102 protein-coding genes and 1 pseudogene (1 of these 103 running past the window's edge) are annotated in these 115,343 nt (G+C 62.0%); 35 read left to right on the forward strand and 68 right to left on the reverse strand.

Annotation, left to right across the window (positions count from 1 at the left end; all coding sequences use genetic code 11):
* The 15 genes from ndhC to ACIO0C_RS12145 all read left to right on the forward strand — a co-directional run.
* On the forward strand, positions 1-179 hold a 179-nt coding region (ndhC, locus tag ACIO0C_RS12075; protein WP_401312409.1), incomplete at its 5' end, for an NADH-quinone oxidoreductase subunit A.
* A gap of 10 nt (positions 180-189) precedes the next feature.
* Complete coding sequence (locus ACIO0C_RS12080; RefSeq protein WP_046037844.1) at positions 190-864, forward strand: NADH-quinone oxidoreductase subunit B family protein; 675 nt, start codon at positions 190-192, stop codon at positions 862-864.
* 74 nt (positions 865-938) lie between these two features.
* Positions 939-2,723 (forward strand): NADH-quinone oxidoreductase subunit C/D, encoded by a 1,785-nt coding sequence (gene nuoC, locus ACIO0C_RS12085; protein WP_401312011.1) that lies wholly within the window; start codon positions 939-941, stop codon positions 2,721-2,723.
* 2 nt (positions 2,724-2,725) lie between these two features.
* Positions 2,726-3,223, forward strand: coding sequence for an NADH-quinone oxidoreductase subunit NuoE (nuoE, locus tag ACIO0C_RS12090; RefSeq protein WP_008053447.1), 498 nt, complete (start codon positions 2,726-2,728; stop codon positions 3,221-3,223).
* Positions 3,220-4,575: an NADH-quinone oxidoreductase subunit NuoF gene (gene nuoF, locus ACIO0C_RS12095; RefSeq protein ID WP_046817163.1), complete on the forward strand. Its 1,356-nt coding sequence runs from the start codon at positions 3,220-3,222 to the stop codon at positions 4,573-4,575. The genes nuoE and nuoF overlap by 4 nt, the downstream gene beginning before the upstream one ends.
* 138 nt (positions 4,576-4,713) lie before the next feature.
* Entirely contained in the window at positions 4,714-7,428 is a 2,715-nt protein-coding gene (gene nuoG, locus ACIO0C_RS12100; RefSeq protein WP_401312015.1) for an NADH-quinone oxidoreductase subunit NuoG, read from the forward strand.
* On the forward strand, positions 7,425-8,432 hold the full coding sequence (nuoH, locus tag ACIO0C_RS12105) for an NADH-quinone oxidoreductase subunit NuoH (RefSeq protein WP_008061983.1): 1,008 nt from the start codon (positions 7,425-7,427) through the stop codon (positions 8,430-8,432). Before nuoG ends, nuoH begins: the two co-directional genes overlap by 4 nt.
* A gap of 12 nt (positions 8,433-8,444) precedes the next feature.
* The gene (gene nuoI, locus ACIO0C_RS12110) at positions 8,445-8,990 is read left to right on the forward strand and encodes an NADH-quinone oxidoreductase subunit NuoI (RefSeq protein WP_007970449.1); all 546 of its coding nucleotides are present in this window, start codon (positions 8,445-8,447) and stop codon (positions 8,988-8,990) included.
* 9 nt (positions 8,991-8,999) lie between these two features.
* Positions 9,000-9,503 carry an NADH-quinone oxidoreductase subunit J gene (gene nuoJ, locus ACIO0C_RS12115; protein ID WP_008061982.1) on the forward strand — a complete coding sequence of 168 codons (504 nt, stop codon included), beginning with the start codon at positions 9,000-9,002 and terminating at the stop codon, positions 9,501-9,503.
* 2 nt (positions 9,504-9,505) lie between these two features.
* Complete coding sequence (gene nuoK / locus ACIO0C_RS12120; protein ID WP_007946416.1) at positions 9,506-9,814, forward strand: NADH-quinone oxidoreductase subunit NuoK; 309 nt, start codon at positions 9,506-9,508, stop codon at positions 9,812-9,814.
* On the forward strand, positions 9,811-11,664 hold the full coding sequence (gene nuoL, locus ACIO0C_RS12125; RefSeq protein ID WP_401312021.1) for an NADH-quinone oxidoreductase subunit L: 1,854 nt from the start codon (positions 9,811-9,813) through the stop codon (positions 11,662-11,664). The genes nuoK and nuoL overlap by 4 nt, the downstream gene beginning before the upstream one ends.
* A 39-nt stretch (positions 11,665-11,703) precedes the next feature.
* Positions 11,704-13,236 carry an NADH-quinone oxidoreductase subunit M gene (gene nuoM / locus ACIO0C_RS12130; RefSeq protein ID WP_401312023.1) on the forward strand — a complete coding sequence of 511 codons (1,533 nt, stop codon included), beginning with the start codon at positions 11,704-11,706 and terminating at the stop codon, positions 13,234-13,236.
* Between the two features lie 7 nt (positions 13,237-13,243).
* The gene (gene nuoN, locus ACIO0C_RS12135) at positions 13,244-14,707 is read left to right on the forward strand and encodes an NADH-quinone oxidoreductase subunit NuoN (protein ID WP_008061979.1); all 1,464 of its coding nucleotides are present in this window, start codon (positions 13,244-13,246) and stop codon (positions 14,705-14,707) included.
* Between the two features lie 205 nt (positions 14,708-14,912).
* Entirely contained in the window at positions 14,913-15,344 is a 432-nt protein-coding gene (locus ACIO0C_RS12140; protein ID WP_401312026.1) for a type II toxin-antitoxin system Phd/YefM family antitoxin, read from the forward strand.
* Positions 15,341-15,718 carry a type II toxin-antitoxin system VapC family toxin gene (locus ACIO0C_RS12145; protein ID WP_401312029.1) on the forward strand — a complete coding sequence of 126 codons (378 nt, stop codon included), beginning with the start codon at positions 15,341-15,343 and terminating at the stop codon, positions 15,716-15,718. The genes ACIO0C_RS12140 and ACIO0C_RS12145 overlap by 4 nt, the downstream gene beginning before the upstream one ends.
* Before the next feature lie 109 nt (positions 15,719-15,827).
* On the opposite strand, the gene ACIO0C_RS12150 is transcribed toward ACIO0C_RS12145, so the two are convergent.
* From ACIO0C_RS12150 to ACIO0C_RS12175, 6 genes are read right to left on the reverse strand one after another with little or no spacing between them, the layout of a single operon-like run.
* Positions 15,828-17,570 (reverse strand): ABC transporter substrate-binding protein, encoded by a 1,743-nt coding sequence (locus ACIO0C_RS12150; protein ID WP_401312031.1) that lies wholly within the window; start codon positions 17,568-17,570, stop codon positions 15,828-15,830.
* Between the two features lie 47 nt (positions 17,571-17,617).
* Positions 17,618-17,890 carry a DUF2160 domain-containing protein gene (locus tag ACIO0C_RS12155; RefSeq protein WP_008061969.1) on the reverse strand — a complete coding sequence of 91 codons (273 nt, stop codon included), beginning with the start codon at positions 17,888-17,890 and terminating at the stop codon, positions 17,618-17,620.
* A 10-nt stretch (positions 17,891-17,900) separates the two neighbouring features.
* Entirely contained in the window at positions 17,901-18,701 is an 801-nt protein-coding gene (locus tag ACIO0C_RS12160) for a carbohydrate ABC transporter permease (RefSeq protein WP_401312034.1), read from the reverse strand.
* A 7-nt stretch (positions 18,702-18,708) separates the two neighbouring features.
* Entirely contained in the window at positions 18,709-19,575 is an 867-nt protein-coding gene (locus tag ACIO0C_RS12165; RefSeq protein ID WP_020801179.1) for a carbohydrate ABC transporter permease, read from the reverse strand.
* Positions 19,572-20,687 (reverse strand): ABC transporter ATP-binding protein, encoded by a 1,116-nt coding sequence (locus tag ACIO0C_RS12170; protein ID WP_401312036.1) that lies wholly within the window; start codon positions 20,685-20,687, stop codon positions 19,572-19,574. The genes ACIO0C_RS12165 and ACIO0C_RS12170 overlap by 4 nt, the downstream gene beginning before the upstream one ends.
* Positions 20,687-21,781, reverse strand: coding sequence for an ABC transporter ATP-binding protein (locus ACIO0C_RS12175; RefSeq protein ID WP_401312038.1), 1,095 nt, complete (start codon positions 21,779-21,781; stop codon positions 20,687-20,689). The genes ACIO0C_RS12170 and ACIO0C_RS12175 overlap by 1 nt, the downstream gene beginning before the upstream one ends.
* A gap of 383 nt (positions 21,782-22,164) precedes the next feature.
* Between ACIO0C_RS12175 and ACIO0C_RS12180 the strand changes: the two genes are divergently transcribed.
* Complete coding sequence (locus ACIO0C_RS12180) at positions 22,165-23,997, forward strand: sigma-54-dependent Fis family transcriptional regulator (RefSeq protein WP_401312041.1); 1,833 nt, start codon at positions 22,165-22,167, stop codon at positions 23,995-23,997.
* Positions 23,998-24,124: 127 nt separating this feature from the next.
* On the opposite strand, the gene cysS is transcribed toward ACIO0C_RS12180, so the two are convergent.
* Both cysS and ACIO0C_RS12190 read right to left on the reverse strand, forming a co-directional pair.
* Positions 24,125-25,507, reverse strand: coding sequence for a cysteine--tRNA ligase (gene cysS / locus ACIO0C_RS12185; RefSeq protein WP_020801184.1), 1,383 nt, complete (start codon positions 25,505-25,507; stop codon positions 24,125-24,127).
* 14 nt (positions 25,508-25,521) lie between these two features.
* Positions 25,522-27,219: pseudogene (locus ACIO0C_RS12190) on the reverse strand (glutamine--tRNA ligase/YqeY domain fusion protein).
* Positions 27,220-27,471: 252 nt separating this feature from the next.
* On the opposite strand from ACIO0C_RS12190, the gene ACIO0C_RS12195 reads away from it, so the two are divergent.
* Both ACIO0C_RS12195 and lpxH read left to right on the forward strand, forming a co-directional pair.
* Positions 27,472-27,978 (forward strand): peptidylprolyl isomerase, encoded by a 507-nt coding sequence (locus tag ACIO0C_RS12195; RefSeq protein ID WP_027614639.1) that lies wholly within the window; start codon positions 27,472-27,474, stop codon positions 27,976-27,978.
* Complete coding sequence (gene lpxH / locus ACIO0C_RS12200) at positions 27,975-28,727, forward strand: UDP-2,3-diacylglucosamine diphosphatase (protein WP_401312044.1); 753 nt, start codon at positions 27,975-27,977, stop codon at positions 28,725-28,727. The genes ACIO0C_RS12195 and lpxH overlap by 4 nt, the downstream gene beginning before the upstream one ends.
* A 60-nt stretch (positions 28,728-28,787) precedes the next feature.
* Here lpxH and ACIO0C_RS12205 read toward each other — a convergent pair whose 3' ends face one another.
* The 4 genes from ACIO0C_RS12205 to ACIO0C_RS12220 all read right to left on the reverse strand — a co-directional run bounded on the left by ACIO0C_RS12205 (position 28,788) and on the right by ACIO0C_RS12220 (position 33,644).
* Positions 28,788-30,317 (reverse strand): DHA2 family efflux MFS transporter permease subunit, encoded by a 1,530-nt coding sequence (locus tag ACIO0C_RS12205; protein ID WP_401312047.1) that lies wholly within the window; start codon positions 30,315-30,317, stop codon positions 28,788-28,790.
* A gap of 169 nt (positions 30,318-30,486) precedes the next feature.
* Positions 30,487-31,689, reverse strand: coding sequence for an efflux RND transporter periplasmic adaptor subunit (locus ACIO0C_RS12210; protein WP_401312050.1), 1,203 nt, complete (start codon positions 31,687-31,689; stop codon positions 30,487-30,489).
* 15 nt (positions 31,690-31,704) lie between these two features.
* Positions 31,705-33,174: an efflux transporter outer membrane subunit gene (locus ACIO0C_RS12215; RefSeq protein ID WP_401312053.1), complete on the reverse strand. Its 1,470-nt coding sequence runs from the start codon at positions 33,172-33,174 to the stop codon at positions 31,705-31,707.
* Positions 33,171-33,644, reverse strand: a complete 474-nt coding sequence (locus ACIO0C_RS12220) for a MarR family winged helix-turn-helix transcriptional regulator (protein WP_401312056.1) — start codon at positions 33,642-33,644, stop codon at positions 33,171-33,173. Before ACIO0C_RS12220 ends, ACIO0C_RS12215 begins: the two co-directional genes overlap by 4 nt.
* A gap of 245 nt (positions 33,645-33,889) precedes the next feature.
* Here ACIO0C_RS12220 and zapE point away from each other — a divergent pair, with 245 nt between their 5' ends.
* Positions 33,890-35,020, forward strand: coding sequence for a cell division protein ZapE (gene zapE / locus ACIO0C_RS12225; RefSeq protein WP_401312059.1), 1,131 nt, complete (start codon positions 33,890-33,892; stop codon positions 35,018-35,020).
* Positions 35,021-35,683: 663 nt separating this feature from the next.
* On the opposite strand, the gene ACIO0C_RS12230 is transcribed toward zapE, so the two are convergent.
* On the reverse strand, positions 35,684-36,388 hold the full coding sequence (locus tag ACIO0C_RS12230) for a YebC/PmpR family DNA-binding transcriptional regulator (protein ID WP_401312061.1): 705 nt from the start codon (positions 36,386-36,388) through the stop codon (positions 35,684-35,686).
* 225 nt (positions 36,389-36,613) lie between these two features.
* Here ACIO0C_RS12230 and ACIO0C_RS12235 point away from each other — a divergent pair, with 225 nt between their 5' ends.
* Positions 36,614-38,029, forward strand: coding sequence for a type VI secretion system Vgr family protein (locus ACIO0C_RS12235; protein WP_401312063.1), 1,416 nt, complete (start codon positions 36,614-36,616; stop codon positions 38,027-38,029).
* Positions 38,030-38,054: 25 nt separating this feature from the next.
* Here the strand turns inward: ACIO0C_RS12235 and ACIO0C_RS12240 are convergent, their stop codons facing one another.
* Positions 38,055-39,380, reverse strand: coding sequence for an MFS transporter (locus tag ACIO0C_RS12240; RefSeq protein WP_401312066.1), 1,326 nt, complete (start codon positions 39,378-39,380; stop codon positions 38,055-38,057).
* A 265-nt stretch (positions 39,381-39,645) separates the two neighbouring features.
* Here ACIO0C_RS12240 and ACIO0C_RS12245 point away from each other — a divergent pair, with 265 nt between their 5' ends.
* Positions 39,646-40,518, forward strand: coding sequence for a LysR family transcriptional regulator (locus ACIO0C_RS12245; RefSeq protein WP_401312068.1), 873 nt, complete (start codon positions 39,646-39,648; stop codon positions 40,516-40,518).
* Positions 40,519-40,637: 119 nt separating this feature from the next.
* Here the strand turns inward: ACIO0C_RS12245 and ACIO0C_RS12250 are convergent, their stop codons facing one another.
* Positions 40,638-41,501, reverse strand: coding sequence for a LysR substrate-binding domain-containing protein (locus ACIO0C_RS12250; RefSeq protein ID WP_401312071.1), 864 nt, complete (start codon positions 41,499-41,501; stop codon positions 40,638-40,640).
* 109 nt (positions 41,502-41,610) lie between these two features.
* On the opposite strand from ACIO0C_RS12250, the gene ACIO0C_RS12255 reads away from it, so the two are divergent.
* From ACIO0C_RS12255 to ACIO0C_RS12265, 3 genes are all read left to right on the forward strand, one after another.
* Positions 41,611-42,720, forward strand: a complete 1,110-nt coding sequence (locus tag ACIO0C_RS12255; protein ID WP_401312074.1) for a 2-aminoethylphosphonate--pyruvate transaminase — start codon at positions 41,611-41,613, stop codon at positions 42,718-42,720.
* A 32-nt stretch (positions 42,721-42,752) separates the two neighbouring features.
* Positions 42,753-43,580, forward strand: a complete 828-nt coding sequence (phnX, locus tag ACIO0C_RS12260) for a phosphonoacetaldehyde hydrolase (protein WP_401312077.1) — start codon at positions 42,753-42,755, stop codon at positions 43,578-43,580.
* Positions 43,581-43,775: 195 nt separating this feature from the next.
* Positions 43,776-44,336, forward strand: coding sequence for a cytochrome b (locus tag ACIO0C_RS12265; protein ID WP_401312080.1), 561 nt, complete (start codon positions 43,776-43,778; stop codon positions 44,334-44,336).
* Between the two features lie 8 nt (positions 44,337-44,344).
* Here the strand turns inward: ACIO0C_RS12265 and ACIO0C_RS12270 are convergent, their stop codons facing one another.
* The 15 genes from ACIO0C_RS12270 to pedF form a co-directional block, all read right to left on the reverse strand.
* Positions 44,345-45,271 carry a 1-aminocyclopropane-1-carboxylate deaminase/D-cysteine desulfhydrase gene (locus tag ACIO0C_RS12270; RefSeq protein WP_401312083.1) on the reverse strand — a complete coding sequence of 309 codons (927 nt, stop codon included), beginning with the start codon at positions 45,269-45,271 and terminating at the stop codon, positions 44,345-44,347.
* A 138-nt stretch (positions 45,272-45,409) separates the two neighbouring features.
* Entirely contained in the window at positions 45,410-47,449 is a 2,040-nt protein-coding gene (locus tag ACIO0C_RS12275; RefSeq protein WP_401312086.1) for an FAD-dependent oxidoreductase, read from the reverse strand.
* A 140-nt stretch (positions 47,450-47,589) separates the two neighbouring features.
* Positions 47,590-49,326, reverse strand: a complete 1,737-nt coding sequence (locus tag ACIO0C_RS12280; RefSeq protein WP_401312089.1) for a NahK/ErcS family hybrid sensor histidine kinase/response regulator — start codon at positions 49,324-49,326, stop codon at positions 47,590-47,592.
* Complete coding sequence (gene ercA, locus ACIO0C_RS12285; protein ID WP_046817120.1) at positions 49,310-50,473, reverse strand: alcohol dehydrogenase-like regulatory protein ErcA; 1,164 nt, start codon at positions 50,471-50,473, stop codon at positions 49,310-49,312. Before ercA ends, ACIO0C_RS12280 begins: the two co-directional genes overlap by 17 nt.
* A 213-nt stretch (positions 50,474-50,686) precedes the next feature.
* Positions 50,687-51,829, reverse strand: a complete 1,143-nt coding sequence (pqqE, locus tag ACIO0C_RS12290; RefSeq protein ID WP_401312093.1) for a pyrroloquinoline quinone biosynthesis protein PqqE — start codon at positions 51,827-51,829, stop codon at positions 50,687-50,689.
* Entirely contained in the window at positions 51,807-52,046 is a 240-nt protein-coding gene (pqqD, locus tag ACIO0C_RS12295) for a pyrroloquinoline quinone biosynthesis peptide chaperone PqqD (RefSeq protein WP_401312412.1), read from the reverse strand. The genes pqqE and pqqD overlap by 23 nt, the downstream gene beginning before the upstream one ends.
* Positions 52,047-52,075: 29 nt before the next feature.
* Entirely contained in the window at positions 52,076-52,828 is a 753-nt protein-coding gene (gene pqqC, locus ACIO0C_RS12300) for a pyrroloquinoline-quinone synthase PqqC (RefSeq protein WP_401312096.1), read from the reverse strand.
* A gap of 124 nt (positions 52,829-52,952) precedes the next feature.
* On the reverse strand, positions 52,953-53,867 hold the full coding sequence (gene pqqB / locus ACIO0C_RS12305; RefSeq protein ID WP_401312099.1) for a pyrroloquinoline quinone biosynthesis protein PqqB: 915 nt from the start codon (positions 53,865-53,867) through the stop codon (positions 52,953-52,955).
* Between the two features lie 55 nt (positions 53,868-53,922).
* Positions 53,923-53,994 (reverse strand): pyrroloquinoline quinone precursor peptide PqqA, encoded by a 72-nt coding sequence (gene pqqA / locus ACIO0C_RS12310; protein ID WP_003253598.1) that lies wholly within the window; start codon positions 53,992-53,994, stop codon positions 53,923-53,925.
* 195 nt (positions 53,995-54,189) lie between these two features.
* Complete coding sequence (locus tag ACIO0C_RS12315; RefSeq protein ID WP_401312106.1) at positions 54,190-55,710, reverse strand: aldehyde dehydrogenase family protein; 1,521 nt, start codon at positions 55,708-55,710, stop codon at positions 54,190-54,192.
* Positions 55,711-55,885: 175 nt separating this feature from the next.
* Positions 55,886-57,661 carry a PQQ-dependent methanol/ethanol family dehydrogenase gene (locus ACIO0C_RS12320; RefSeq protein ID WP_401312108.1) on the reverse strand — a complete coding sequence of 592 codons (1,776 nt, stop codon included), beginning with the start codon at positions 57,659-57,661 and terminating at the stop codon, positions 55,886-55,888.
* Between the two features lie 173 nt (positions 57,662-57,834).
* Positions 57,835-58,773, reverse strand: a complete 939-nt coding sequence (locus ACIO0C_RS12325) for a quinoprotein relay system zinc metallohydrolase 1 (RefSeq protein ID WP_401312111.1) — start codon at positions 58,771-58,773, stop codon at positions 57,835-57,837.
* A 16-nt stretch (positions 58,774-58,789) separates the two neighbouring features.
* The gene (locus tag ACIO0C_RS12330) at positions 58,790-59,551 is read right to left on the reverse strand and encodes a quinoprotein dehydrogenase-associated SoxYZ-like carrier (protein WP_401312114.1); all 762 of its coding nucleotides are present in this window, start codon (positions 59,549-59,551) and stop codon (positions 58,790-58,792) included.
* A 9-nt stretch (positions 59,552-59,560) separates the two neighbouring features.
* On the reverse strand, positions 59,561-60,436 hold the full coding sequence (locus ACIO0C_RS12335; RefSeq protein ID WP_401312117.1) for a substrate-binding periplasmic protein: 876 nt from the start codon (positions 60,434-60,436) through the stop codon (positions 59,561-59,563).
* 3 nt (positions 60,437-60,439) lie between these two features.
* Entirely contained in the window at positions 60,440-60,901 is a 462-nt protein-coding gene (pedF, locus tag ACIO0C_RS12340; protein ID WP_401312120.1) for a cytochrome c-550 PedF, read from the reverse strand.
* A gap of 254 nt (positions 60,902-61,155) precedes the next feature.
* Between pedF and exaA the strand changes: the two genes are divergently transcribed.
* Both exaA and ACIO0C_RS12350 read left to right on the forward strand, forming a co-directional pair.
* Positions 61,156-63,048 (forward strand): quinoprotein ethanol dehydrogenase, encoded by a 1,893-nt coding sequence (exaA, locus tag ACIO0C_RS12345; protein ID WP_401312123.1) that lies wholly within the window; start codon positions 61,156-61,158, stop codon positions 63,046-63,048.
* Between the two features lie 95 nt (positions 63,049-63,143).
* Complete coding sequence (locus tag ACIO0C_RS12350; protein WP_401312125.1) at positions 63,144-63,791, forward strand: pentapeptide repeat-containing protein; 648 nt, start codon at positions 63,144-63,146, stop codon at positions 63,789-63,791.
* 145 nt (positions 63,792-63,936) lie between these two features.
* On the opposite strand, the gene ACIO0C_RS12355 is transcribed toward ACIO0C_RS12350, so the two are convergent.
* From ACIO0C_RS12355 to ACIO0C_RS12365, 3 genes are read right to left on the reverse strand one after another with little or no spacing between them, the layout of a single operon-like run.
* Positions 63,937-64,575 carry a response regulator gene (locus ACIO0C_RS12355; protein ID WP_401312128.1) on the reverse strand — a complete coding sequence of 213 codons (639 nt, stop codon included), beginning with the start codon at positions 64,573-64,575 and terminating at the stop codon, positions 63,937-63,939.
* Complete coding sequence (locus ACIO0C_RS12360) at positions 64,572-65,834, reverse strand: histidine kinase (RefSeq protein WP_401312131.1); 1,263 nt, start codon at positions 65,832-65,834, stop codon at positions 64,572-64,574. The genes ACIO0C_RS12355 and ACIO0C_RS12360 overlap by 4 nt, the downstream gene beginning before the upstream one ends.
* A 2-nt stretch (positions 65,835-65,836) precedes the next feature.
* A complete protein-coding gene (locus tag ACIO0C_RS12365) occupies positions 65,837-65,959 on the reverse strand; it encodes a hypothetical protein (protein WP_401312134.1) in 123 nt (40 codons plus the stop codon).
* 157 nt (positions 65,960-66,116) lie between these two features.
* Between ACIO0C_RS12365 and ACIO0C_RS12370 the strand changes: the two genes are divergently transcribed.
* The 6 genes from ACIO0C_RS12370 (at position 66,117) to ACIO0C_RS12395 (ending at position 71,316) form a co-directional block, all read left to right on the forward strand.
* On the forward strand, positions 66,117-67,301 hold the full coding sequence (locus ACIO0C_RS12370; RefSeq protein ID WP_401312137.1) for an ABC transporter substrate-binding protein: 1,185 nt from the start codon (positions 66,117-66,119) through the stop codon (positions 67,299-67,301).
* A gap of 28 nt (positions 67,302-67,329) precedes the next feature.
* Positions 67,330-68,289, forward strand: coding sequence for a YVTN family beta-propeller repeat protein (locus tag ACIO0C_RS12375; RefSeq protein WP_401312139.1), 960 nt, complete (start codon positions 67,330-67,332; stop codon positions 68,287-68,289).
* Positions 68,286-69,014, forward strand: a complete 729-nt coding sequence (locus tag ACIO0C_RS12380) for an ABC transporter ATP-binding protein (protein WP_401312141.1) — start codon at positions 68,286-68,288, stop codon at positions 69,012-69,014. The genes ACIO0C_RS12375 and ACIO0C_RS12380 overlap by 4 nt, the downstream gene beginning before the upstream one ends.
* Complete coding sequence (locus ACIO0C_RS12385) at positions 69,011-69,802, forward strand: ABC transporter permease (RefSeq protein ID WP_401312143.1); 792 nt, start codon at positions 69,011-69,013, stop codon at positions 69,800-69,802. The genes ACIO0C_RS12380 and ACIO0C_RS12385 overlap by 4 nt, the downstream gene beginning before the upstream one ends.
* Before the next feature lie 234 nt (positions 69,803-70,036).
* Entirely contained in the window at positions 70,037-70,594 is a 558-nt protein-coding gene (locus ACIO0C_RS12390; protein ID WP_401312145.1) for a PQQ-dependent catabolism-associated CXXCW motif protein, read from the forward strand.
* A gap of 56 nt (positions 70,595-70,650) precedes the next feature.
* The gene (locus tag ACIO0C_RS12395; RefSeq protein ID WP_008056546.1) at positions 70,651-71,316 is read left to right on the forward strand and encodes a response regulator transcription factor; all 666 of its coding nucleotides are present in this window, start codon (positions 70,651-70,653) and stop codon (positions 71,314-71,316) included.
* 177 nt (positions 71,317-71,493) lie between these two features.
* Here ACIO0C_RS12395 and nahK read toward each other — a convergent pair whose 3' ends face one another.
* The 6 genes from nahK to ACIO0C_RS12425 all read right to left on the reverse strand — a co-directional run bounded on the left by nahK (position 71,494) and on the right by ACIO0C_RS12425 (position 80,953).
* Positions 71,494-74,127, reverse strand: coding sequence for a hybrid sensor histidine kinase/response regulator NahK/ErcS' (gene nahK, locus ACIO0C_RS12400; RefSeq protein WP_401312149.1), 2,634 nt, complete (start codon positions 74,125-74,127; stop codon positions 71,494-71,496).
* Positions 74,057-75,220, reverse strand: a complete 1,164-nt coding sequence (nosP, locus tag ACIO0C_RS12405) for a nitric oxide-sensing protein NosP (protein ID WP_401312152.1) — start codon at positions 75,218-75,220, stop codon at positions 74,057-74,059. Before nosP ends, nahK begins: the two co-directional genes overlap by 71 nt.
* Before the next feature lie 236 nt (positions 75,221-75,456).
* Positions 75,457-76,641 (reverse strand): porin, encoded by a 1,185-nt coding sequence (locus tag ACIO0C_RS12410; RefSeq protein WP_401312155.1) that lies wholly within the window; start codon positions 76,639-76,641, stop codon positions 75,457-75,459.
* Positions 76,642-76,893: 252 nt separating this feature from the next.
* Positions 76,894-79,374 (reverse strand): TonB-dependent siderophore receptor, encoded by a 2,481-nt coding sequence (locus tag ACIO0C_RS12415; RefSeq protein WP_401312157.1) that lies wholly within the window; start codon positions 79,372-79,374, stop codon positions 76,894-76,896.
* A 95-nt stretch (positions 79,375-79,469) separates the two neighbouring features.
* Positions 79,470-80,435: a FecR domain-containing protein gene (locus tag ACIO0C_RS12420; RefSeq protein WP_401312159.1), complete on the reverse strand. Its 966-nt coding sequence runs from the start codon at positions 80,433-80,435 to the stop codon at positions 79,470-79,472.
* Positions 80,432-80,953 (reverse strand): sigma-70 family RNA polymerase sigma factor, encoded by a 522-nt coding sequence (locus ACIO0C_RS12425; RefSeq protein ID WP_401312162.1) that lies wholly within the window; start codon positions 80,951-80,953, stop codon positions 80,432-80,434. Before ACIO0C_RS12425 ends, ACIO0C_RS12420 begins: the two co-directional genes overlap by 4 nt.
* Positions 80,954-81,115: 162 nt before the next feature.
* On the opposite strand from ACIO0C_RS12425, the gene ACIO0C_RS12430 reads away from it, so the two are divergent.
* Positions 81,116-81,274, forward strand: a complete 159-nt coding sequence (locus ACIO0C_RS12430; protein WP_401312165.1) for a DUF2986 domain-containing protein — start codon at positions 81,116-81,118, stop codon at positions 81,272-81,274.
* Between the two features lie 33 nt (positions 81,275-81,307).
* Here the strand turns inward: ACIO0C_RS12430 and ACIO0C_RS12435 are convergent, their stop codons facing one another.
* The 29 genes from ACIO0C_RS12435 to ACIO0C_RS12575 all read right to left on the reverse strand — a co-directional run bounded on the left by ACIO0C_RS12435 (position 81,308) and on the right by ACIO0C_RS12575 (position 113,257).
* Positions 81,308-82,486 carry an MFS transporter gene (locus ACIO0C_RS12435; protein WP_401312167.1) on the reverse strand — a complete coding sequence of 393 codons (1,179 nt, stop codon included), beginning with the start codon at positions 82,484-82,486 and terminating at the stop codon, positions 81,308-81,310.
* A gap of 24 nt (positions 82,487-82,510) precedes the next feature.
* Positions 82,511-83,548 (reverse strand): Rieske 2Fe-2S domain-containing protein, encoded by a 1,038-nt coding sequence (locus ACIO0C_RS12440; protein ID WP_401312170.1) that lies wholly within the window; start codon positions 83,546-83,548, stop codon positions 82,511-82,513.
* A 121-nt stretch (positions 83,549-83,669) separates the two neighbouring features.
* A complete protein-coding gene (locus ACIO0C_RS12445) occupies positions 83,670-84,503 on the reverse strand; it encodes an SDR family NAD(P)-dependent oxidoreductase (protein ID WP_401312173.1) in 834 nt (277 codons plus the stop codon).
* A gap of 23 nt (positions 84,504-84,526) precedes the next feature.
* Entirely contained in the window at positions 84,527-85,291 is a 765-nt protein-coding gene (locus ACIO0C_RS12450) for an SDR family oxidoreductase (RefSeq protein WP_401312175.1), read from the reverse strand.
* Between the two features lie 132 nt (positions 85,292-85,423).
* The gene (locus ACIO0C_RS12455) at positions 85,424-86,674 is read right to left on the reverse strand and encodes a helix-turn-helix transcriptional regulator (protein WP_401312178.1); all 1,251 of its coding nucleotides are present in this window, start codon (positions 86,672-86,674) and stop codon (positions 85,424-85,426) included.
* A gap of 48 nt (positions 86,675-86,722) precedes the next feature.
* Complete coding sequence (locus ACIO0C_RS12460) at positions 86,723-89,113, reverse strand: RND family transporter (RefSeq protein WP_401312181.1); 2,391 nt, start codon at positions 89,111-89,113, stop codon at positions 86,723-86,725.
* Positions 89,100-90,098 carry a WD40/YVTN/BNR-like repeat-containing protein gene (locus ACIO0C_RS12465; RefSeq protein WP_401312184.1) on the reverse strand — a complete coding sequence of 333 codons (999 nt, stop codon included), beginning with the start codon at positions 90,096-90,098 and terminating at the stop codon, positions 89,100-89,102. The genes ACIO0C_RS12460 and ACIO0C_RS12465 overlap by 14 nt, the downstream gene beginning before the upstream one ends.
* Before the next feature lie 202 nt (positions 90,099-90,300).
* Positions 90,301-91,509 carry an acetyl-CoA C-acyltransferase gene (locus ACIO0C_RS12470; RefSeq protein ID WP_401312186.1) on the reverse strand — a complete coding sequence of 403 codons (1,209 nt, stop codon included), beginning with the start codon at positions 91,507-91,509 and terminating at the stop codon, positions 90,301-90,303.
* Positions 91,510-91,517: 8 nt separating this feature from the next.
* A complete protein-coding gene (locus ACIO0C_RS12475) occupies positions 91,518-91,988 on the reverse strand; it encodes a MaoC family dehydratase (protein ID WP_008056561.1) in 471 nt (156 codons plus the stop codon).
* A gap of 10 nt (positions 91,989-91,998) precedes the next feature.
* Entirely contained in the window at positions 91,999-92,784 is a 786-nt protein-coding gene (locus ACIO0C_RS12480; protein WP_401312189.1) for an SDR family oxidoreductase, read from the reverse strand.
* A gap of 232 nt (positions 92,785-93,016) precedes the next feature.
* Positions 93,017-93,895, reverse strand: a complete 879-nt coding sequence (locus ACIO0C_RS12485) for an SDR family oxidoreductase (RefSeq protein ID WP_401312192.1) — start codon at positions 93,893-93,895, stop codon at positions 93,017-93,019.
* Positions 93,896-93,929: 34 nt separating this feature from the next.
* Entirely contained in the window at positions 93,930-95,081 is a 1,152-nt protein-coding gene (locus tag ACIO0C_RS12490; RefSeq protein WP_401312195.1) for an acetyl-CoA C-acetyltransferase, read from the reverse strand.
* 3 nt (positions 95,082-95,084) lie between these two features.
* The gene (locus ACIO0C_RS12495; RefSeq protein ID WP_401312197.1) at positions 95,085-96,143 is read right to left on the reverse strand and encodes an acyl-CoA dehydrogenase family protein; all 1,059 of its coding nucleotides are present in this window, start codon (positions 96,141-96,143) and stop codon (positions 95,085-95,087) included.
* A 9-nt stretch (positions 96,144-96,152) separates the two neighbouring features.
* Positions 96,153-97,313 (reverse strand): acyl-CoA dehydrogenase family protein, encoded by a 1,161-nt coding sequence (locus tag ACIO0C_RS12500; protein WP_401312200.1) that lies wholly within the window; start codon positions 97,311-97,313, stop codon positions 96,153-96,155.
* 9 nt (positions 97,314-97,322) lie between these two features.
* On the reverse strand, positions 97,323-98,075 hold the full coding sequence (locus ACIO0C_RS12505) for an enoyl-CoA hydratase family protein (RefSeq protein WP_008056567.1): 753 nt from the start codon (positions 98,073-98,075) through the stop codon (positions 97,323-97,325).
* Positions 98,076-98,093: 18 nt separating this feature from the next.
* Positions 98,094-99,224, reverse strand: a complete 1,131-nt coding sequence (locus ACIO0C_RS12510) for a nitronate monooxygenase family protein (protein WP_008056568.1) — start codon at positions 99,222-99,224, stop codon at positions 98,094-98,096.
* The gene (locus tag ACIO0C_RS12515; RefSeq protein WP_401312204.1) at positions 99,221-100,132 is read right to left on the reverse strand and encodes an enoyl-CoA hydratase; all 912 of its coding nucleotides are present in this window, start codon (positions 100,130-100,132) and stop codon (positions 99,221-99,223) included. Before ACIO0C_RS12515 ends, ACIO0C_RS12510 begins: the two co-directional genes overlap by 4 nt.
* 16 nt (positions 100,133-100,148) lie before the next feature.
* On the reverse strand, positions 100,149-100,946 hold the full coding sequence (locus ACIO0C_RS12520) for a CoA-transferase subunit beta (protein WP_401312207.1): 798 nt from the start codon (positions 100,944-100,946) through the stop codon (positions 100,149-100,151).
* An 11-nt stretch (positions 100,947-100,957) separates the two neighbouring features.
* A complete protein-coding gene (locus ACIO0C_RS12525) occupies positions 100,958-101,833 on the reverse strand; it encodes a CoA transferase subunit A (RefSeq protein WP_401312209.1) in 876 nt (291 codons plus the stop codon).
* Positions 101,830-102,735 (reverse strand): VOC family protein, encoded by a 906-nt coding sequence (locus tag ACIO0C_RS12530; RefSeq protein ID WP_401312211.1) that lies wholly within the window; start codon positions 102,733-102,735, stop codon positions 101,830-101,832. Before ACIO0C_RS12530 ends, ACIO0C_RS12525 begins: the two co-directional genes overlap by 4 nt.
* A 247-nt stretch (positions 102,736-102,982) precedes the next feature.
* Positions 102,983-103,930, reverse strand: coding sequence for a MaoC/PaaZ C-terminal domain-containing protein (locus ACIO0C_RS12535; RefSeq protein WP_401312213.1), 948 nt, complete (start codon positions 103,928-103,930; stop codon positions 102,983-102,985).
* A 5-nt stretch (positions 103,931-103,935) separates the two neighbouring features.
* Complete coding sequence (locus ACIO0C_RS12540) at positions 103,936-105,147, reverse strand: thiolase family protein (RefSeq protein ID WP_401312216.1); 1,212 nt, start codon at positions 105,145-105,147, stop codon at positions 103,936-103,938.
* A gap of 138 nt (positions 105,148-105,285) precedes the next feature.
* The gene (locus ACIO0C_RS12545; protein WP_401312219.1) at positions 105,286-106,962 is read right to left on the reverse strand and encodes a DUF1302 domain-containing protein; all 1,677 of its coding nucleotides are present in this window, start codon (positions 106,960-106,962) and stop codon (positions 105,286-105,288) included.
* A gap of 69 nt (positions 106,963-107,031) precedes the next feature.
* Complete coding sequence (locus tag ACIO0C_RS12550) at positions 107,032-108,120, reverse strand: MBL fold metallo-hydrolase (RefSeq protein WP_401312222.1); 1,089 nt, start codon at positions 108,118-108,120, stop codon at positions 107,032-107,034.
* The gene (locus ACIO0C_RS12555) at positions 108,113-109,975 is read right to left on the reverse strand and encodes a long-chain-acyl-CoA synthetase (protein ID WP_401312225.1); all 1,863 of its coding nucleotides are present in this window, start codon (positions 109,973-109,975) and stop codon (positions 108,113-108,115) included. The genes ACIO0C_RS12550 and ACIO0C_RS12555 overlap by 8 nt, the downstream gene beginning before the upstream one ends.
* 38 nt (positions 109,976-110,013) lie before the next feature.
* Positions 110,014-111,090 carry an alkene reductase gene (locus tag ACIO0C_RS12560; RefSeq protein ID WP_401312227.1) on the reverse strand — a complete coding sequence of 359 codons (1,077 nt, stop codon included), beginning with the start codon at positions 111,088-111,090 and terminating at the stop codon, positions 110,014-110,016.
* A 9-nt stretch (positions 111,091-111,099) separates the two neighbouring features.
* Positions 111,100-111,729: a nuclear transport factor 2 family protein gene (locus tag ACIO0C_RS12565; protein ID WP_401312230.1), complete on the reverse strand. Its 630-nt coding sequence runs from the start codon at positions 111,727-111,729 to the stop codon at positions 111,100-111,102.
* A gap of 5 nt (positions 111,730-111,734) precedes the next feature.
* Complete coding sequence (locus ACIO0C_RS12570; RefSeq protein WP_401312232.1) at positions 111,735-112,508, reverse strand: SDR family NAD(P)-dependent oxidoreductase; 774 nt, start codon at positions 112,506-112,508, stop codon at positions 111,735-111,737.
* 14 nt (positions 112,509-112,522) lie between these two features.
* Complete coding sequence (locus ACIO0C_RS12575) at positions 112,523-113,257, reverse strand: SDR family NAD(P)-dependent oxidoreductase (RefSeq protein WP_401312234.1); 735 nt, start codon at positions 113,255-113,257, stop codon at positions 112,523-112,525.
* Positions 113,258-113,483: 226 nt separating this feature from the next.
* Here ACIO0C_RS12575 and ACIO0C_RS12580 point away from each other — a divergent pair, with 226 nt between their 5' ends.
* Together ACIO0C_RS12580 and ACIO0C_RS12585 are read left to right on the forward strand one after the other, a co-directional pair.
* Positions 113,484-114,818 carry an MFS transporter gene (locus tag ACIO0C_RS12580; protein WP_272602901.1) on the forward strand — a complete coding sequence of 445 codons (1,335 nt, stop codon included), beginning with the start codon at positions 113,484-113,486 and terminating at the stop codon, positions 114,816-114,818.
* A 17-nt stretch (positions 114,819-114,835) separates the two neighbouring features.
* Positions 114,836-115,343: the 5' portion of an alpha/beta fold hydrolase gene (locus ACIO0C_RS12585; RefSeq protein ID WP_008056593.1), read on the forward strand. It continues 323 nt past the right edge of the window; only the first 508 of its 831 coding nucleotides appear in the window; it begins with the start codon at positions 114,836-114,838; its stop codon lies off the right edge, out of view.

Below are 115,343 nucleotides of genomic sequence, written 5' to 3' on the forward strand. Positions count from 1 at the left end.
AAGAACTGTTTCTCTTTGCTTGTTATGTGTCCGTCCGAGTATGCGGCTGGACCGGATTCGTCGAAGCTCTCGTTTTCATAGCAATTCTGTTGGCAGGCCTTGTCTACCTATTCCGAGTGGGCGCCCTTGATTGGGCTCCGGAAGCTCGGCGCAAGCGGCAAGCGAAGCTGAAACAATGAGGCTTTGGCAATGCAATACAATCTCACCAGGATCGACCCCGATGCTCCTAACGAGCAGTATCCGATTGGCCAGCGGGAAACCGTTTCCGATCCGTTAGAAGATCAAGTCCACAAAAACATTTTCATGGGCAAGCTCGAAGACGTGCTTAACGGCACGATCAACTGGGGGCGCAAGAACTCCCTGTGGCCGTATAACTTCGGTCTTTCGTGCTGCTACGTGGAAATGACCACCGCCTTCACGGCGCCCCACGACATCGCGCGCTTTGGCGCCGAAGTTATCCGGGCATCGCCGCGCCAGGCGGATTTCATGGTTATCGCCGGTACCTGCTTCATCAAGATGGCGCCGATCATCCAGCGTCTCTACGAGCAAATGCTCGAGCCTAAATGGGTCATTTCCATGGGTTCGTGCGCCAACTCCGGTGGCATGTACGACATCTACTCCGTCGTTCAAGGGGTGGACAAGTTCCTGCCCGTGGACGTCTACGTGCCTGGCTGCCCGCCCCGTCCTGAAGCTTTCCTGCAAGGCTTGATGCTGTTGCAGGAGTCGATTGGACAGGAGCGTCGTCCGCTTTCCTGGGTCGTTGGCGATCAAGGCGTATATCGCGCCGAGATGCCTTCCGAAAAGGAAAAGCGCCGCGAACAGCGAATCGCAGTCACCAACCTGCGCAGCCCCGACGAAGTCTGATCCAGATCTGCTTCTTTAAATAGAACGAGACACTGGCTTCATTCTTTACGTTGACCGAAAGCGATTAAATAACCATGACTACAGGCAGTGCTCTGTACATCCCGCCTTACAAGGCAGACGACCAGGATGTGGTCGTCGAACTGAACAACCGTTTTGGCCCGGAGGCGTTCACCGCCCAGCCGACCCGCACCGGCATGCCGGTGCTTTGGGTTGCCCGCGCCAAACTCGTCGAAGTCCTGACCTTCCTGCGCAACCTGCCCAAGCCGTACGTCATGCTCTATGACCTGCACGGCGTGGACGAGCGTCTGCGTACCAAGCGTCAAGGGCTGCCGAACGGCGTCGAGTTCTCCGTGTTCTATCACTTGATGTCGATCGAACGTAATAGTGACGTAATGATCAAGGTCGCCTTGTCCGAGAGCGACCTCAGCCTGCCGACCGTCACCAGTATCTGGCCGAACGCCAACTGGTACGAGCGTGAAGTCTGGGACATGTACGGTATCGACTTCAAAGGCCACCCGCACCTGTCGCGCATCATGATGCCGCCGACCTGGGAAGGTCACCCGCTGCGCAAGGACTTCCCTGCCCGCGCCACCGAATTCGATCCGTACAGCCTGACCCTGGCCAAGCAACAGCTCGAGGAAGAAGCCGCGCGCTTCAAGCCTGAAGACTGGGGCATGAAACGTTCCGGCCCGAACGAGGACTACATGTTCCTCAACCTCGGCCCTAACCACCCTTCGGCGCACGGTGCATTCCGCATCATCCTGCAGCTGGACGGTGAAGAGATCGTCGATTGCGTTCCGGACATCGGTTACCACCACCGTGGTGCCGAGAAGATGGCCGAGCGTCAGTCCTGGCACAGCTTCATCCCGTACACCGACCGTATCGACTACCTCGGCGGCGTGATGAACAACCTGCCGTACGTGCTCTCGGTCGAGAAGCTGGCCGGCATCAAGGTGCCGGAGAAGGTCGACGTCATCCGCATCATGATGGCCGAGTTCTTCCGGATCACCAGCCACCTGCTGTTCCTGGGTACCTACATCCAGGACGTTGGCGCCATGACCCCGGTGTTCTTCACCTTCACCGACCGCCAGCGCGCGTACACGGTGATCGAAGCCATTACCGGTTTCCGCCTGCACCCGGCCTGGTACCGCATCGGTGGTGTCGCCCACGACCTGCCGCGCGGCTGGGAAAAACTGGTCAAGGATTTCGTCGAGTGGATGCCCAAGCGCCTGGACGAATACCAGAAAGCCGCCCTGGACAACAGCATCCTGCGTGGCCGGACCATCGGCGTCGCCGACTACAACACCAAGCAAGCCCTGGAATGGGGTGTCACCGGTGCCGGCCTGCGTTCCACCGGTTGCGACTTCGACCTGCGTAAAGCACGTCCATACTCCGGCTACGAGAACTTCGAGTTCGAAGTACCGCTGGCGGCCAATGGCGATGCCTACGACCGTTGCATCGTGCGCGTGGAAGAAATGCGCCAGAGCATCAAGATCATCGACCAGTGCCTGCGCAACATGCCGGAAGGCCCGTACAAGGCGGATCACCCGCTGACGACCCCGCCACCGAAAGAGCGCACGCTGCAGCACATCGAAACCTTGATCACGCACTTCCTGCAAGTTTCGTGGGGCCCGGTCATGCCGGCCAACGAATCCTTCCAGATGATCGAAGCGACCAAGGGCATCAACAGTTATTACCTGACGAGCGATGGCGGCACCATGAGCTACCGCACCCGGATTCGTACCCCAAGCTTCCCGCACCTGCAGCAGATCCCTTCGGTGATCAAAGGCAGCATGGTCGCGGACTTGATCGCGTACCTGGGTAGTATCGATTTCGTTATGGCCGACGTGGACCGCTAAGCATGAACAGCACGCTTATCCAGACAGACCGTTTCACCTTGAGTGAAACCGAGCGCTCGGCCATCGAGCACGAGCTGCATCACTACGAAGACCCGCGCGCGGCGTCGATCGAAGCCCTGAAGATCGTCCAGAAGGAACGTGGCTGGGTGCCGGACGGCGCCCTGTACGCCATTGGCGAGATCCTCGGCATCCCGGCCAGCGATGTTGAAGGCGTGGCGACGTTCTACAGCCAGATCTTCCGTCAGCCAGTGGGCCGTCACATCATTCGCGTCTGCGACAGCATGGTCTGCTACATCGGCGGCCACGAGTCGGTGGTCAGCGAAATCCAGAGCAAACTCGGCATCGGCCTGGGTCAGACCACCACCGACGGTCGTTTCACCCTGCTGCCGGTCTGCTGCCTCGGCAACTGCGACAAGGCGCCGGCGCTGATGATCGACGACGACACGTTCGGTGATGTGCAGCCAGCAGGCGTTGCCAAATTGCTCGAGGGCTACGTATGACCCTGACTTCCTTCGGCCCGGCCAACCGCATCAAGCGTTCGGCCGAGACTCACCCGCTCACCTGGCGTCTGCGCGACGACGGCGAAGCCGTCTGGCTCGACGAGTACCAGGCCAAGAACGGTTACGCGGCTGCGCGCAAGGCCTTCGCCGACATGGCCCAGGACGATATCGTCCAGACCGTGAAAGACTCGGGCCTCAAGGGCCGCGGCGGTGCAGGCTTCCCCACGGGCGTGAAGTGGGGCCTGATGCCAAAAGACGAATCCATCAACATCCGCTACCTGCTGTGCAACGCGGATGAAATGGAGCCCAACACCTGGAAAGACCGCATGCTGATGGAGCAACTGCCCCATCTGCTGATCGAAGGCATGCTGATCAGTGCCCGCGCGCTGAAAACCTACCGTGGCTACATTTTCCTGCGTGGCGAGTACACCACCGCTGCCAAGCACCTCAACCGTGCCGTGGAAGAAGCCAAGGCTGCAGGCCTGTTGGGCAAGAACATCCTGGGTTCGGGTTTCGATTTCGAGCTGTTCGTCCACACCGGTGCCGGGCGTTACATCTGCGGTGAAGAAACCGCATTGATCAACTCCCTCGAAGGTCGCCGCGCCAACCCGCGCTCCAAGCCGCCCTTCCCTGCCGCCGTTGGCGTGTGGGGCAAGCCGACCTGCGTGAACAACGTCGAGACCCTGTGCAACGTGCCGGCGATCATTGCCGACGGCGTGGACTGGTACAAATCGTTGGCCCGCGAAGGCAGCGAAGACATGGGCACCAAGCTCATGGGCTTCTCCGGCAAGGTCAAGAACCCTGGCCTGTGGGAACTGCCATTCGGCGTCACCGCTCGCGAGCTGTTCGAAGACTACGCCGGCGGCATGCGCGACGGTTACAAGCTCAAGGCCTGGCAACCAGGCGGCGCCGGTACCGGTTTCCTGTTGCCGGAACACCTGGACGCACAAATGTACGCCGGCGGCATCGCCAAGGTGGGCACCCGTATGGGTACCGGCCTGGCCATGGCGGTGGACGACAGCGTCAACATGGTGTCCCTGCTGCGCAACATGGAGCAGTTCTTCGCCCGCGAATCCTGTGGTTTCTGTACCCCGTGCCGCGATGGCTTGCCATGGAGCGTCAAGCTCCTGATGGCCATCGAGAACGGTGAGGGCCAGCCAGGCGACATCGAGACCCTGTTGGGTCTGGTCGGATTCCTCGGCCCAGGCAAGACCTTCTGTGCTCACGCGCCGGGCGCCGTGGAGCCATTGGGCAGCGCCATCAAATACTTCCGCCATGAGTTCGAAGCCGGTATCGCGCCTGTCAGCGCCGCCGTCCCGCCTCTGGCAAGGCCGATCGTAGTCGGCGCGTAAACGCTTAAAAAAAGGCGAAGGGTCCGTGCCCTTCGCTTTTCGTGCGATGACGCCTTTACCGGCTGTGTTGATTCGCGCGGATAACCAGATTCCATTAGCCACGCCCGCTGACACCGGGCCAACGAAGAACTTTGAACCATGGCCACTATCCACGTAGACGGCAAAGCGCTCGAAGTCGATGGGGCAGACAACCTGTTACAGGCATGTCTGTCTCTGGGCCTCGATATTCCGTATTTCTGCTGGCACCCTGCCCTTGGCAGCGTTGGCGCTTGCCGCCAGTGCGCGGTCAAGCAGTACACCGACGAGAACGACACCCGTGGTCGTATCGTCATGTCCTGCATGACCCCTGCCACCGACAACACCTGGATCTCCATCGAAGATGAAGAATCCAAGGCCTTCCGCGCCAGTGTTGTCGAATGGCTGATGACCAACCACCCTCACGACTGCCCGGTCTGTGAAGAAGGCGGTCACTGCCACCTGCAAGACATGACGGTAATGACCGGCCACAACGAGCGCCGTTACCGCTTCACCAAGCGTACCCACCAGAACCAGCAACTGGGCCCGTTCATTTCCCACGAGATGAACCGCTGCATCGCCTGCTACCGCTGCGTGCGCTTCTATAAGGACTACGCCGGCGGCACCGACCTGGGTGTATTCGGCGCCCACGACAACGTGTACTTCGGTCGCGTTGAAGACGGCACCCTGGAAAGCGAGTTCTCCGGCAACCTCACCGAGGTCTGCCCGACCGGTGTGTTCACCGACAAGACTCACTCCGAGCGCTACAACCGCAAGTGGGACATGCAGTTCTCGCCGAGCATCTGCCATGGCTGCTCCAGCGGTTGCAACATCTCCCCGGGCGAGCGCTACGGTGAACTGCGTCGTATCGAAAACCGTTTCAACGGTTCGGTAAACCAGTACTTCCTGTGCGACCGTGGCCGTTTCGGCTACGGCTACGTCAACCGCGAAGACCGCCCGCGTCAGCCGCTGCTGGCCAATGGCGCCAAGCTGAGCCTCGACGAAGCGCTGGATAAAGCCGCCGACCTGCTGCGCGGTCGCAACATCGTCGGTATCGGTTCGCCCCGCGCCAGCCTCGAAAGCAACTACGCGTTGCGCGAACTGGTCGGCGCCGAGCACTTCTACTCCGGTATCGAAGCATCCGAACTGGAGCGCATCCGCCTGGTCCTGCAGGTGCTCAAAGACAGCCCGCTGCCTGTGCCGAACATGCGCGACATCGAAGACCACGATGCCATCTTCGTCCTCGGTGAAGACCTGACCCAGACCGCTGCGCGCATGGCCCTGTCCCTGCGTCAATCGGTGAAGGGCAAGGCCGAAGACATGGCCGACGCCATGCGCGTCCAGCCTTGGCTCGACGCCGCGGTGAAGAACATCGGCCAGCACGCGCTGAACCCGCTGTTCATCGCAAGCATCGCTGAAACCAAGCTCGACGACATCGCTGAAGAATGCGTACACGCGGCGCCAGACGACCTGGCCCGCATCGGTTTCGCCGTGGCCCACGCCCTCGACGCCAGCGCGCCCGCCGTTGAAGGCCTGGACGCTGAAGCCCTCGAACTGGCCCAGCGCATCGCCGACGCCCTGCTCGCGGCCAAGCGCCCGCTGATCATCGCCGGTACTTCCCTGGGCTCCAAAGCCCTGATCGAAGCCGCCGCGAACATCGCCAAGGCTCTGAAGCTGCGCGAGAAGAACGGTTCCATCAGCCTGATCGTGCCAGAGGCCAACAGCCTCGGCCTGGCCATGCTCGGTGGCGAATCGGTCGACGCCGCGCTGCAAGCCGTGATCGACGGTAAAGCCGACGCCATCGTCGTGCTGGAAAACGATCTGTACACCCGTACCGACAAAGCGAAGGTCGATGCTGCCCTGACCGCCGCCAAAGTGCTGATCGTGGCTGATCACCAGAAGACCGCCACCAGCGATCGCGCGCACCTGGTCCTGCCAGCCGCCAGCTTCGCTGAAGGCGACGGCACCCTGGTCAGCCAGGAAGGCCGCGCCCAGCGTTTCTTCCAGGTGTTCGATCCGAAGTACATGGATGCCAGCATCCTGGTTCACGAAGGCTGGCGCTGGCTGCATGCCCTGCGCGCGACCCTGCTGAACCAGCCGATCGACTGGACCCAACTGGACCACGTCACCGCTGCCGTGGCTGCAAGCACGCCGCAACTGAACCGCATCGTCGATGCCGCACCGTCCGCCGCGTTCCGCATCAAGGGCATGAAGCTGGCCCGTGAACCGCTGCGCTACTCCGGTCGTACCGCCATGCGCGCCGACATCAGCGTGCACGAGCCGCGTACCCCGCAGGACAAGGACACCGCGTTCGCCTTCTCCATGGAAGGTTACTCGGGTTCGGCCGAACCGCGTCAGCAAGTGCCATTCGCCTGGTCTCCGGGCTGGAACTCGCCGCAAGCCTGGAACAAGTTCCAGGACGAAGTCGGCGGTCACATCCGCGCTGGCGACCCGGGCACCCGCCTGATCGAAAGCAGCGGTGATTCGCTGAACTGGTTCGCCGCTGTTCCGCGCGCGTTCAACCCGGCCCCGGGCACCTGGCAGGTCGTGCCGTTCTTCCACCTGTTCGGCAGCGAAGAGAACTCTTCGAAAGCCGCGCCGGTCCAGGAACGCATCCCGGCCGCCTACGTCGCCCTGGCCAAGTCCGAAGCCGACCGCCTGGGTGTCAACGACGGCGCCATGCTGAGCCTGAACGTGGCTGGCCAGACCCTGCGTCTGCCGTTGCGCATCAACGAAGAACTGGGCGCTGGCCTGGTGGCCTTGCCTGCGGGCATCGCCGGCATTCCGCCAGCAATCTTTGGCAAATCCGTTGACGGTCTGCAGGAGGCAGCGCAATGACCTTGTTCACTCCTGAAGTGATCGACATCATCATCGCGGTCCTCAAGGCCGTGGTGATCCTGCTCGCCGTGGTGGTCTGCGGCGCCCTGCTCAGCTGGGTCGAGCGTCGCCTGCTCGCCCTCTGGCAGGACCGTTACGGTCCGAACCGCGTCGGTCCGTTCGGCGCGTTCCAGATCGCCGCCGACATGATCAAGATGTTCTTCAAGGAAGACTGGACGCCTCCATTCGCCGACAAGATGATCTTCACCCTGGCACCGGTAGTGGCCATGAGCGCCCTGCTGATTGCCTTCGCGATCATCCCGATCACCCCGACCTGGGGCGTGGCGGACATCAACATCGGCATCCTGTTCTTCTTCGCCATGGCCGGCCTGTCGGTCTATGCGGTGCTGTTCGCCGGCTGGTCGAGCAACAACAAGTTCGCCCTGCTGGGCAGCTTGCGGGCCTCGGCACAGACCGTGTCGTACGAAGTGTTCATGGGCCTGTCGTTGATGGGCATCGTGATCCAGGTGGGCTCGTTCAACATGCGCGACATCGTTGAATACCAAGCGCAGAACATGTGGTTCATCATTCCGCAGATCTTCGGTTTCCTGACCTTCTTCATCGCTGGCGTGGCCGTGACTCACCGTCACCCATTCGACCAGCCGGAAGCGGAACAGGAACTGGCCGACGGTTACCACATTGAATACGCCGGCATGAAGTGGGGCATGTTCTTCGTTGGCGAGTACATCGGCATCGTGTTGATTTCGGCACTGCTGGTGACCTTGTTCTTCGGTGGCTGGCACGGTCCGTTCAACATCCTGCCGCAGATCCCGTTCATCTGGTTCGCACTGAAAACCGGTTTCTTCATCATGATGTTCATCCTGTTGCGCGCTTCGATTCCGCGCCCACGGTATGACCAGGTGATGGATTTCAGCTGGAAGTTCTGCCTGCCGCTGACCCTCGTCAACATGCTGGTGACCGCTGCGATCGTGTTGCTCAACACGCCCGCCGTCGCGGCTCAGTGAGGATAGAGAATCATGAAGTACATATTTGACATCGTGCATGGCTTCTACACCCAGCTTCGCAGCCTGGTGATGATTTTCGGCCACGCCTTCCGCAAGCGCGACACGCTGCAGTACCCGGAAGAACCGGTCTACCTGCCGCCGCGCTACCGTGGTCGTATCGTCCTGACCCGCGACCCCGACGGCGAAGAGCGCTGTGTAGCCTGCAACCTGTGCGCCGTGGCGTGCCCGGTCGGTTGCATCTCGTTGCAGAAAGCTGAAACCGAAGACGGTCGCTGGTACCCGGACTTCTTCCGCATCAACTTCTCGCGCTGCATTTTCTGCGGCCTCTGCGAGGAAGCCTGCCCGACCACCGCGATCCAGCTCACGCCGGATTTCGAAATGGCCGAGTTCAAACGTCAGGACCTGGTTTACGAGAAAGAAGATCTGCTGATCTCCGGCCCCGGCAAAAACCCTGATTACAACTTCTATCGTGTTGCAGGTATGGCGATTGCCGGTAAGCCGAAGGGCTCCGCGCAGAATGAAGCCGAACCGATCAACGTGAAGAGCTTGCTGCCTTAAGGAAGAAAGATGGAATTCGCTTTCTATTTCGCATCGGGTATCGCTGTGGTGTCCACGCTCCGCGTGATCACCAACACCAACCCTGTGCACGCCCTGCTCTACCTGATCATTTCGCTGATCGCCGTGGCGATGACGTTTTTCGCCCTCGGCGCGCCGTTCGCCGGCGTCCTGGAAGTGATCGCCTACGCTGGCGCCATCATGGTGCTGTTCGTGTTCGTGGTGATGATGCTGAACCTGGGGCCTGCCTCGGTTCAGCAAGAGCGCGTCTGGCTCAAGCCCGGTATTTGGGGCGGCCCGGTCGCCCTGGCCGCACTGCTGCTGGTGGAACTGCTGTACGTGCTGTTCTCCCACCAGACCGGTGAAGCCGTCGGCCACACCACCGTAGACGCCAAGGCCGTGGGCATCAGCCTGTTCGGTCCGTACCTGCTGGTGGTCGAACTCGCCTCGATGCTGCTGCTCGCCGCAGCCGTCACGGCGTTCCACTTGGGCCGCAACGAAGCCAAGGAGCAATGACGATGCCTGCTATCCCCATGGAGCATGGTCTGGCGGTCGCCGGCATCCTGTTCTGCCTCGGTCTGGTCGGCCTGATGGTCCGCCGCAACATTCTTTTCGTGCTGATGAGCCTGGAGGTCATGATGAATGCCTCCGCGTTGGCGTTCATCGTTGCCGGTAGCCGCTGGGCGCAGCCGGATGGACAGATCATGTTCATCCTGGTGATCAGCCTGGCAGCCGCCGAGGCCAGTATTGGCCTGGCGATCCTGCTGCAACTGTATCGCCGCTTCCACACGCTCGATATCGACGCTGCCAGTGAGATGCGCGGATGAATTTTCTCTATCTGACTTTCGTATTCCCTCTCATTGGTTTCCTGCTGCTGTCGTTCTCCCGTGGACGTCTCTCGGAAAACCTCTCGGCGCTGATCGGTGTCGGTTCCGTCGGCTTGTCGGCCATCGTCACGGCCTACGTGATCTGGCAATTCAACGTCGCACCACCAGAAGGCGGCCACTACACCCAGGTGTTGTGGCAGTGGATGGCGGTGGAAGGCTTCACGCCGAACTTCGCCCTGTACCTGGATGGTCTGTCCCTGACCATGCTCGGTGTGGTGGTCGGCGTGGGTTTCCTGATCCACCTGTTCGCGTCCTGGTACATGCGCGGTGAAGCCGGTTACTCGCGCTTCTTCGCCTACACCAACCTGTTTATCGCCAGCATGCTGTTCCTGGTGCTGGGCGATAACCTGTTGTTCCTGTACTTCGGCTGGGAAGGCGTGGGCCTGTGCTCGTACCTGTTGATCGGTTTCTACTACAGCAACCGCAACAACGGTAACGCCGCACTCAAGGCCTTCATCGTGACCCGTATCGGTGACGTGTTCATGGCCATCGGCCTGTTCATCCTGTTTGCCCAACTGGGCACGCTGAATGTCCAGGAACTGCTGGTGCTGGCACCGCAGAAATTCCAGGCCGGCGACTTCTGGATGGTCATGGCCACCCTGATGCTGCTGGGCGGCGCTGTCGGTAAATCCGCGCAACTGCCGCTGCAAACCTGGCTGGCGGATGCAATGGCCGGCCCTACCCCGGTTTCGGCACTGATCCACGCCGCGACCATGGTGACCGCCGGTGTCTACCTGATCGCCCGTACCCACGGCCTGTTCACCCTGGCGCCGGAAATCCTGCACCTGGTGGGCATCGTTGGCGGTGTGACCCTGGTTCTTGCTGGTTTCGCGGCACTGGTCCAGACCGACATCAAGCGTATCCTCGCCTACTCGACCATGAGCCAGATCGGTTACATGTTCCTGGCCCTGGGCGTCGGTGCCTGGGATGGCGCGATCTTCCACCTGATGACCCACGCCTTCTTCAAGGCCCTGTTGTTCCTTGCCTCCGGTGCGGTGATCGTTGCCTGCCACCACGAGCAGAACATCTTCAAGATGGGCGGCCTGTGGAAGAAACTGCCACTGGCCTACGCCAGCTTCATCGTCGGCGGCGCGGCCCTTGCGGCCCTGCCACTGGTGACCGCAGGCTTCTACTCCAAGGACGAAATCCTCTGGGAAGCATTTGCCAGCGGTAATGAAGGTCTGCTGTATGCAGGTCTGGTCGGTGCGTTCATGACCTCGCTGTACACCTTCCGCCTGATCTTCATCGCGTTCCACGGTGAAGCGAAGACCGAAGCCCACGCAGGTGTAGGCATTGCTCACTGGCTGCCACTGTCGGTGCTGATCGTACTGTCGACCTTCGTCGGCGCGATGATCGTTCCGCCACTGCACGGCGTGCTGCCGCAAAGCGTCGGCCATGCCGGTGGCGAAGCCAAGCACAGCCTGGAAATCGCCTCGGGCGCCATCGCCCTGGCCGGTATCCTGCTGGCCGCTCTGCTGTTCCTCGGCAAGCGTCGCTTCGTCACCGCCATCGCCAACAGCGGCATCGGCCGTTTCCTGTCGGCCTGGTGGTTCGCTGCCTGGGGCTTCGACTGGATCTACGACAAACTGTTCGTCAAGCCATACCTGGCGATCAGCCACATCCTGCGCAAAGACCCGCTCGACCAGACCATCGGTCTGATCCCGCGCATGGCCAAAGGCGGTCATACCGCCCTGAGCCGTACCGAGACCGGTCAACTGCGTTGGTATGCCGCCTCGATGGCTGCTGGTGCCGTGCTGGTTATCGGCGCCGTCGTGCTGGTAGCGGTCTGATATGAACCTTGCGAACTTGCGAAAGGAATTGAGCCCGTCATGATTCTGCCTTGGCTAATCCTGATCCCCTTCATCGGTGGCCTGCTGTGCTGGCTGGGTGAGCGCTTCGGCGCCACCCTCCCCCGCTGGATTGCGCTGATCACCATGTCCCTGTTGCTCGCCCTCGGCCTCTGGCTGTGGGCCAATGGCGACTATTCATTTGCCCCGGCGCCTGGCGCCGACCCGGCCTGGGTGCTTGAGTTCAAGCACATCTGGATCCAGCGTTTCGGCATCAGCGTACACCTGGCCCTCGACGGCCTGTCGCTGTTGATGATCATGCTGACCGGCCTGCTGGGTGTCCTCTCGGTCCTCTGCTCGTGGAAAGAGATCCAGCGTCACGTTGGCTTCTTCCACCTGAACCTGATGTGGATCCTGGGTGGTGTCGTCGGCGTGTTCCTCGCCCTCGACCTGTTCATGTTCTTCTTCTTCTGGGAAATGATGCTGGTGCCGATGTACTTCCTCATCGCGCTCTGGGGTCACAGTTCTTCGGACGGCAAGAAAACCCGGATCTACGCGGCGACCAAGTTCTTCATCTTCACTCAGGCTTCCGGCCTGATCATGCTGGTGGCGATCCTGGGCCTTGTACTGGTCAACTTCAACGACACCGGCGTGATTACCTTCAACTACGCCGACCTGTTGAAGACCAAGATGTCGACGACCACCGAGTACATCCTGATGCTCGGCTTCTTCATCGCCTTCGCGGTGAAGCTGCCCGTCGTACCGTTCCACTCCTGGTTGCCTGACGCTCACGCCCAGGCACCGACCGCAGGTTCCGTGGACCTGGCCGGTATCTTGCTCAAAACTGCTGCGTACGGCCTGCTGCGTTTCGCCCTGCCGCTGTTCCCGAATGCCTCGGCCGAGTTCGCGCCGTTCGCCATGACCCTGGGTCTGATCGGGATCTTCTACGGTGCGTTCCTGGCGTTCGCGCAAACCGACATCAAGCGTCTGATTGCCTTCTCGTCCGTTTCCCACATGGGCTTCGTCCTGATCGGCATCTACTCCGGCAGCCAACTGGCGCTGCAGGGCGCAGTGATGCAGATGCTGGCGCACGGTCTTTCGGCCGCGGCACTCTTTATCCTGAGTGGCCAGCTGTACGAACGCACCCACACCCGCGACATGCGTGAAATGGGTGGCCTGTGGTCGAAGATCGCCTACCTGCCGGCCCTCAGCCTGTTCTTCGCAGCCGCGTCACTGGGCCTGCCGGGTACCGGTAACTTTGTCGGTGAGTTCCTGATCCTGATCGGCACCTTCCCGATCGCTCCATGGGTCACCATCATCGCGACGTGCGGCCTGGTGTTCGGTTCGGTCTACTCGCTGATCATGATCCACCGTGCGTACTTCGGCCCGGCCAAGTCGGACGCGGTACTGCATGGCATGGACGGTCGCGAAATGATCATGGTGGTCGGTCTGGCAGCGCTGCTGATCTACATCGGCGTCTACCCGCAACCGTTCCTCGATACCTCTGCCGCTACGATGCATGGCGTGCAGCAATGGCTCGGCACCGCCTTCACTCAACTCGCTTCGGCCCGGTAAGAGCGCTATGGAATTTACACTTCAACACTTTATTGCGCTGGGGCCGCTGTTGATCACCAGTGCCACAATCATCGTGGTAATGCTGGCGATCGCCTGGCGGCGCAACCACTCCCAGACCTTCCTGCTGTCGGTGGCGGGTCTGAACCTGGCGTTGCTGTCGATCCTGCCGGCCCTGAAAGTCGCGCCACTGGCGGTGACTCCACTGTTGCAGATCGACACCTTCGCCTGCCTGTACATGGCGCTGATCCTGGTCGCCACACTGGCCTGTGTGACCCTCGCCCACGCCTACCTCGGCGATGGCGGTTCGGGTTACCCGGGCAACCGTGAAGAACTGTACCTGCTGATCCTGATGGCCGCCGCCGGTGGCCTGGTACTGGTCAGCGCGCAACACCTGGCCGGCTTGTTCATCGGCCTGGAGCTGCTGTCGGTACCGGTCTACGGTCTGGTGGCCTACGCCTTCTTCAACAAGCGTTCGCTGGAAGCCGGCATCAAGTACATGGTGCTGTCGGCTGCCGGTTCCGCGTTCCTGTTGTTCGGCATGGCGCTGCTGTATGCCGACTCCGGCTCCCTGAGCTTTGTCGGCATCGGCCAGGCCCTGGCGGCCACCGGCCTGCCAAGCTCCCTGGCGCAACTGGGCCTGGGCATGATGCTGATCGGCCTGGCGTTCAAGCTGTCGCTGGTACCTTTCCACCTCTGGACCCCGGACGTCTACGAAGGAGCTCCGGCGCCGGTTGCAGCGTTCCTGGCAACGGCTTCCAAAGTTGCCGTGTTCGCGGTGATGGTGCGTCTGTTCCAGATCTCGCCAGCGGCGAGCAGTGGCGTACTGAGCGACGTGCTGACCATCATCGCCATCGCGTCGATCCTGTTCGGTAACCTGCTGGCGCTGACCCAGAGCAACCTCAAGCGTCTGCTGGGTTACTCGTCCATCGCCCACTTCGGTTACCTGCTGATCGCCCTGGTGGCGAGCAAGGGCCTGGCCGTGGAAGCCATCGGCGTGTACCTGGTCACCTACGTGATCACCAGCCTCGGCGCCTTCGGCGTGATCACCCTGATGTCCTCGCCGTACAACGGCCGTGACGCCGATGCCCTGTACGAATACCGCGGCCTGTTCTGGCGCCGTCCGTACCTGACCGCGGTACTCACCGTGATGATGCTGTCCCTGGCCGGCATCCCGCTGACCGCGGGCTTCATCGGCAAGTTCTACATCATCGCCACCGGCGTGCAGTCGCAACAATGGTGGCTGGTCGGCTCCCTGGTACTGGGCAGCGCCATCGGTGTGTTCTACTACCTGCGCGTCATGGTCACCCTGTACCTGATCGAACCAAACCTGCGTCGCCACGATGCCCAGTTGCACTGGGAACAACGTGCAGGCGGCGTGATGCTGCTGGCCATCGCAGTACTGGCGTTCTTCCTCGGCCTGTATCCACAGCCGTTGTTGAACCTGGTCCAGCAATCGGGCCTGGCGGGTTGATCGCTTAGCGACATTCGGTGGAAAACAGAAACGGCACCTTCGGGTGCCGTTTTTGCGTTTGTAGGACTTGTTACCGGTGAGTTCCCTCCTCCAACAAATCCAGAAAGCTCACGCGATATTACCCTCCTCGTCCTACATCCAATACTGAGCATTTGGCTCTATCTTGAAGAACTTCCAGATTGATAAACCAATGCGAGAACCAACAATGAAACGTGACATCTTTTCCGAACTGGTAGATGGCTTAGATGCCTTGGCTGCCGAGCGCCAAGGTAATGTCACGCTCCTAAGCCATAGAGCGAAACGTTCCGAATATTCCCCGGCCATCACCGAGAAACCACGCTTCTTTGCAGCGCGCGTAAATTCTGGCTATATTTGTCCAGAATATGGGGGAGAAATGATGATCATCGTTCCATTGGCCGAAGCCAAAAACAATCTGTCCAAACTTGTCGATGACGCAGCAGCCGGACAGATCATCACGATTGCCAAACATGGTCGAGCCCTTGCGCGCCTGGTTCCCATAGGAAAAGCCTGCGGACAGCGAATCGGAACCATGAAAGGCAAATTGGTGCTTGCGCAAGACTTTGACGCGCCCCTGCCAGACGACATGCTCGATGTGTTTGAAGGCACTCACGAATGAGGTTGCTGCTAGACACGCACATTTTGCTCTGGACACTCACTGATGATCCCAGACTGTCCGGCAAGGCCAGAAAGCTCATTGAGAACGCTGCCGACATTTATGTCAGCGCCGCGTCATTCTGGGAGATGGCGATCAAGGTCGGGCTGGGTAAACTGACTGTTGATCTGGAAGAAATCCGGCAGTACTGCCTCGAAAGCGGGTTCATCGAATTGTCGGTAACTTCCGAGCATGCCATTGCTGTGAAAGACCTCGAGCATCACCATCGTGACCCGTTCGATCGCCTCATTGTTGCAACAGCCATGACTGAACCCATGAAGCTTCTCACTGCCGACCCGTTGGTTGCCAGATACACGGATTTAGCTGTTTTAGTCTGATCGGTCCACTCTACTTAATGCAGTGCCTGTGCCACCGGCGATAGCGGTGGCACAGGCACAACTGAAAACGGCACCTTCCGGTGCCGTTCGCATTTCACATCCTCAGGTTTTACTTACGCGCCGCCTCCCAAGATTTCAGCAGCTCGGCATAGCTCACGGTTTCACCCTGCGGCTTCTCGTTCGCCAGTTTCGGTTTCGGTGCACCCGGTTGATCAAACCAGTACTGCGCATCGCGCTCGGGGTTCATTTTCGGGGCGCAGGTGGCTTGGGCTTTCGAACGTTCCAGGCGGGTCATGATCGCGTCCTGGTCCTTGGCCAGTCCATCCAGCGCCTGTTGCGGGGTTTTCTCGCCGCTGGCCGCTTCGGCGATGTGGCTCCACCACAACTGCGCCAAACGTGGGTAGTCCGGCACGTTGGTCCCGGTCGGGGTCCATTGCACGCGGGCCGGGCTGCGGTAGAACTCCACCAGACCACCGAGTTTCGGTGCCAGGTCGGTCATGGCCTGCGAGTTGATATCCGATTCGCGGATCGGGGTCAGGCCAACGATGGTTTTCTTCAGCGAGACGGTTTTCGAGGTCACGAACTGCGCGTACAGCCAAGCGGCGAGTTTTTGCTTCTCAGGCGTGGACTTCATGAACGTCCAGGAACCCACGTCCTGATACCCCAGCTTCATGCCCTCCTCCCAGTACGGTCCGCGTGGCGACGGTGCCATGCGCCATTTCGGCGTGCCATCGGCGTTCATCACCGCCAGGCCCGGTTTGGTCATGTCGGCGGTGAAGGCGGTGTACCAGAAGATCTGTTGGGCGATACTGCCCTGGGATGGCACCGGCCCGGATTCGGAGAAGGTCATGCCCGCCGCTTCCGGGGGTGCGTATTTCTTCATCCAGTCCACGTATTTTGTGGTGGCAAATACCGCCGCCGGGCCGTTGGTGTCGCCGCCTCGGGTGACGCTGGAACCGACCGGGTGGCAATCCTCGACCCGGATGCCCCACTCGTCCACGGGCAAACCGTTGGGCAGGCCCTTGTCGCCGCCACCGGCCATGGAGAACCAGGCATCGGTGAAGCGCCAGCCCAGGGACGGGTCTTTCTTGCCGTAGTCCATGTGCCCGTAGACACGCTTGCCGTCGATTTCCTTGACGTCTTCGCTGAAGAACTTGGCGATGTCTTCATAGGCCGACCAGTTCACCGGTACACCGAGCTCGTAGCCGTACTTTTCCTTGAACTTGGCCTTGAGGTCGGCACGTTCGAACCAGTCGGCGCGGAACCAGTACAGGTTGGCGAACTGCTGGTCGGGCAGTTGATAGATCTTGCCGTCCGGCGCGGTGGTGAAGGAGATGCCGATGAAGTCCTTGATGTCCAGGGTCGGCGAGGTGAAATTCTTGCCTTCGTTGGCCATCAGGTCGGTGATCGACTCAGTCTTGCCGTAACGCAAGTGCGTACCGATCAGGTCCGAGTCGTTGACCCAGCCGTCATAGATGTTCTTGTCCGACTGCATCTGGGTCTGCAGCTTTTCCACCACGTCGCCTTCCTGCAGCAGGTCGTGGGTCAGCTTAATCCCGGTGATTTCAGTGAAGGCCTTGGCCAGTACCTTGGATTCGTACTCGTGGGTGGCGATGGTTTCCGACACCACCTTGATGCTCATCCCGCGAAACGGCTCCGCCGCCTTGATGAACCACTTCAGCTCTTCGAGTTGCTGATCGGCCGTCAGGGTCGACGGTTTGAATTCACTGCCGATCCATTTCTTCGCGGCGTCTTCATAGGCATCGGCCCAGGCCGAAGCGCTCAAACCGCTGAGTGCCAGCATGGCTGCCAATGAAATGCTATGTCGCAGCTTATTGTTTTTGTCGAACATAGAGACCTCCTTATTGAATTTGGGAGCAACATTGCCGAGCGATTCGACTAGCCCCAACGCATCACAGCCAACAGCCACACCAGGGACATCGCGAAGGCGACCCAGATGCTCCAGTCGGTCACGCCGATTACCAGCAGATGCAGGTAGGCGCTGCCGAGAAGACCGATGAACAACCGATCGCCACGGGTGGTGGCAATCGGCAAGAATCCTCGCCGAAGAATGCTCGGCGACCGCAACTCCCAGGTGGTCATGCCCACCAGGATCAAGGCAATGACACTGAAGAACGCCGCCGTGGGGACGGTCCAACTCATCCATTCCATCATCGACTCCTCATACCCGGCCCAGGGCAAAGCCCTTGGCCACGTGGTTGCGAACAAACCAGATCACCAGCATTCCCGGGAGGATGGTCAACACACCCGCCGCCGCCAGCACGCCCCAGTCGATGCCGGACGCCGAAACCGTGCGGGTCATCACCGCCGCGATGGGCTTGGCGTTCACCGAGGTCAGGGTGCGCGCCAGCAGCAGCTCGACCCAGGAAAACATGAAGCAGAAAAACGCCGTGACGCCGATGCCGGAGCCGATCAGCGGGATGAAGATCTTCACGAAGAACTTGGGAAAACTGTAGCCGTCGATGTAGGCGGTTTCGTCGATTTCCTTTGGCACGCCCGACATGAAGCCTTCGAGGATCCACACCGCCAGCGGCACGTTGAACAGGCAGTGCGCCAGGGCCACCGCGATGTGGGTGTCGAACAGGCCGATCGACGAATACAGCTGGAAGAACGGCAACAGGAACACCGCCGGCGGCGCCATGCGGTTGGTCAGCAGCCAGAAGAACAGGTGCTTGTCACCGAGAAAGCGGTAGCGCGAGAACGCATAGGCGGCCGGCAATGCCACCGTCAGGGAGATGATCGTGTTCAGGCTCACGTAGTACGCCGAGTTGATGTAGCCGGTGTACCAGCTCGGATCGGTGAAGATCACCTTGTAGTTGGCCAGGGTGAAATCCTGTGGGAAAAGCGTCAGGCCGCCGAGGATTTCGCTGTTGCTCTTGAAGGACATGTTCAGCAGCCAGTAGATCGGCACCAGCAGGAACAGGATGTAGATCAGCAGTGGAACAAGCTTTCTCGTGCTCATGATGGCCTCAGCGGTTGGCGTCAGAGTGAGTCATGGCGGTATAGAACAGCCAGGACACCAACAGGATGATCAGGAAGTACACCAGCGAGAATGCGGCGGCCGGCCCCAGGTCGAACTGTCCGATGGCCATCTGCGTCAGGGTCTGACTGAGGAAAGTCGTGGCATTGCCCGGCCCGCCCCCGGTCAGTACGAACGGCTCGGTGTAGATCATGAAACTGTCCATGAAGCGCAACATCACGGCGATCAACAGCACACTCTTGAGCTTGGGCAGCTGGATATGGCGGAACACGGCCCAGGCCGAGGCACGGTCGATCCGCGCGGCCTGGTAGTACACGTCCGGAATCGCCCGCAACCCGGAGAAACACAACAGCGCCACCAGTGAGGTCCAGTGCCAGACGTCCATCACCAGCACGGTGACCCAGGCGTCCATGGTGTTCGCCGCATAGTTGTAGTTGATGCCCATGGCCTTGAGGCTCGCCCCCAGCAGGCCGATGTCGGCCCGGCCGAAGATCTGCCAGATGGTGCCGACCACGTTCCACGGGATCAGCAATGGGATCGCCAGGATGATCAACACCACCGACGACCAGCGGCCCTTGGTCGGCATGGTCAGGGCAATCGCGATGCCCAGGGGGATTTCGATCAACAGCACGCACGCCGAGTAGATGAACTGGCGCAGCAATGAGTCATGCAAACGCGGATCGAGCAGCACCTGCTTGTACCAGTCGGCACCGACAAAGTAGCGGCTGGACTGGTCGAAGATGTCCTGCACCGAGTAGTTGACCACGGTCATCATCGGGATCACCGCACTGAACGCCACCAGCAGGAACACCGGCAGCACCAGCCACCAGGCCTTGTTGTTCTGCACCTTGTTCATGGCTGCACCTCGCCCACCGATTGCGGTTCCAGCAGGAAATCATCGGCATAGACCATCAGCCACTGCGCCGGAAAACTGATGTACGCGGTGCCTTCGGGCACCGGCTTGTCTTCGGCCAGGCGCACCTTCAGCGACACGCCGTCGAGGTTCAGGGTCATGATCTTGTAAGTGCCGAGGTCTTCGACGTGTACGACTTGTGCCCGCAGTGCGTCATCAAAGGGTTCGTCCCAGACATGGATGAACTCCGGGCGAATGCCGACCTTCAGGGAGTGCCATTCGGACTCGGCGATGCGCTTCTGCATGGCCTCGGACAAGGGTAGGTGGGTCGAAGCGAAACCGACGCCCCCCGGTTGCACCTCGACCTCGATCAGGTTCATCCCCGGACTGCCAATGAAATAACCGACAAAGGTGTGGCTCGGCCGCTCGAACAATTCCCGCGGCGTGCCGAACTGCACGATCTGTCCGCCGTACATCACCGCGATCTTGTCGGCGAAAGTCGAGGCCTCCAGTTGATCGTGGGTGACGTAGACCATGGTGATGTTGAACTGCTCGTGGATCTGCTTGAGCTTGCGCCGCAGCTTCCACTTCAGGTGCGGGTCGATCACCGTCAGCGGCTCGTCAAAGAGGATGGCCGAGACGTCATCGCGCACCAGCCCACGGCCCATGGAGACTTTCTGTTTTTCGTCGGCGGTGAGGTTGCTGGCCTTCTTGCTCAGCAGGCTTTGCAGGTCGAGAACCTCGGCGATCTCCTGCACCTTGGTGTGAATTTTCGCCTCGGCCATGCCCTGGTTACGCAACGGAAAGGCAAGGTTGTCGAACACCGTCATGGTGTCGTAGACCACCGGAAACTGGAACACCTGGGCGATGTTGCGCTTTTCCGGGGTCAGGTTGTTGACCGCCTTGCCATCGAACAGCACATGGCCCTGGGACGGGCTGAGCAAGCCGGAAATGATGTTGAGCAAGGTCGACTTGCCGCAGCCCGACGGGCCGAGCAAGGCGTAGGCGCCGCCCTGCTCCCAGATGTGGTCCATCTGGCGGATTGCGTAGTCCTCGGGGCCGCTCGGGGTGCTGGTGTAGCTGTGGGCGAGGTTCTGCAAACGGATTTCGGCCATCAGGCAACCCTCGCGACGCGCCGGCCGGGCGCCTGTACCAGCCGCCCCTGCGCATCGAACACAAACAGTTTATGGGTCGGGATGTAGATGCGGATCGGCGCATCGACGTCGTATTCGTGAACACCGGGCAAGTGCAGCACCAGCAGGAAATGTTCGTTGCGCACGTGCAGGAATGTTTCCGAGCCACTGATTTCCGCGACTTCGACGGTCACCGCCAGTTCCAGGTCATCGTCGTTGCTCGGTACCAGCGAGATATGACTGGGGCGCACACCGAAGCGGAACTCGCCCTCGCCCACCGGGCGCAAGTCGACGTTCAACGGGAAGTGCACGAAGTTGGCGAAGCTCACTTCGTTGCCGGCAATGCGACCCGGCATCAGGTTGATCGGCGGCTCGGAGAACAACTCCGCCGCCAGCACGGTCTGCGGCTGGTGGTAGACCTCAGACGACTTGCCGCTCTGGACCACCCGGCCTTCATGCAGAATGGTGGTGGTGCCGCCCAGGGCCAGGGCTTCATTGGGCTCGGTGGTGGCATAGATGGCGATGGTATGGCGCGCCTTGAACAGCTCGCGCATTTCCTGGCGCAGCTCTTCGCGCAATTTGTAGTCGAGGTTGACCAGTGGCTCGTCGAACAGGATCAGTTCGGCATCCTTGACCAGCGCCCGGGCCATGGCGGTGCGCTGTTGCTGGCCACCGGAGAGTTCCAGCGGATAACGCTTGAGGAACTTCTCGATGCGCAGCATCTTCGCGGTTTCCAGCACCTTGCTCTGGATCAGCTCATTGGACACACCGGCCTGGCGCAAGGGCGAGGCGATGTTCTCGAAGACGGTCATGGTCGGGTAATTGATGAACTGCTGATACACCATCGACACATTGCGCAGGCGCACCGGGCGCTGGGTGACATCGACGCCATTCATCAGGATGCGCCCGGTGTCAGGCTTGTCCAGCCCGGCCATCAGGCGCATGAGACTGGTCTTGCCGGACAGCGTGCGCCCGAGCAAGACGTTGAAGGAACCGGGTTCGAAACGCAGGCACGCATCGTCGATCCAGGTCTGGCCCTCGACGGTGCGGGTGACATGCTCCAGGGTTAATGACATGGCTCGGCCTTTTTTATTTTTGGAGTCAAGCGACCTGAGCGGTATAGCGACATTTGTGCCAGAAAACGCAAGCCGTTGATTTGGCTTTGAATCCTTGAAAGTGACTGCTCGGTCACATTCATTGCTGAACACAAATGAACAATCGACACTGAACAACTGAACACTTCAGCGATTGACAATGAACATTAGTGAACAACACTCTAGGGACTGTTCACGCTCCCTGTAGGAGCCCGGCTTGCCGGCGAAGGCGATTTCGATGACGCCTTCGCCGGCAAGCCGGGCTCCTACAGGTACGTGGCGTGTCAGCGACATTGCATGCGCAATGTGGTGTGGTGTGCAAAACCCATAAAAACAATAAGAGCGTTAATCAGAGGCTGATTTGAATGGCCGCACCTGCCCCCGCGTTATCCCACGACGCCATCATCCAGGACTCCTGGAACCGTTGCCGCGCCTTCGGCCTCAACCACCAGAGCGCCCCGGCCTTCGATCAGCTACCGGCCGAAGGCATCGCGCAATTGCTGGAGAGCCAGCATTCCCTGGTGCAGACCACCCATCAAGAAGTCCTGCCGTACTACGAAAACATCCTCAGCAACTCCAACTGCCTGATCATGCTCGCCGACAATCAGGGCCAGGTGCTGACGTCCTGGGGCACCCAACGGTTTATCGAACCGGGCCTGACCCGTGGTTTCAGCGCTGGCGCCAGCTGGATGGAGCGCTGCACCGGGACCAATGCGATCGGTACCGCACTGGCCTGCGAGCAGGCGGTGCACATCGAGCACGATGAACACTTTCTCAAGGCCAACCGTTTCATGACCGGCTCCGCCGCGCCGATTTTCGATGCCGAGCGCAAGGTCATCGCCGTACTGGATGTGTCCAGCGACAGCTACCTGCCGCCGTCCCATACCCTGGGCATGGTCAAGATGATGAGCCAGACAGTGGAAAACCGGCTGATTCTCAACCTGTTCCACGGCCAGCACTTTCAACTGACCTTCAACACCGGCCTGAACAACCTCGACAGCCAGTGGGCCGGGTTGCTGATTTTCGACGAGAGTGGCCACGTGCTGTCCGCCAATCGTCGCGCCGACAACCTGCTGGGCGTGCGCCTGTCGCGGGTCAGTGTCGAGAGCCTGTTCAAGGTTTCCTTGCTGGAGCTGCTGAATCAACCCGAAGGCCTGCCCTTCTCGCTCCAGGCTTCCGGTCGCAATCGCTTCCAGTGCCTGCTCAAACGTCCGAAACAGGTGCCGATCCAGGCCCGTGTGTTCGTAGAACCCGCCGTACCGGCACCGGCAGGAATCAGCCTAAATACGCTGCACTTCGGCGACAGCCGCGTGGAAAAAGCCGTGCGCCAGGCCGAGCGCTTGCTGGAAAAAGACATTCCGTTGTTGATTCACGGCGAAACCGGGGTCGGCAAGGAGGTGTTCGTCAAAGCCCTGCATCAGGCCAGCTCGCGCAGCAAACAGGCGTTCATTGCCGTGAACTGTGCGGCGATCCCCGCTGAACTGGTGGAGTCTGAGCTGTTCGGCTATGAAAAAGGCGCGTTCACCGGGGCCAACCAGAAAGGCAGCATCGGCCTGATCCGCAAGGCCGACAAAGGCACGCTGTTCCTCGATGAAATCGGCGACATGCCGCTGCCGACCCAGGCGCGCTTGCTGCGGGTATTGCAGGAGCGCTGCGTGCAGCCAGTAGGCAGCAGTGAGTTGTTCCCGGTGGACATCCGCATCATTTCCGCGACCAACCGTTCGTTGCGCGAGCAGGTGCAACTGGGGCGTTTTCGCGAAGACTTGTACTACCGCATCGGCGGCCTGACCCTGGAACTGCCGCCGTTGAGGGAGCGCAGTGACAAGGAGGCGCTGTTCAAACGCTTGTGGGAACAGCACCGCGAACCCAGCCAGTGGGCCGGGTTGAGCCGCGAAGTGCTGGAATTGTTCAGCCGTCATCCGTGGCCGGGGAATCTAAGGCAGGTCAGTAGCGTGATGCAGGTAGCGCTGGCCATGGCCGAGGAACAACCGGTGCGACCGGAGCATTTGCCGGATGATTTTTTTGTGGATCTGGAGATGGAGCCGGTTGAGACGCCGGAGCCGCTGGCGGTGGATCTTGATGATGCCGAGGATTTGAATCGGCAGTTGCAGGCGGTCGGGGGGAATATTTCGCATCTGGCCCGGCGGCTGGGGGTTAGTCGCAATACCCTTTACAAGCGGTTGCGCCAGGCTGAATGACCAGCTGATCATTCCCACGCGCCGCAAAGGAATGCCTCAACGGACGCTCCGCGTTCGGCTTTTGATTTGGGACGCAGAGCGTCCCCGGCTGCATTCCCACGCAGAGCGTGGGAACGATCATCAATAATCAGTCAGCCAAACGCCAGGTCGTCCCGCCCTTGCCGTCTTCCAGCACCACGCCCATGGCGGTGAGCTGGTCGCGGATGCGGTCAGATTCGGCCCAGTCCTTACCGGCACGTGCCGCCAGGCGCGCAGCGATCAGCGCTTCAACTTCAGCAGCATCCACGCGCCCTTCGGCACCGGCCTGCAGGAAGTCATCGGCTTCAAGCTGCAACACGCCCAATACGCTGGCCAGTTCTTTCAAACGGGCCGCCAGGCCGGCCGCTGCGTTCAAATCGCTCTCGCGCAGGCGGTTGATCTCGCGAACCATCTCGAACAGTACCGCGCAGGCTTCCGGCGTACCGAAGTCGTCGTTCATCACCTGGGTGAAACGCTCGACGAAGGCTTCGCCGCCCGCCGGCGCCACGCTCGGCAGGCCTTTCAACGCGTGGTAGAAACGCTCCAGGGCGCCCTTGGCGTCCTTGAGGTTGTCTTCCGAGTAGTTGATGGCGCTGCGGTAGTGGCTCGACACCAGCAGGTAACGCACGACTTCCGGATGGTATTTGTCGAGCACGTCGCGAATGGTGAAGAAGTTGTTCAATGACTTGGACATCTTCTCGCCATTGATGCGGATCATGCCGCAATGCATCCACGCGTTGGCGTAGGTCTTGCCGGTGGCCGCTTCGCTCTGGGCGATTTCGTTCTCGTGGTGCGGGAACTCAAGGTCGCTGCCGCCACCATGAATGTCGAAGGTCTCGCCCAAGCAGCAGGTCGACATCACCGAGCACTCGATGTGCCAGCCCGGACGCCCGGCGCCCCACGGCGATTCCCAGCTCGGCTCACCCGGCTTGGCGGCTTTCCACAGCACGAAGTCCAGCGGGTCCTGCTTGGACTCGTCGACTTCGATGCGCGCGCCGATGCGCAGGTCTTCGATTTTCTTGCGCGACAGCTTGCCGTAGCCCATGAACTTGCCGACGCGGTAGTACACGTCGCCATTGCCCGGGGCGTAGGCGTAACCCTTGTCGATCAGGGTCTGGATCATCGCGTGCATGCCCGGGATGTGATCCGTGGCACGCGGTTCCATGTCCGGCTTCTTGATGTTCAGGCGCGCTTCGTCTTCGTGCATCGCCGCGATCATGCGCTCGGTCAAAGCTTCGAACGACTCGCCGTTCTCGTTGGCCCGGTTGATGATCTTGTCGTCAATGTCGGTGATGTTGCGCACATAAGTCAGGTCGTAGCCGCTAAAACGCAGCCAGCGCGTCACCAGGTCGAAAGCAACCATGCTACGGCCGTGGCCCAGGTGGCAGTAGTCGTACACGGTCATGCCGCACACGTACATGCGCACCTTGTTGCCATCGAGCGGCTTGAAGACTTCTTTGCTCTTGGTGAGCGTGTTGTAGATTGTAAGCACGTTATTTCCTTGAATCACTGGCCCCAGGAGTCACGCAGGGTCACGGTACGGTTGAACACCGGCTGACCGGGTTTCGAGTCCTTGATATCCGCGACGAAGTAACCTTCGCGCTCGAACTGGAAACGGTCTTCGGGCTGTGCGTTGCCAAGCGAAGGCTCGGCACGACAACCGGTGAGTACCTGCAGCGAGTCAGGGTTGATGTTGTCCAGGAAACTGGCGCTGTCCTCGGCCTTCTCCGGGTTCGGAGAACGGAACAGGCGATCGTACAGGCGCACTTCGCACTCGACGCTGGCAGCGGCCGGCACCCAGTGGATCACACCCTTGACCTTGCGGCCTTCCGGGTTTTTGCCCAGGGTGTCCGGATCGTACGAGCAGCGCAGTTCGACGATGTTGCCATCGGCGTCCTTGATCGCTTCGTCGGCACGGATCACGTAGCTGCCGCGCAAACGCACTTCGCCGTTCGGTTCCAGGCGCTTGTAGCCTTTTGGTGGCTCTTCCATGAAGTCTTCACGGTCGATGTAGATTTCACGGGCGAACGGCAGGACGCGCACGCCCATGTCTTCTTTCGGATGGCATGGCAGTTCAAGGTTCTCGACCTGGCCTTCCGGGTAGTTGGTGATCACGACTTTCAGCGGACGCAGCACGCACATGGCGCGCGGAGCGCTGTGGTCGAGGTCGTCACGGATGCTGAATTCGAGCATGCCGAAGTCCACCACGCCGTCGGAACGGTTGGTGCCAATCATTTCGCAGAAGTTGCGGATCGACTTCGGCGTGTAGCCTCGGCGGCGGAAGCCCGACAGCGTGGACATGCGCGGATCGTCCCAACCGTTGACGTGGCCCTCGTCCACAAGCTGCTTGAGCTTGCGCTTGCTGGTGATGGTGTAGTTCAGGTTCAGGCGGCTGAACTCGTACTGTCGCGGGTTGGCCGGCACTGGCAGGTTCTCGAGGAACCACTCGTACAGAGGACGGTGGCTTTCGAATTCCAGGGTGCAGATCGAGTGGGTGATGCCTTCGATGGCGTCCGACTGACCGTGGGTGAAGTCGTAGTTGGGGTAGATGCACCACTTGTCACCGGTCTGGTGGTGATGCGCGTGACGGATGCGATACATGATCGGGTCACGCAGGTTCATGTTCGGCGAGGCCATGTCGATCTTGGCCCGCAGCACACGTGCGCCGTCCGGGAACTCACCGGCGCGCATGCGGGCGAACCAGTCCAGGTTCTCTTCAACCGAACGGTCGCGGAACGGGCTGTTCTTGCCCGGCTCGGTCAGGCTGCCGCGGTATTCCTTGGCTTGTTCAGGGGTCAGGTCGTCGACATAGGCCTTGCCGGACTTGATCAGTTCGACGGCCCAGTCGTGCAACTGGTCGAAATACTGCGAGGCATAGCGCACTTCACCGGACCATTCGAAGCCCAGCCATTTGACGTCGCTTTCGATCGCGTCGATGTATTCCTGGTCTTCCTTGGCCGGGTTGGTGTCGTCGAAACGCAGGATCTAGACGCCGCCGAACTCCTGGGCCAGGCCGAAGTTCACACAGATCGACTTGGCGTGGCCGATGTGCAGGTAGCCGTTGGGTTCAGGCGGGAAACGGGTGACGATCTGCGTGTGCTTGCCCGAGTCCAGGTCTGCCTGGATGATCGGCCGCAGGAAGTTGACCGGCACGGCAGGGCCGGTCTTGGCATTCGAGGTAGGGTCGACAGTGGGCTTGCTCATAGGATCCTTGAACGTACAAGTGCGTGGCCGTAATGAAGGCCGGACAAAACAAAGCCGCTATCATAGCCGATGCCGTCAAGTACCTGACAGAGCGCACTCTGTAAACCGTCGCATTTAATAGGCCGTAAATAAAAAAACAGCCTCGAAATTCGTGCCTGTCACGCTAAACTGCGCACCTTGGCCGAAGCAGGCTGAACCGGTTGTAGGGCTGAATGTCCCACAACCACGAATTCCTTATAAAGAGTAGCGATCATGACTCAAGTCAAACTGACCACCAACTACGGCGACATCGTCATCGAACTGGACGCGGAAAAAGCGCCAATCACCGCTGCCAATTTCATTGAATACGTTAAAAAAGGTCACTACGAGAACGTCGTGTTCCACCGTGTGATCAAGGGCTTCATGATCCAGGGCGGCGGTTTCGAGCCTGGCATGCAGGAAAAGAAAGACAAGAGCCCGAGCATCCAGAACGAAGCCGACAACGGTCTGAAGAACGAGAAGTACACCGTCGCCATGGCTCGCACCATGGATCCGCATTCGGCATCAGCGCAGTTCTTCATCAACGCCACCAACAACAGCTTCCTCAACCACACTGCCAAGACCGCTCAGGGTTGGGGTTATGCCGTGTTCGGTAAAGTCGTTGCGGGCACCGACGTGGTCGACAAGATCGAAGGCGTTGCAACCACCTCCAAGGCCGGTCACCAGGACGTGCCTAAAGACGACGTGATCATCGAGAAAGCCGAGATCATCGAAGCGTGATACTGCTGATTTCAGACTTGCATCTGGAAGAGGAGCGCCCGGACATTACCCGGGCGTTTCTGGATTTGCTCGCCGGACGCGCCCGTTCGGCGAGTGCTCTCTACATTCTGGGCGACTTTTTCGAGGCGTGGATTGGCGACGATGCCATGACGCCGTTCCAGCGTTCCATCTGCCAGGCCCTGCGCGACTTGAGCGACAGCGGCACGGCGATATTCCTGATGCACGGCAATCGCGACTTCATGTTGGGCAAGGCGTTCTGCAAACAGGCCGGCTGCACCCTGCTGAAAGATCCGAGTGTCGTGCAGTTCAATGGCGAACCCGTGCTGTTGATGCACGGCGACAGCCTCTGCACCCGCGACGAAGCCTACATGAAGCTGCGTCGTTACCTGCGCAACCCGATCACCCTGTTCATCCTGCGGCACTTGCCGCTGCGTACCCGCCAAAAGCTTGCGCGCAAACTGCGCAGTGAAAGCCGTGCGCAGACGCGGATGAAGGCCAATGACATCGTCGATGTCACGCCCCTGGAGATTCCGCGGATCATGCAGCAGTATGGGGTCAAGACCCTGATCCACGGCCATACCCATCGTCCGGCCATCCACAAGTTGCAGCTAGGCGAGCACGCGGCCAGGCGCATTGTGTTGGGGGATTGGGATAAACAGGGTTGGGCGTTGCAGGTGGACGACAGCGGGTTTGCCTTGGCACCGTTCGATTTCACGCCGCCACCGCAACTCGCAGCTCCCACGAATTAACGACCAAACACAAAACCCTGTGGGAGCGGGCTTGCCCGCTCCCACAGGTCTTGTGTTGCTTCAATGCCCGGCAGCCGCCGGCCCCGCCTTGGCCGCAAACGGCGGTTTCGCCAGCCAGACGATCACGATCAACCCCATGAACGCCCACCCCAGCAACGTGAAGTAGTCCACGGTGGAGAGCATGTACGCCTGGCTGGTCAACACATGGTCGAGCTGCGCATACGCCGGGTTGCTCGCACCCCCCAGTGCATGCAGGGCCTCACGGGTTGCAGGCTCATAGGCGCTGATGCTTTCGCTCATGTACGCATGGTGCTGGTCGGCCCGGCGAATCCAGATCCACGTGGTCAACGATGCCGCGAAGCTGCCGCCCAGGGTCCGCAGGAACGTCGCCAGGCCCGCGCCATCGGCGATCTGGCTCGGCGGCAGGTCCGACATCAGGATGCTCAGGGTCGGCATGAAGAACAGCGCCACGCCGATGCCCATGAACAACTGCACCAGGGCGATGTGCTGGAAGTCCACTTCGCTGGTAAAGCCGGCACGCATGAAACAGCTCAAGCCAATGGCCAGGAACGCGATGCCCGCCAACAGACGCAGGTCGAACTTGTGCGCGTACTTGCCGACAAACGGCGACATCAGCACCGGCAGTATCCCGATCGGCGCCACCGCCAGGCCGGCCCATGTTGCCGTATAGCCCATCTGGGTTTGCAGCCATTGCGGCAACATCAGGTTGATCCCGAAGAACCCGGCGTAACCCAACACCAGCACCAGGGTGCCGATGCGGAAGTTGCGGTAGGCAAACAGGCGCAGGTTGACCACCGGGTGTTGGTCAGTCATTTCCCAGATCACGAACACCGCCAGCGCCACCACCGAAATGGCCGCGCCAATAAGGATGAAGTTCGATTCGAACCAGTCGAGGTCGTTGCCCTTGTCGAGGATCATCTGCAACGCTCCGACGCCGATGACCAGGGTGATCAAACCGACGTAATCCATCGGCTGATAGCTGGTTACCACCGGCCGCGCCTTGAGCTGCGAACGCACGACCAGGACCGCGAAGATCCCGATCGGCACGTTGATGAAGAAGATCCACGGCCAGCTGTAGCTGTCGGTGATCCAGCCGCCGAGGATCGGGCCTGCAATCGGCGCCACCACCGTAACCATCGCCAGCAACGCCAGGGCCATGCCGCGCCTGGCGGGAGGATAAATGGCGATCAGCAGCGTCTGGGTCATCGGGTACAACGGCCCGGCCACCAGGCCTTGCAGCACCCGGAAGCCGATCAGTTCCGGCATCGAGGTGGAAATACCGCAGAGAAACGAGGCCAGCACAAACAGCACGGTCGCCCACAGGAACAGCTTCACCTCACCGAACCGCCGGCTGAGCCAGCCAGTCAGCGGCAACGCGATGGCATTGCTCACCGCGAAAGACGTGATGACCCAGGTGCCCTGCTCCGAACTCACCCCCAGGTTGCCGGAAATCGTCGGCAGTGCCACGTTGGCGATGGTGGTGTCGAGCACCTGCATGAAGGTCGCCAGCGACAGGCCAATGGTGCTCAGCACCAGGCTTGGAGGCGTGAAAGACGCGTTATTGCTCATCGCGAATCCTTTGAAACTCAGGTTGCACCGCGCCTATTACAGACGCAGTTGACCCTGTGGGAGCGAGCTTGCTCGCGATGGCGGTATTAGATTCAACATCCATGTTGACTGACCGGACGCAATCGCGAGCAAGCTCGCTCCCACAGGGGGGGGGCGGTGTGATGGCGAATCAGCGATGCACGGTCTTGCTGACCGCGGCGCTGTTGTCATGGATCAGTTGGGTAATCATGGCGTCGGCCTCGGTCAACTGGCGGTCATAGATGCCGGTGCTGAACGACGCCTTTTGCGGCGGCTGTTGCGCCAGCACCGGGCCGCTCTGGTCACGCAGGTTCACCTCGACCACGGTCGACAGGCCAACACGCAAGGGATGTTCGGCCAGCTCCTGAGCGTTGACATGGATCCGCACTGGCACCCGCTGCACGATCTTGATCCAGTTGCCCGTGGCGTTCTGCGCCGGCAGCAAGGCAAACGCGCTACCGGTGCCAGCGCCAAGGCTGTCGATGGTGCCGCTGTATTTCACGCTGCTGCCGTAGAGATCGGCTTCGATCTCCACCGGTTGGCCGATACGCATGTCACGCAGCTGGGTTTCCTTGAAGTTGGCGTCGATCCACAACTGATCCAGCGGAATCACCGCCATCAGCGCCTCCCCCGGCTGCACCCGTTGTCCCAGTTGCACACTGCGCTTGGCCACATAGCCGGTGACCGGCGCGATCAGGGTGCTGCGGGCGTTGTTCAGGTAGGCCTGGCGCAATTGCGCAGCGGCGGCCATCACGTCCGGGTGCGAGGAAACCACGGTGTCATCCACCAGAGCACTGGAGGTCTTGAGCTTCTGTTGCGCATTGGCCAGGGCGTTTTGTGCCGAGGTCAGGTCGTCACGGGCGTGGGACAGCTCCTCCTGGGAAATCGCCCCGCCGACGGCGAGATTTTTCCGCCGGTTGAAGTTGTCCTGGGCTTTCTGCACTTCGGCTTGCTGGGCGTTGACCTGGGCTTTCATGCCGTCGACGTCGCTGTACAGGCCGCGGACCTGACGCACGGTGCGGGCCAGGTTGGCCTGGGCGCTTTGCAGGCCGACCTCGGCATCGTTCGGGTCGAAGTTCACCAGCACCTGGCCTTCGTGGACCAGATCGCCATCATCGGCGCCGATGCTGACGACGGTGCCGGTGACCAGCGGGGTGATTTCCACCACGTTGCCATTCACATAGGCGTCGTCGGTGCTTTCGCTCCAGCGCCCGTAAAACTCGTGGTAGGCCCAGACGCCCGCGCCGCCCAGCGCGACCACCACGGCCAGGGCCAGCAGCATGAACTTGCGCTTGCCCGAATCGGGATTGACCGGGGTGTTTTCAGCAATTGGCGTTGTATCGGCAGTGGCCATGACAAATTCCTTGAATTAGTGGGTCAGCGTGGCGGGCGCGGTATTGGCCGAGGCAATGGCCTCAGGCTGGAAACCGCCGCCCAGCGCCTGTACCAGTTGGATCGACAGGTCGATCTGCTCGGCATTCAGGTTGGCCAGCTGGCGCTGAGCCTGGAGCAATTGCTGCTCGATGCTGAGCACGTCCAGGTAGTTACCGATGCCGGAACCGTAACGCTGGACCACGGTGTTGTAGGAATCCTGGGCAATGTCGGTGGCGTGTTGCTGGGCTGTGATCTGCCGCCCGATGTCACGCAACTGGTTGATGCTGTCGCTGACGTCGCCCAGAGCCCTGACCAGGATTTTGTTGTACTGCGCCACCGCCAGGTCGTAGTCGGCGTCGCGGGAATCGAGGTCGGCGCGTAGACGGCCACCGTCGAAAATCGGCACGGAAATCGTGGGTGCGACATTGAAGAAGCGGCTGGCCGAACCAAACATCGCATCCCCCAACAGTGATTCGGCACCGGCCGCGGCGCTGAGGTTCAAGTTCGGATAGAACTGCGTTTTGCCGGCATCGATATTCTTGCTCGCCGCCTCGACCCGCCAGCGCGCGGCCACCAGGTCCGGACGACGTCCGAGCAGTTCGGCCGGCAGCACCGACGGCAAGGCCACGGCGCCTGGCTTGAGAATGTTCGGCCGGGTGATTTCATTGCCGCGATCCGGGCCTTTGCCAAGCAGCACGGCCAGGGCAATTTTGGCGCTTTGCAGGCGCTTCTCGGCATCGATCAGATTGGCCTGGGAGGTGGCTTCCAGGCTTTCGGTCTGCTGGAACTGGTACTGGCTGTCGATCCCGGAACTCAGGCGGCGCTGGCTCAGATCAAGCATTTGCCGGGTGCGCTTGAGGTCTTCGGCGGACAGGTCATGGACAATGTGCGCCTGCCCCAGGTCGCTGTAGGCACGGGCCACGTCAGCGGACAAGGTCAACTGCGCAGCCTGCTGGTCGACTTCGGCGGCACGGGCCTGGCCCAGCGCCGCTTCCCAGGCATCACGCTGACCGCCCCAAAGGTCGAAGTTGTAATTGAAGATGGCGCTGATGTTGCGCACGGTGGAGTAATTGTCGCCCTGCCCCAGCGGATCCTGGTCCCGGGCCAGACGCGAACGGCTGACGCCGGCGCTGGCATCCAGGGTCGGCATCCGCGCGGCGTCGGCGGCGTAGGCAGCGGCGCTGGCCTGGTGGGCGCGGGCGTCGGCGATCTGCATGTCGGGGCTGTCGTGCAGGGCTTCGCGGATCAGGCCGTCGAGCTGCGGATCGCCGAGGCTTTTCCACCAGTCGCTTTTCGGCCAAGTGGCCTGCGACAGCGTCACGCCGCTGAGGGATTGCCCGGCCTTGAGGTTCTTCGCCTCGAGACTGACGCCTTCGGTGGTCAGCCCACTGTAGCTGGCGCAACCGGCCAGGCTCATGGCCAACAGCACCAGGCTCAGGCCGGTGCGCAAGAATTTAATGCTCATTGGTCACCTACCCGCAGCAGGGTGATCGAGTCACCGGCCGCCACCAGGATTTTCTTCAGGATCGACTCCAGGGTTTTCAGTTCTTCCGGAGTGATGGCCCCGGCCAGTTCATTCATGGCGTCGGCGCCGATGTGCGGCAGGCGATCGGCCAGTTTCTGGCCCTCCTCCGTCAGCACCAACTGCACCTGACGACGGTCTGCCTCGGAGCGCTGGCGTGCGAGAAATCCTTTCTGTTCCAGACGATCGAGCATGCGGGTCATCGAACCGCTGTCCAGGGACAGGTGCCGACACAGCTCACCCGGCGAATCGACGCCGAACTGGGCCATGATGATCAACACCTTGAACTGCGCCGCGGTGATGCCGTGGGGTTCCATGTGCGTATCGATAATCCGGTCCTTGAGCAGCGCCGCGCGCCCGAGCAGGAGGCCGAGGTGGCAATTGTGGAAATCGTCTGGCGTGAAATGCTTCATCTGAACACCAATTAGCTGCCTAAGCAGTGAATGTATGTCGAGATGTTACTGCCTAGGCAGTCAATGTCAACGTAATTGTTAGGCTGCTTAGCAATTGCTTGACCAATGGCGTCGGTTATTGGGGCGGATTTATCGATGCCATCGCCCGCAAAACCTGCGGCACAGCTGGCAGCCAAACTACCCAACTGGTTAAACTATGCCGCCGCGGCTCAAGGGGCCGGACTGAAGATCACGGGGACATCACAGTGGCCGCTCGACCACCCAAGCATTCGCGACTCAAACCGCGCTGGCCGGCGTTGTGCCGCCTCTTTGGCAAGGTATCGGCCGCGCCTGACCGTCACTGCGCGAATGCGCGGGTCATTCACGACTACTTTCACCAAAAGGCCTGTTCCCAGGGCTACACCCTCAGCCATAGCCAGCAACGGGTAATCGACTGCATGGCGCAGCATGCATCAAAGCTGCTGGGCACAACGGGCAAGACACTGCCCGGGCTTTACCTGCACGGCGCCGTTGGGCGTGGCAAGAGCTGGCTGCTCGACGGTTTTTTCCAGGCGATCCCCCTTGCCCAGAAGCAGCGCCTGCACTTCCACGGTTTTTTTGCCCGCCTGCACGAGGGCATGTTCAGCCATCGCGACCAACCAGATGCGCTGGCGACCACGCTGGATGAATTGTTGAGCGATTGCCGGGTGCTGTGTTTCGACGAGTTTCACGTCCATGACATCGGTGACGCGATGCTCATCACGCGACTGTTCAAGGCACTGTTCCACCGCGGGATCCTGCTGCTGGTCACTTCCAATTACGCGCCGGAAGGCCTGTTGCCCAACCCGCTTTACCATGCGCGCTTCAAACCGGTGATCGACCTGATCAATGCGCGCATGCAAGTCATGGAAGTCGGCGGGCCCCACGACTACCGCAGTCAGGCCAGACACCATGCGCACCAGTTGTTCACCCAGGGCCGCTACGTCTGGCCCGCCACGTTGGCGCAACGCCAGGCATCGAACCTGCCAGGGCCGAACGGACCGGCCATTGCCCTGCCCGTCGGTACTCGCCATCTAGCGGCCCGCTACTGCGAAGGACGCACCGTCGGCTTTACCTTCAGCGACCTGTGCGACCACCCCACTGCGGTCATGGATTACCTGGAACTGTGCCGACGCTTCGATCACTGGATCATCGACGACCTGCCCGACCTCGCCGACTGCCCGATTGCCGCCCAGCAGCGCTTCATCAACCTGGTCGACGTTCTGTATGACCAGGACAAGCACCTGACATTGCTGGGCCAGCGCTCCCTGCGCGAAAGCCTGGGCGGTGATGCCATCGACCTGGCGCGCACGCGTAGCCGGTTGGGGCAATTGGTGGAGGTAAGGGAGGGGATTTGAGTCGGGAAAATTTTCTGGGGATTGAAGAAAAAGATCGCAGCCTGCGGCAGCTCCTGAGCCCCCACCACTCGGTGCCTCGCTAGGGCTCGGCATGCCATAACGAAGGCATTGCTCCGTGGGTCGCCGCGATGGGCCATCCATGGCCCAGTGAACACGTGATCGTTCCCACGCTCTGCGTGGGAATGCATCCTGTGACGCTCCGCGTCACCGTTTTGCAGGGCTCACGTCATGCGTCGACAGCGGAACGCGGAGCGTCCCTGGCGGCATTCCCACGCGGAGCGTGGGAACGATCACATCGCGTACAGGCCTGCAATCAGGTCGGCTTTAAGGCCGCCTCGTTTTGGCTGTTGATCTTGCCCTGGCTTTTGATTTTCTTGCCCCATCGAGAGGCTTCGTTCCGGTTCTGCGCAGTGGCGGGCCCACGGAGCAGGACCGGAGCGAGGGTACCCCGAGCCTCGGCGAGGGGCCGAACGCCAGGGGCAAGAGCCCTTGGTTACTTGGGGCTCTTCCAAGTGACTCGCTGTAAGAGCGAAACCCTAAATGGCCGTTACCGCAGGAATGGATATGTACGCAGTCAACAAAACATAGGTCGGCTGTCAGGCCGCCTTCGCCGGCAAGCCTGGCTCCTACAGGATGTTTTTTCAGTGGCCGTGAGGGCGCAAATCAACCGGCCAGGCCGACAAACATATCCTGCACGTCGTCATGGTTATCGAGGCCTTCGAGGAACGCTTCGACTTCAGCCATCTGCTCATCGCTCAGGCCACTGACCGGGTTCTTCGGCTGGTAGCCCAACTTGGCCGACAACACGGTGAAACCTTGCTCGGGCAGGGCTTTTTGTACCGCATCCAGGTCCGTAGGTTCGGTCAGGAACAGCGTTGCGCCGTCTTCGCCCGGCTCGAAATCCTGGGCACCGGCTTCGATCGCGGCCATCTCCGGATCGGCGTCCGGGGTGTCTGGCGCAGCCTCGATCATGCCCACGTGGTTGAAGTCCCAGGCCACCGAGCCGGAAGCGCCGAGTTGGCCCTTGCGGAAGGCGACGCGGATTTCAGCGACGGTACGGTTGATGTTGTCCGTCACGCACTCGACGATCAGCGGCACCTGGTGCGGCGCGAAGCCTTCATAGGTCACGCGATGGTATTGCACGGTTTCGCCCAGCAGACCGGCGCCTTTCTTGATGGCGCGATCCAGGGTTTCCTTGGGCATCGAGGCCTTTTTCGCCTGTTCGACCACCAGACGCAGGTGTGCGTTGGTGGCGGTATCGGCACCGTTGCGCGCAGCAATGGTGATTTCCTTCACCAGTTTGCCGAAGATCTTGCCCTTGGCGTTGGCTGCCGCTTCTTTGTGTTTAACCTTCCACTGTGCGCCCATTACTCACTCTCTTGTCTATGGCGCCGAAACATCTATTGGCCGACGCATGCCGCCAAGTTTATACGGCCTAAAGTTGGCAATCGACCAAAAAATCTCAGGCTCAACCACGGATCGACATCTTTACCGATGGTTGTAGGGCGATTCTGAAATTTCAGTTGGCGATGTCCACAAGGCATGCGGGTTTCGTACTCTCTGCGGCCGTACTCCCTGGCAGAAGCGCATTCGATGCATAACGACAAGGAAAGTCCCTTCACCCTGACACTTCTCGATGACCACCTGACTTTGCAAGTAGTGCAGTTCAGTGGACGTGAGGCCCTCAACCAACCCTATCGATTCGATATCGAAGTGATCGGCCTGGTGCCGGCCCTCAACCTCGAACGGCTGCTGCGACAACCGGCACTGCTCGACCTTGGGCAAGGCCAGGGCATCCATGGCGTGCTGCACAGCGCCAGCTGCGAACATCGAGGGCGCGGCCGGGTCGGCTATAAACTGGTCCTGGTGCCCGCCCTTCAAGCGCTGGATCGACACCGATCGCGGCGGGTCTTCCAGCGCCTCAGCGTGCCCATGATCCTGCGTCTGCTGCTGGAGGAGCATGACCTGCACGCCGACAGCTATCGCCTGGAACTGGCAGACGGACACTATCCCCTGCGGCCTTTTTGCATCCAGTACGAGGAAACCGACCTGGCCTTGCTGCAGCGCCTGTGCGAGGAGGAAGGCATTCACTATCACTTCGAACATTCCCGCCACGGTCATGTACTGGTGTTGGCCGACGACAACATGAGTTTTCCCCAGGAGCCGCTGCTGATGCCTTTCCATGGCGATGAGACAGGCGAAAGCACTGCACCTGTGATCAGCGAGCTGTTCCAGCGCCATGACTCACAAGTCGTTTACCCACGAATGGAGGCGAAAAATCGCGGTGTTCAGATCGATGAAGCCGCGGCCAATCACGCTTTTTCCTACACGTGTGCACCCCACCCTTCCCAAGAGCAGCGTCATCGAGATCAACTTGAGCGCCGCGATCTGCAGCGTATGCGTTGCCAGCAATTGCAGCTCCACGGTCGAAGCAATCAGTGTCTGTTACGTAGCGCACACATCGTGCAGGTGGCCGACCATCCCGTGCCGGGGTTCAACGACCAATGGCTGGTCTGCCAGGCTCGGCATCAAGGCCAGCAGGGTTCGATCCTGTCTGAGGACAGCATTGTCCGGCGCTATCGCAATCAGTTCACGGCCATTCCCTGGTCGACGGTGTTTCGCCCCCCCCTGGACCAGGCCAGGCCGCGCATCCCCGGTTTCCAGCCTGCCCGGGTCTGCGGCCGGGCCGGGCAGCAGGCGCAACAGGATGATCAAGGTCGCCTGCAGGTGAGTGTGTGGCCCGACACGGATGTCGATCCCGAGGCGGCCAAAGGCCTGTGGCTACCCGTCGCGCTGGCAACGCCCCAGGTCCCGGGGCAAGAGGTCCCGCTGCCAATGGCCGGCAGCGACGGCTGGGTCAGTTTTCTCGACAGCGACCCGGACCGTCCGGTGTTCTGCGCCAGCAGTGGGCAGCGCCGCCGCCCGCCAGCGGAACGCGCCGACACCCCGCGCAGTGACACCGGCCTGCTGCTCGACTGGTTGATCAGTCGCACCGACCCCGCGCCCTGAGCATCAGCCCCGGTTACCGGACCCTTCAGGTACGCAGGGTTTTTATGATTATCGCCTGGTTCGGTACGCAGGCATGCTGGGTACCCTGGCTCCCGGGGCGGCTGTTCCAGTGCGGGATCAGCACCAGGGCAGAGAACATCGCGCAGCCGGCAAAGACGATGAAGACGGTCACGGTGTCGAAGTAGCCTGGCAGCAATCCGCCAAGAATCGCCCCGATCGAACCGCAACCGTTGACGAAACCCGCCGCCGTGGCGCCGGCCCTGGCGGTGCCGAAATCGATGGCGGCCGCACCGCTGATCATTGAGTCAGGTCCGTAGAGCGTCAGGCCCATGACGAACAGCAGGGCCACCACCAGCACCACACTACCGCTGTGCAGTGCGCCCATGAAAAACGCCAGGGACAGGGTCAGTGCCAACAGGCTGAGCACGCAGGCCGGCATGCGCCGGGCGCCGAACAGTTTGTCCGAGGCCAGGCCGATCATGATCGGCCCGAGCAAGCCGGCCAGTTCGAACGCGGTGGGAATGATCGCCGCGCCGACCTTGCCCACCGAGGGCATCTGTTCGAAAACGATCACCGGGCCCCAGAGCAGAATCGCGTAGCGCGCCGGCTTGAGCATGAAATACGCCAAGCCCAGCACCAGCACCGTGCGGTTGCGCAGGATGTCCTTCAACGGCTCCCACAGGCTGATCTTGCTTTGGGCATGGGCCTGCTCAGCGGTCAGCTCAGGCTCCGGCTCAACCGCCGGCAAGCCGACGTCTTGCGGTTTATTGCGTTGGAAAATAAAAAACAGCACGGCGACCAGCCCAACCACCGCCGCGCTGGAAATGAACGCCGCATGCCAGCTGCCGATCAGCGTATAGGCCCACCAACCGGCAAATGGCGATGCCACCAGGCCGCCGAAGGCGTAGCAGGAACTCCACAATCCCAATACCTGCCCGCGCTGTTGGGCGGGAAAGAAACTGCCGAGGTTCTTGCACAACCCCGACCACCCGGTGGACTGCGCCAGGCCTTGAATCAGCATGCAGGTGGCGAAGATCGGCACGGTGGCGAAACTGCCCATCACCAGCGCCGCCGCCGCGGAAATCAGCAAGCCACCCAGCACCACCACCCGCGGCCCGAAGCGGTCGGCCAGGATGCCCCAAGTGAATTGGCCAATGGCGTAGGCGGTGAGGTAAATCGCGTCGAGATTGGCCATGGTCATCTTGTCGAGCATGAAGGTCGGATCTTCGCCGATGCCGAGCTTGGCCACGGAAAACGCTTTGCGGGTGAAGTAGAACGCGGCGTAGGCGAGCCAGGTGATCGCGAAGATCTGCACGCGCCAACGCTTGAGGGTGCCGAAGTGCTGGTTCATTGTGGTTCTGACCTCAGGGTCTGAGTGTGCCGGCAGATGTAAAAAAACGCCTGTATTCTTATTGTTGAGCACTGCGAAATCGCCTTGTCCCTGTAGGCGATTGCGGTCAGATGAGTCCTGTGGTTATACGTACAGGCTCATGGCACCCGCGCTGTTCGACTGAGCAGTCACGGAGCCTGAGGTGGATAAAAACAATTAATGTTTAATAAGTGAAATCGATTTATCGTATTTCCAAAATAAGCACTGCTTGTTACTGGAGACGCCCATGTCGGTTTCCCACGCCCAACTCAAAGCTTTTCACGCCGTAGCCGTGCATGGAAGCTTCACCAAAGCCGCCGAGCGGTTGTTTCTCACCCAGCCAGCGATTTCCGACCAAGTGCGCAAACTCGAAGAGCGCTACGGTGTGTTGCTGTTCCACCGCAACAAACGCTCTGTACGCCTCACCGACCTGGGCGAGCGCTTGTTGAGCGTCACCCAGAAACTGTTCGTGATCGAAGCCGAGGCCCAGGAATTGTTGCAGGACTCCCAGGCATTGCAGACCGGCAGCCTGATTCTGGCGGTGGATGCGCCGGTGCATGTACTGCCACAGATCGCCCGGTTCTGCGAACGCTACCCCGGCATCAGCGTGAAGATCGAAACCGGCAACACCGATGAGTCGCTGTTCCGACTGTTCAACTATCAAGCCGACCTGGCGTTGCTCGGCCGCGAGGTGAGCGACGAGCGATTGATCTCGCTGCCCCTGCGCAATGACCCGATGGTGGCGTTCGTGTCGCGCAATCATCCGTGGGCGGACCGCCAATCCATCACCCTGGCAGACCTGGACGACACGCCGCTGGTGTTGCGGGAAATCGGTTCGGTGACCCGCCAGACCCTGGAGGAAGAAATGGCCGGCGCCGGGTTCCGCATTCGCCCGGCGATCCAGGTCGAAGGTCGGGAAGCCGCGCGTGAGGCGGTGGTGGTGGGGATCGGGATTGGCGTGGTGTCGGCGGCAGAATTCGGCGCCGACTCGCGGGTGTGCGCGCTGCCGATCACCGATTGCAAACGGCGGCTGACGGAAACGCTGGTGTGTTTGCGCGAACAGAGCTCGCGACGGATTGTGGCGACGTTTCTGCAGATGGTGCGCGAAAGCCTGGTGTAAGCAGGTCCGGCCCCATCGCGGGCAAGCCCGCTCCCACAGGGTTTTGTGATTGCCGCATGATTTGGGCATAGCAAAAATCCTGTGGGAGCGTGGCTTGCCCGCGATGGCCGCGACTCGGTCTATCTGCCTGGCGCCAATCCGAAAAACGCCTGAATCAAACGCAAATCCCGCCGCCGCTCCATGCACCCCATCATGTGCCGATTGACCAACCCCTCGCCGATGATCGGCACCGCCGTCACCCGCGGGTCATGGCTGACCTCCACCGACGACACCACGCCCACCCCCAACTCGGCAGCGACCGCCTCGGTCACCGCTTCCCGGCTGTCCAGCTCCAGGAGCACCCGCGGATTGACCTTCGCCTGGACGCAGGCGGCATCGAAGGTGCGTCGGGTGATCGAACTCGGTTCACGCAACACCATGATCACCTGGTCCAGCTCCTTGAGCGGCACGCCTTTGGTCCGCCGCGCCCAAGGATGCCCCTGCGTCACCAGCGCGCAAATCCGCGATTCGCTCAGGGCTTGCAAGTGCAGGCCCTTGCGCGGCTCGACCTCGGTCAATACCGCCACGTCGGCATGCTCGGACAACAGCGCCGCCAGGGTTTCCTGGGCGTTACCGAGGCGCAGGTTCACGGTGATGCCGGGATAACGCGCACGCAGGCTCGCGAGCATCGGCATGACCATGTGCGGGCCGTCCGCCGCTACTTCCAGGCGCCCGGTCAGTAACTGCCGGTTGGCCTCCAGCATCGCTTGCGCCTCCTCGGCCAGGCCGAACATCGCCCGGGTGATCGACGCAAGCTTGGTGCCCTCCTCCGTCAGTTCCACCCTGCGGGCGGTGCGGCGCAACAGGGTGATCTGGTAGTGCTCCTCCAGCGCCTTGATGTGCCCGGTGACCGCCGGTTGGCTGATGAACAGCCGCGCGGCAGCCCGAGTGAAACTGCCCTCCCGGGCCACGGCATCGAAAGCGCGGAGCTGAAACAGATTCATGAATAACTCTCACTGATGGCTGGCATAACAACAAACAATTTGATTGATATCTCGGCAAATTGCAATTTAAGCCCCGTAGCTTCATCCCATCGATTGCGAGGACACGAGAATGAGTACTGCCGCCCCCATCCTGCTCACCCCCGGCCCGTTGACTACTTCGGCCCGCACCCGCCAGGCGATGATGGTTGACTGGGGTTCATGGGATGACCGTTTCAACCAGCTGACCGCCAGCCTCTGCGAACAACTGCTGGCGATCATCAACGGCGCGGCCACCCACCACTGCGTGCCCCTGCAAGGCAGCGGCACCTTCGCCGTCGAAGCGGCGATCGGTACGCTGGTGCCACGCGACGGCAAGGTCCTGGTGCTGATCAACGGCGCCTACGGCAAGCGCCTGGCGAAGATCTGCGACGTGCTGGGGCGCTCGTTCAGCACGTTCGAAACCGCCGAAGACGAACCGACCACCGCCGCCGACGTCGACCGTCTGCTGCGGGCCGATGGCGGCATCACCCACGTTGCACTGATTCACTGCGAAACCAGCACCGGCATCCTCAATCCGCTGTCGGACATCGCCCAGGTGGTCGCACAACACGGCAAACGCCTGATCATCGATGCCATGAGTTCCTTCGGCGCGCTGCCGGTGGACGCCCAACAAGTGCCGTTCGATGCGCTGATCGCCGCTTCCGGCAAATGCCTGGAAGGCGTGCCGGGCATGGGTTTCGTTTTCGCTCGCAAAGAATCCCTGGCCAACGCCGCCGGCAACTCGCACTCCCTGGCGATGGACCTGCACGACCAGCACACCTACATGGCCAAGACCGGGCAATGGCGCTTCACCCCGCCGACCCACGTGGTTGCCGCGCTGCACGAAGCCCTGCTGCAATACAACGAAGAAGGCGGCCTGCCAGCCCGGCACCAGCGCTATGCCGCCAACTGCCAGGCCCTGATGGAAGAGATGGCCACCCTTGGACTGCGCAGCTTCCTGCCAGCCGCCATCCAGGCGCCGATCATCGCCACCTTCCACGCCCCGAAAGATCCGCGTTATCAGTTCAAGGAGTTCTACGAGCGGGTCAAGGCCAAGGGTTACATCCTCTACCCCGGCAAGCTGACCCAGGTCGAGACGTTCCGCGTCGGGTGTATCGGCCATGTGCAACCGGCGAAAATGCGCGAAGCGGTGGCGGCGATTGCCGAAGTGCTGCGCGAGATGGAAGTACTCGAGATCTGATTTTGCGAACGCCCCCTACAAGGATCAAAAACATGAACTACACCAACCCAACCAAACTGCAAGCCGCCATCCTCGACTGGGCCGGCACCGTGGTCGACTTCGGCTCGTTCGCGCCGACGCAGATTTTCGTCGAGGCCTTCGCCGAGTTCGACGTCCAGGTCTCCATCGAAGAGGCCCGTGGCCCGATGGGCATGGGCAAGTGGGACCACATCCGCACCCTGTGCGACCAGCCGCAAGTCGCCGAGCGCTATCGCAACGTATTCGGCCGTACGCCGACCGACGATGACGTCACGGCCATCTACCAGCGCTTCATGCCACTGCAGATCGAGAAAATCGCCGAGCACTCGGCGCTGATTCCCGGCGCCCTGGACACCATCGCCAACCTGCGCCAACAGGGGATCAAGATTGGCTCCTGCTCCGGTTATCCGAAACAGGTCATGGATAAAGTCGTCGAGCTGGCCGCCACCAACGGCTACGTGGCCGACCACGTGGTCGCCACCGATGAAGTGCCGAACGGCCGCCCATGGCCAGCCCAGGCGTTGGCGAACGTGATCGCCCTGGGCATCGACGATGTTGCCGCCTGCGTGAAGATCGACGACACCGTGCCGGGTATTCTCGAAGGCCGTCGTGCCGGCATGTGGACCGTGGCGTTGATCTGCTCGGGTAACGCGCTGGGCCTGGACTACGAAGGCTACCGTGCCTTGGACAGCGTCACGCTGGACAGCGAACGCAAGCGCATCCACGCCCTCTTCGAAGGCTCGCGCCCGCACTACATGATCGACACCATCAGCGATTTGCCAGAAGTGATTGCCGACATCAACAAGCGCCTGGCCAAAGGCGAAATGCCGCAATCCAGCTGATCGCAAAATACGCACAGCTACTGTAGGAGCGAGCAAGCTCGCTCCTACAGTGGGTATGCGTTTTTGCTGTCAGTTACCTGAACAGAGCAATCAGCGTCATTGAGTCACAGGCAAGTGCGGTGAAACGGGATTACAGTTAAAGAACACCGTCGATCAAGTATGGTGGCTTCAAACCGGACCTGTGAGGAACACCGTATGCCGTGGAAAAACTCCGATTCGCGCTACAGCACCGTCTCGATCGCGCTGCACTGGTTGATGCTGGTCCTGCTGGCGCTGGTTTACGCCTGTATCGAATTGCGCGGCCTCTTTCCCAAGGGGAGCGGTGGTCGAACGCTGATCGTGGAGTCGCATTTCATGCTTGGCCTGACCGTGTTCGTGCTGGTCTGGCTACGCTTGTTCGCCCGCAGCCTCGGCCCGGCACCCCAGATCTTTCCGGCTTCGCCTCGGTGGCAAACGGTGCTGGCCAGGTTGATGCACTGGGCGCTGTACCTTTTCATGATCGCCATGCCGATTCTTGGCTGGCTGGTCACCAGCGCCAAAGGTAACCAGGTGATGTTCTACGGTTTCGACCTGCCCCTGCTGGTCGCGCAAAACAAGGACCTGGCCAAGCAGATCCAGGGCTGGCACGAGCTCGGTGGCACCCTCGGCTACTGGCTGATCGGCCTGCACGCCGTCGCCGGGCTATATCACCACTATGTGGTGGGCGATAACACCTTGCTGCGGATGATGCCCAAGCGGGTCAACAGCAACACCTGAGACCCCTATCAGATTTGTGGATTGAATCCCCGGCGACCCTGCAACCCGCCGGTATGAATAAATATCAGCCGCGTGCCCGGAGCAAACTTCCCCGCCTCAACCTGCTGCCTGAGCGCCAGCAACGCCTTGCCGGTATACAGCGGCTCCAGCGTTATGCCGCTGGCTTGCTCGGTCTGCTCGATGAATTCGATCAACAGCGGGTCGACCTTGGCAAAGCCACCCCGGCTGGCGTCGAACAGTTCGTAAGACGGGTCATTCACCCCCGCCTGCTCGACCATGCGCTCGACCTGCCGTGCAACACCGTGATCACCAGGCACCGCCAGGGCGCCGTAGACCGGGTGCTCCCCCGCTTCGGCCATGACCAGGCCGGCCAGGGTCGTGCCGGTCCCACAGGCCAGCCACCAACCGTCGTAGTCGCTCCAGCCCAAGCCATCCAGTTGCCTGCAGGCCAATGCCTTGAGCTGCACGCAGCCCTGGGCTCCCGGCAAACCGCCGCCGCCTTCCGGGACCGCAAGCAGATCGGGATACTGCGCCTGCCAAGGCTCCCAGAAACCCGCCTCATGCCGCGCCCGATAGCCGCCAAAACCCAGCCAGTGCAGTTGCATGCCGAACGCCTGCAAATCATTCACCGTCGGCGTTTGCTGAGAGTGCCCGCGCAACAGGCCGACCGTGGCAAAACCGAATCGCTTGCCGGCAGCGGCCAGCGCATGCAGGTGATTGGAATGCGCGCCACCGAGGCTGATGATGCCCTTGGCGCCTGCATGGTCAGCGGCCTTGAGGTGTTCGGTGAGCTTGAACCACTTGTTGCCGCTGATCAGCGGGTCGATCTGGTCCAGGCGCAGGACGGCGAGCTCGATGTTGGCGCGGGCTAGCCAGTCGAGGTGGAGAGGGTCGAGAGGGGCTTGGGGGAGCCAGTTTGCGGGAGGAGAAAGCATTGATGCCGACTCAGGGTAAAGAGCCGGCATCTTAGCAGCTTGTAGGAGCGAGGCTTGCCCGCGAACGAGGCGCCGCGGTCTATCTGTTAGACCGCGTCATCGTTCTTCGCCGGCAAGCCTGGCTCCCACAAGACCAAATTACAGCTCAGCCGCCAACCGCGACCCCTGATTGATCGCCCGCTTGGCATCCAGCTCCGCCGCGACATCCGCGCCGCCGATCAGATGCACGTTCTGCCCCGCCGCCACCAGGCTGTCCTGCAACTCGCGCAACGGGTCCTGCCCGGCGCAGATCACGATGTTGTCCACCGCCAGCACCTGCGGCTCGCCGGTTTCGCCGATGCGGATGTGCAGGCCTTGATCGTCGATCTTCAGGTATTCGACGCTGTTGAGCATCTGCACATGCTTGTTCTTCAGACCGGTGCGGTGAATCCAGCCGGTGGTCTTGCCCAGGCCGTCGCCAACCTTGGATTTCTTGCGTTGCAGCAGGAACACTTCGCGGGCCGGCGCATGGGGTGCCGCCTTGATCCCCGCGACACCGCCGCGTGCTTCAAGGTGCGTATCGATGCCCCACTCCTTCCAGAACTCATCGCGGTTCAGGCTGGTGGCCTCGCCCTGGTGAACCAGGAACTCCGAGACGTCAAAACCGATACCGCCGGCACCGATCACCGCGACACGCTTGCCTACCGGTTTGCGCTCAAGCAGCACGTCCAGGTAGCTCAGCACCTTGGCATTCTCCACCCCCTCGATCGCCGGCAACCGTGGCGCAATGCCGGTGGCCAGGATGATCTCGTCGTAGCCGCCCTCGACAAGCCTGGCCACATCGACACGGGTGTTCAGGCACACCTCGACGTTGGTGGTCTGCAGTTTGCGGCCGAAGTAACGCAGGGTCTCGAAGAACTCTTCCTTGCCCGGCACCCGTTTGGCGACGTTGAACTGGCCGCCGATTTCGCTGGCCGAATCAAACAGCGTCACTTCATGGCCACGCTCGGCCGCCACGGTCGCGGCGGACAGGCCGGCAGGCCCGGCACCGACCACGGCGATTTTCTTGATCTGCTGCACCGGCACATAGTTGAGTTCGGTTTCGTGGCAGGCACGCGGGTTGACCAGGCAACTGGTCAACTTGCCACCGAAGGTGTGGTCCAGGCAGGCCTGGTTGCAACCGATGCAGGTGTTGATTTCATCGGCGCGGCCTTCAGCGGCCTTGTTGACGAAATCCGGGTCGGCGAGGAACGGCCGCGCCATGGACACCATGTCGGCATCGCCCTCGGCGAGAATCTGCTCGGCGACCTCCGGGGTGTTGATGCGGTTGGTGGTGATCAGCGGAATGTTCACGGAGCCGCGCAGCTTGGCCGTGACCTTGCTGAAGGCCGCGCGCGGCACTTTGGTGGCAATGGTCGGAATCCGCGCTTCGTGCCAGCCGATACCGGTGTTGATAATCGTCGCACCGGCCTGCTCGATGGCCTTGGCCAACAGCACGATTTCGTCCCAGCTGCTGCCGCCTTCGACCAGATCGAGCATCGACAGGCGGAAAATGATGATGAAGTTCGGGCCAACCGCCTCACGCACACGGCGCACGATCTCCACCGGCAGGCGCATGCGGTTTTCGTAGCTGCCGCCCCAGCGGTCGGTACGGTGGTTGGTGTGGGCGGCGAGGAACTGGTTAATGAAGTAACCTTCGGAGCCCATGATCTCGACACCGTCGTACTCGGCCTGCTGGGCCAGGGTCGAGCAGGTGACGAAATCGCTGATCTGCTTCTCGATGCCTGCCTCGTCCAACTCTTTAGGCTTGAACGGGTTGATCGGCGCCTGGATCGCGCTTGGCGCGACCTGTTTCGGGCTGTAGGCATAACGACCGGCGTGGAGGATCTGCATGCAGATCTTGCCGCCCGCCTCGTGCACCGCGCGGGTGACGATGCGGTGCTTGAGCGCTTCTTCCTCGGTGGTCAGCTTGGCCGCGCCGGAATACACACCGCCCTCGTCGTTCGGACCGATGCCCCCGGTGACCATCAGGCCGACACCGCCACGGGCACGCTCGGCGAAGTACGCCGCCATGCGCTCGAAACCACCGGGCTTTTCCTCAAGGCCGGTGTGCATCGAACCCATCAGGGTGCGGTTGCGCAACGTGGTGAATCCCAGGTCCAGCGGGGCCAGCAGGTGCGGGTAGTGAGCGGCGGTCATCGGTAACTCCACAGCGAGCGATCACGGATAAAGCGGGAGCTCTACGGCTCCCGTCAGTCATGTTCGACAGACTAAGAGCCGCACCGTCGGCACTCAATGACCGAAACTGACAACTTAATGACCGAAATGTGCAGCTGTGCTCAAGCTGGTGCCCCCAACAACTGACTCAACACCGCACGCAACTTGCCGGGTTTCACCGGTTTGTTCAGCAACGGCGCTTCGAGCCGTTGCAATGCGCGCCGGCACTGATCCGTACGATCCGCGGTGATAATCACCGCAGGAATTGACTGGCGGTAGTGCTCGCGCAGATGCCTGACCACATCACATCCCACCACGCCGTGGTCAAGGTGATAGTCGGCCAGGATCAGTTCCGGTGCCTGCCCCGCCAGGGCCGCCAGTGCTGAGTGTTCATCGGTGGCGGTGACCACATCGCAGCCCCACTGCCCGAGCAACGCGCTCATGCTCTCGAGGATGCTCACTTCATTGTCCAGCACCAACAAGCGCCGGCCCGGCAACGGATTACCCGTGCCCGGTTGCGGCACCGCGAGGCTGATGGGCAACGGCACCTCAAGGGAAATCGGCACCTCGATGCTGAACATCGAACCCCGGCCCGGCAGTGAATGCACCTGGATCCGGTAATCGAGGATTTTCGCGATGCGCTCGACGATCGCCAGCCCCAGCCCCACGCCCTTGCGGTCGGCCGCGCGGCCGACGTCCAGCTGATTGAATTCGAGGAAGATGGAGTCCAGGCGATCGGCCGGGATGCCGCGGCCGGTGTCCCACACTTCCAGGCGCAGGCTGTTGCCCCGGCGCCTTGCCCCCAGCAGAATGCTGCCTTCGTCGGTGTAGCGGCAGGCGTTACTGAGGAAGTTGCGCAAGATCCGGGTCATCAGGCGCAGGTCGGTGCGAATGGCGTAATCGCCGATGTGCACGCGCAACCGCAAGCCGGCAGCCTGGGCCACGGACTGGAACTCCGAGACCAGTGGCCCGAGCAATTCGTCGAGGCGGTACAGCGCGACATCCGGCTTGACCGCCGCTTGATCGAGTCGGGAGATATCCAGCAGGTCGGTGAGCAAATCCTCGGCGCCTTCCAGCGCCTGATGCGTGCGTTCGACCAGCACCTGCTCGACCTCGGGCAGCTTGCGCTCACGCAAGGTCGAGATCAGCAATCGCGCGGCGTTGAGCGGTTGCAGCAGGTCGTGACTGGCGGCGGCGAGGTATTTGTCCTTGCTGTGATTGGCCGCCTCCGCGGCGTCACGGGCATCGCGCAAGGCTTCGGCGATCTGCTTGCGCTGGGTGATCTGCTGTTGCAGGTTGCGGTTGGCTTCCAGCAGCTCATCGGTGCGCGCGGTCACGCGCTGCTCCAGTTCATCGTTGAGTTGCTGCAGACGCTGCTGGGCGAGTTTGCGTTCGGTGATGTCGGCGACGAATCCTTCCACTAGCCCTTCCTGACCGGGCTTGAGCAACAGGTTCATCATCACGTCTAGACGGCTGCCATCCTTGCGCCGCAACTGGGTTTCATAGCCGTGCAGGCTGCCCTGGTGGGTGAGGATTTCGCCAATGTTTTCCAGCTCCTGCGCATCGCCGACAAACAGGTTGCTCGCCAGATCCGCCAGGGAGAACAGCACCTCCTGCGGGTCTTGATAGCCGAGCATGCGCGCCAGTGCCGGGTTGGCGGCGCGCATGCCGTCTTGCAGGCTGGCCTGGAAAATCCCGTGCACCGCGTTTTCGAACAACCATTTGTAGCGGTTGCGCTCGGTTTCCAGCTCGTCGAGGCGCGCGGCCAGTTCCGGGTAATGGCTCTTGCGCGCCGAATGATTGCCTAATCCGAGCAGTCCGGCCAGCGCCCGTTGTTGCTCGTCAGAGGGCTTCGCCATAGACGACCTCGACATCACGCTGACTGGATTCGCGCGGGTTGGTAAGAATGCACGGGTCATCCATGGCGTGTTGCGACAGGAAGGGAATGTCCGACGTCCTGACCCCATGCAAACCAAGGGTTTCGTGGAAACCGATCGCATGCTTGAGTGCGATCAGGTGCTCCACCAGGCGCCCGCAGATCTGCCGGTGATTGAGGCCCCGGCAGTCGATGCCGAACGTCTCGGCGATGACCTTGAAGCGGTCCGGCGCCGAGTCGTAGTTGAACGCCACCACGTGTTCCACCAGCACCGCGTTGCACAGGCCATGGGGCAGGTCGAGAAAGCCGCCGAGGCTGTGGGACATGGCATGCACCGCGCCGAGGATCGCGTTGGAGAACGCCAGCCCGGCCTGCATGCTGCCGAGCATGATTTTCTCGCGAAGGGCGATGTCCGTCGGGTTGGCGATCATCTGCACCAGGTTGCCGTTGATCAGGCGCATGGCTTCCAGCGCATGGGGATCGGTCAGTGGCCCGTGCCCGGTGGACACGAAGGCTTCGATGGCGTGCACCAGCGCGTCGATACCGGTACAGGCCGACAGGAACGGGTCCATGCTCAGGGTGGTTTCGGGGTCGATCAGCGACACATCCGGCACCACCGCCTTGCTGACGATGGAGAACTTCATGCGCTCCTGCTGATTGGAGATGATCACGAATTGCGAGACGTCGGCCGAGGTGCCGGCGGTGGTCGGAATCAGGATCAGCGGCGGGCTGGGCACGCGGATGGTGTCCACGCCTTCGAACTCGAGGATGCTGCGGCCATGGGCGACGACGATGCCGATGCCTTTACCGCAATCCATCGGGCTGCCGCCGCCGACGGCGACGATCACATCGCAGTGGTTTTCCCGGTACAGCTCGGCACCGAGCATCACCTCTTCCACCCGCGGGTTGGGCGAGACGGCGCTGTAGAGGCAATATTCGATGCCCAGGGCTTGCAGGCTGGCTTCGACATCCGCGACCCAACCGGCGGCAATCACCCCGGGGTCGCTGACCACCAGGACCTTGCGCGCGCCAAAGGTCTTGGCGTAGTTGCCGACGTTGTGCCGGCAGCCGGCACCGAAGATGATTTCAGGCGAAACGAATTTACGCAGCTGGCTGAGACTCTGGCTCATTGGAAAGCCTGTTTTTTATTGTTTTGGAAGGTAAGGCCACACTAACCCATCCGGCCATTAATGCAATCAGACCAAGGTCAACTGGCCGGCTTCGCCGCAGATCCCCTGTAGGAGCGAGCTTGCTCGCGAAAGCGGAGTGTCAGAAGACATCAATTTTGAATGTTACGCCGCCTTCGCGAGCAAGCTCGCTCCAACAGGGAGGTGTCGCTCGGCTTAGCCGCGATAGATCAACTGTGAAGCCTTCTCATTGCGCAAAGTCAGGTGTTCCACCCCCCGCCCCGGTGCATCGGCCTCCTCGCGGGCTTTGAGGATGACGCCATGGTGCGGCGACTTGCTGCACACCGGGTCGGCATTCTCGGCATCGCCCGTCAACATGAACGCCTGGCAGCGGCAGCCACCCAGATCCTGGTGTTTTTCATCGCAGGAACGACAGGGTTCCTTCATCCAGTCGTTGCCGCGAAAACGATTGAAGCCAAAGGAATCGTTCCAGATGTGCTCGATGCTGTGCTCACGCACATTGGGAAACTGCACCGGCAATTGCCGGGCGCTGTGACAAGGCAACGCCGTGCCGTCCGGGGTGATGTCGAGAAACAGGTTGGCCCAACCATTCATGCAGGTCTTTGGACGCTCTTCGTAGTAATCCGGTGTGACGAATATCAGCTTGCACGGATGGCCTTGCGCCTCGAGCCGCTCGCGATACTCGTTGGTGATGCGCTCGGCACGCTGCAACTGCTCGCGGGTCGGCAACAGACCGACGCGGTTGAGTTCGGCCCAGCCATAGAACTGGCAGGTGGCCAATTCGACGAAATCCGCTTCCAGCTCCAGGCACAAATCGATGATCTTGGCGATGTCATCAATGTTGTGTCGATGGGTGACGAAATTGAGCACCATCGGATAACCCTGGGCTTTGACCGCCCGGGCCATCGCCAGTTTCTGCGCGAAGGCCTTGCGCGAGCCGGCGAGCATGTTGTTCACCGCCTCGTCGGCAGCCTGGAAACTGATCTGGATGTGATCGAGCCCGGCAACTTTGAAGTCCCGCACCTTCTGCTCGGTCAGGCCGATGCCCGAGGTGATCAGGTTGGTGTAGTAACCCATGTCGCGCGCGGCCTTGATCAACTCGGCCAGATCTTGTCGAACCAGTGGCTCGCCACCGGAAAAGCCCAATTGCGCGGCGCCCATGTCCCGCGCCTCACCGAATACGCGAATCCATTCCTGCGTGCTCAGTTCCTCACCGTGCCGGGCGAAATCCAATGGGTTGGAACAATACGGACACTGCAGCGGACAGCGATAGGTCAGCTCCGCCAACAGCCACAAGGGTGGCCCCGGCAGGGCTTCACTCGATCCAGAATTGCGCATGGGCCACCTCCAGAAAGGCCAGCACGTCCTCGTCGATGCCCGGCACGTCAGGAAAACTCGCCGTCAGCCGCTCGATGATCGCCGCGACGCTGCGCTGGCCGTCCACCAGATCGAGAATCTGCCCGGCACTGGCGTTGAGCTTGATCATGCCTTCGGGATACAGCAGCACGTGGCAGTCCTGGCGCGGTTCCCATTGCAGGCGAAAGCCCCGGCGCATTGAAGGCGACTGCTCGCGATCGACCAGGCTCACAGGGCAATCCCCCGGTGCCAGACATTGTCGCCGGTGACGGTGTGATACGGCGGGCGCTCCAGCTCGTAGGCCATGCTCATGGCATCGAGCATGCTCCACAGCACGTCGAGCTTGAATTGCAGGATCTGCAGCATGCGTTGTTGGGCCTCGAGGGTGACGTAATGCGCCAGGGTGATACGCAAGCCGTGCTCGACATCGCGCCGGGCCTGGCTCAAGCGCGTGCGGAAGTAGTCGTAGCCGGCGGTATCGATCCACGGGTAGTGGGTTGGCCAGGCCTCGAGTCGCGATTGATGGATCTGCGGTGCGAACAGCTCGGTCAGCGAGCTGCTGGCCGCTTCCTGCCAGCAGGCACGCCGGGCGAAATTGACGTAGGCGTCCACGGCGAAACGTACGCCGGGTAGCACCAGCTCCTGGGAGAGAATTTGCTCGCGATCCAGCCCCACCGCCTCGCCCAGGCGCAGCCAGGCCTCGATACCGCCTTCGCTGCCGGGGACGCCGTCGTGATCGAGGATGCGTTGCAGCCATTCGCGGCGCACTTCACGGTCGGGGCAATTGGCGAGGATGGCGGCATCCTTTAGCGGGATGTTGACCTGGTAGTAAAAGCGATTGGCGACCCAGCCCTGGATCTGTTCGCGAGTAGCGCGGCCGGCGTACATGGCTTGGTGGAATGGGTGGTGGATGTGGTAGTAGGCGCCCTTGGCGCGCAGGGCGGCTTCGAATTCACTGGGGGTCATGGGGGTGACGGTCATCGCGGGTCTCCGGGGAATCTTCTGTGTCTGGTCTGGCCTCATCGCTGGCAAGCCAGCTCCCACAGGTTTTTGTGTACACCGCAGAACCCTGTGGGAGCTGGCTTGCCAGCGATGAGGCCAGCGGCTACAGCTCAATACTCATGCCGTCATAAGCCACCTCGATCCCCCGCCGCTCCAGCAAGGCCCGCTCGGCCGAGTCTTCATCGAGGATCGGATTGGTGTTGTTGATGTGGATCAGCACCTTGCGCTGGCGAGGGAAATCTTCCAGCACTTCCAGCATGCCGCCGGGCCCGCTTTGTGCCAGATGGCCCATTTCGCTACCCAGGCTCTGGCCGACCTCACAAATGCGCATCTCGTCGTCGCGCCACAGGGTGCCGTCCAGCAACAGGCAATCGGCGCGCTGCATCCAGGCCAGCACTTGATCATCGATCTGCCCCAGGCCAGGTGCGTAAAACAGCGAGGCGCCGGTGCGCTGGTCTTCAACGAACAAACCGATGGTGTCGCCCGGTTGCGGATCGCCGCGATTGGGCGAATACGGCGGTGCGTTGCTGACCAATGGAACCGCGTGAAACCGCAGATGCGCGCAGGCCCCGATACTGAACGGCTCACACTCCAGCGCTATCGGCTGCCACTGCAACCCACCGTTCCAGTGCCTGAGCATGGTGAACAACGGGAAGCCGCTGCTGAGGTCCTGATGAACCCGCTCGGTGCACCACACCTCATGTGGGCAGCCTTCACGCAGGCTCAGCAGACCGGTGCAGTGATCGATCTGACTGTCCAGCAACACCACGCCAGCGATGGCGCTGTCACGCAAGCGGCGTGCCGGTTGCAGCGGCGCAAAACCCTCGAGTTGCGCGCGGATGTCCGGCGAAGCATTGCACAGCACCCAGTCCACACCGTTGTCGCTCAGGGCAATCGAGGACTGCGTGCGACGCCGGGACCGCAGGCTGCCATTGCGCACACCGGCGCACTGGCGGCAGTTGCAGTTCCACTGGGGGAAACCACCGCCAGCGGCGGAACCGAGTACGCGGATGTGCATGGGCAATGCTCCAGAAGGCAGGCCCGGCCAACGCAACGGCTGGCCGGGCGGACAATCAACGGTTGGCGAAATACATCGTCACTTCGAAGCCAATGCGCAGATCGGTAAACGCGGGTTTAGTCCACATGGGTCATTCCTCTTCTTGTGCCGGGTGAGTCCGGTAGAGCCATTAATGCACGGGGCGCCGGACGCCCGAATGCTACTTTCGATGGAGGTTTGGGGGTGATTTGGTAGGGGGTGTTAGCCAGACTTTAAGAACCACTTAACCCTGTGGGAGCGGGCAAGCCCGCTCCCACAGGGTTAAGTGGTGTTTTTGAGAGAGTTAGAAGAAACCCAACGGATTGATGTCGTAGCTCACCAGCAGGTTCTTGGTCTGCTGATAATGGTCGAGCATCATCTTGTGGTTCTCCCGGCCGACGCCGGACTTCTTGTAGCCACCAAACGCCGCATGCGCCGGGTACAGGTGGTAGCAGTTTGTCCACACGCGACCGGCCTTGATCGCCCGGCCCATGCGGTAGGCGCGGTTGATGTCGCGGGTCCAGAGGCCGGCGCCGAGGCCGAACTCGCTGTCGTTGGCGATGGCCAGGGCTTCGGCTTCATCCTTGAAGGTGGTGACGCCCACCACCGGGCCGAAGATCTCTTCCTGGAACACGCGCATTTTGTTGTGGCCCTTGAGCAGCGTCGGCTGGATGTAATAGCCGCTGGACAGGTCGCCTTCCAGGCGCTCGGCCGCACCGCCGGTGAGCAGCTCGGCGCCCTCCTCCTGGGCGATGGTCAGGTACGACAGGATCTTGTCGTATTGCTGTTCCGATGCCTGGGCGCCGACCATGGTCTCGGTGTCCAGCGGGTTGCCGCGCTTGATCTTGACGATCTTCTTCATGACTTCGGCCATGAAGGGCTCGTAGATCGACTCCTGCACCAATGCCCGCGACGGACAGGTGCACACTTCGCCCTGGTTGAAGAACGCCAGCACCAGGCCTTCGGCGGCTTTTTCGATGAACGCAGGTTCGGCGTTCATGATGTCTTCGAAGAAGATGTTCGGCGACTTGCCGCCCAGTTCGACGGTGCTCGGAATGATGTTCTCGGCGGCACAATGCATGATGTGCGCACCCACCGGGGTCGAGCCGGTGAAGGCGATCTTGGCGATGCGCTTGCTGGTGGCCAAAGCCTCGCCGGCTTCGCGACCGAAGCCCTGGACGATGTTCAGTACACCCGCCGGCAGCAAGTCGGCGATCAGTTCGGCGAAGACCATGATCGACAGCGGCGTTTGCTCGGCGGGCTTGAGCACGATGCAGTTACCCGCGGCCAGTGCCGGCGCGAGTTTCCAGGCGGCCATCAGCAGCGGGAAGTTCCACGGAATGATCTGCCCGACCACGCCCAGGGGCTCGTGGAAGTGATAGGCGGTGGTCAGCTCGTTGATCTCGGCGGCGCCGCCTTCCTGGGCACGGATGCAGCCGGCGAAATAACGGAAATGGTCGGCCGCCAGTGGCACGTCGGCGTTGAGGGTTTCGCGCACCGCCTTGCCGTTGTCCCAGGTTTCGGTGACGGCGAGGATTTCCAGGTTCTGCTCGATGCGATCGGCGATTTTCAACAACACCAGGGAGCGGTCCTGGGCCGAGGTCTTGCCCCAGGCCTCAGCGGCGGCATGGGCGGCGTCCAGGGCTTTTTCGATATCGGCAGCGCTGGAGCGCGGGAATTCGGCGATCACCTCACCGTTGACCGGCGAGGTGTTGGTGAAGTACTCGCCATTGACCGGCGCGACGAATTCGCCGCCGATGAAGTTGCCGTAGCGTGGTTTGAACGAAACGACGGCGCCGGGTGTTCCGGGTTGGGCGTAGATCATGGTGAGCCTCTGTCTGGGTCGATGCCTGTGCAGGCGATGAACCGATACTAGAGAGCCCCGAGTGCCAGACGAATGCATCGTTGGCAGGAGGGGCTCTCGTTATTTGGTCGTAGGTTCTGCACGATTGATCGTTCCCACGCTCTGCGTGGGAACGATCCATGCGGCAGACTCGGAATCAGTGCTTGGCCACCAGGTCTTTGGGCAGCTTGAAGGTCCAGAGCATCCCGCCCTGGTTGAAGTCCTTCACCCGCTTGGCCACTTCGCCGCCCCACAGCGGCACGGCGCCGCCCCAGCCGGAGAGCACCGAGACGTACTGTTCGCCATCCATTTCCCAGGTCACGGGCGAGCCGAGCACGCCGGAACCGGTCTGGAATTCCCAGACCTTCTCGCCGGTCTTGGCGTTGAATGCCTGCAGGAAACCCTCCGGCGTGCCGGTGAACACCAGGTTGCCCTTGGTGGTCAGCACACCGCCCCACAGCGGCGCGAAGTTCTTGTGCCGCCAGACTTCCTTGCCGGTTTTCGGATCGATTGCCCGCAATACACCGATGTAGTCTTCATTCAAGGGCTTGATGGTGAAGCCGGCGCCGAGGAACGCCGCGCCTTTCTTGTAGGCGATGCCTTCGTTCCAGATATCCATGCCCCATTCGTTGGACGGCACATAGAACAACCCGGTGTCGCGGTTGTAGGCCATCGGCATCCAGTTTTTCGCACCGAGGAATGCCGGTGCTACGAATACCGAGCTACCTTTGGCTTCGGTGCCCGGTGCGCCAGGACGGCTGGCTTCGTTGTAGATCGGCCGGCCGGTTTTATCCAGGCCGGTGGCCCAGGTGATCTTGTCCACGAACGGAAAACCACGGATGAATTTGCCGTTGGTGCGATCGAGCACGTAGAAGAAACCGTTACGGTCAGCGGTGGCCGCCGCCTTGATTTCCTTGCCACCCTCGGTGTAGTTGAACGACACCAGTTCGTTGACGCCGTCATAGTCCCAACCGTCGTGGGGCGTGCTCTGGAAGTGCCACTTGATGGTGCCGTCGTCCGGGTTCAGCGCCAGGCGCGACGACGAGTAAAGGTTGTCGCCAGGGCGCAAGTGCGAGTTCCACGGTGCCGGGTTACCGGTGCCAAACAACAGCAGGTTGGTTTCCGGGTCGTAATAGCCGCCAAGCCACGGTGCCGCGCCGCCGGTCTTCCACAGGTCGCCCGGCCAGCTCTTGCCTGCCTCGCCACCGGAAATGCCGTTTTCTACGGCTTTGCCATCCTTGTAGACGTAACCCATGTGGCCTTCGACCGTTGGGCGGGACCATAGCAAAGTACCGTTTTTCGGGTCGTAGGCTTCGATCTTGCCCACCACCCCGAATTCGCCACCGGCCACGCCGGTAATCAGCTTGCCGTTGATCACCAGCGGCGCGGCGCTGATCGAGTAGCCTTCCTTGTGGTCGGCGACTTTCTTGCTCCAGACCACCTTGCCGGTGTCCTTGTTCAGCGCCACGAGCTTGGCGTCGAGGGTGCCGAAGATCACCAGGTCGCCGTAAAGCGCGACGCCACGGTTGATCACGTCGCAGCAGGGGCGAATGTCATCCGGCAGGCGCGCGTCGTATTGCCAGAGTTTCTTGCCGGTGCGTGCATCCACGGCGAACACCCGTGAATAGGAGCCGGTCATATACATCACACCGTCCTTGACCATCGGCTGCGCTTGCTGGCCGCGCTGCTTTTCCCCGCCGAAGGAGAATGCCCACGCCGGTCGCAGGTCCTTGACGTTGTCGACATTGAGGATATCCAGCGGGCTGTAGCGCTGCCCCTGCACACCCAGGCCATTGGTGACGATCTGCCCGGGATTTTTCGGGTCCTGGAGAATGTCCTGGTCGGAAACCCCGGCCAATGCCTGACCGGACAACAGCATGGCACTGAGCAACAGGCTCAAGACGAAGGGCTGGCGACGTGCGGGTTGAGTCATGACGGCTTCCTCTGCAGTTTTTGTTATTTCCGGGAAATTTTCCCGGTGTGGTGCAGATTCTTGGGCGCCGCCGCCCGGACAACAATTGCCCGCAATGTGGAGTTTTCTAGTTCCTTGGTACAGGTTTGGGTGACGATCGTTCCCACGCAGAGCGTGGGAACGATCATCAAGGGTCAGTTGCTGGCGTTGGAATCGACACGCGTCATCTGTGCACGCTCATACCGCGGGTACAAATGACTGACGCTGCGAATCAGCTCATAGCGGCTCAGGCTGATGCCGGCGAACCGTTCGGGAATCGGGCTGCGGATCATCTCGCTCATGTCGCTACCATTGGCCGCACCGTCGCCCATCAGTTGATCGAGCCAGCCCAGGTAATCGCGCATTTGCACGAAAGGTTGCGGATCGCTGGCCAGCGGACCGTGGCCGGGCACGATCAGTGTCCAGGGCAGAGCCTGCAGGGTCGCGATATCGGCCAGCCACACCGACAGCCCCGGACTGTTGGGCGTGGTCAGTGCCCGTTGATAAAACACCAGGTCCCCGGCAAACAGCACGCCGGTTTGCTGGTCGAGAATAGCCAGATCCGCGCCCGTATGCCCACCCAGGCTCAGCAAGCGCAAATCGTGGTTCCCAAAACTTTCCACACCGGGCGTCAACGTCCGCGTCGGCAATACCACTTCGGTGCCACGCATCCAGTCGCCCACCAGCCGATACATGTTCTCGGCCATGGCATCGCCTTGCTTTTGCAAGAGCTCGCCGGTGCCGGCCAGGGCGCCAATCGGCACGTCCGCAAACGCCTGGTTGCCCAGCACATGGTCGGGGTGATGATGGGTCAACAGGACCTGGATCACCGGCTTATCGGTGGTCGCCGCAATGGCCCGGCGCATGGCCTCGCCATATCGCCTGGACGGTCCGGTATCGATCACTACCACGCCGCGCTCGGTAACAATGAACGCCGTGTTGACGATGTTGCCGCCATTGCCCTTGGCGAAATTGTCGGTGCTGCCTTCCAGCAGCCAGGTGTCTTTGGCGATCTGCCTGGGCTTGAGCGAGTATTCGAGATCGGCCATGGCTGGCAGGGCCAGGCCGATGAACAACAGCACCATCCAACGCATGACAGGCTCCTTGCATTCAGGGGATCGACGCATCGAATTGATTGCCGCTGTTATCGCGCAGCAACAGGCGCGTCTGCCCTGCCCCTTCGAGATCAAAGGCCAGGCTGGGGTTTTCGCTGACGGCGGGGAACAGTTCGAGGCGCGCCAGCCGTTGATCGTGCTGATCGCGCAGCTCGGCATGATTGAGGAAAAATTCCGGGATGCCACTGACCATGCCGTTGTCCATCGGATGCGCCACCTGCAAGCGTACGCGGCTGAAATCCTCGCGCGGATAGCGACCGCCCAGCACTTCGCCGATATGCTCTTCCCAACCGGCCTGGGTGCGCACCACGCTCGGCGCGGTGCAGCCGCCACCGGCCGCATCGATCAGGGTCGAACCGACATGCCACACGCCATCACGGGTCAGCACCGCTGCGCGCAAGGGCGTGGCCTGTTCGACACGGATGCGGATCGACAGCCACGGCAACACACCGGCCAGCGGTTCGAAATCGACGATTTTCGGCAAGGGATTGAGTTCCGCCCAGGCGAGGATTTTCACCACTTCGCCCTTGAATGCCCGGGCGTCGATTTCAATCGGCACCTGACGGGCATCTTCGGCGAACGGCGGCGCCAGCAGCTTGACCCGCTCATCGAACACGAACGGCGCATCGCCGAGCATTTGCTTGTGATAGAAGGCCCACATCACCGACGGCACCGGGTCTTTGCCGGGATCGACAGCGGCAGCATTGGCCGCCAGGCTCAAACAACAGGCCAACAGACAACTCCTTTGCCAATTCATCGCCTGCTCCTATTGGTACATTTCGGGCACGTCGTAGCGCAGGCCGTAATGGCCGTAGATGGTTTTCACCGAGCCCTCGCGGATCAGGCTTTCCAGAGCCTCCTCCACGGCATAGGCCAGTTGCCGATTGCTTTCGTGCACCGCCATGCCGATCTCCCAGAGCTGCTTGCCCATGTTCGGATACGCATTCTCTGCCAGGGCGAGTTGCGGGTCGGCGGCTTCATGCACTTGCCAGTCGATCTCGCCGCGCATCGCCATGACCGCGTCGACCTCGCCGGCCTTCATCGCGGCAAACGCCTGGGGCACGCCCGGATAATGGCGGGTCTTGCCGGCGAGCATGCCGTTGAACACCGAGGTCAGGTAGAACGACGGCACGCTGTCGACCTCGACGCCGATCGGGTGCTGCTCGAACACCGCGACGCTGCCCACCTTGTCCAGGCGTCGCCGGTCATAGGCGACTTGCCATTGCTCATTCTGGTACGGGCCGAACATCACCACATGGCCGTTTTCCATCTCGCCGAATTCGTTGCGTTTCTGCGCGTAATCGCGGTCGTACGGCACCCGCATCATCAGGTCGGCCAGTTGCTGGTTGTGCAGCGGGCTGGCCCGCCAGATGTAATCGCGCAGGTCGTCGTCGAGCTTTTCCCCGGCGGGTGCCCAGATCAGCGTCAAGCGCACACCCAATGCCTTGGCCAGCGCCTGGGCCAGTTCCACATCAACGCCCCGGGGCTGACCGGCGTCTACAAAGCTGTAGGGGGCAAAATCCTTGTAGACCGCCACCTTCAACTCGCCGGCGGCGATCATTTCGTCATAGTTGCGAACCTGCGCCTGCACCGACTGGCAGCACAGCCACACAGCGCTGATCAACACCGCGAGCAGGCGCATGGGTCACTCCTCGACGCGGACGCTGTCCAGGTAGGTGCGCACCGCCCACAGGGCTTCCTGGCTCAGGTAGTCGGCCATCTTCGGCATGTACACCCGGCCGTCACGCACCGCGCCATTGCGCACCCGCTCCACGAACCATTCATCACCCGACTCACCGACATCGAGCATGCGCAAATCCGGGGCGATACCACCGGACTTGGCTTCCAGGCCATGGCAGGCCGCGCAGTTCTGGTTGTAGGCCGACGCACCGATCTCCACCGCCTTGTCGTGCTCCGGGGCCGTACGATAGGGGTTCACGGCGGCCCAGCCATCGGCGTCGAGTTGCACGCCGGCATCCTTGATCGGGGTCAGGCCCTGAGTGGCGACGGCCTGCGGCACCACATTGCCGTGGGCCCAGACGGAACCCGCACTGATAAGACCGGCCAACAGCCCGGTCACGAGCAAGGCGTTGCGTTTTGTTGTCATTGTTATGCCCTCAGGATTGCACGCAAGACCTCTTGGCAGAGGCTATGGCAGCCATCTTAGAAACCCCTGCGCTCCGGCCCCATGCTGCTTTGGTGGCCGCCGTCTAATCCCTTGGTAGTAAGGCCTTCGATGGACTGCCAAATCAGGTGGCCCATGGGAATTTTTCCCGGCAACGGCGGGACTTTTTCCGTATCCGCCGCCCGCCTCGGCACCCCACCCTGTGCAGGTCAAAACCTCCACTGGGAACTGCAACCATGACAATAAGATCGCTACCCGCCCTTTCCCCCCTGACCGTCGCCGTGCAGACATTTTTGCTGGTCGCCAGCCTGTCCCTGAGTGCTACTGGTCATGCCGAGTCCACCCCGGCCACCGCTGGCAAAAACGTCAGTTGGGAAGACATTGCCAACGACCACCTGACGACGAAAGACGTGCTGCAGTACGGCATGGGCACCAACGCCCAACGCTGGAGCCCTTTGGCCCAGGTCAACGACAAGAACGTGTTCAAGCTGACCCCGGCCTGGTCGTATTCGTTTGGCGACGAGAAGCAGCGCGGCCAGGAATCCCAGGCCATCGTCAGCGACGGCGTGGTCTATGTCACCGGCTCGTATTCGCGGGTATTCGCCCTGGATGCCAAGACCGGCAAACGCCTGTGGACCTACAACCATCGCCTGCCGGACAACATTCGCCCATGCTGCGACGTGGTCAACCGTGGCGCGGCGATCTTCGGCGACAAGATCTACTTCGGCACCCTCGATGCGCGGCTGATCGCCCTGGACAAGAACACCGGCAAAGTGGTGTGGAACAAGAAATTCGGCGACCACGCCGCTGGCTACACCATGACCGGCGCGCCCGTGCTGATCAAGGACAAGACCAACGGCAAGGTGCTGCTGATCCACGGCAGTTCCGGCGATGAATTCGGCGTGGTCGGCCAGCTCTACGCCCGCGATCCGGACACCGGCGAAGAAGTCTGGATGCGGCCTTTCGTCGAAGGTCACATGGGTCGCCTGAACGGCAAGGACAGCACCCCGACCGGCGACGTCAAGGCGCCGTCGTGGCCGAACGACCCAACCACTGAAACCGGCAAGGTCGAGGCCTGGAGCCATGGCGGCGGCGCGCCTTGGCAGAGCGCCAGCTTTGATGCCGAAACCAACACCATCATCGTCGGCGCCGGCAACCCGGGCCCCTGGAACACCTGGGCGCGCACCGCCAAGGACGGCAACCCGCACGACTACGACAGCCTCTACACCTCGGGCCAGGTCGGTGTCGACCCAAGCACTGGCGAGGTCAAGTGGTTCTACCAGCACACGCCGAACGATGCCTGGGACTTCTCCGGTAACAACGAGCTGGTGCTGTTCGACTACAAGGACAAGGACGGCAAAACGGTCAAGGCCACCGGCCACGCCGACCGCAACGGTTTCTTCTATGTGGTCGACCGCAACAACGGCAAATTGCAGAACGCCTTTCCCTTCGTGGACAACATCACCTGGGCCAGCCACATCGACCTCAAGACCGGGCGCCCGGTGGAGAACGAAGGCCAGCGGCCGGCCAAGCCGCTGCCCGGGGAAACCAAGGGCAAGCCAGTGGAAGTCTCGCCGCCGTTCCTCGGCGGCAAGAACTGGAACCCCATGGCCTACAGCCAGGACACCGGGCTGTTCTACATTCCGGGCAACCAGTGGAAAGAGGAGTACTGGACCGAGGAGGTCAACTACAAGAAAGGCTCGGCGTACCTGGGCATGGGTTTTCGCATCAAGCGCATGTACGACGATCACGTCGGCACCCTGCGGGCGATGAACCCGACCACCGGCAAAGTGGTCTGGGAGCACAAGGAACACCTGCCGCTGTGGGCCGGCGTGCTGGCGACCAAGGGCAACCTGGTGTTCACCGGTACCGGCGATGGTTTCTTCAAAGCCTTCGATGCGAAGACGGGCAAGGAGCTGTGGAAATTCCAGACCGGCAGCGGCATCGTCTCGCCGCCGATCACCTGGGAACAGGACGGCGAGCAATACATCGGCGTGACCGTCGGTTATGGCGGCGCGGTGCCGTTGTGGGGCGGCGACATGGCGGAGCTGACCAAACCGGTGGCCCAGGGCGGGTCGTTCTGGGTGTTCAAGATTCCGAGCTGGGATAACCAGGTGGCTAAAAAGTAAGCCTCTACACCTGATCGTTCCCACGCTCTGCGTGGGAATGCAGCCCCGGACGCTCTGCGTCCGTTCGGCAATCTCACTCCCCAGAGAACCCTGCCATGAAATACCTGCCCCTGTTTCTTCTACTGACCCTGCCGCTGGTCCACGCCGACGAAGGCGACGACACCCCACTGATCATCAACGGCTGCACCATCGCCGAACACAGCCAGTGCCCCGGCGCCAATCTCAAGGGCGCCAACCTGCGCAACCAGGACCTGCGCAACATGAACCTCAGCGGCGCCGACCTGCGCGAGGTCGACCTGCGCCACGCCCGCCTTGACCTGGCCAACCTGGAAAAAGCCCAACTGCAAGGCGCCAACCTGACCCGCGCCAGCCTGCAACAAAGCAATGCGCGCCTGGCTGACTTCACCGGCGCTACGCTGGTGGCGATCCAGGGCTGGGGGCTGTTCGCCCAGGGCGCGCAATTGGCCAACGCCGACCTCAGCGCCGCCTACCTGCAATTCGCCCGCCTCTCCGGGGCCAGGTTGCACAACGCCAACCTGCGCGCCGCCGACCTGGAGATGACCTGGCTGAGCAAGGCCGACCTCAAGGACGCCAACCTCAGCGACGCCAACCTGCAAGAGGCCAAGTTGGGCGAAAGCAACCTGGAGAACGCCAACCTCAGCGGCTCGCGCCAGCACTACGCGAATTTTCAGGATGCGAACATGGAGGGTTGCACGGGGTGCCCGACGACATGGGAGAAATGAACCGGTTCGTCAGTTGACGCGTGACTCTGTGGGAGCGGGCTTGCCCGCGATGGCGGCGCATCGGTCGACAACAATGTTGATTCAAATGCCCCCATCGCGGGCAAGCCCGCTCCCACAGGGGGCCTGCAACGCCTGTGATAGCGCGTCAACCGGCCTTGCGCACCACCCCCATATCAATTCCCAAATGCACCAGCTCGGCATGGGAGCTCACCTGCAACTTGCTCTTGAGCAACGTCAGGTGATTGGAGACCGTCTTGCTGCTGATGCTCAACTGCTCGGCAATCTGCCGCACGGGGGTGCCTTTGGCGAGCATCACGAAAATCTCCAGCTCGCGCTGGGTCATGCTCTGCAAGCGCGGGTCGCTGGCATCCTGTTGCGCATGGCAGGCCAGTTGAGTGGCCAGCGGCTGCTCGATGTAGGCATGCCCGGCGAGCACGCGGCGCACTGCCTCGATCAACACTTCTGGCGCCGAGCTTTTGGTCAGGTAGCCGGATGCCCCGGCCTCCAGTGCCTGGCGCACCAGTGGCAGCTCATCGTGCATGCTGAAAAACAGTACCCGCAATTGCGGCAGGCGCTGGCGCAAACGCCGGGTGGTTTCCAGGCCACTGATACCCGGCAAGCCGAAGTCCATGATCACCAAATGCGGCACGCTCTCCTGGACCCGCAGCAACGCCTCCTCGCCCGTTGCCGCCTCGCGCACTTCCATCGCCGGCAACAGCGCTCGCAACAGGCTGGCGTAGCCCTGGCGGACTACCGCATGGTCATCGACCAGCAGAATACTCATGAAACCTCCAAAGGCATGCTCAAGGCCAGCGCCCAACCGGCACCGGGATGGCTGATGATGCGCAAATCTGCGCCCAGGCTGCGGGCACGTTCGCGCATCGAATACAGCCCGACGCCGGGGCGCTGGGGCTGCGCGGCACCGCGACCGTTATCGCGCACCAGCAGGCGCAAGCGGGCGCCGTGATGTTGCAGGCGTACCCGCACCTGACTGGCGTCGGCGTGCCGGGCGATGTTGGTCAAGGCTTCCTGCAGCAAGCGGTACAGGTGGGTTTTGTCTGGCGCCGACAGCGTAGGTAACTGCGCGCTGAGCCGCAGCCGACATTCGATGCCCTGCCGGCCCTGCCATTGCTCCACCAGCAACGTGATGGCTTCGGCCAGCGGCAGGTGTTGCAGGACCACCGGATAGAGGTTGTGCACCAGCGCCCGAAAGCCTTGCTGCAGGTGTTCGCAGTTGTGCTCCAGCTCCCGCGTCGTGCGCTCGACGGTCTGCGGTTGATCGGCCGCCAGGCGCAACAGGCAAGCCTGCGCACGGATCCCGGCCAGGTACTGACCGAGATCGTCGTGCAGGGTCTGGGCCAGTTGGGTACGTTCCTGTTCCTGCACGGCCAGCAAGGCCTGGGTCAGCCGGGCGTTGTCGCTGCCGGCCTGTTCCAGCGCGCCGGTCATGCGATTGAAATGCCTCGCCAGTTGCCGCGCCTCCGACCCCCCTTCAGGGCGCAGGCGCACCTTGAGCTGGCCGGCGCAAACCTGCTGCAACGCCCGCAGCAGCTCGTCGAGCAAACCCATGCCCCGGCGCACGGCCCAGCGGATGGTCAGCAGACTGGCCACCAGGGCCATCGCGCACAGGCTGAGCAGCTGTTGCAGGGAATCCCAGACTTCGTCGATTTCATCGTGTGGATCGACGGCAATCTGCACCCGTCGGCCATCCGCCAGATCGAGGACTCTTACGCCGTGACGGACTTCGGCGAACAGCAGGCGCCCCAGCCAGGCATCGAGTCCCTTCTGCACCGGTTGCAGCGATTGTTCATCCGCCGCCAGCCAGCGCACGCGGACGTGGCGCAGGCCTTGGGTCAGTCGCGGTTGCAGGCTGACGGGGTCACGCTCGGCAGTTTCGCTCAGGTACTCGACCACCGCTTCGGCCGATTGCAGCTCACGCTCCACATCCTCCAGCGCCTGATGCACCAACAAGGCCATGCACGCCAGGGTGACCAGCACAAAAAAGCCGAAGACCCACAGATTGATCCGCCACAGGGCTGACATGCCTAGCGCCCCGGTGTCGCGGGCATGACCTGCAACGGCACGGGACGCGGGCCGTGGAGCCGGTCGACGCCGATCAGGGTCAGGATCAGAAGAAGCGGCAGGAGCAGTGCCTTGACGATACGCATGGTCAATCCCCTCCAGAGCAGTGGCCGTTGTTGACCATGCTAAAACCGCGCCGCCCGGTGCGGGCTACTACCTTGGTACTGGCTGGTCGGTACTTTCTGCATATTTCCTCGGCTGAAAGGGCTTCCTATGCTGGCACTACCTGTAATGGAGTGCCCTATGCGCCAGCTTGCCCCTTACGCCTTGATCTACCTGCTGGCGATTGTGTGCGCCGCGGGGTTGGTCACCCAGAGCCAGGCGGCGGATGCGCCATTGCAGGTGCGGATCGGCTACCTGGGTTATCGCCCGGACCCCGGTCCGCTGCTGTCCAACGTCATCCCCGAGCCAGGCGACGCCGGGCTGCGCGGTGCCGAACTGGCGATCACCGACAGCAACAGTACCGGGCGCTTTCTCAATCACGCCTACAGCCTGGTCAGCACCAGCGTCGACAGCCCCGATGCCTTGCTCAGTGCAGCAAAATCGCAGCACGAGCAGGGTCTGCGCCTGTTCGTGGTGAACGCACCTGCAAGCAGCCTGCGCCAACTCAGTGCAGCGCTGCCTGATAGCCTTCTTTTCAACGCCGGCAGCCCCGACGACAGCCTGCGCAGCACCGATTGCCTGCCCAACGTGCTGCACAGCCTGCCGAGCCGGGCGATGCTTGCCGACGCGCTGGCGCAATTTCTGGTGCTGCGCAAATGGCAACGGGCGCTGCTGATTGTCGGCCCTACCGCGGACGATCAAGCCTATGCCGCAGCCCTGCGCCGCGCAGCCAAGCGCTTCGGGTTGCAACTGGTGGCGGAAAAACCCTGGAGCTTCGATAACGATCAACGGCGCAGCGCCCAGGCCGACATGCCGCTGTTCACCCAGACCGCCGAATACGACGTGGTGCTGGTGGCCGATGAGCGCGGCGATTTCGGTGAGTACGTGCCGTACCAGACCTGGTACCCGCGTCCGGTTGCCGGTACCCAGGGCCTGACCCCGGTGGGTTGGCACAAGACCGTGGAAACCTACGGCGCCGCACAATTACAGAAGCGCTTCGAAGCCTTGGCCGGACGCTGGATGAATGACCGCGATTTCGCCGCGTGGATCGCCGTGCGCAGCATCGCCAGCGCCGTGAGCAAATCGCGGCAGACCGAGCCGATGGCAATCCGCGACCTGGAAATCAGCGACCAATTGCCGCTGGACGGTTTCAAGGGACGCAAGCTCAGCTACCGCCCGTGGAACGGCCAGCTGCGCCAACCGATTCCGATCGTGCAGCCGCGGGCCCTGGTCAGCACCTCGCCCCAGGACGGCTTCCTGCACCCCTCCAACGAGATGGACAGCCTGGGTTACGACAAACCCGAGGTCAGCTGCCGCTTTCCCTGACTACAACAACTACAACAAGGAAACTGCCATGCGCCGCACCCTGCTTTCTTGCGTTCTGCTGCTCGCCGCCGGACACGCCACGGCCAGCACCGCCTGGGTCTCCAACGAAAAGGACAACAGCCTGAGCCTGATCGACATGCAGACCCTGCAAGTCACCGACACCCTGACCGTCGGCCAGCGCCCCCGCGGCCTGCTGCTGTCCCATGACAACACGTTGCTGTACATCTGCGCCAGCGACTCGGACAGGGTGCAGGTGATGGACGTGGCCACGCGCAAGATCATCAAGGAACTGCCCTCGGGCAAGGACCCCGAGCAATTTGCCCTGCACCCCAACAACCGCTGGCTGTACGTCTCCAACGAAGACGATGCGCTGGTCACGGTGATCGACACCGAGACGTCCAAGGTGCTCGGGCAGATCAACGTCGGCGTCGAGCCCGAAGGCATGGCCGTCAGCCCCGACGGCAAGTGGGCGGTGAACACCAGCGAAACCACCAACATGCTGCACTGGATCGACACCAGTACCCAGACTCTGGCCGACAGCACGCTGGTGGATCAAAGGCCGCGCTTCGTCGAGTTCAACAACGACGGTTCGCAGCTCTGGGCCTCGGCGGAGATCGGTGGCACGGTGACGATTCTCGACGTCGCCAACCGCAACATCCTCAAGACCCTGAACTTCCAGATCAAGGGCGTGCACCCGGATAAAGTGCAACCGGTGGGCATCAAGCTCAGCGCCGACGGCAAGTACGCCTTCGTTGCCCTGGGCCCGGCCAACCATGTGGCGGTGATCGACGCCAAGACCTTCGAAATCCTCGATTACCTGCTGGTGGGACGGCGTGTCTGGCAACTGGCGTTCACCCCGGATCAAAAGCAGTTGCTCGCCACCAACGGCGTCAGCGGCGATGTCTCGGTGATCGATGTCGACCACCTCAAGGTCAGCAAATCGGTGAAGGTCGGACGTTATCCATGGGGCGTGGTGGTGACCCCATGAACGCCTTGGAAGTCAGCGATCTGAGCTTTGCCTACGGGCCTCGGGAGGCCTTGCGCCAGGTGAACTTCAGCCTGGCACCCGGGCGTTTCGCCGCGCTGTTGGGGCCCAACGGCGCCGGTAAATCGACCCTGATCGCGCTGCTCACCCGGCTCTATGATCTGCAGCACGGCGACATCCGGGTCGGCGGCTGTTCATTGCGCAGCGCCCCGCGCCCGGCGCTCAAACAGCTGGGTGTGGTGTTCCAGCAAAGCACCCTGGACCTGGACCTGAGCGTCGAGCAGAACCTGCGTTACCACGCCGCCCTGCATGGCTTGTCCCGTCGCCAGACCGGCTTGCGGGTCGATGCGGAACTGGCTCGCCAGGCCCTGGGCGAGCGCCGTGGCGAACGGGTGCGCGAACTCAATGGCGGCCATCGTCGGCGGGTGGAAATCGCCCGCGCCCTGTTGCATGAACCGCGCCTGTTGCTGCTCGACGAAGCCAGCGCCGGCCTCGACCCGGCCAGTCGCCTGGCGCTCAACCAGCACATTCGCACGCTGTGCCACGAGCAGCGCATCAGCGTGCTCTGGACCACGCATCTGCTCGACGAAGTGCAGCCCGGCGATGACTTGTTGATCCTCCATCAGGGCCGCCTGGTAGCCAGTGGTCAGGCCGACGAACTGAGCCTTGCACACGGTGGCGACCTGGGCTCGGCCTTCACTCGCCTGACCACAGGAGCTGCCCGATGAACGCTTACTGGCAATGTTTGCGCGGTATCGTGCTGCGCGAGTGGCTGCGTTTCGTGCTGCAACGCACGCGGTTTCTCAGCGCCCTGGTGCGGCCGTTGCTGTGGCTCTTGGTGTTCGCCGCCGGTTTTCGCGCCGCACTGGGCATCGCCATCATCGAACCCTACGACACCTATATTCCGTACGAGGTCTACATCATCCCGGGGCTGGCCTGCATGATCCTGCTGTTCAACGGCATGCAGGGGTCACTGTCGATGGTCTACGACCGCGAGATGGGCAGCATGCGCGTGCTGCTGACCAGCCCCCTGCCGCGGACCTTCCTGCTGTGCAGCAAGCTGCTGGCCACCGCGTTGATTTCGCTGCTGCAGGTGTATGCCTTCCTGGCGATCGCCTGGCTGTACGGCGTGCGCCCGCCCGCCATGGGTTTGCTGATCGCCCTGCCGGCGCTGTTGCTGGTGGCGTTGATGCTCAGCGCACTGGGCCTGTTGCTGTCGAACGCGATCCGCCAGCTGGAGAACTTCGCCGGGGTGATGAACTTCGTGATTTTCCCGCTGTTTTTCCTGTCTTCGGCGCTCTATCCGCTGTGGAAAATGCGCGAGGCCAGCGAGTGGCTGTACTGGTTGTGCGCGGTGAACCCGTTCAGCCATGCGGTGGAGCTGGTGCGCTTTGCGCTGTATGAGCGGTTCAATCCGCTGGCGCTGGCGGTGTGTGCGGGTTTGACCCTGTTGTTCGCGTTGCTCGCCGTGCTCACCTTCAACCCGCAGCACGCCGCCGTACGCAAATCAACCTGACACCCCCCCCTGTTTGATCGTTCCCACGCTCCGCGTGGGAATGCAGCCCGGGACGCTCTGCGTCCCTTCCAGAGCCGAACGCGGAGCGTCCGTTGCGGCATTCCCACGCAGAGCGTGGGAACGATCAGACAGGGAAAAATTACGACTTTAGTACTGGTTCGACCTGTCTATCGTCGCATTCCCAACGCATCGCGACTGGCATGTAATGGGTTCATAACTATAAGGACCTACCCCATGCCGCGTGCCAGACGTCACCTGTTGCGTCCCACACTCGCTGCGTTGTCGCTGAGCCTGTGGCTGGGCGGCGCACACGCACAAACCCCGCTGTTTTCCGATGATGGTTACCGCATCGACCTGTACCGCAGCCCGACGCCACCCCAGCTGCAAGGCGCAACCATCGTCGACACCCCTGCCCTGCAAACTCTGCTGGCGCAAAACCCGCGCCCGGTGCTGATCGACGTCTACCGTCGCCAATGGCTGCAAGGCCGCTTCATCGAAGACCAGTCCCACGAAAACCTGCCCGGCAGCCATTGGCTGGCGAACACCGGCGACGGTGAGCTGACGCCGCCATGGCAGGACTATTTCGCGGGCAATCTGAAAAAGCTGACCAGCGGCGACCCGACGCAACCGCTGGTCTTCTACTGCCGCTCCGACTGCTGGTTGAGCTGGAACGCAGTCAAACGCGCGGCCAGCCTGGGCTATAAGTCTTTGTATTGGTATCGCGATGGCCTCGACGCCTGGCAAGCGGCCAGGCTGCCGGTCACGCCAGCCCTGCCCGAACCCTTTCCCTGAGCTTTACGCGTGCGTGTTGTTGCCACACCATAATCAAAATAATGAGGTGAAAGGCTATGTACAAAATTCTGATTGCCGACGATCACCCGCTGTTTCGCGAAGCCATACACAATGTCATCAGCGATGGCTTTGCTGGTAGCGAGGTGATGGAAACCGCCGATCTGGACAGTGCCCTGGCATTGACCCAGGAACACGATGACCTGGACCTGATCCTGCTCGACCTGAACATGCCCGGCATGCACGGCCTCAATGGCCTGATCAACCTGCGCAACGAAGCGCCGACGATTCCCGTGGTCATCGTCTCCGCCGAGCAGGACAAGCAGATCGTCCTCCAAGCCATCACCTACGGAGCCGTGGGTTTCATCACCAAGTCCTCGCCCCGCGCGCAGATGACCGAGGCGATCCAGCAGATTCTCAACGGCAATGTCTACCTGCCGCCGGACATCATCCGTACTGCAAAAAGCAGCACGCACCGGCGAATGAACGATGCCCCGAGCTTCCCGCCGGAACTGCTCCAGGCCCTGACCCGCAAGCAATTGCAGGTCCTGGAGCGCATGACCAAGGGTGAATCGAACAAACAGATCGCCTACACCCTGGAAATCGCCGAAACCACAGTCAAGGCCCACGTCTCGGCGATCCTGCGCAAGCTCAACGTGCACAACCGGGTGCAGGCGATCCTGAGTGCCGGGGATATCGATTTCGGGTCATATTTGCGGCGGTGAAACAGGTAGACCGTGTCGCAGCCATCGCTGGCAAGCCAGCTCCCACAGGGATTTGAAATGCGCCCCAGAAGTTGGACACCCATCCAATCTCCAGGGGTGCACTTCAATTTGTGAACAGCACACATCCATTGTGGGAGCTGGCTTGCCAGCGATGAGGCCAGCACCGACACCGAGAATTCAGGGCCTGGCGAGCAAATGGCTCATCGCCGTCTTCAGCTTCATCGGCCGCACCGGTTTGTGCATCAGGGTATGGCCCAGTTCGCGGATCTGCTGTTTGAGTTCATTGCTGTAATTGGCGGTGATCATCATGGCCGGGATCGCGCAAGCACGGCGGGCATTGATCCGCGCGACGGCATCGACGCCGTTCTGGTCGTTGTCCAGGTGATAGTCGGCGATCAACAGGTCGGCACCGGCATGGTAGTTGTCCACCTGTCGCGCCAGATCGTCTTCCGACAACGCCGTCACCACGCGACACCCCCAACCTTCGAGCAACGTGCGCATACCGGCGCAAATGGTCGCATCGTTGTCCAGCACCCAGACCCGCGCTCCGCGCAGCCGTTCGAGCATTGGTTCACTCATCAGCAGGCTCGGCAATGGCTTGGGCGCGGTGGCGCTCATCGGCACTTCCACTGAAAACATCGAGCCCTTGCCCGGCCACGAACGCACGTCAATGCGGTGCCCGAGGATGCCGGCAATCTTCTCGACAATCGCCAGGCCCAGGCCCAATCCACGATCCTGATCGGGGCGCTGCACGTCACCGCGCTTGAACTCCTGGAAGATCTCTTCCAGGCGATTTTCCGCGATGCCCATCCCGCTGTCCCAGACCTGGATCGACAGGCTTTGGTGATGACGCCGGCAACCCAGCACCACGCGACCGCTGTAGGTGTAGCGAATAGCGTTGCTCAACAGATTGCGCAGGATCCGCGCCAGCAACTGGATGTCGCTGCGCACCAGGGCCGAACAGTGGATGAAATGCAGCTGCAGGCCTTCGCTGCGCGCTACCTGGGTGTATTCGGCGGCAAGGTTTTCCAGCAGTTCGCTCAAGACGAACGGCGCAATGTCGGCCTTGATCACCCCGGCATCGAGCTTGGAAATATCCACCAGAGTGCCTAGCAGGTTTTCCACGTCTTCCAGTGAATTGCTGACATTGCGCACCAGATTCTCGTTGGCCATCGGCTCGCGTCGCTCCAGCAAGGCACTGGTGAACAACCGCGCGGCGTTCAGCGGTTGCAGCAGGTCGTGGCTGACGGCGGCGAGAAACTTGGTTTTCGACAGGTTGGCCTGTTCCGCTTCCAGCTTGGCCTCGCGCAAGCGCGACTCGACCCGGCGACGCTCGTCGATTTCGCGCAGCAACTGGTCGTTGAGGGTGGTCAATTCAGCAGTGCGCTCGCGCACCCGCAGTTCGAGATTCTGATAAGCCTGGTGCAGCGCCTCGGCGGTACGGCGGCGTTCGGTGATGTCGCGGATCAACACGAAGATCCCCACCACCTCGCCGCTGGCCATGCGATTGGGCACATAGGAGCGCAACATGTAGCGCTCCTGATTGTTGACGTTGGTCTCGGCGAATTCGAAGGTCACGCTCTCCCCGGCCAGTGCCCGCGCCACGTACGATTCCAGGCGCTGGTAATGCTGCTCGCTGTGCACTTCGCGCAGGCTCTGGCCGAGCATCACCCCGCGCGGCCAGCAATACCATTGCTCGTAGACCTTGTTGGTAAACTCGTAGACCAGGTCGGCATTGAGGTAGGCGATCAACGCCGGCACATGGTCGGTGATCAGTCGAATCCAGCGCTCGCTTTCGCTCAGGGCTTGCGCGTGCTGGTAGCGCTCGGTGATGTCGGTGAAGGTATTGACGAAGCCGCCGGTGGGCAACGGATGGGTGCGAATTTCCAGGACCCGGCCGTCGCACAGGCGCTGCTCGCACTCCTGCACGGGTCGCCCGTTTGCGCCACGGCTGGCCGGGGTCAGCAGGGTCAACTCGCTGTCGGCGATGACTTCGGCAAACGGACGATGGGCCGCCACCGGCGCCAGGCCGCTGAGCTCGAGGAAGCGCCGGTTCCACAGTTCGAGAATGCCCTCGGCGTTGACCATGGCCACCCCTTGGGACAAGTTGTCGACCGCCCGTTGCAGCAAGTGCGATTTCTGCGCCACCGCCTGCTCGCGGCGCACGGTTTCGCTGAGTTTGACGTCGGTGATGTCGGTGAACAGGATCACCCGCCCACCCTCCTGGGTCGGCCGTTCGCTGACCTGCAGCCAGCGACCGTCCTGCAAGCGATACAACAGGTTTTCGTCGGCATGCCCGCGAGGTTCTTCGGTCAACAGGCCATTGTTGAGCATCAGGCGCTTGACCTCGGTCAGGCGCATGCCGGCGTTGATCCGCACCCGGCTGTTGCTCCAGAACGCCTTGAAGCGGCTGTTGAACAAGACAATGCGCTGCTCGGCATCAAACAGCACGAAGGCATCGGAAATGCTCTCGATGGCATCGATCAGGTGCTGATGGGCCGTCTCGGCGCGCAGGCGGGCGTCGCTGAGCAAATGGTTGCCGGCCTTGAGCTCGGCCATGGCCTGGTTCAAGGCGTCGGTGCGTTCACGCACCTGCTCGGCCAACACCACCGAATGCTGGAAGGCGGCGTACGGATCGTTGCCGCGGGTGACGCCGGACTCGATGCGCTCGATCAGCGCCGCGTTGATGCGCTGCAGTTTCTGATTATCGTGCTGCAGGACCGCGATTTGCGCCCGCAGTTCAGCGCTGTCCACGGGACCGACCGCGGGCAATGGCAACGCCGGTGAAGGTCTGGTTGATGTGCATGCCATTGAACTGTTCTCCGTAGGTGTTGAACCCCATCACCCGCTGTTCGCGCAAAAAACTGCCGATCAGGTCCAGGCTGCCGTTGTCTTCCAGCTCCAGGCGCCTGAGGAAACAGTCACAACCTATGGTCAGCAACAGATCGCCGAGCCGTTGCTGCAAGCCGTCGAACAGACACTGAAGATTGGGCAGCATAGGGCCCGGGGTCATGGCGGTGAGCACGATGCCGTTTTCCACCGCGCAATAAAAACTCAGGCTCAGGTCCGGATGAACCTGCTGGATGGCGCGCACGTAATACTGCTCGTTGATCCGCACCGCCAAGGGGTGCGCGGCGAAGACCCGGTGGTCGAGTTCGCTTACTGGCACGCCAATGTGCCGGGCGTACTCGGCGGCGGCCGGCTCGGCGTTGAGTTCGAAGACCCGCCGCGAGGCGCTGTCGGCTCCGGTGACCACCAGTTTCTCCGCTCGCGGCAGGATGTGATGGGTGGTGAACACTTCGAAGTCCAGCCAGGTATTGACCAGCACCACCACCGCCGCGCCGCTGTGAAACCCGCCGTCGAAATAGACATGGGTGTGGGTCAGGTAGTTGTCGTCACCGGCCGAGCCGCCGAAATGCGGAATATCGCCCAGCGCCGCACTCAAGGCGGCCAGGACCATTTCTTCCCGGCTGGACAGGCCATCGAGCAACGTCAGGGCAAAGCTGTGGCCCTTGATGGGCGCCAGGGTGTTGCTGCGACAGCCGTTGACCAGGCGCTCGACCATCTGCTGCGCGTCGATCAGACTGAAGTACTCCATTTCGTCGATCAGTTCCAGGGCGATGGAAAAGTACCGATGATCAAAGCCCACCGCCGTCACGCAATTGCGCCCATAACCCTGGGCAGTGATTTCGCCGGCGCTGGTGCAACCCGCCAGGCGTATGCCGCCGAACCCTTGCTGCAAGGCCTGGCCCAGCCCCGGCAAATCGTACTCGGCGGAACAGAAAAACAGCACGAAGCCCAGGTGCGGATGCAGCAACTGCCGCGCCAGCTCCTGCGCCACCTGCTGCGGATCGGTGGCCTGGGACATCGCACTGACGATCCCTTCGTTCTGGACCTGCTCCATCGTCGCCTCCAGCAGGTGCGTGTGTGTGAGGCTCGAGTGTACGAAGCCAGCCGAGTGCCACGAATGCTACTTGGGTAGCAGGTAGCCGCTTCAATGGGAGGAGACACCACATTTCCTTGTAGGAGCGAGGCTTGCCCGCGAAGGCGGTGTGTCCGTTAACATAAATTTTGAATGTGACGCCCTCTTCGCGGGCAAGCCTCGCTCCTACAGGGATCGGAGTTGTGCCGACCTCCTGGTTACCAGGTCAACACAGCCCCCACCGCAAAGGTATCGGTGTCTTCGTTCTGCGCACTGTTGTCATGGCCGTTGATTTCGAACTGGTTGTACTCGGCCACCAGCTTGAGGTTGTCGTTCACGTCATGGAACAGCGCGATGCCGCGGGTCTCGTAGTCCGCGCCACTGCCGACCACGCCGTTGCCATCGTCATTGGTCTTGCCGTAGGACAGTGCCAGGCGGTTCTTGCCCAGTTTGTAGGAGCCCTGCAACAGATAGCCGTCGCTGTCGACGTTGCGCAGGGTCGGTTCGCCCGCGTTGTTGGTGAAAAACGGATTGATGCCCTTGGCCTGAAAACCCGACCCGACCAGGGACAAGCCGCCCATTTTCGCCTGCACGCCATAACCGACGCCTTTGGAGGTGACGGTGTCGACGGTGGAATCGGTATTGTCCGAAGTCTGGTAGCTGCCGTTGACCCAGCTGTAGATCTTCGCCCCGGCGAGGTCGAACTGGTAGGTGATCTCGCTCTCGGTGCGCGGGTTTTCCTGATAGGCCTTGCCGGTGGGGCTGCTGTCGTTGGTGTCCACCGGGTCCATGATCCCCACCGCCACGCGCAAACCGTCCATCACCGGCGTGCGGTAGGTGATCTGCGAGGTCGGGAACGGATAGGGGTAACCGGTGCCGATGTTGCCGAACGACACCCCGCCGCCATCCACCAGCCCCAGGGTATCGCTGACCTGACCGTAGCCGGCGAGCAGCTCATCGAGCAGGATGTTGGAGCGCGCGAACAGGCCGAAGTCCTTGCCGATCAACACTTCGCCCCATTCCGGGTTGGCCACGGTGCCGTAGAACTGCCGCACATCGATCGCGGTGTCGGTGCCATTGGTCTCACTGTCGTTGATGGTGACCCAGAACGAGGCGCGGGCACCGAGCTTGAGGTCATCGACCTGCTTGCCCATGTTGAAGCCCAGGTAGTTGGGCAGGAAACCCATTTTCACCCGTGATTGACGGCGGTCGAATTGGTCGCCGGCGCGGTCGACATCGCTGTTCACGTAGAAGGCGTTGATGTAGCCGTCGGTGGAGAACGTGGTCTGGTCCTTGTCGTACAGCATGATTTCGGCTTCGGCCGTGGCACTCATGCCGAAGGAAGACAGACTGGCGATCAACGCCGGTAAAAAACGATGCGTGAAGTTCTTATTGTTGTGCATGGCGCGCTCCGCGACTGGGACGAGGTGTCGGAGGCGATTATCGAAAGCTGACGGGCGGCGCCATACGCTGCCTTTGGGGTGGTTTCGAGGTGCTTTGGAATGGCCGCAATTACGCGATAAATGCGGCGTAAGACCGCCTGTCGGCAAGGCTCACAACTTAGGGTGTAGGCCTGTAGCCCCCCAAAAAAAATGCCCGGGTCTTGCGACCCGGGCATTTCGTTCTGGCGGCTCTGCGTTTCATCGCTGCCAGCGCTAGAAACTCGCCTTGACCGACAACATGAAGTTGCGTGGATCACCGTAGTAGTTGCCGAAGGTTTCGGTACCGATGGTGGCGTAGTAGCGCTTGTCGAACAGGTTGTTGCCGTTGAGCGCGACCGACCAGGTGTCGTCGATGCGGTAGCCGATGCGGCCGTTCCAGATCGCATAACCTGACTGGCTGATCTTCTCGCCACTGGAAGGTGAAACGCGGAAGTTATCGCTTTGGGCGTTAACACCGGCACCAAGGGTGAATCGCTCAAGCGCCCCACCCAGGGCGTAATCGCCCCACATCCGCAACATATGCCGCGGCACATAACTGTTGAACGCTGCGCCGTTGAGGCTGCTGTCGATATCGTCGAGCGTTTTGGTCTGGGTATAGGTGTAGCCCGCCAGCACTTGCAGGCGCTCTATGACTTCACCGCTGATCTCGGCTTCGAAACCCTGGGCGCGAACCTTGCCGGCATTGACGTAGCAGTAGCCATCGGATGACGGGCAGGACGAGTTGTAGTCAGTCTGCGCCTGATCTTTCTGGATCGTACGGAACAGGTTGAAGGAGCTGTTCAGTCGACCGTCGAACCAGGCGCCCTTGATCCCCAGCTCATAGCTCTGGCCGACGAGAGGCTTGAGCGCAGCACCGTCTTCGGAGCGGTAATTGCCTTGCGGGGTGAAGATTTCCGCGTAGCTGGCGTAGGCCGTCAGGTTCTCGTTCAGGTCCAGCAGCACGCCGGCAAACGGCGTCACCTGCCCGGTCTCTGTGGTGCTGGAGTGTTCCGAGGTACCCGTGTTGATGAACTCGGAGTCGGTATCGGAGTTGTACCAGCTCACCCGAGCGCCGACGACAACGGTCAGCGGATCAGCCAGTTTCAAGCGCAGTGTCGAGTAAATGCCCTTCTGTTTAGTGACTGAATCGACCGGCCCGCCACGAGATGAGTTGTCGATGAAGTAGCTGTCATCCGGCTCTGGAATATGCTTGTCGGGGTTGAACACATTCTGGCGCTGCGGCAGAAATGCCACTGAGTAGAAGTCGTTCTTTTTCGAACGGCTGGCGTTGAAGCCCACGACCAGTTCATGTCGTTGACCGAACGCGTCGAACTTGCCATCGACGTAGGCGTCCAGGCCGTAATCGACCTGATCGTAGTCATACATGCTGCCCAGCATGCCGGTGGTATCGGTACCGGGCGTCACGGCGCCGGAAGCGAATGCGTACTTGATGTCCTGGGTGTTTTTTGTATAGACACTGGCGACCTTCAAGGCCCAGTCATCGTTGAGCTGGTGATTCAGGTCACTGAAGACCGTGGTGCGCTGGCTGCGCCAGGTATTCCACGCAGGATCGAGACAGGTCGAGCGGCTGAGCTTCAAGTCGCTGCGGTCCTTGTAACGCGGCAGGCCACCCCAGCAAGGGCTGGCATCCACGTCTTCATAGGCAACGCCCAACCCGAGCGTCGTGTCGGGGCTCAGGTCAAGGTCGAGCGCGCCGTAGTACACCTGATCCTTGCGACTGGCGTCGTCCACGAAATAATGCCGGCTCTGCTCGGCGACCACCGCCCGACCGCGCAAGGTGCCGGATTCGTTCAGCGGGCCACCGGTGTCGACCTGCCCGCGATAATTGTCCCAGCTGCCAGCGGACAGCGTGATGTCCCTGTGCGCGGAAGTCTGGCCGCGTTTGCGCACGAAGTTCACCCCGCCGGCGGTGCCACCCGCGCCTTTCATCATTCCCGCGGCGCCGCGAAGAATTTCGACCCGGTCGTAATACGCCATGTCACCGCTGAAACTGTCGGCCTGGACATAGAGGTTGCCCATGTCCAGGGGCACACCGTCGTACTGGTACTGGCCCGACATGCGGAACCCGCGCGAGTAGAAGTACTTGCCGCCCATGGTCGAGTCGTAGACGGTGATGCCCGGGGTCTTTTCCATGACCTGGTCGATGGTGTTCAGGTTCTGGTCATCGAGCATCTTGCGCGTCATCACCGTGACTGATTGCGGCGTTTCCCTGAGCGAGTGCTCACCCTTGCCGAGGGTGACTGCACCCGTGGTGTACGAGCCGCTGTATTCGGTGGTCGCGCCCAGCACTTGTCCATTGATGTTGGTAGCACCCAGTTCCAGCGCCGAGCCGACGGTCGGAACCGCCCGTAGAACATAAGTACCGTTGGCCTGGGGTTCGGCCTGCAGACCGCTGCCGCCCAGGATCCGTGCAAACCCTTCGCTGACACCAAACGCACCCTGGAGCCCTGGGGATTTCAACCCATCGGTTTGTCGCGCATCGAACGACAGCGCAGCGCCCGCCGCGCTGGCGAAGTGGCTGAGAACTTCGGTCAGGTTGCCAGCGGCGATGTCGAAGGATTTAACCGAACTTTGCTGCTGCGCTGGCACCTGTGCCGCAACCGTTGCCGTTGGCCAGACGCCGGCCGTCGTTACCGCCAACAACCCGACCTTGACTGCGGTCGCCAGACGACCAGGCTTGTACTCCCGAGACATGCTTACCCTCCCCCAAAACGATCTGTAAAAACTCATTGAGGGATGAGCCGGACGATGCGCATGAAAAGTGCAAACCCGGACAAACTATTTTCAACTCACTGTAAAAGCGTACTGGCAGGCGACGACACATCGACCCAATACCGGCTGTACCGGGTGATTCGCAGCGAGAAGCCACTCTCCAGCGCAGCCAGCGCCAGGTCGGTGTCATCAATGGGAAAAGCGCCAGATACTTTCAGCTGGGCAATACGCGGATCGCAGCGCAGCACACCGGGGCGGTAGCGCGAAAGGTCGGCCATCAGCTCGGCCAGGGGACGATTGATAGCGATGATGCTCCCCTGTTGCCAGGCACCGACCGAAGCGTCGTTGCGCCGTACCCCCCCCAATGAGTGGCCATCGAAGTCCAGGGACTGGCCGGCGTCCACACGCACCGTCGAGCCAGCGCCAGCCGAACGCACCTCGATGGCCTTCTCGATCACCGCCACGCCACCGCCCTGCTCATCGGACCGGACGATAAACCGTGTGCCGAGCGCCAGCACCTCGGCATGACGGGTGAGCACCTTGAACGGCCGCTGCAAGGGATCGACAGCGGTCGTCACCTGTATCTCGCCCCGCAACAGTTCGAGTACACGTTGATGACCGTCGAAACGAAGGTTGACCGACGTATCGGTGTTGAGTAGCAACACGCTGCCATCGGCCAAGCGAAACTCACGGCGCTCACCCACTGCGGTGCGAAAATCGGCAAACAGGTTGCGCGAGGTCTCGCTTTGCCAGCCCAGCCAGCCCAGCGAACCGGCTGACACGAGCACCAGCACACTGCGCAACACCTGGCGCCGGGATCGATCAGCGCCGCGCAACGCTGGCGCAGCCAGTGAACCCGGCACACTGGCCATCTGCTCTCCTACGTCGATCATGCGTTGCCAAGCTTGGCGATGGGCAGGATCGGCGCCCAGCCAGTCGTTCCAGGCAGCCAGGTCCGCCTCGGTGGCGATACCCGACCGAAGTCGGGCATACCAGCGCGAGGCGGCGCCAATCGCCTTCAACTCAGCGGGTGAAAGGCTCACGCCAGTTGCAGCCGAATCTGCATCAGACAGCAATGCTCCATGGCCTTGGCCATGTAGTTGTTGACCGTGCGGGCGCTGATATTCAGGCGCTCGGCAATCTGCGGGTAGGTCAACCCGTCGAACTGCGACAGGATGAACGCCTGCTTGACCTTGGTCCCCAATCCTTGCAACAGGCGGTCGATTTCCATCAGGGCTTGCAACAGGATCGCCTGTTCCTCCAGTGAAGGTTGCTGCCATTCGGGCATGGCCGCCAAGGCTTCGAGGTAGGACTGTTCCAGCGAACGGCGGCGAAACAGATCGATCAGCAAGCCCTTGGCGATCATCGACAGGTAAGGCCGTGGCTCGCGAATCTCCAGCGCGTTTCGCGCCTTGATGACCCGAACGAAAGTGTCCTGCGCCAGGTCCGCCGCATCGAAAGCATTGCCCAGACGCTTGCGCAGCCAGCCATTGAGCCAACCGTGATGGTCGCAATACAGATCATTGACGGCGTTGCGCAGGGATAAATCGTTGGCGGACATGACGATGGAATAATTCGCGAGTGATAATGACTCGCATTGTCAGGTGCGCGCAGGGTGATTTGCAATAGCCACTGTGGCCAACGAACCCTGCCCTACCGGAAGGCAGGGCCAGGCACGGGCTACGCTGATATCATTGAAGAACTTACAAGCGGGGTGGAAAGTATGAACCGTCAGAAAAAACTGCAGCAGCTGTTCAAGGAAAAGGCCAAGAAGGCCAGCGCCAAACTGGCTCCGAAAAAGCCTAAGTACATTTGTAAGGCGGACCGATTGAAACTGGCTGCTGAAGCCAGTCAGGACTCGATCATTTCCTCGCAGAGCTGATCTACGAATCTTCTCATTGGCTGCCGGTTCAATTTATCGAAGCGGCGTTAGCGCGTAGAGGCCTCTCAAACGCTGCGCCAGCAGGCAGGTAAAGGCGAGTACCGGGATCAGTGCACAGCCGGCCGCCAGCCATAGCAGAGCGCCAAACCCCTGGCCGACCAGTTGCCCGGCCACGGCCGGGCCGGCCATGGAGCTCAAGGCAAAGGCTCCGGGAATCAACATGATCGAGCGACCGCTGCTGTCCAGGCGAGCAATTGCCGCGGTCTGGTAGACACAGCCCCAGGTGAACCCCACCTCCCAGATCCAGGCACCGGCGGCATACATCAGGAAGCCCTCGGCGTTGCCCAGTAACATCAGCCCCGTTCCCAGTACCGCCAGGACAACGACATGGGGCAAGCGCACGCCCAGACGATCGCCCACCACGGCCAGGACAAGCGCAGCTGCGCCGCCCAGTAACTTCAACACCGCGAAAACGATACCCAGTTCCGTCGGCTGCAGCGCCAGGCCATGGCCCAAACGTTCAAGGAACGCCCAAAGGCCAATTTGCCCCACGCCGAACAGGAAGAAAAAGGCCAACGCGGCATAAGCTGCAGGCGGCAATCGAAAGCGTAAGAGCAACGATCCGCCATGCAATTGCTCTCTTTCACCAATAAAGTCCTGGCGCTTTGGCAATACCAATGCGCTGAGACTCAACAACAGGATGATCGCGGCCAGCATCACGGCCGCACCGGCGTAGTGGAAATACGCAATCACCAGCGATGGCAAGGCGAAAAGCACGGCAGCCACCACCCCGAGTTCGATGCCCAGACGCATACCCAAGGCGCGTTCCTTGTTGGCCATTTCGCCCATGATGCGCATGCCGAGGCAGGTCATCAGCGCGGCAAAAAAACCAATCACGGCCCACACCGGCAACTGCGCCGCGGCCGGTAGCCATGACGACATCCAGTACGCCGCCGCAGCCCCGACCGCACAGCCCAGGGTCAACCAGCGCCAGTTCAAGCGGTCAATCAGCATCACGGCCACCAGCGTGCCGAGCAGGTAGCCGGCAAAACACACCGATCCCAGCAGGCCGATCTGTTGGACACTGAACCCAAGGCTGTCGACCATCGAACCGAGCAGGATAGGCAAGGTATTGAATGGCAAACCACCAATCGTCGAGGCAAAGCTGGCGGCCAGCATGATCGCCAGTGTTTTACGGCCACTCATGTTCATTGTGCGTTCCTGCCCGGGTGGTTATCAGCGCTGGCCGACGGTGATGATTTCGCGGCGTTCGGCCATGGCGGCCGGCACGCTTTCTTCGTCCATGAAAAACTGGTCGTACCATTCACGCAGTTGGTAGACCGGGCCATCCCCTTCAGCCAGGACCGGGTTGTTGACCCGAATCTTGTGCGCCCAGATGTCCACATCCTGATAGAACGACTCGCGGTTGCGCATCACATAGTCCTGAGCCAGGGCGCGGTTCTGCTCCTCGCTCCAGCCCGGGATTTTTTTCACCATGCAACCAAAGCGCAGTTCGAAACTGTTGCCATTGATTGGCACGTGGCAGTTGAGCAGGATCGAGTGGATTTCCATGCCTTCGAACACCGCGCGCATGCGGGTGAAATGGGTCGCGGGCCCGTAGTAAGCCGACTCGGCCACCAGGTCGCCGCCCAGTCGCTCGGAGTCACCGTGGAAAATCTGCTGGGCGATGTGGCCTTCGAAAACGTTGGCGAAGTACTTGGTCGGAGTGCCGTGAACCGGGCCGAAATGCTGGGCATCCGCCAGGTTGTCGACCAGTTCCCGCGGGTTGGTCTCGATGATCAGCTTGTCCATGTGCCAGTCGTGCAGCCATTCGTCGCTGTCCTGCTCGGGCAGATGAGGAATCACCACCTCGTCTGCCGGGGCCTTGCCTTGCGGGTTATTCCAGACGAACAGCAGTCTGTTCTCTTCACAGGTCAGCCAGCTGCGGGTCTTGGCTTTCGGCGGGATGCGCTTGCAGTACGGAATCTCCACGCACTTGCCGCTCGCGTCGTATTGCCAGTGGTGAAATGGGCAGACCACGCGGTCGTTTTCCAGGGTACCGCGCGACAGGTCGGCGCCCATGTGCGGGCAATGCGCATCGATGACGCTGATCTGGCCGCTGGACGTGGCAAACGCCAGCAAGCGCGTGCCAAAGATATCCAGGGTGTGCAATTGGCCGTCACGGTAGTCGGCCGCTTCACCCAGGCAATGCCAGCCTCGACCAAAGCGAGGGGCCAGAACATTTTCGACATTGATTGCAGCGAGCTTGGTCATTGTTATTGTTCCTCGTGTGGAAATCCCCGATAACTTGCCCGGTCAATCTTCACCGAGCAGATGCCGGAGCTCATCCTCCGCATGGACTAGATGAGCCTTCCACCACGACTTCTCCAGACTGTCAGCGCCAGTCGGCGACAATCCCATGCTCCAGGGCGAAGGGCTGAGCGGCAATCGTGCGCCGCTGAAAATCCACCGCCTGCCCGGCAGTGGCCAGCCACACCATGACCGCGGCCGGCACCTGGGGGGGAGCGGTGCCGATGCGCATGGCCAGCAAGCCACTCTCGCCAATCGTGGCCTTCAGTGCGTCGGTAGTGACCACCCCGGGATTGAGCGTGAAGGCGCGAATCCCCTGCTTGCCCAGCTCGGCGGCAAGCACCCCGGACACCCGGGAAACCGCAGCCTTGCCTGCCCCATAGGCGTACCCCCAGCCGCCGTCGGCGGCGGCCACGGGAGGATCGCCCTCGCCGGCCCCGGAGGTCACGTTGATCACCACCCCCGCCCCCCGTTCGAGCATGGCCGCCAGCACCGTCTGGGTGAGCAGTAACGGCGCCAGTATGTAGCCCTTGAACACCCGTTCCATGGTCTGCGCCTGCAGTGTCATGAACGCCGCATTCAAATCGTTGCCCTGGTAAATGGCGTTATTGACCAGCACATCGATGCGCCCGAACGCTGCCAGCACAGCCTGCCCGGCCGCCACCACCGAGGCGCTGTCGAGCAGGTCCATGGGCACCACCAGCGCCTCGCGCCCCAACTCGCGGATGGCCGCCGCGGTGCTGTTGAGGCTGCCGGACAAGGGCACGCCCTGGGCATCGCACAAGCGATGGCTGGCGTGCTCGCCCTCCTCCAATGTGCGGGCACTGATTGCCACATCAAATCCGGCCCGGGCAAAAGCCAATGCCGTCTCCCGGCCGATACCGCGGCTGGCGCCGGTAATGAATGCCACCTTGGTCATGGTCATGCTCTCTGTGGCAAGGGTCAGAAACTGGCCGGGCGGACCATGGCATCCATACCGCCATCGACAAAGATCACGCTGCCGTGGACGAAGCTGGCCTGTGCGGACTGCAGGAATGCCACCACTTGAGCGATTTCCTCGGGGTGACCGGAGCGCCCCAGCGGTGCGACGAACTCACGGACAGCCTTGGCAAAACGCGGGTCGTTCAGCGACGCCTGATGCAACGGCGTCTCCACCGCTCCCGGCGCCACCACATTCAGTCGAATGCCCTGCTTGGCCCAGGCAACCGCCTTGCTGCGGGCATTGCGGGTCACCGCGTACTTGGAGCTGGCATAGGCGACGTGGGACAGCCCCAGGGCATTGGCATGTTCCAGCGCCAGGGTTTCGTTGCTGGCGAGCATGGCCGCGACCATCGGCTGCTGATCGGGCTTGGCGTGGGTGGCGGCAATCGAGCCGATCACCACGGCGGCCGGCTTGTCGCCCCTGGCCAGGGCATCGGCCAGACCATCGAGCAGCTCAGTGACGCCGAAGTAATTGACCGCGATAATGATATCGGACGTCGCGCTGGAACCTACCCCGGCGCAGCAGACCAGGCCGTCGAGCACGCCTGCGCTTTGCTCAAGCACCGCACTGATGGCTGCCTGGCGTCCGGCCGGGCTGGACAGGTCGGCGATGACCTCGGCGTTTGCCCGATCGATACCGATGATACGGTGCCCTGCCGCGCGTAGCGCCTGGCAGACTGCCGCGCCTATACCGGATGCAGAACCGCTGACCGCTGTAACTGGCATAACGTTCTTCCTCATTAAATAACGGTGTCGGCTAGTATTGGGGCCGCACAAAGCCGCCAACATCGTCCGCACGGACTAAAACGCCCCGATCTTGCGAGCAAGAACGGGGCGTTCGGTTGACAAGGACCACGCTCAGGCGCGGTTGCGTACCGGCTGAGCCAGCTTCAACGCCGGCGTTTGGGGCTTATCGCTTGCCAGCATCGCCAACTTGGGCTTTCCCAGGGCAACCACACTGTTGAGGATGATGCGCACCAACTCCGTTTGGCGGCGGACCCCGGTCTTCGAGAAAATCGAGCGCAAGTGCGCCCGGGCAGTGTTGCGACGCACATTCAGCACTTCGGCGGCTTCTTCGAGGGACAGGCCGTTGGCCAACTCCATGGCCAATGCGGTTTCGGCCCGCGTCAGGTTGAACAGTTGCTTGGTCACCGTTTCACTGGCCATGGAACGGCCGACGGCGTCGCGGATGTACACCACCACCACAGGTTTGCTCTTGCCTTCGGCCCAGTCCTGGGTCGGAATCGGCTCGACGACGACGCCCAGGTTGATCTGTCCAGACGGCCTGGACACCGACATCGCTTCAGCCGCCGTGCTGACCTGCTCACTGCTCGCTTCGCGCGCGAAGGCGTTACGCACCAGGCGCTGCAACTCGCGATTATCGGTGGGGTAAGTGGCTTCAAGACGGCCGCCGACCAGCTTGAGTCCATCGGCCTGCTTCAGCAATTCGCTGGCCACAGGGTTCAGGCGCAGCACGCTGCCGTTCTGGTCAAGGACGATGGTGGCCACTGACAAGCGGCTGATGGCCTGGGAGTACAACTCACCGATCGATTCGCTGCGATCGAGCAGATTGTGCACATGCATCGCACGGCGCAAGTGCGGCAGGAGCATTTCGCACAAGGTGCGTTCGGAGGCGGTGAATTTCGGCGCGGCTTTCGGCCGGGTGATGCGAAAGCGCAGCTTGCCGCCATCGGGCGTGGAAACATCGGCACCCATGATGTGGAAGGTGTCGTGGAGGGTGCCATAGGTCTTGTAGTAAACCGAATTAGTCCACTGCGCCTCGGTCATCAGGTCGTCGACCGTGAACACCTGGTCGATCGGCGGGTTGCTGAAGGGCGTGACCGATTGTTGATAAGGCCAGTAACTCACCTCTCCATCACCTTCGATGTCGCCGACGACAATCATCAGGCCCAGGTCCGGCTGCTCAGGCACTCGCAAGATCAAGGTGACATAGTTGGCCTGGTACAAGCTTCGGACATGGCGCAGGGTCTTGGCCATCAACTTGTGATCCAGCGAGCCGTCGTAGAACTCGCCGATGAGCCTGTCATATTCAGCCAGCTCCACGCCCATTTCTGCCAGGGCCTGAACACTCAAACTGGAATTTTCCATCGCTCGTTTCCTCGCGGGACACAGCTCAGGCCATGCCCGTTTTTATTGTTATGATTCGAACACTTGCGCATGCGGTGTGCGGCCTGTTCTGGCCGCCACCAATGGCTTGCCCTGATTGAACCAGGCGGCCAGCGCCGGTAGCAGGAAAATCGCCCCAAGCACATTGACCAGAAACATGAACGATAGCAATACCCCCATGTCGGCCTGAAACTTCAGCGGCGCAAAGGCCCAGGTGCAGACCCCGATCGACATGGTCAGGGCGGTGAACACGGCCGCCGTTCCGCGCTGGCACATGGCCCGGTAGAATGCATTACGCAGGTCGGCGCCGTCGGCCATTTCATGCTGGATCCGTTCATAAAGGTAAATGCCGTAGTCCACACCTACTCCGACCCCGAGCGCCATCACCGGCAGTGTCGCCACCTTCAGGCCGATGCCGAGCATGGCCATCAGCGCGTTGCACAGCACCGCAACGATGGCCAGCGGTACCAGGATGCACAGCACCGCGCGCAATGAGCCAAACGTCAGCCAGCAAAACAGCAGCACCGAGCCGAACAACGCCACCAGCATCAGCACCTCGGCGCGCTTGACCGCATCATTGGACGCCGCCATCACCCCCACGTTGCCTCCGCCCAGGAGGAACTTGATTTCCGGGACCTGGACCTGGTCGATGATCCGCTTGGCTTCCTTGACCACATGGGACACCGTCGCGCCATCGTGATCGGAGAGGAACACCAGGATCTGCATCTGCTGGCAGCCATCGGTCACCAGGCCGTCATCGGGCATATAGGCCCGGGCACCCTGGCTCAACCCCCGGGACGAGCCCGGAATAGCCGCCCAGCGCGGGTTGCCTTCGTTGTTGCCGGCAATCACCGTCTTGCCGAAACCGGCCACACTCTGCACTGACTGCACCCCCGTGACGCTGCGCATCTTGAAGTCGAAGGCCTCGACGGCACGCATCACCGTCGGCGACAGGCAGGCCTCCTCCAGGCCCTGGGCCTCGACGAACACCGCCAGCACATCGAGGCCGATGGAATAGCTGCCGACAATCTTCGCGTTGTCCTGGTTGTAGCGCGACTCGGCGCGCAACTCCGGCGCACCGGCACCGATGTCACCGACTTCCAGCTGCCGCGCCTTGAGCACCGCGACGCCGAGCAACATCAGGCTGAGCACCAGCACCGCCAGCGCCGGACGCGGCTCGGCCAGTGCCGACAGCCGCCACCACAGCGGGTGCCTGCCCTGCTGCTGGACGCGCCCCTTGGCCAGCACGCTACGCTCGAGGCGCAAATGGGAAATGATGATCGGCAACATCATCTTGTTGGTGATGATCATCAGCATCACACCGATGCAGGCGGTCACGCCCAGTTCATGCACGATCGGGATGTCGATCAGCATGATCACGGCAAAACCCAGGGCATTCATCAGCAGCGCCAGGGAACCGGGAATGAAGATGTTGCAGAAAGCCAGGCGCGCCGCCTGCACCGAGTCCTTTCCGGCCAGGACTTCCTGCTTCCAGGCATTGGTCATCTGCACGGCGTGCGAGACACCGATGGAGAAGATCAGGAACGGCACCAGAATCGACATCGGGTCGATGCCCAGACCCATCAGCGGCAGCAGTCCCAGGAGCCAGACCACCGGTAGCAAGGCCACCAGCAAGGCCACCACGGTCAGGCGCAGCGACCGCGAGTAGATCCACAGCAGCAGGCCGGTGATCAGGAAGGCGACGACAAAAAAACCGATCACTGTCATCAGGCCTTCGACCACATCGCCCACCAGCTTGGCGAAGCCGACGATGTTGATTTCCACCTGGTCGCTGGCGTATTTGGCGCGGATGTCTTCCAGGCTCCGGGACACGTCCACATAACTGACCGCCTTGCCGGTCTGCGGGTCGACATCCTGCAAGTCGGCACGCACCATGGCCGATTTCAGGTCGTTGGCCACCAGCCGCCCGACCTGCCCGGAGCGGGTGGCGTTGCTGCGCACCTGGGCCAGGTCCTCGGCAGTTCCGGTAAAGCGCGGCGGCACCACCACATCGCCGAAAAAGCCTTCTTCGGTGATTTCGATGTAGCGCACATTGGCTGTGAACAACGAGGTGACGCTGGCGCGGCTGACCCCGTTGATGAAGAACACGTCGTCAGTGACCTTGCGCAACGTGTCGAGGAACTGCGGGTTATAGATATCCCCTTCGCCTTTCCATTTCACGCTGACCAGAAAACGGTTGGCCCCGGTGAAATACTGACTGAAACCGAGGAAGTTGAGCATGTACTCATGCCGCACCGGGATCTGCTTGTTGAAGCCAGGATCGAGCTGGGTGTGCGTGGCGCTGTACCCCAGGCCCAAGGTCAGCAACACAAACACCGACAGCAGCAGTTTGCGTTGCCCAAGCAACAGGTCGGCACAGCGCTCGACCATGCGGTCGACCCAGGATTTACCGTGTTTCATGACGCTGCTCCCCTTTGCCCAGCACGGCAACGCTGTTGCCGCTGCCCTGATACACACCACGTTCACCGGCCACCAGCACCTGGTCGCCCTCCACCACAACAGCTGAGGTCAAGGTCCCAAGCCCGGGTTGCCGGCTGGTGCCGAGCAGGTGGCCCTGGCCATCGAGGCGCACCATCGAACTGCCCGCGCCGACAATCAATAACCCGCCGTTGTCCGGTAGCAGCACATGACCATAGAGCGGTTGCGTGTTGCCGACCTTGATGGCCTGCCATTGCTCGCCGAAGTTATCGGTGACGAAGACATGACCGCGCATGCCGTAGGTCACCCAACGCTGGGAACTCAGGCGGACCACGCCAAACAGCGAGCCGTTGTAGAACGTCGGCAACTGTTGCCAGTGCTGGCCGTTATCGGCACTGCGCAGGACCAGGCCCTGCTCGCCGACCAGCATGCGCCGGCCATCACTGCCGCCATCCATGCCATTGAGGTGAGAGCGATCGACTTCCAGCGCCAGCACTTGCCAGCTCTGCCCGGCATCGTCGGACTGGTAGAACTTGCCGTAGCTGCCGAACACAAAGACCTGGTCACTGCCAGCCGCCCAAACGCCCAGCAATGGCTCACCGGCTTCGGGCTCGTAGTGAACCTCCTGCCAGCTGCTGCCCTCGTCGGAGGAACGCAGGATCAACCCATCCTGGCCAACGGCAATCAGTTGCCCGGCGCTCAATGCGGTAATGGCGGTGAGGGAAATCTGCCGGCGCGGCTCGACACTGGCCTGCTGCCAGGCATGGCCGCGGTCATCGCTGATCAAAATGGTGCCGCGTTCGCCCACCGCCACCTGGCGCTTGCCCAGGTTGAGCAGACCATTGATTTGCATGCGGTCTGTGTTCAGTGCCGTTTCACCGACGCTCACGCCCTCACGCGGGGTGAACGCCAGCGCGACGATTGCGGCGACCGCAATGCACACCAGGTAAGCGATCAACTGGCGCATGGGCGACTCCTTGCAGCAACATCCAGGCGCTCGACAATAGACATACAGCCCACCCTCTTATTCTTGTAGAAGTGAATCACCGCACCCACGAGGTGCGGCGCTTGCAACCGCTCTTGACTGAGGTGTGTAGATAGTCGTCCTGCCCGGCTCCCGGGGCATCGTCCAAATGGCCTACCCCGGTGCCGAACGACCCAATCCGTGATCAAGGAAGTTCGAACAGGCCCGCCGCGCCCATGCCGCCGCCAATGCACATCGCCACGACCACGTAGCGCGCGCCGCGGCGACGCCCTTCAAGCAGGGCGTGACCGACCATGCGCGCACCGGACATGCCGAACGGGTGACCGATGGAAATGGCCCCGCCATTGACGTTCAGGCGCTCCGGGGGAATGCCCAGGGCGTCGCGGCAATGCAGCACCTGGCAGGCAAAGGCTTCATTGATTTCCCACAGACCGATATCGGCCACGCTCAGGCCAAAGCGCTTGAGCAGCTTGGGCACCGCGACCACCGGCCCGATACCCATCTCCTCCGGCGCGCAGCCGGCCACGGCGATGCCGCGATAGATGCCCAGCGGCTGCAGGCCCAGCGCCGCCGCTTGCCCGCGGCTCATCAGCAAGCTGGCCGAGGCGCCATCGGAAAACTGCGAGGCGTTGCCAGCCGTAATGAATTCACCTTGCTCGACCCACTGACCGTTCTTCCAGACCGGTTTGAGGGCGGCCAGGTCTTCGCGTCGGGTCGATGGGCGGTTGCATTCATCGCGATCGGCCAGCACCTGTTCATGGCCCTCTGGCTGACCTTCCTTGTCGAACAGCTGCTTGCGCGCCTGCAACGGCACGATTTCGCCATCGAACAAACCATCACGCTGGGCAGCCGCTGTGCGTTGCTGGCTTTGCAACGCATAGTCGTCCTGGGCGGCACGGCTGATACCGTAGCGCCGCGAGACAATCTCGGCGGTCTCGATCATCGGGATGTAGGCGCCGGGCATGCAGGCCAGCACCGCCTGCGACTGATTGCGATAGGTGTTTTTGTGTTTGTTCTGGGTCAGCGACAGCGACTCGACGCCGCCAGCGATAGCAATGCTCATTTCACCGGCCAGGATGTTCTTCGCCGCCATGCCGATACTCATCAGGCCAGAGGCACACATGCGATCCAGGGCCATGCCCGGCACGCTGTCCGGCAACCCGCCGGTGTAGGCGCAGAGCCTGCCGATGTTGTAGCCCTGGGTGCCCTGCTGCACGGCTGCGCCCATGATCACATCGTCCACCGAACCCGGATCGATACCGGCACGTTCCACCACGGCCCGCACCACATGGCCGCCGAGCACCGGGGCTTCGGTGTCGTTGAACGAGCCGCGGAAGGATTTGGCCAGCGCGGTACGCGCGGTGGCAACGATTACAACGTCATTCTTGTCCATGCAAAGGCTCACTCGGTAATGGGATTGAAGGTGTAGCGACTGATGGTGTCGACCACGCAGCCGGGGCGCTCGGCGCCCTCGATTTCAACGCTGATGCGCACCACCAGCTGTACGGCGCTGCCGATCATCTCGGCGCTGGTCACCTGGCCTCGGCCGCGTACCCGCGCGCCGACTTTCACCGCGGCGGGAAAGCGCACGCGGTCGGTGCCGTAGTTGACCCCCATGGCCATGTTGTCGATGCTCATGAGCTGCGGCATGAACAGGTTGGCCAGCGCCAGGGTCAGGTAGCCATGGGCGATGCATGCCCCGAACGGCCCGTTGGCGGCGCGCTCGGGATCGACGTGTATCCACTGTTGGTCGCCGGTCGCATCGGCGAACAGGTTGACCCGCTCCTGGGTCAGCTGCAGCCAGTCGGTGACGCCCAGGTCCAGGCCCTGGGCCTTGAGCATTTGCTCGGCACTACTGAATCGGGTGCTCATGGAGATGTCCTCAAGCCTGTTGCGAACTGACCGACAGCACTTCGCCAACCATGTAGGAGGCGTAGTCGCTGGCCAGGAAAATCATCACGTTGGCGACCTCCCAGACTTCGGCAGCACGGCCAAAGGCTTCACGGTCGGCCAGCTTTGCCAGCATTTCTTCGCTGGAGGCCTTCTTGAGAAATTCATGCAAGGCAATCGAAGGCGACACCGCGTTGATGCGCACCCCGCTTTCGGCCGCTTCCAGCGCGCTGCAACGGGTCAGGGCCATGACCCCGGCCTTGGCGGCGGCGTAGTGCGCCTGTTCCTTCTGCGCACGCCAGCCGAGCACCGAGGCGTTGTTGACGATGGCCCCCGAACCGCGACGTTCCATGTGCGGCAACATCGCGCGGGTCATGCGGAAGGTGCCGGTGAGCGTCACATCGATGACCCGCAGCCATTCCTCATCGCTCATCTCGGTCACCCGCTTCGAACCACCGAGGCCAGCGTTGTTGATCAGCACATCGACGCCACCAAGGGCCTGCTCGGCGGCGGCGACCAGCGCCTGCACCTCGGCCTCGACGGTGACGTTGCACAGTTGGCCGTACACCGCCTGCAAGCCGGTGTCGGCCTTGAGCTGCTCGACCGCCTGCTCCAGGCGCCGGGGATGCACATCGGAAATCATCAGGGCGCGGCAGCCTTCCTCGGCACAGCGCCGGGCCGCGGCGTAACCGATGCCTGCGCCAGCGGCAGCAGTGATGAGAACGGATTTGCCAGCCAGCAACTGGTGGCCAGGAACATAGGGAGGGGCTTGTTTCACGATCTATACCTCTGACAGAAAACACGATGTCGACAGGTATAAAGGCCGCCGGGAGCGGGCACATCGTCAAAACGGACGGGGTGGATAATGGCGGGGGTCTACAAGGGAATGCATTTCGAATGTGGAAGCGAGCCTGCTCGCGAAAAACGCCCAGACAACACGATCATTCAGACAGGTCGCGTTATCGTTGACGTCCATCGCGAGCAGGCTAGCGCCTACACGGAGGAAGGTCTTAACTGCCCCAGACCTTCTGGGCCTTGGGCGCTTCGTTAAGGATCGCATCGACTGCCGCGCCCACTTCCGCTACCTGCCAGCGCGCACCCTTGTCGCGGGTAACGCCCGTGCGCCAACCGTCGCCGAGGGAGATTCGCCCACCCTGGCTCTCGAACAACTGGCCGCTGACATGCCCGGACGCTTCGCTGCCCAGCCATACCACCAGGGGAGCGACGTTCTCCGCCGCCCAGGCATCGAAGCTGTCGTCTTCGGGTTTTTTGACCATATCCGGCATGGCGCTTTCGGTCATCGCCGTGCGCGCCGCCGGGGCCAAGGCGTTGGCCGTAACGCCATAGCGCCGCAGTTCCGCCGCCTGCACCAGGGTCAGGGATGCGATGCCACCCTTGGCCGCCGAGTAGTTCGATTGCCCGATCGAGCCCTGCAGGCCGGCCCCGGAACTGGTATTGATAATGCGCGCGGCCACCGGTGTACCGGCCTTGGCCAGGTCACGCCAGCGCCGCCCGAGAATATTGGCCAGGCAGTAATGCCCCTTCAGGTGCACGCGCATCACTATGTCCCAATCTTCTTCCGAGAGGCTGATGAACATCCGGTCACGCAGGACCCCGGCATTGTTGACCAGCACATGGACTTCGCCGAAAGCCGCGAGCGCGGCATCGACGATGCCCTGGGCGCTGCTCAGGGTGGTGATATCGCCATCGCTGGCGATCGCCTGGCCACCGTTCGAGCAAATCTCGTCGACCACGGCTTCGGCCGCCTCGCGCCGAATATCATTGACCACGACGTTGGCGCCTTCGGCAGCGAAGGCCAGCGCATAGGCGCGGCCGAGCCCGCCTCCGGCACCGGTGATGATCACGGTACGACCTGCACAGATTCCCATGGAGTGTTTTCCTGTTCCTGAGTGTGGGGCGGCTTCAGAGCCGTTCGATAATGCTGACGTTGGCCTGGCCACCGCCTTCGCACATGGTTTGCAGGCCATAGCGCCCGCCCGTGCGTTCAAGCGAGTGCAGCAGCGTGGTCATCAATCGCGCACCGGTCGCACCCAGCGGATGGCCAAGGGCGATGGCGCCACCATTGACGTTGGTGCGGGCCGGGTCGTAATCGAGCTCCTTGGCCCAGGCCATGACCACCGAGGCAAAGGCCTCGTTGATCTCCACCAGGTCGATGTCCGCCATGCCCATGCCGGCTTTCTTCAGCGCAGCACGGGTGGCCGCAATCGGTGCGGTGAGGTGCCAGATCGGATCATCACCCAGTACCGACAAGTGATGGATACGCGCCCTGGGTGTCAGCCCGTAGCGTTTGAGTGCCGCTTCCGAGACCACCAGCAGCGCTGCCGAAGCATCGCAGGTCTGGCTCGACACTGCCGCGGTGATTGACGGAAACTGCGGGCTCACCGGCTCCAGGCTGGCCATCTTTTCCAGGCTGCTGACCCGCGGGGTTTCATCAAACGCCAGGCCTTCACAGGCCACGATCTCGCTGGCGAAATAGCCGGCGTCGGCGGCCGCGAGGGCGCGTCGATGGCTTTCCAGGGCGAACCCTTCCATGTCCGCGCGGCTGATCTGCCAGTGATCGGCGATGCGCTGGGCGGCGTAAAACTGGTTGACCGGCTGGTTGCCAAAACGTGCCTGCCAGCCCTTGCTGCCGGAAAACGGGTCGCTGAACCCCAGGGGCTGACCCGCGAGCATCGCCGACGAGATCGGGATCTGGGTCATGGTCTGCACGCCGCCCACCGCCACCACGTCCTGCATGCCACTCATCACCGCCTGGGCGGCAAAGTGCAGCGCCTGCTGGGATGAACCGCACTGACGGTCAACGGTGGTGCCCGGAACATTCAGCGGCAGGCCCGCGGCCAGCCAGCTGGTGCGGGCAATGTCGCCCGCTTGCGAACCGATGGCATCGACACAACCGAAGATCACGTCGTCATAGTCTTCGGCGGGAATCGCGTTGCGTTCGACCAGCGCCTTCAACACATGGGCACCCAGGTCGATGGCATGAACATGGGCCAGGCTACCCTTGCGCTTGCCCGTGGGGCTGCGCAGGGCATCGACTATATACGCTTGGGGCATGGCTCAGTCCTCGAAGGTGGTGCCCGGCCCAAGCCGGGCTTCGTCGCTGAGCACATAGGCGGCGACGCGGGATTTGTGGGTGGCGCGGTCGCCCCAGGACGGGTCCAGCGCCCAGGCACGTTTCATGAACATTTGCAGGTCGACTTCCCAGGTGTACCCCATGGCACCATGGACCTGGATGCCATGGCGCGCCGCCAGCCAGCTGGCGTCGCAGCAGGCCAACCGGGCTTGCGAGACGTAGACGTCGGCGCCCCGCTCACCTTTGGCCACGGCGTGGGCCGCGCGATAGAGTACCGGCTTGGCGAACTCGATCTTGCTGGCGATATCGGCCAGGTGATGCTTGACCGCCTGGAAACTGCCGATCGGCTTGCCGAACTGCTTGCGCTGGGCCACGTAGTCCACCGACAGGTCGAGGATCCGCTGGGCCAGCCCCAGCAGTTGGCCGGCCACCGACAAGGCACCACGATTCAGGGTCTGGGCCCACAAGGCACGGCCCTGCTCTCCACCGACCAGCAGGGTCTCAGGGCCGGGCTGCCAGCTCACCTGGCCCAGGCGACGGGAGGCGTCGATACTGGCGTTGGCCTGCACATCGACCTGCGAGCGTGGCACCGCATGCACTTCATCGCCATGGGCCAGGATCAGCCACTCGGCCATGCCCGCATCGGGCACCAGCGGGTTGATCGGGTGCCCGATCGCCATGCGCACGCTGCCATCGGCGATGCGTGGCAGCAGGCTGGCCTTGAGCGGGTTGTCCGCCGGCAGGCCATTGAGCAGGCCGGTAATCACATAAGCGGTATCGGCCAGCGAGTCGGGGATGGCGTAGTAACCCAGTTCCTGGGTCATCAACGACCAGGCCACATCGTCCATGCCCAGGCCGCCGAACTGCTCGGGCACCGACAAGGCTGTCAGGCCCTGCTCGGCAATCTTGCCGCGCAACTCTGCCGAGCGCCCGGCGTCGGTTTCCCAGATTTCGCGCAGCATCTCGGGGGCCGCCTCGGTCATCAGGAAACGGCTGATTGCTTCACGAAAGGTGAGCTGGTCATCGGTAAAGGTAAAGTCCATGGCCGGCTCCTATTTCGGCAGGCCGAGCATCCGCTCGGCGATGATGTTGCGCTGGATTTCGTTGGTGCCGGCGTAGATCGGCCCGGCCTGGGCGAACAGGAAACCGTCGAGCCAGCCACCGCCCGGCGACTGCGGTGCGCTGTTCAACAACTCGCCGCGGGAGGCGAGGATGCGCATGGCGGTGTCATGCATCTTCAGATCGAGTTCCGACCAGATAATCTTGTTGATGCTCGACTCGGCACCAATCTGCGCCCCCTGACTCAAGCGCCCGACGGTGTGATAGGACGACAGCGCATACCCTTCGGCGCCCAGCCAGGCATCGACCACCGCGTCACGAATGCTCGGGTCGCGATCGGCACTCTCGCGGTGGGCGCGGTACAGCTGCACCAGCTTGCGCGCCGTGGCCTGGAAGCGCGCCGGCGAGCGCAACAGCAAGCCACGCTCAAAACCTGCGGTGGCCATTGCCACATGCCAGCCCTGGCCTTCGGCACCAATGCAGTTTTCCACCGGCACCCGCACATCGTCGAAGAACACCTCAGCGAAGGTGTTCTTGCCGTTCAGGGCCCGGATCGGGCGAATGGTCACCCCCGGGGCATCGAGCGGCACCATCACGAACGACAGGCCGTTGTGCCGGGTCGAGGCCGGGTCACTGCGAAACAGGCCAAACAGCCAATCGGCAAACAAGGCGCGGCTGGACCAGGTTTTCTGTCCGTTGAGCACATAGTGGTCGCCATCGCGGATGGCCTTGCTGGTGATCGCGGCCATATCGGAGCCGGCATTCGGCTCCGACCAGCCTTGGGCCCACATGTCGACACTCGAGGCCATGCGCGGCAAGAAGCGCTGTTTCTGCGCCTCGGTGCCGAACTCCATCAGGGTCGGCCCGAGCAGCAGCTGGCCGTTCTGGTTGATGCGCATCGGCGCATCGGCGCCGTAGTATTCCTCTTCGAAAATCAACCACTCGATCAGGTCACAATCCCGGCCCCCGTACTCCTTGGGCCACATGACCATCGACAGGCGTTGCTCGAACAGCTTCGCTTCCCACGCACGGTGTTGCTCGAAGCCTTCACGGGTGTCGTAGTTGGCCAAGGGTGCCGTCGGCTGATTGGCCGCCAGCCACTCGCGGACTTCCTGGCGAAAGGCCTTTTGTTTCGGGGTATAAGCTAGTTCCATGGCAGCCTCTCAGAACTTCGCGTCGCGTTTTTCGACGAAGGCGCGGCGGGTTTCGGCAGAATCCGGACTGGTGTAGGCCTGCAGGGTAAAGCCCTGCTCCCAGCGGTACTTGTCTTCCAGGTTGCCGTCTTCGATACCGTTGAGGGCTTCTTTGGCAATGCGGATCATCGCCGGACTCTTGGCGGCGATCTTGGCCGCGATTTCCAGGGCGGTTTCACGCAGCTGCTCCCTTGGCACCACACGCTCGATAAAACCGTACTGCGCAGCCTCGGCGGCGCCGATCTTGTCGCCGGTGAAGAACAGGTAACGGACCTTCTGCACCGGAAACAAACGCTGCAGGTGCGCACCGCCGCCCATGGCCCCGCGGTCTACTTCGGGCAGGGCGAAGGTGGCGCACTCGGAGGCCACGACAATGTCGGCGGCGCCGGTAATGCCGATACCGCCACCCAGGACAAAGCCATGCACGGCGACGATCACCGGTACCGGAGTCCGGTGCACTGCCTTGAACGCCGCGTAGTTACCGGCGTTGACCGCGATGATCCGATCCGGGTGGGCGTCCAGCTCCTTGATGTCGACACCGGCGCAGAAACCGCGGCCCTCGGCACGAATGACGATGACCCGGACCTGAGGATTGGCACCCAGCGCCTGGACCTCCTCGGCCAGCTCCATCCATTCCTGGCTGTCCAGGGCGTTGACTGGCGGTTTGGCAAGCACCAATTCGGCAATGCCCGCGTCGATCTGTGTAGTAAATGCTTGACTCATGGTTGTCTTCTCCAGTGCTCAGCGGGCCTGCTCGATTGAAGATGGGCTGCAGTTTTCCTGCGCCCGCGCAGGCGTTTGTTCGTGTTGTCGGGCCATCAGGGCATCCAGGCAGCGTTCGGCTTGCCCGGCAATTTCCTCGATCACCTGCTGGCAGGTCTTCAGCTCACCGATGGCGGCGGCGACCTGGCCGCTGGGCAGAATCCCCTCGTCCGGCACGCCGTCGATCATCGAGCGCTGCAGCAACACCGGTTGGTTGGCGGCCATGACCGTTTGCGACACCGCACCGGGGTCTTCCTTGAGGGCCTGGCGCAGCACTGCGAACAAATGCCCAAGGCTCATGCCGGTTTGCTGTTTCCATTTCCAGGCGCTGCGCAAGGCGATGCGCAGGCGACCGAGTGATCCGGCCTGCTCCAGGCGGTTGATGAACGGGTTGTCGATCATGCGGTGGCGCATGCCGTCGACCGCAGTAGTCACCCGTACCCGCTGCGGGTCGCTGACCTTGAGGTAATGCACCAGGGTGGCTGCAGGTGTCGGCGAGTCACGGGTCATGAGGAATCTTGTGCCCATGGCAATGCCACAGGCTCCGGCGGCCAGCGCTGCGGCCAGCCCCCGCCCGGTGGAGTAACCCCCGGCGGCAATCACCGGCACCGACACCGCATCCAGTACTTGAGGCAGGAGGATCGAACTCGGCACACCACCGGTGTGCCCGCCGCCCTCACCGCCCTGGATGGTGATCATGTCCGCGCCCAGTTCCACGGCCTTGAGGGCATGCTTGAGCGCCCCCACCGTCGGGATGCACAGCACCCCGGCCGCCTTGAACCGGGCAATGGTCTGTTTGTCCGGGCCTCGGCCATAACTCACTGCGCGCAAGCGGTAGCGAATCGCGAGGTCGACGCACTGCCCGGCATTCTCCTGGAACATGTGGAAGTTCAGGCCAAAATTGCTGCCACCGGTGGCGGCAATCACCTTCTGGATTTCGCCCTCCAGGACATCGCCAGCAATGGTCGCACCGGCGAGAAAACCGAAACCGCCAGCCCGGGTCGTGGCGATCACCAGGTTGGCGTCAGCGACCCAGCCCATGGCAGTTTGCACAATCGGATAGCGGCACCCCAGGGCTTCGGTCAGCGGCGTGCTCATCCAGCGGCTCATGCCTGCTCTCCGCTGACGGCAGCTTTGTTCGCCTGGGCCATGGCCTTGGCGTCGAAGCCGCCGAGTTTGTCACCCGACAGCAACTCGTTGTGCGCATGGGCGAAATGGTGCCAGGCAAAGGCGGCGTCCATGGCCGTGCGCTTGCCCTGCAGGTCTTCAACATGATTGATCGCCTGCTTGGTCAGGGCCAGGCCCATGCGCGGTTGACGGGCAATGTTGGCCGCCAGCGCGTAGGTAGCCTGCTCCAGCGCCTCGCGAGGCAATACCCGATTGACCATGCCCATCTGGTAAGCGCGCTCGGCGCTCATGCGATCACCGGTGAACAGAAACTCCTTGGCGATGCGCGGGTTGAGCTCATAGGGATGGGCAAAATACTCCACCCCCGGAATGCCCATGCGCACCACCGGGTCCTGGAAAAAAGCATCGTCGCTGGCCACGATCAGGTCGCAGACCCAGGCCAGCATCAGCCCCCCTGCGACACAGGCACCCTGGACCATGGCAATGGTCGGCTTGGGCAATTCGCGCCAGCGCCGGCACATGCCCAGGTACACCTCCTGCTCGCGAGCATAGAGCTGCTCGCCGCCAGGCTTATTGGTGTGGTCCCACCAGAGGTGCGCGCGCTCGAACGGTTTGTTGATGTCCCGTCCCGGCGTGCCGATGTCATGGCCGGCGGAAAAGTGCTTGCCGGCCCCACGCAGCACAATGACCTTGACCGCATCATCGTTGACCGCCTGGCGCAACGCCGCATCCAGCGCATAGGTCATTTGCGAGTTCTGCGCATTGTTGAAGCCTGGCCGGTTCATGGTCAGCGTGGCGATACCCTCCGCCACGGCGTACAACACCGGCTCCTGCGTTTCGTAGACCGAATGGTCTTCACGCTGGACGAATTCACTGTCAGGGCTGTTCATGCTCGTGTCCCTCGCGTTAAGCCGCGCGAATGCCGGCCGGGTTGCCCTTGATCGCCGTGCTGCGGTAATCGTGGGGATCGAGTCGACGGATCAGTGCCAACTGCTCGGGAGTCGGGTGCACGGTTTCCTTGAGCGCCGACGACTTGAGCAACGGGAAGCCGGTGCATTCCTGCACCTGTTCGAAGCTCACGCCCGGGTGCAGGCTGCGCACCTGCACGGCACGGTCCGGGCCGTCGAAATCCATCACACACAGGTCGGTGACGATCAGGCGAATGTCCATCAGGTCGCGGCGTACCCCTTGCGGCCAGCGCTCGGCCTTGAAGCCGACGCCGGAGACCATGTCCACTTCACCGCTGACGAACACCCGGGTGTTGTGGTTGGGGACGAAGAACGAGTTGATATGGTTGATGCTGTTGCCCGGCAGGCCACGGACACCGAGCATGGCGGCCTTGGGCTTGTGGTAATCACCCACGCAGGACAGGTTGCTCTGGCCCCAGCGGTCGATCTGGGTCGGGCCGATCATGGCGTGGCGACGACCACCCCAGACGCACTCGAACACCCGTTCGAAGTTCATCGAGCCCGAATAACGCGGTACAAAATCACCACGCGGGCCCAGGGGGATGGGGTCCTCGACCAGGTAGGCCTCGCTGTCGGTCATCAGCAATTGCGGACTGTGGCTGAGCTTGGCCAGGCTCGCGCCCAGGCGCGGGATCACGCCAAGGCCTGAAGCGATCAATTCGCCGTTGTCGCGCCAGGCTTCGCTGGCCGCGACGATCATCAGTTCGGCGAGGGTAAATTCACAGGTACTCGACATTTTCATCTTCCTCAGAACACCGGCAGAGCCAGGGAGCCCATGCGTTCGGCACCGCCGTTTTTATCCAGATAAGCCACTTCGCCCGCCGCCACGTACTCCTCGACATAGGCTTGCCAGCCGCCCTCCTCGCCAGCACTGGCGGCATAACGCTTGAGGTGGCTCAGGTCCCAGCCGTACTCGGGCTGGCAGGCGGTCGGGTGGGCGCCAAAGGGGGCATGGATCACGCCGCTGACCAGATAGCGTTCGAAGGTGTTGCAACGTGCCTGTTCGGTGCTCAACTCGAGGCGTTCATGCAGCTGTTCGCAAGACACGAAACACTGCCCGGCAGCGCGGGCGAACAGGTGATCGAAGTACGGGTCGGGGCCTGTGACCAGCGTGTTGCCCAAGCGGTCGGCGACGTTGACGTGAACAAAGGCGACATCCAGATTCAGCGCCGGCATGGCCAGCAGCACCTCGCCGTCTGCATAGGGCGATTGAATGGTCTTGAGCTCAGGGTTGAGGCGCGTGACATCGGTGGCCAGGCCGCAGCGGGTCGGTAAAAACGGCAGGCGCATGGCCGCCGCACGCAGTCCCCACTGGAACATGCCCTCATCGACTTCCATCAATTCCAGGCCACCGGCTTCCCGGGCCTTGCGGTAGTAGGGTTCCAGCGGGATGGCGTCGAGAGTGGCAAAGCCGAACACCAGCTTTTTCACCTTGCCCGCTGCGCAGAGCATGCCCACTTCCGGTCCGCCGTAGGCCACCACGGTCAGGTCCTTGACATCGGATCGCATGATCTCGCGAACCACCGCCATCGGCTTGCGCCGCGGGCCCCAACCACCGAAGCCGATGGTCATGCCATCACGCAGTTGCGCCACCGCGTCAGCCGCCGTCATTTGCTTGTTCATTGCTCATCTCCTTGTTGTTGGCCGACTGAAAAGTCATGCCCCCACAGGCTTACGCGGGTAAATTCGAAGGCCGAGTGTTCGGCCCAGTTCACTTGCAGGCCGCCGTAGCCGTACTCCAGGTCGAAGCCGGATGGGGTCTTCATGTAAAACGAGGTCATCAGATCGTTGAGGTGCTGGCCGAGGGTGGCCGACAGCGGCACCTGATGGACCAGGCGCCGGTCGTGGGCACGCCCCACTTCGGTCATCGAACCCACTTCCACCATCACGTGCACACAGCCCGAAGGGACTGCGAACTCCGCGAGCGCCAACGAGTGGTGGCGACTGTTGCGGCAATGCAGAAAATGGATCCGGATCGGCGGCGCCAGCGGGTCGGGGCGAAAGTTGAAGATGTCCGACAGTTCGAACCCCAGCACATCCTTGGCGAATGCCAGGGTGGCATCGAAGTCCGGAGCCGGCAGCACCGTGTGCCCCAGGCCCATGTCACCGGTGATGAAACCCGGCACACCCTGGGGCGAGACAAATGGCAGGCAGTCGGAGCGATGCCCCCAGCTCAGCTCGTGACGGTTGCCGGACGGATCAAGGACACTGACCAGTGCCTGTACGCCACGCTGCTCGACCTCGGCGGCAGTGCCCGCCTGCCAGCGCACGCCATTCTGTTCCAGGGCCTGTAGCGCGGCGTTGAAAGCCCTTTCGCTGGCCAGTTCCCAGCCAGACGCCAGGTAACCCGCTTCGGCGCCCTCGACGATGAGCATGCGAAAGGGTCGCTCGTCCATCTTCACGTACAGTCCGCCACCGGGTGCAGGCACGACCATCATGCCCAGCACGTCTTCGGCATAGCGTTGCCACTGACTGAGGTTTTTGATTTGAGCGACGAAGTAGCTCAACCCCCGGATATCCATCATGCCCTGCTCCTCAATGACTGGACCTTTGTTGGTCTTCATTGTGCTGAGGACGGGCAGGTGCCTCATCGTCCGTTGAGACTAAGGGCCTGATCTATTGGGGGAAAGAGAAACGTCAGGGGCGCCAGAGGCGCCCCAGGGTCGGTTCCTGCTGCCTTGCGGACTCGCGAACGAAATGGCGGCAGGAACGGTTTGGCCCGTGACCGGTGTGCAACGGCGGTAGAACCGCCCTTTGCACCCGATCGCAGGATTACATGTACAGAATCACCAGGTCGTTGATGACCGAAGGGCGATCACTGCCAACCACATGGGTGTTCACTTCCAGTGTGAGCTGGGTACCGCGCTTGACCCGCGCCACCTGCTTGACCCTGGCCCGCGCATGTATCCGCGCACCGGCTGGCACCGGTGCCGGGAAGCGCAGGCGGTCCGAGCCGTAGTTGACCATGGTGCCAAAGCCGGTGATCTCATAGCCCAGTTGCAGTTTGAGCCGCGATTGCAGCACCTGCACCAGCGCACCGTGGGCGATGGTGCCGCCAAACGGGCTGTCCTTGCGCGCACGCTCAGGATCGGTATGAATCCAGTAGTCATCACCCGACAACAACGCGAAGGCATCGATCAAGGCCTGATCGACAACAATTTCGTTGCTCCAGTCGCTGAAGGTTTCACTGACCAGGCTCTGCAGCGCCACCTCATCGTCCATGGCAATCAGGCGCGCAGGTGCAACCTCAAGTTGTTCCACAGGTTGCGTTTTAGGCGCCCCGGCCCAGTGCTGCAGCGCGGCGCTGTCCTGCTCCATGCCGGTAAAGCGCAGTAACCGCGTACCTTTTGCGTCGACCTCGGCAAACACCGGTTTCAAACGCATGCCGATGCGAATCTGGTCCTCTTCAAGCCCCACCAGCGTGGTATTGATCCGCACGCCTTCATCCAGCTCGATGACCGCCAGTTTCTGCGGCATTTCATCGGCGAAGTCCGACAACGTGGGGATGCGCGCCACGGTAAAACTGTACAGGCTGGCGCCACCGCTCACGTCACGCCAGGTCAGGTCGTGGGCCAGGCAACGCGGGCAGTGCCGACGCGGGTAAAACACCCAGTGTTCGCAGGCGTTGCACTGCTGGATCAACAACCGTTGCGCTTTCAGGCCTTCCCAGTACGGTGCAGAAATATCGGTCGGTACCGGCATTGGTTTATTGTTCGACATGCTGGTCATGCTCCCTGAAGAATCAACGCGGCCTGCTCGCTCATCACGCCACCGGTCCCGGAGACGTAGACGGCGTCGCAACGCTCAAGCTGGCGTTCACCCGCTTCACCGCTGATCTGAGTGACGGCCTCGATCACCTGTGACATTCCCCCGGCAGCGCCGGCCTGGCCGAAACTGAGCTGGCCACCGTGGGTGTTCATCGGGAAATCGCCGCGCCAGGTCAGGTCATGCTCGCGTACAAAGCGCATACCCTCGCCCTTGGCACAGAAGCCGGCATCTTCCAGGGTCAATAACGCGGTGATGGTGTAGCAATCGTAGATTTGCGCCGCATCGACGTCTGCAGGTTTGAGCCCGGCCATATCGAAGGCACGACGCGAGGCCGGACCAATTGGCGTGTTGAGCATGTCTTGCGCATACGAGGGCGACTTGAATGCCAGGTGCTCGCCGAAGCCTGTGATGAATGCCGGGCGTTTACGCGCACGGGCCGCAACTTCTTTGGAGGCAATGATCATTGCCGCACCACCGGCCACGGGCATGACTATTTCGAGGATGTGCAGCGGGTCGGCCACCCGCTTGCTCGCCAGCACCTGCTCGATGCTCAACGGCTGGCCATGGAACATCGCCTGGGGGTTGGCCAAGGCGTTGGTGCGCTGGTCAACCGCGATCTTGGCCATGGCCACCGGATCGTATCCGTACTGCGCGGCATAGCGCTGGGCAATCATGGCGTAGCCGGTATTCTGGCCCATGTGTCCGTAAGGCAAATCGAATTCCGCCTCCGGTGCACCAAAGGCTGTGCTGTGGCCGCCGTAGCGCATGGCACGGGCGATCGCGCCGGGATCTTCGTCGGGCCCCATCGGCGCCAGGCGCGCTGGCAGTACACACAGCACGGCCTGGCATAAGCCCAACTCGATCGCCGCGGCCGCTCGCCAGACCATGCCCACCGAGGTGCAACCTCCCAGGTCGACCACTTCGGCAAAATTCAGGGTCAAGCCCAGGTACTCGGCGGCCATGGCCGGCACGAACACCGAAGCTTCATGAAAATGCGGGCCGTTGATCACTAGACCGTCGAGGTCCTCGGCACGCAATCCTGCGTCCCGTAGCGCTTGCGCGGCCAGGTCGGCCACCTGTTCGAGGTGGAACATCCTCGGCGCGGTGGCGTATTTTTCCGGTTTGTATTGTGCGGTGCCTACTATCGCCGCATGACCTTTCAGACCCATGTATCCTCCACTCGAAGGCTGTGCACTTGTGCTTTTGTCTTGCGACCATGCCACAACGCGTGCGGCAAATGATCGTCCATTTGGACCAGAACATCGCCCAGCACCAGGATCGACCCGGCGCGGGCGCCTGCACGGTGATCAGAAGCTGTATTTCACCGAGAACGTGCCATAGTCACGGTCGGCCAGCAAACGCTTGACCGGGTCCGCGTCACCCAGGTAGCTGGTGACCCGCAGGGCGACTTCCAGGTTTCCCAGGTACTTGAAGGTGGTGCCCAGGCTCAGCCGGCGGTCGCCTTGCAGCCCGGAGATGGTTCCGGCCATTGGCGTGGCGCCACTGAACACGTTGGAGAAGTTGACCGGCACTTCCAGGTCCCAGCCTTCGAACACGCCCGGGTAGCTGAAGGATGCCCCCACGGTGTAGGCGCTGGCGGTTTTGCTGCGCCAGCCCGTTGCAGTCTTGTAGGTGTAGTCATCGGACGGCTGCACCAGCGGGCGCATGGCCGGAATCAGACTGTTGCCCAGCGCCTGCAGGTTCGGTGCCGCCGAGGCATCATCCACGCTGTCGACGCGCACATGCACGATCTCGGCCGTCAGCGCCGTCTGGCTCGCCCAAGGCCGGTCGCCGAGGATGCGGATGGCCGACAATTGCATCTGCTGGCCCTTGCCGCGGGTTGGCGTCGGGCCCAGGCCTGTGTTGACCATCACCGGGGCACCATCGCGATAAGACCACTCGCCACCTATCTGGGTTTCGCCGATCTTGGTCGAGGCACTGATCCCGGTCAGCTTGATGTCTTCAAAGTAGGTGATCCGATAGCCGTTCGGTACACCGGCGAACGCGCCCGGGGCGACGGGAATGGGCTGATACCCCACCAGCGCGGTGGCGGGGTTCTTGTCATGATAATTGACATGGAACAATGACAGTTCCAGGGCCGGTACCGGGCGGAATCGTACTTGAACCCCCCACTGTCCACTGTCACGGGGTTCATCGGTGCCTTTGTAGTCGATCCGCGTGCCGTTGGCGTTGCGGATGAACTCACGCCCTGGCCCGACCACATCACTGGTAGACAGGTAGCTGCCCACCGGCGGCAGTTCCGTCCCCATCCATTCGTATTGCACATACGCACCAAAGGTCAGCTGCGGGTTCAACCGATAGGAAGCCGAAAATTGCCCGACCGGCAACAGCACTTCCTTGACCTCGACCCCGGGCTGGGCCGCCTTGACCGCGTCGGACGGGTTCTGCACGCCACTGACACCGGGGTAAAACAGGCTTTCACCCCACGACTCGATGTGGCGTCCGGCCTTGACGTCGAGCATCGAATCATTATCGAAGCGCCAGCCGCTGAACACGTAGGCATCGAGAAACTTGCTGCGTCCACCGCTGTAGTATTTGGTGTCACTGGTGAACTCATTGTGGTCCCCGGTCTTGTTGACAGTGGACGGTGAGTCGTTGTCGTTGGAGCGATGGTAGACATCATCGTAGAACGTACTGGCACGCAGTACGGCGCCGTAGTTGTCCTTGCGCAGGATCATCTCGGCCAAGGCACCCACGCGGTTGGTGACCAGGCTGCCCTTGTCGAAGTTGCGATCGCCGTCATCGGCGTTGAGCGTCAACAGGTTCTTGTCCGGGTCGGACAAGCGAACCCCTAGCCCGTAACTGGTCGTCACGGTCCAGTCAATCGTCGCCCCGTTGTCGAACTCGATGGTTTCACCTGACCATGCGGGTGTGGACACCAGTGCGATCGCCGCCACCAGACCCGATAACTCGAAGCCCGATACAGCTGGGCCTGCACCATTTTTGTTGTTTTTATTATTCACACTGCCTCTCCCGATTAACGACCTGATGGCCGCGCAAAGTGCAAGAACACCACTATTTCCCATGCCCGCTCAGAGCTGCCCTAGCACAGACTGAGCGGTGACACCTTCTGGCGTGCGTCCGTAACGGAACACGCCGGCTGTTTCTTCACGCACCAAGTGCCCTTGGGCGATGAGGTAATTGACATGGGCCAGGGTTTCGCCGATGGCCATCAATTCATCGAAGCGCCCCTTGACCGTCGGAAACAGCACCGCCATCAGTTGCACGGCACTGCGCGGCGCCGTGCAGGCATCCAGCAGGCGCTGCAAATGCTCCTGGTGATGGTCACGCAGTTGGTCAAGGCGCTGATGGAGGTTGAAAAACGGGCGCTCATGCGCTGGCAGCACCAGCACGCTATCGGGCACGCTGCGCAGGCATTCGACCGAGTCCAGCCAGTCACGCAACGGATCGGCATCGGGTTCGGTCACCTGGACGCAGACACTGGAAGTGATGCGCGGCAGCACTTGATCGCCCGAGATCAGCAGGCCGTCCTCGGCGCAGTACAGGCAGGCATGTTCCGGCGAATGGCCGCGGCCAATCCGCACCTGCCAGCGACGCCCGCCGATGGTCAGCTGACTGCCTTCGCTCAAACGCCTGAAGCTGGTTGGCACCTGCGGGCGAAAGTGCGCCGAACCGAGCAGCGGAAACAACGCCTCGGTCTGCTCGGTACTGAAACCGGCGCGCTGGTAATGCTCGCGAAACGCCCAACTGCTGCTGACGTCGCTCTGCGTGCCCAACTGATGCATGGCCTGGTATTCACTGGCGCTCATGAACACCGGGCAGCGGAAGCGCTCGCTCAACCAGCCGAGCACCCCGACGTGATCGGAGTGAAAGTGCGTGCAAATCACCGCGACCAGGGGCAAACCACCCAACGCCGTGTCAAACAGCCCTTCCCAGACTTCGCGGGTCTGCGCATTGTTGAGCCCGGTATCGACCGCCACCCAACCCTGATCATGACGCAGCAGATACAGGTTGATATGGTCGAGCCCGAACGGCAGCGGCATGCGCAGCCACAGCAGCCCCTCGGCGACCTGCTGCACCGCGCCGTTGGCGGGCGGCTGCGGCCAGGGAAAGCGCAGGCCCGAGCGCCATTCATGCCCTTGGGCATCCAGGTTACTCATGGCTGTCACCCGCAAAGGCGGCCAGGCCAACCCGGTCGAGCGCTTGTGTGCTGTACGGCACATAGCTGCCGCGGCTTTCGTCGCGAATGAACAGTGGGTCGCTGAATGCCGTCGGTGCATAGCCCTGGCGCTGCAGGTCCACCTTGCGCAACTTGAAGGTGCTGGTCAGATCGGCCGCCGCTGAAACGCGCACGAACACCGGCGCGGCATAACGTGGCAACCGCGCCTGCGTCAGCGCATAAAACGCTTCGGGATCGAAGGTTTTCCCTGGCTGCATCAAGACCGCCGCCATACCGGCGCGGCCCTCCTGCCCTGGCACCTGCACACCATAGATATTGATCAGTTCAAGCCCGGCAAAATCCCCCAGCGCAGCCGCCACCTCCAGGGTGGAGACGTTCTCGCTCTTCCAGCGGAAGGTGTCGCCGATGCGGTCGATAAAGTAGAGGTAACCATCCTCATCAAAACGCAACAGGTCACCCGAGCTCCAATAGGCATCCCCCTGACTGAACACATTGCGGCGAATCTTGCTGTCGGTGGCCTCGGCCGAGGTGTAGCCCTCGAAGCGCCCGCCGCCGATCTCCGGATGACTGATGATCAAGCCCAGGGCTTCGCCCACCTCGCCCACTTCGCACAACTGGTAAAAGCCATGTTCGTCCCGTGGATAGCTGTCGGTTTCAACGTCATAGCGCACCAGGCGCAGGTTGCTTTTGTCCCAGAACGGCACACGACCGCAGGCGCCCAGGTAATTGTCGACGTTGACCACGTTGGTATTGGACTCGGTGGAACCCCAGCCCTCGAACACCTGGATCGGCCCGAAGCGCTGCACCCAGTTCTGCCAGGTCTCACGGGATAACCCGGCGCCGAGCATGCAGCGCAACCCGTGCTCACGTTCGCCGGCGACCTCGGGTTGGTTGAGCAGGTAGCGACAGATTTCACCGATGTACTGGAACACGCTGATCTGATGCTTGCGTACGTCGCTCCAGAACTCCCGGACACTGAATTTGCGCCGCACCACAATTGCCGCGCCGGTTTTCAGCGCGGTAGAGGTCACCGACGTGGCGGCTGCACCGTGGTACAGCGGCAGGCAGCAATAGAACACGTCCTGGGGCGTGGTCAGCAGGGTGACTTCCATGATGTCGCCCGTCGACATCCAGCGCATATGGCTGTAACGCGCAGCTTTGGGCAGGCCCGTTGTGCCCGAGGTAAAAATCAGCAAGCTTGGGGTCTCGGCGCTGAGGTCGGCGCGCAGGTCCCGTGGGAATGGCGTGCTCGGCGCCTTGGCCAGCGCTTCACCCAGGCGGGTATCGACGTGCGCGGGCATGGCGCCCGTCCACGGCTGCTCGGCATCCTCCACCAGCCACAAGGGCAACGGCGGCAAGCCTTCGGTCGCGAGGAAATTGCCCAGCACCTCTTCGCCGACGATCATCGCCTTGGCGGCAATGGCCTCCAGGGCATGCACCAGCGGCCGACCGCTGACCTGGGTGTTGACGAAGCCCACCACCACACCCAGTTTGACCAGGCCGAACCAGCTGCAGAAAAATTCCGGGCGGTTCTCCATGGCCAGCGCGCAGACATTACCGGGGCGCAGACCCCGCGCATGAAAGACGTGGGCCAGGCGGTCGGCCTCGGCATTGATCCTGGCAAAACTCAGGCGCTGCTCGCCATAGATGAGGAAAGGCCGCTCGCCGTGGCGCCGGGCCTGCTCTTCGAGGCGATCGGCCAGGGTATAGCGATCCGCCGGTTTGATCCGCGCGCTGGCTTCGGCCCGGCGATCGAGGATGGCCTGGGTCTGCTCGCGCGGCACGACGCCGCGGTCGGCACTGGACAGCAGGCTTGCGTTGTTGAAATTGTTCATCCCTACCTCCGATAAATCCTGTTGTTCAAGCACGCGCCTCAGGCTCGATCCGGATAGTCCGAATAGCCACGCGATCCCTGGGTATAAAGTGTCTTGCGGTCGAAACCGGCCAGCGGCAAGCCTGCGCGCAGGCGCTCGACCAGGTCCGGGTTGCCGATGAAATGCCGGGCGAACGAGACGGCGGCGCCCTGCCCGGCGTCTAGTGCAGCGGCGGCTGAAGGCCCGTCGAATCCGTCGTTGAGAATCAGCGCGCTGGAGCTATGCCGACGGGCCAGGTCAAAGGCATCCAGATGCGCCAGCGGCGAGCGCATGATGTGCAGATAGGCCAGGCCGAGCGGTTCGATCTGGCGGCACAGGGCTTGCGCGGTGCCGGCCGGGTCAACGTCGCTGATGTCGTTGTACGGGTTGCCCGGGCACATCCGAAGTCCCACGCGTCCAGGTCCGATGGCGGTGGCCATGGCCGCCAGCACCTCGGCCGCAAAGCGCACACGGTTCTCGACCGTACCGCCATAACCATCGCTGCGCCGGTTGCTGCTCGACGCCATGAATTGCATGGGCAGGTAGCCGCTGGTGCAATGCAGCTCGACCCCCTCGAAGCCGGCTTCGCGGGCATTCAAGGCGGCGCGTCGGTATTGCTCGATCACCCCGGCGATTGCTTCCAGGCTCAGCGCCTCGGGCTCATCGGTATCGACCAGACCGGCGCCGTCAGTGAACACGCCGTCACTGAACAATTGCGTGCGCGCACGGATGGCCGAAGGCGCGACGGTCCGCGCCCCGGTCGGTTTGTTTTGCCAGCAGGCGACACGGCCCACATGCATCAACTGCAGCACCATCCGCCCACCGGCGTTGTTCACCGCGCGAGTGACCTGGCGCCAGCCCTCAATCTGCGCGCTGTCATAGATGGCCGGCGTGCGGCAATAACCCAGGCCATCGGCCGACGGCGCCGTGCCTTCGGCAATGATCAGCCCGGCACTGGCACGCTGGCGGTAGTAGTCGACCATTTCTGCCGTCGGCACCGCGTGCACGCTGGCGCGGCTGCGGGTCATTGGCGCCATGACGATACGGTTGCTCAGCTGCAGCTCGCCCAGGCGCAGGGGTTCAAACAAAATGCTCATCGCAAATCCTCAGCGCACACGAATCTTCGGTGCCGCAGCACCGCGTCGCAGGGTGGCTAGAAAGTGTTCCAGGGGCGCGGCCGGAGCGACGTCGGGCAACTGATCCTTGTCCGGGCGTCTGGCCCAGAACTCGGCCCAGGACGGGAACAGGTCATGGAAGGTGCCGGCATAGGGTTCACGTCCCGGCCAGCGGATTTTTCGCTCACCAATGGGCGGCTTGTTGAGGTCGCTGGCGTACCAGTAGCACGGCAGTCGACGGCGGAAATACCAACGGCCATCGATGCGCTGGTAGTCATCCCAATAAAGCATTTGCATGGTGACCCACTCCGGGCCCGTCTCATGCTCATTCTTCGAATACACCACGCCCACGGCGTTATCGGCATCGAGCAGTTCGATGATGTGCTGGCCCAGGTGATGGGACGTGCCGCTGAACTGGTCGCGCAACGTGGAATCGACCCAGGCCTTGAGGTGCGCGCGGCCGGTCTTCTCGCGACCCACGCGGATGTCTTCGGCAAACAGGTTGACGTGGGCGTCGAGGTCGCGCATGTCCAGCGACAGCGAGTACTTGGCCGCCAGTTGACGTATTTCTTCAATCGACTCAAGCCGATCGATACGGGCCAGCAAGGTGTTCGGCTCCATGCTCATCACTCCACCACCGTGTAGAGTTCCGAGCTGCGCCCGCCATCCACCGGCACGCACGCGCCGGTGATATAGGACGCCTCGTCACTGGCCAGAAACAAGATCGCGTTGGCCACTTCCTGCGGCTGGCCGATGCGCCGCAGCGGAATCAACTTCTCGGTGTTGCCACGAGCCTTTTCGTCGGACAGCATGCCCGCCGTTGCCGGGGTTTCGATGACGCCGGGAATCACCACATTGCAGCGGATTTTATTGGCGGCCCCTTCGCTGGCGGCCGCACGACTGAAGTTGATCACCGCCGCCTTGGCCGCCGAATAGCCGGCCATCCAGGGCGTACCGAACAATCCGCAGATGGAGGCGATATTGACGATGGCACCGCCACCCTGGGCTTTCATCAGCGCCATGGCCGTGCGTGTGCCCCAGAAGGTGCCGTCCACGGTGGTGCTGAAGTTGGCGTGCCAGTCGGCGGTCGAGGTGCTGTCGATGGCACCCCAGGTGTAGGCCATGGCGTTGTTGACGAGGATATCCAGGCGCCCGTGAAGGCGCGCCGCCGCTTCGATCGCGCCGACAAAAGCCTGCTCGTCACTGACGTCGGCGACGCTGCAGTGCGCCTGCCCGCCGGCGTCGCGTATGGCACTCGCCACCGCTTGCAGTGGCGCCTGGTTACGCCCGCAGAGCACCACGGTGGCGCCCTCCTCGGCGAAGCGCCGGGCGGTGGCGGCACCGATGCCGGAACCCCCACCTGTGATGAAAGCGATCTTGCCTTGCAGTCGTGTGCTCATGCCCTGCTCCCGGTTCAAATGAAGGCCATGCCGCCGTTGACGGCGAGGTTCTGTCCGGTGATGAAGCTAGCGTCGTCGCTGGCCAGGAACACTGCAGCCCGGGCAATCTCGTCGGCTTCACCCATGCGACCCAGGGGGATGGCCTTGAGCATGCTCTGCATCCAGTCCTCGGGAATGTCAGCCATCATCGGCGTGTTGGTCGGCCCCGGAACCAGGGTGTTGACGCGGATCCCGCTGGCTGCCAACTCCCGGGCCATGCTGCGGGTAAGCCCCATCACACCGGCCTTGGCTGCGCAGTAATGGCTCGGGCCTTCGCCGGTCATTGCCGCGGTGCTGGAAATATTGATGATGGCGCCGCGGCTGCCGTGTTTTTGCATCAGGCGCACCGCTTCACGGCTGCACAGAAAGGTGCCCGTGAGGTTCACGCCAATCACCCGCTGCCAATGCTCGTCAGGGGTGTCGACAAAGGCATCGACCGAGCCGACACCGGCGTTGTTGACCAGAATGTCGAGGCCGCCAAAGCGGGCTTCGAGCATTTCCATGGCCGCCGCCACCGAGGCACTGTCGGCGACGTTGCAAGTCAGGGCCAGCGCCTCTTCACCGAGGCCTTCGATCGTCTCCCGGGCGGCCTGCAGGTTGATGTCGGCCACCACCACCCGTGCGCCAGCCTGGGCAAAGCTGCGGGCAATCGCCCGGCCCATGCCCTGCCCGGCACCCGTAATCAGGGCCACTTTGTTCGCTAGCTTCATCGTTGTTCTCCCGCGCCTTGGCTACCCCGATCACCGCCACAGCCTGGCTTGATGATCGAGCACGGGATGAATCATTAACCCTGGACGAAGTGGCAACATCGTCCGATGAGACTACGCCATGGCGGTTACTCGACGGCCCGCATGCGAGTGGTCTGAATGGACGATGTGCCGGACCTTGATTCGGGTGACACTCCTGCTCACTAGAACAAAACCGGGAGCACCCGTTGTGAACTCTTCCATCCGCGTCACCTGGCATACCCACTACGCACTGTTCGTGCTGGCCGTGATTTACATCTTCAACTACATCGATCGGCTGTTGATGGCGATCCTGATCGAACCGGTCAAGGCAGAGTTCGGCATCTCCGACACCGGCATAGGATTGCTGTCGGGCGTGACCTTCGCGGTGTTCTACACCCTGTTCGGGTTTCCGCTGGGACGGCTCTCCGACCGTATTGGGCCCAAGCCGGTGATTGCCGCCTGCTGTATCGCCTGGAGTTTCATGACCATGGCCTGCGGCCTGGCCACCAGCTTCTGGCTGCTGGTCCTGGCGCGGATCGGCGTAGCGATCGGCGAAGCCGGAGGCACGGCACCTTCGGTCGCGATGATTTCGCAGCTGTACCCGGCCAAAAACCGCTCGACGGCGTTGTCCATCCTCATGCTGGGTTCAAGCTTCGGCGCCATTTTCGGCCTCGGTTTTGGTGGCTGGATCGCCCAGCACTACGGCTGGCGTTCGGCGTTCGTGATCGTTGGCGTGCCAGGCATTGTGCTCGGCCTGTTGCTGTGCCTCACGGTGCGCGCGCCAGCCGTTGCAAGCCAGGCGCGAACCCAGGTCGAAGTGATCCAGGAAGGCTGGGCCAAAACCATGGCCAAGCTGATGGAAACCCCGTCATTTCTGTGGCTGGTGCTGACCGGTGCGTCCAGCGCCATCGCCGGTTATGCGATAGGCACCTGGAGCCCGAGCTTTCTGATCCGCTCCCACGGCTTGAACCTGCAGGACGCGGGTTTCCTGGTGGGTGTGGTTGGCGGCACTGGCGCCACGTTCGGCACCCTGGCCTGCGGCATCATTTCCGACCGCATGGCCCGCCGCGACGCCGGCTGGCAGATTGGTGTGCCGCTGCTCGCCACCCTGGTCAGCATCCCGTTCGGGCTGGCGTATTTCCTCTGGCCAACCGGCATCCTGTTTCATCTGGGCAGTACCCCGGTGCCCACCGCGTTCGTGTTCTATGCCGGCTTTGCCTTCTTCGGCACCTGGTGGGCGACTCCGTGCCTGGGCGCCGTGACCCATTTGTTCCCCGCTGCCCGCCTGGCCCAGGCCACGTCGATCTTCGTCATGGCCATGACCTTGCTGGGGGTTGGCGTTGGCCCGTTGTTGATCGGAGTGCTCAGTGACCTGTTCGCACCGACCCTGGGCACCGAAGCCCTGCGCTACGCCCTGGCTTCGTCGATCTCGATGCTGATGCTGTCGACCGTCTTCCTGGGCCTGGCCCTGCCCCGCTACCGCGCTCAAATATTGCGATCGGCACCGCCGATGACCGCCCCTGAAACTGCAGTAACCGCCTGATGAATGGAGATTCGAAGATGTCAGAACAAGACCTACCCTTGCCCATTGGCCATTTCGTCACCCTCGACAGTGGCTTGCGCCTGCACTACCTGGATGAAGGCAGCGGCCCTGTCGTGGTCTGGTTGCACGGCAGTGGGCCAGGCGCCAGTGGCTACAGCAACTTCAAGGGCAATTACCCCGACTTTGTCGCCGCCGGCTTTCGCAACCTGGTGATCGACCTGCCCGGCTTCGGCCGTTCGGACAAACCCGACAACGTCCAGTACAACCTGGACTTCTTCGTCAATGCGGTGTCCGGCCTGCTCAACGCCCTCGATGTCCAGCGCTGCACCCTGCTGGGCAATTCACTGGGAGGCGCCATCGCCATCGGCCTGGGCCTGGCGCAGCCGCAACTGCTCGAAAAGCTGATCCTGATGGCACCCGGCGGTGTCGAGGAACGGGAAACCTATTTCGCCAAGATCGGCATCCAGCGCATGGTCGAACTGTTCAATGCCGGCCCGCTCGATATCGACAAGATGCGCCAGATCA

Source organism: Pseudomonas sp. NPDC087336 (genome assembly GCF_044744285.1).
In the GTDB taxonomy this organism is placed as follows: Bacteria; Pseudomonadota; Gammaproteobacteria; order Pseudomonadales; family Pseudomonadaceae; genus Aquipseudomonas.

Bases quoted from the DNA above. Each gene is read 5' to 3' on its own strand.
- phnX (WP_401312077.1), top strand. From the start codon at position 42,753: ATGAACTACACCAACCCAACCAAACTGCAAGCCGCCATCCTCGACTGG.
- ACIO0C_RS12570 (WP_401312232.1), bottom strand. From the start codon at position 112,508: ATGAGCACACGACTGCAAGGCAAGATCGCTTTCATCACAGGTGGGGGT.
- ACIO0C_RS12080 (WP_046037844.1), top strand. From the start codon at position 190: ATGCAATACAATCTCACCAGGATCGACCCCGATGCTCCTAACGAGCAG.
- ACIO0C_RS12175 (WP_401312038.1), bottom strand. From the start codon at position 21,781: ATGTCATTAACCCTGGAGCATGTCACCCGCACCGTCGAGGGCCAGACC.
- ACIO0C_RS12220 (WP_401312056.1), bottom strand. From the start codon at position 33,644: ATGAAGCATTTCACGCCAGACGATTTCCACAATTGCCACCTCGGCCTC.
- ACIO0C_RS12470 (WP_401312186.1), bottom strand. From the start codon at position 91,509: ATGGACAAGAATGACGTTGTAATCGTTGCCACCGCGCGTACCGCGCTG.
- ACIO0C_RS12475 (WP_008056561.1), bottom strand. From the start codon at position 91,988: ATGAGCACCCGATTCAGTAGTGCCGAGCAAATGCTCAAGGCCCAGGGC.
- ACIO0C_RS12140 (WP_401312026.1), top strand. From the start codon at position 14,913: ATGAAACGTGACATCTTTTCCGAACTGGTAGATGGCTTAGATGCCTTG.
- ACIO0C_RS12490 (WP_401312195.1), bottom strand. From the start codon at position 95,081: ATGCCCCAAGCGTATATAGTCGATGCCCTGCGCAGCCCCACGGGCAAG.
- ACIO0C_RS12165 (WP_020801179.1), bottom strand. From the start codon at position 19,575: ATGAACAAGGTGCAGAACAACAAGGCCTGGTGGCTGGTGCTGCCGGTG.
- nuoC (WP_401312011.1), top strand. From the start codon at position 939: ATGACTACAGGCAGTGCTCTGTACATCCCGCCTTACAAGGCAGACGAC.
- ACIO0C_RS12540 (WP_401312216.1), bottom strand. From the start codon at position 105,147: ATGGGTCTGAAAGGTCATGCGGCGATAGTAGGCACCGCACAATACAAA.
- ACIO0C_RS12565 (WP_401312230.1), bottom strand. From the start codon at position 111,729: ATGGAGCCGAACACCTTGCTGGCCCGTATCGATCGGCTTGAGTCGATT.
- ACIO0C_RS12520 (WP_401312207.1), bottom strand. From the start codon at position 100,946: ATGTCGAGTACCTGTGAATTTACCCTCGCCGAACTGATGATCGTCGCG.
- ACIO0C_RS12455 (WP_401312178.1), bottom strand. From the start codon at position 86,674: ATGGAAAATTCCAGTTTGAGTGTTCAGGCCCTGGCAGAAATGGGCGTG.
- nuoJ (WP_008061982.1), top strand. From the start codon at position 9,000: ATGGAATTCGCTTTCTATTTCGCATCGGGTATCGCTGTGGTGTCCACG.
- nuoE (WP_008053447.1), top strand. From the start codon at position 2,726: ATGAACAGCACGCTTATCCAGACAGACCGTTTCACCTTGAGTGAAACC.
- nuoH (WP_008061983.1), top strand. From the start codon at position 7,425: ATGACCTTGTTCACTCCTGAAGTGATCGACATCATCATCGCGGTCCTC.
- ACIO0C_RS12395 (WP_008056546.1), top strand. From the start codon at position 70,651: ATGTACAAAATTCTGATTGCCGACGATCACCCGCTGTTTCGCGAAGCC.
- ACIO0C_RS12320 (WP_401312108.1), bottom strand. From the start codon at position 57,661: ATGACTCAACCCGCACGTCGCCAGCCCTTCGTCTTGAGCCTGTTGCTC.
- ACIO0C_RS12445 (WP_401312173.1), bottom strand. From the start codon at position 84,503: ATGACCAAGGTGGCATTCATTACCGGCGCCAGCCGCGGTATCGGCCGG.
- ACIO0C_RS12255 (WP_401312074.1), top strand. From the start codon at position 41,611: ATGAGTACTGCCGCCCCCATCCTGCTCACCCCCGGCCCGTTGACTACT.
- ACIO0C_RS12450 (WP_401312175.1), bottom strand. From the start codon at position 85,291: ATGCCAGTTACAGCGGTCAGCGGTTCTGCATCCGGTATAGGCGCGGCA.
- ACIO0C_RS12380 (WP_401312141.1), top strand. From the start codon at position 68,286: ATGAACGCCTTGGAAGTCAGCGATCTGAGCTTTGCCTACGGGCCTCGG.
- nuoK (WP_007946416.1), top strand. From the start codon at position 9,506: ATGCCTGCTATCCCCATGGAGCATGGTCTGGCGGTCGCCGGCATCCTG.
- ACIO0C_RS12270 (WP_401312083.1), bottom strand. From the start codon at position 45,271: ATGCTTTCTCCTCCCGCAAACTGGCTCCCCCAAGCCCCTCTCGACCCT.
- ACIO0C_RS12275 (WP_401312086.1), bottom strand. From the start codon at position 47,449: ATGACCGCCGCTCACTACCCGCACCTGCTGGCCCCGCTGGACCTGGGA.
- ACIO0C_RS12245 (WP_401312068.1), top strand. From the start codon at position 39,646: ATGTCGGTTTCCCACGCCCAACTCAAAGCTTTTCACGCCGTAGCCGTG.
- nuoL (WP_401312021.1), top strand. From the start codon at position 9,811: ATGAATTTTCTCTATCTGACTTTCGTATTCCCTCTCATTGGTTTCCTG.
- ACIO0C_RS12240 (WP_401312066.1), bottom strand. From the start codon at position 39,380: ATGAACCAGCACTTCGGCACCCTCAAGCGTTGGCGCGTGCAGATCTTC.
- ACIO0C_RS12335 (WP_401312117.1), bottom strand. From the start codon at position 60,436: ATGCGCCTGCTCGCGGTGTTGATCAGCGCTGTGTGGCTGTGCTGCCAG.
- ACIO0C_RS12505 (WP_008056567.1), bottom strand. From the start codon at position 98,075: ATGAGTCAAGCATTTACTACACAGATCGACGCGGGCATTGCCGAATTG.
- nosP (WP_401312152.1), bottom strand. From the start codon at position 75,220: ATGGAGCAGGTCCAGAACGAAGGGATCGTCAGTGCGATGTCCCAGGCC.
- ACIO0C_RS12315 (WP_401312106.1), bottom strand. From the start codon at position 55,710: ATGATCTACGCCCAACCCGGAACACCCGGCGCCGTCGTTTCGTTCAAA.
- ACIO0C_RS12495 (WP_401312197.1), bottom strand. From the start codon at position 96,143: ATGGACTTTACCTTTACCGATGACCAGCTCACCTTTCGTGAAGCAATC.
- ACIO0C_RS12210 (WP_401312050.1), bottom strand. From the start codon at position 31,689: ATGGCCACTGCCGATACAACGCCAATTGCTGAAAACACCCCGGTCAAT.
- ACIO0C_RS12485 (WP_401312192.1), bottom strand. From the start codon at position 93,895: ATGGGAATCTGTGCAGGTCGTACCGTGATCATCACCGGTGCCGGAGGC.
- ACIO0C_RS12325 (WP_401312111.1), bottom strand. From the start codon at position 58,773: ATGCGTTGGATGGTGCTGTTGTTCATCGGCCTGGCCCTGCCAGCCATG.
- ACIO0C_RS12370 (WP_401312137.1), top strand. From the start codon at position 66,117: ATGCGCCAGCTTGCCCCTTACGCCTTGATCTACCTGCTGGCGATTGTG.
- ACIO0C_RS12535 (WP_401312213.1), bottom strand. From the start codon at position 103,930: ATGTCGAACAATAAACCAATGCCGGTACCGACCGATATTTCTGCACCG.
- ACIO0C_RS12430 (WP_401312165.1), top strand. From the start codon at position 81,116: ATGAACCGTCAGAAAAAACTGCAGCAGCTGTTCAAGGAAAAGGCCAAG.
- exaA (WP_401312123.1), top strand. From the start codon at position 61,156: ATGACAATAAGATCGCTACCCGCCCTTTCCCCCCTGACCGTCGCCGTG.
- ACIO0C_RS12205 (WP_401312047.1), bottom strand. From the start codon at position 30,317: ATGAGCAATAACGCGTCTTTCACGCCTCCAAGCCTGGTGCTGAGCACC.
- pedF (WP_401312120.1), bottom strand. From the start codon at position 60,901: ATGACAACAAAACGCAACGCCTTGCTCGTGACCGGGCTGTTGGCCGGT.
- ACIO0C_RS12575 (WP_401312234.1), bottom strand. From the start codon at position 113,257: ATGAAGCTAGCGAACAAAGTGGCCCTGATTACGGGTGCCGGGCAGGGC.
- ACIO0C_RS12525 (WP_401312209.1), bottom strand. From the start codon at position 101,833: ATGAACAAGCAAATGACGGCGGCTGACGCGGTGGCGCAACTGCGTGAT.
- ACIO0C_RS12160 (WP_401312034.1), bottom strand. From the start codon at position 18,701: ATGAGCACGAGAAAGCTTGTTCCACTGCTGATCTACATCCTGTTCCTG.
- ACIO0C_RS12360 (WP_401312131.1), bottom strand. From the start codon at position 65,834: ATGTCAGCCCTGTGGCGGATCAATCTGTGGGTCTTCGGCTTTTTTGTG.
- ACIO0C_RS12560 (WP_401312227.1), bottom strand. From the start codon at position 111,090: ATGAGCATTTTGTTTGAACCCCTGCGCCTGGGCGAGCTGCAGCTGAGC.
- ACIO0C_RS12215 (WP_401312053.1), bottom strand. From the start codon at position 33,174: ATGAGCATTAAATTCTTGCGCACCGGCCTGAGCCTGGTGCTGTTGGCC.
- nahK (WP_401312149.1), bottom strand. From the start codon at position 74,127: ATGGCATGCACATCAACCAGACCTTCACCGGCGTTGCCATTGCCCGCG.
- ercA (WP_046817120.1), bottom strand. From the start codon at position 50,473: ATGAGCCAGAGTCTCAGCCAGCTGCGTAAATTCGTTTCGCCTGAAATC.
- ACIO0C_RS12330 (WP_401312114.1), bottom strand. From the start codon at position 59,551: ATGAATTGGCAAAGGAGTTGTCTGTTGGCCTGTTGTTTGAGCCTGGCG.
- nuoM (WP_401312023.1), top strand. From the start codon at position 11,704: ATGATTCTGCCTTGGCTAATCCTGATCCCCTTCATCGGTGGCCTGCTG.
- ACIO0C_RS12440 (WP_401312170.1), bottom strand. From the start codon at position 83,548: ATGACCAAGCTCGCTGCAATCAATGTCGAAAATGTTCTGGCCCCTCGC.
- ACIO0C_RS12280 (WP_401312089.1), bottom strand. From the start codon at position 49,326: ATGGCGAAGCCCTCTGACGAGCAACAACGGGCGCTGGCCGGACTGCTC.
- ACIO0C_RS12180 (WP_401312041.1), top strand. From the start codon at position 22,165: ATGGCCGCACCTGCCCCCGCGTTATCCCACGACGCCATCATCCAGGAC.
- ACIO0C_RS12550 (WP_401312222.1), bottom strand. From the start codon at position 108,120: ATGAGTAACCTGGATGCCCAAGGGCATGAATGGCGCTCGGGCCTGCGC.
- ACIO0C_RS12170 (WP_401312036.1), bottom strand. From the start codon at position 20,687: ATGGCCGAAATCCGTTTGCAGAACCTCGCCCACAGCTACACCAGCACC.
- ACIO0C_RS12465 (WP_401312184.1), bottom strand. From the start codon at position 90,098: ATGCGCCAGTTGATCGCTTACCTGGTGTGCATTGCGGTCGCCGCAATC.
- ACIO0C_RS12375 (WP_401312139.1), top strand. From the start codon at position 67,330: ATGCGCCGCACCCTGCTTTCTTGCGTTCTGCTGCTCGCCGCCGGACAC.
- ACIO0C_RS12390 (WP_401312145.1), top strand. From the start codon at position 70,037: ATGCCGCGTGCCAGACGTCACCTGTTGCGTCCCACACTCGCTGCGTTG.
- ACIO0C_RS12555 (WP_401312225.1), bottom strand. From the start codon at position 109,975: ATGAACAATTTCAACAACGCAAGCCTGCTGTCCAGTGCCGACCGCGGC.
- nuoI (WP_007970449.1), top strand. From the start codon at position 8,445: ATGAAGTACATATTTGACATCGTGCATGGCTTCTACACCCAGCTTCGC.
- ACIO0C_RS12510 (WP_008056568.1), bottom strand. From the start codon at position 99,224: ATGAGCCGCTGGATGAGCACGCCGCTGACCGAAGCCCTGGGGTGCCGC.
- pqqE (WP_401312093.1), bottom strand. From the start codon at position 51,829: ATGCGCAATTCTGGATCGAGTGAAGCCCTGCCGGGGCCACCCTTGTGG.
- pqqC (WP_401312096.1), bottom strand. From the start codon at position 52,828: ATGACCGTCACCCCCATGACCCCCAGTGAATTCGAAGCCGCCCTGCGC.
- ACIO0C_RS12150 (WP_401312031.1), bottom strand. From the start codon at position 17,570: ATGTTCGACAAAAACAATAAGCTGCGACATAGCATTTCATTGGCAGCC.
- pqqD (WP_401312412.1), bottom strand. From the start codon at position 52,046: ATGCGCCGGGGCTTTCGCCTGCAATGGGAACCGCGCCAGGACTGCCAC.
- pqqB (WP_401312099.1), bottom strand. From the start codon at position 53,867: ATGCACATCCGCGTACTCGGTTCCGCCGCTGGCGGTGGTTTCCCCCAG.
- ACIO0C_RS12235 (WP_401312063.1), top strand. From the start codon at position 36,614: ATGCATAACGACAAGGAAAGTCCCTTCACCCTGACACTTCTCGATGAC.
- ACIO0C_RS12195 (WP_027614639.1), top strand. From the start codon at position 27,472: ATGACTCAAGTCAAACTGACCACCAACTACGGCGACATCGTCATCGAA.
- ACIO0C_RS12350 (WP_401312125.1), top strand. From the start codon at position 63,144: ATGAAATACCTGCCCCTGTTTCTTCTACTGACCCTGCCGCTGGTCCAC.
- ACIO0C_RS12385 (WP_401312143.1), top strand. From the start codon at position 69,011: ATGAACGCTTACTGGCAATGTTTGCGCGGTATCGTGCTGCGCGAGTGG.
- ACIO0C_RS12365 (WP_401312134.1), bottom strand. From the start codon at position 65,959: ATGCGTATCGTCAAGGCACTGCTCCTGCCGCTTCTTCTGATCCTGACC.
- ACIO0C_RS12500 (WP_401312200.1), bottom strand. From the start codon at position 97,313: ATGGAACTAGCTTATACCCCGAAACAAAAGGCCTTTCGCCAGGAAGTC.
- nuoN (WP_008061979.1), top strand. From the start codon at position 13,244: ATGGAATTTACACTTCAACACTTTATTGCGCTGGGGCCGCTGTTGATC.
- ACIO0C_RS12435 (WP_401312167.1), bottom strand. From the start codon at position 82,486: ATGAACATGAGTGGCCGTAAAACACTGGCGATCATGCTGGCCGCCAGC.
- ACIO0C_RS12515 (WP_401312204.1), bottom strand. From the start codon at position 100,132: ATGAACAGCCCTGACAGTGAATTCGTCCAGCGTGAAGACCATTCGGTC.
- ACIO0C_RS12425 (WP_401312162.1), bottom strand. From the start codon at position 80,953: ATGTCCGCCAACGATTTATCCCTGCGCAACGCCGTCAATGATCTGTAT.
- ACIO0C_RS12145 (WP_401312029.1), top strand. From the start codon at position 15,341: ATGAGGTTGCTGCTAGACACGCACATTTTGCTCTGGACACTCACTGAT.
- ACIO0C_RS12155 (WP_008061969.1), bottom strand. From the start codon at position 17,890: ATGGAATGGATGAGTTGGACCGTCCCCACGGCGGCGTTCTTCAGTGTC.
- ACIO0C_RS12230 (WP_401312061.1), bottom strand. From the start codon at position 36,388: ATGGGCGCACAGTGGAAGGTTAAACACAAAGAAGCGGCAGCCAACGCC.
- ACIO0C_RS12355 (WP_401312128.1), bottom strand. From the start codon at position 64,575: ATGAGTATTCTGCTGGTCGATGACCATGCGGTAGTCCGCCAGGGCTAC.
- ACIO0C_RS12410 (WP_401312155.1), bottom strand. From the start codon at position 76,641: ATGCACAACAATAAGAACTTCACGCATCGTTTTTTACCGGCGTTGATC.
- nuoG (WP_401312015.1), top strand. From the start codon at position 4,714: ATGGCCACTATCCACGTAGACGGCAAAGCGCTCGAAGTCGATGGGGCA.
- ACIO0C_RS12265 (WP_401312080.1), top strand. From the start codon at position 43,776: ATGCCGTGGAAAAACTCCGATTCGCGCTACAGCACCGTCTCGATCGCG.
- ACIO0C_RS12460 (WP_401312181.1), bottom strand. From the start codon at position 89,113: ATGAAACACGGTAAATCCTGGGTCGACCGCATGGTCGAGCGCTGTGCC.
- ACIO0C_RS12530 (WP_401312211.1), bottom strand. From the start codon at position 102,735: ATGATGGATATCCGGGGGTTGAGCTACTTCGTCGCTCAAATCAAAAAC.
- ACIO0C_RS12250 (WP_401312071.1), bottom strand. From the start codon at position 41,501: ATGAATCTGTTTCAGCTCCGCGCTTTCGATGCCGTGGCCCGGGAGGGC.
- nuoF (WP_046817163.1), top strand. From the start codon at position 3,220: ATGACCCTGACTTCCTTCGGCCCGGCCAACCGCATCAAGCGTTCGGCC.
- ACIO0C_RS12415 (WP_401312157.1), bottom strand. From the start codon at position 79,374: ATGTCTCGGGAGTACAAGCCTGGTCGTCTGGCGACCGCAGTCAAGGTC.